Raw genomic sequence first — 115,343 nt, 5'->3', positions numbered from 1 at the left:
TGTTCTGCATTAAATACTTCCAAATCCTTGCGGTCTAACAACTTGGCATGGCTCTCGTCCATACTGCCATCGGCTTTGGTTACTTTAGAAATATCTAATTTTAAATGCTTGGCTAAAAAACGATAGGCAGCGTCACGCTTTGAGGGGCCGTAATCGTGTTTTTCGTTGGGAAGATGCACATTTTCGACGAGGTTTTCCTTGCCATACAGACCATAGATCTTTTGCAAATGCGGATATTCCACCACCGGATTATTTTTGGTCCAATCGGCCCCATCCGAGACGATCAGCATGGGCCGTGGAGCGGCCAGAGCGGCAATTTCTACATTGTTGGTTTGAAAATCACCTTTTTTGTGAACAGGCATTCCGCTCTCACACACACATCCCCCGAAGAAATGCGCCGAAACCATCACCACCGGCACCGAAACTTTAATGCGCGGATCAAGTGCCGTAAGCATGAATGTTTGCGTTCCGCCGCCTGATTCTCCCGTTACCCCTACCCGATCTTTATCAATGTTAGGTTGTGACAATAAAAAGTCCAACGCCCGAATACTATTGATCGTTTGCAGTTTAAACGCTTTGGGAATCTTATGGTTAGACAGTTGCGAATCACTGTAACCAATCATATCGTAGGCAAATACCACAGCTCCCATGCGCGCCAGATTGGCACAACGAAATTGCATAGGTTCCAAGAAACGCGCATTAGGGCTTGCCGTATGACCATGTGGGCATAATACCGCCGCAAAAGGTCCTTTTTGATTTAATGGTTTGTATAAATTTCCTGTTACGTAATACCCTTCTATGCTTTCAAACGCCACATTCTCAATGCTGTAACCATCCATTTCCCGGCGGCTATGAATGATCGGTTTTGAAGCAGGGCGGGCAGGCAGTTTCTGCAATTCACTTCCTTCCAAAATACGATTTCGAATTTGCTGCGCTCTGGTTTCCCATTCCTGCTTGGAAGCAGGTACATGTTGTGCCAAAAAATCTTTTCCCTGAGGTTCGGTAAAATAAGCACCTTGGCAAAGTTCCGGCGCTGATTGAGCGTACAAAACCTGACAGACAATGCACGTAGTGATTAATAGTAAAAGACGTTTCATACGGAAGACGGGTTTTATTAACCCAAAGCCAAAAATACCTCTATTCTACCTTTTTCAAAGGCCGGATGCAACCGCACCACTTCGCCAATAATAATAATGGCAGGGTTGGTCAACTCTTCTTTTTCAACTACTTCAACAATCGTCTCAACTGTACCTAACCCCATTTTTTCATCGGCAGTACTGCCATTTTGAATGACGGCAATGGGTGTATCGGCTTTCCCTGCATTGGTCAATTCTGCTACAATTTGGGAAAGGTGCTGCATTCCCATCAAAATAACCAAGGTAGCGGAGCTTTGCACCGCTTTGGCTACATCTTTGGAAAGCGTATGATTTTTGGTTGTTCCGGTCAATACCCAAAAACTTTCACTCACACCACGACACGTAAGCGGAATACCTGCCAAGGCAGGAACCGCGATACTGCTTGAAATGCCCGGTACAACGGTCGTTTCGATGCCAAATTCCCGGGCAAAAGTGATTTCTTCATAGCCTCGCCCAAACACAAACGAATCTCCTCCTTTTAATCGAACTACGTGCCCATAGTTGAGCGCATAATCAACGATCAGCTGATTTAAATCCTGTTGGACAAATTCACAACGACCGCGTCGTTTGCCTACGTATATAATACGGGCGTGAACAGGTGCGTATGCGAGCAATTCAGTTGATACCAATGCATCATACAACACAACATCTGCCGATTGAATGGCTTTCATTCCCTTCAGCGATATAAGCTCAGGGTCACCGGGGCCTGCGCCCACAAGAGTAAGTTTTGGTTTCATCGTTAATCCCTTTTTTGTAAGTAAAAATATCCGAAAACAGAGCCGCCACTCCTTGTTTACTTAGTATTTCCCGGATACTCCTTCTGTGGTGTTACAAACTATTTTTGTACTTTATAAATACTTTATTGAAATATTATTTTGTCAATGTTCAATCTCAAAAAATATTTATTCAAAAATAACACAATTCGTAAAATTAAGTATTATTTTTAGGTAATATTTTTAATCAACAGCGTACATTTGTAAAATGTTACATTTAAATTTCTTCTTTTTGGGGCTTTTTTATGTACATTTTGCTATTTTTAGTTTTAATATAAATCAATAAAATTTTAATTTTTTCAATAAAAAGCAGTAATAATTAATTTGTAAAAAAGGGATTAACAAACAACATTTTCATGGCACAACCTCAAAAGGTAGTGATAGTAGGCAACGGAATGGTAGGCTATAAGTTCTGCGAGAAGTTGCTGAATAAAGCGGGTGGCGGCTCGTTTTCTATCACGGTGATCGGTGAAGAACCACGACCGGCGTATGATCGGGTTCATCTTTCCGCGTATTTTTCCGGCACGTCGGTCGACGAGCTGACGATGGCTCCCGCAAGTTGGTACGCCGAAAACAGCATTCAACTCATTACGGGAGAGTGCGTACTGCAAATCTACCCTGAAGCGCATTACGTAATAACTCACACAGGGCGCAAAGTCGAATACGATAAGCTCATCCTCGCAACCGGCTCCTCCGCCTTCGTCCCTCCCGTTCCCGGAGTAGAAAAGGAAGGCGTTTTTGTCTATCGTACCATTGAAGACTTGGATGCTATCATCAGCTATGCCAATGGCTCCTCCCGAGCGGCAGTGATCGGCGGCGGGCTTCTCGGGTTGGAAGCAGCCAAAGCCACGCTTGATCTGGGCCTCGAAACGCACGTGATCGAGTTTGCACCACGCCTCATGCCTCGGCAGTTGGACGCTGCCGGAGCAGGAATGCTCAAACGCAAAATGGAAGCGTTGGGCATCCAAATTCACCTCAATAAAAATACAGCTTATTTTGAAGGTAAATCCAATGTAACCGGGCTTGCTTTTGCCGATAACAGTTCGTTGGAGGTAGACATGGTGGTCGTTTCGGCAGGCATTCGTCCGCGCGACGAATTGGCCAAACAGGCAGGTTTGGCCGTTGGGCCACGCGGCGGAATTATGGTCAACGATGAGCTGCAAACCACCGATGCCGATATTTATGCCATCGGCGAATGTGCATTGCACAAAAATATGATCTATGGCCTTGTCGCGCCCGGCTACGAAATGGCCGAAGTAGTAGCGAATAACCTCAGCCTAACCCTCTCCTTAGCAAGGAGAGAGAATCATCTTTCTGTAACAGAAAGTGGGGTAAAAACCTTTCAAGCTTTTGATATGTCGACCAAGCTTAAGCTCATTGGTGTTGACGTGGCGAGTTTTGGCGATCCGTTTTGTGAGCATGCGCCGCACGACACCATTGTGGTGGAAGATAAACTTAAAGGCATTTACAAGCGCCTCAACGTAACTACTGATGGTAAGCATCTGTTGGGCGGCATTTTGGTCGGCGAAGCGGATAATTATAATATGTTGCTTCAACTAACCAAAAGTCAACTGATTCTTCCGCCCAATCCTGAAGACCTGGTCATGCCGGCTCGCAAAGGTGAAAGTGCCGGGGCAGGCATGGGCGTTGCTTCTTTGCCCGACGACGCAAGTATTTGTTCCTGCGAAAATATAAGTAAAGGCACTATTTGCGAAGCAATTGAAGGCCAAAATTTAGGCGATGTTGCCGCCATCAAAAAATGCACCAAGGCAGGAACAGGGTGCGGAGGTTGCGTGCCGATGCTATCGGACTTATTGATCGAAACGCTTAAAAAGCAGGGCAAAACGGTTAAGAAAGTTTTGTGCGAACATTTCGACTATTCGCGTCAGGAAATGTATCATCTTATCAAAATGTCGGGTACGCGTACATTCGATGAGGTATTGGCCAAACACGGAAAAGGCTGTGGATGTGAGGTTTGTAAACCTGCCGTTGCCTCTATATTGGCCAGTATCTTCAATGATGTAATTGCCAAACAAGCCGTTATTCAAGATACCAACGACCGCTATTTGGCGAATATCCAACGCGGTGGCACGTATTCGGTAGTGCCGCGCGTGCCGGGTGGAGAAATTACACCTGAGCAGCTGATTGCACTCGGAACCGTAGCCAAAAAATACGAACTCTACTGCAAGATCACGGGCGGGCAACGCGTGGATCTGTTTGGTGCACGCGTGGAGCAATTACCTTTTATTTGGCAGGAACTGATCGAAGTAGGTTTTGAAAGTGGGCACGCCTATGGAAAAGCATTGCGTACCGTGAAAAGTTGCGTTGGTAATACATGGTGTCGTTTTGGCGTACAGGACGCCGTAGGTTATGCCATTAGAATTGAGAATCGCTACAAAGGCATTCGCGCGCCTCACAAGCTCAAAAGCGCGGTGTCGGGTTGTACGCGGGAATGCGCCGAAGCCCAAAGCAAAGATTTTGGCATCATTGCCACCGAAAAAGGCTGGAACCTGTATCTCTGCGGCAACGGAGGCATCAAACCCCAACATGCAGTCCTTTTTGCAAGCGACCTCGACGATGAAACCTGTATCAAATACATCGACCGTTTTTTGATGTTTTACATCAAAACCGCCGAGCCGCTCCAACGTACCGCCACGTGGTTTAATAAACTCGAAGGAGGACTGGACTATTTACGGAATGTGATCATCAATGACAGTCTCGGGCTGTGTGATGAATTGGAAAAAGAAATGGAATACTTGATCGGAACGTACCATGACGAATGGCGAGTGGCCGTTGAAACGCCCGAAATACGGGCACGTTTTACGCATTTTGTCAACTCGGAAGAAGCCGACCCCACCCTTGAATTTGTAGAAATGAGAGGCCAAAAACGTCCGGCAGACTGGTAAATAATACGTATTCAATCATCCCTGTTTTCATTCGACAATTCTCATGACAACTCAACATACAACTTGGTACAAAGCCGCCCCGATCTCGGCGTTTCCCGAAAACGGCGGCGCGTGTATAAAATACGAAGACCGCCAAATTGCGGTATTTCATTTCAAACATTTGGACAAATGGTATGCCACCGACAACGAATGCCCTCACAAGCATCAAATGATTCTAAGTCGGGGCATGATCGGCGACCACCGGGGGCATCCTAAAGTAGCGTGCCCTTTTCACAAAAAAACGTTTTCGCTCGAAACAGGACTCAACCTTCAGGGCGAAGATTATTGCATCAATGTATATCCCGTCAAAGTAGAAGATGGATTTGTTTTTATTGGAATTTAACTTTATATGAATTCAGTTAACCATCGCATCGGCGAACCGATAAGGAATATAAGGTCATATAAGTAGCTAAAAAACAACATTTTATATTAACTTATATGCCTTATATAGTTCAATAAAAAATTACTTTATAAAATATGCCCTTACGTATCCCCAAAAGGTTTACCCGATTGTACATCACGGCATTATCATTAGTCGCCTTTCTAACGATACTGGGGCAGATTTTGGTCCAAAACACGCTCAAAGACGGTTTAAACGACTCTTGGTTGGTGAATTTTGCGGGGCGGCAACGCTTTCAAAGTCAATTGATCGCAAAAACCGCCCTGCTTCTTACCCAACGTCCCGATTTAGCAGACAGAAGCACCCAACTGAACGAATTTAAAAGAGTACTAACCGATTGGGAAAGTCATCACGATCAATTACGAACGGGTGATTTGCGCGATATTTCCGCTTCCTACGTCAATAGTGATACCGTCAAAGCAATGTTTGTTAACATAGAACCTCATTTTCAGTCCATTCAACAAAATGCACATTCGGTGCTCAAATGGTTGGAAAAGCCCGAGGACTCGACAAACATTGATTTATCGGTTCGGAATATATTTGCGCACGAATTGATCTTTTTGGGCAAAATGAATCAGATCGTATTTCAGTACGATAAAGAAGCGAAGGAAAAAGTAACTCGCCTTCGACGTATTGAACTATGGCTGACGGCTTTAACGTTGATTATTTTGGTATTGGAAGGATTGTTTATCTTCCGTCCTGCGGTGGGGAAGCTACGCGAAACCATTGTTCAATTGATGGAAGCGCGTGAAAAGACAGCAAACGCCAATCTGGAACTCCGACAGGCTTATCAGCAACTGAGTGAAGCACAGGCAAAATTGTTGGAAGCAACGCAATTGCGTCATCAGCAGGAAATCAAGGAACACAGAATCAGAGCTTCTGCATTGTTGCAAGGACAGGAAGAAGAACGAAAACGCCTTTCTCAGGAATTGCATGACGGAGTGGGCCAAATGCTCACCGGCTTGAAACTGATCGCCGAAAATTTTGGCGAAACAAAAGAATGGAGCCCGCGAGACCGCAACAATGCGCAGGAGTTGCGAACTGTAATAGGGCAAACGATTCAGGAAGTACGGACCATTTCCCATAATTTAATGCCAACGGTGCTCAATGATTTTGGTATTGATCTGGCTTTGAAGCAATTGGTGGATTCAACCGCGCGCAGCACAAACACTCAAATGACTTTTAGTTCTAATCTGAAGGAAAAACGCTTGGATAGAAATGTAGAAATAGGCCTATACAGAATTGCGCAGGAAGCCATCAATAATGCCGTAAAACATGCCGAGGCTACGCAAATCACGTTAGACGTCTCGCTTTCCAACAAAAAAGTATTGCTTAGAGTTACCGATAATGGAAAGGGTTTTACTACTGCCGGCAAAAAGTCACCGGCATCTGATTCTCAGTCCAATGGCCTGCGTAATCTCCACGAACGAGCGCACCTGTTGGACGGAACACTGAAGATCAATTCAATCATTGGACGCGGCACCGAAGTCATTGCACAAATACCTCAATCATAATCAACAAACGATGAAAAAAATTCAAGTACTGCTCGTAGACGACCACACCATTGTACGCAATGGGTTGCGGTCTATTTTAGAAAATACCGATGAAGTGGAGGTCATCGGCGAAGCTTCCAACGGTGAAGAAGCCCTTGAAAAGATCCCTTTTCTTAAACCGCAAATTATACTGGTCGATATTTCAATGCCCGGTATTTCGGGGATCGAATTGATAAAAAGGGTAACAAAACAATGGACCAACGTTCGGCCGATCATTCTCTCAATGCACAATGACGATGCGTATATTCTTAAATCCGTTGAAGCAGGTGCATACGGATATTTGCTCAAAGACTCCACGCGTGAAGAGATATTGACGGCTCTCCACGCGGTCAAAAACGGCGAAAAGTACTTTAATGCATCGGTGGCGAGTGTGATTGTAAACGGTTATCTTTCTCAGGTACAAAAAGTTGAAAAAGCAACCGAATCCCGCAAGACACTTTTATCCAAAAAAGAAAGAGAAGTATTGCGTTTGTTGGTAGAAGGAATGAGCAGTCGCCAAATTGCTGACCAACTGGATCTAAGCGTCCGAACCGTTGACAATCACCGCGCCAACATGATGCGACGCCTTCAGGTACACAATGCCGCTGAACTTGTCAAACTGGCTTTGGAAGAAAAATTACTCTAATTTTGAACACTTGGTCACCGTTCAGCATCGGGATACCCTGATTGAGGCGCGTCGTCCGTGACAAAGTTTACAGAATGGAAATCGCAGGTTTTATTGGAGCATTCCTGATGGGACTTTCGCTGGGCCTTGTTGGCAGCGGAGGTTCTATTCTTACCGTGCCTATTCTGGTTTATTTATTTTACATTGATGCGCTCATTGCCACTACTTATTCCCTGTTTATTGTCGGAATTACCAGTTTGGTAGGGGCAACGGTTCGCGCAGGAGCCGGCAATATTCACTGGCCTCATACCTTAACGTTTGGAATCCCTTCATTGGTAAGCGTTTATCTTACTCGATCTTTTATCCTTCCGCTCATTCCTGAAACTATCTTTCAATTAGGCGGTTTTGTGCTTACCAAATCGCTCTTTTTGTTGCTTCTGTTTGCAGTTTTAATGCTTATCGCCTCTTTTTCCATGATCCGCGACCGAAACGAAAACAGCGAAGAAGATACACTCCCCACTAATGAAACGCCTCCCGTTAATTTCTTTTCATTATTTAGTAAAGGAATATTAGTAGGAAGTGTAACGGGAATTTTGGGCGCGGGCGGCGGTTTTTTGATCATACCGGCCTTGGTGCTTATGGCACATCTTCCCATGAAAAAAGCCGTAGGCACGTCGCTGGTTATCATTGCCGCCAATTCATTTACGGGTTTTTGGCGCGATTATTACCTACATGAATTGATCGACTGGCGTTTTTTATTGCATTTTTCAACCATCGCCATTATCGGTATTTTAACGGGAAGCTCCATTGCACACAAGATCAGCGGAGAAAAACTTAAACCTATCTTTGGTTATTTTATCTTGGCAATGGGCATCTACATTATTTTTAAAGAGTTACTTTTGAGATAAAAAAAACATAACCTCATTTTCTGATGAAATCTCTTCTTTTAACACTATTGCTGATAACCGCCGCAAGCGGTATGAACAGCGCTTTTGCACAAACCAATTTGGAAGTAAAAGCCTTTGTACAAAAACTCAAGGAAACTCCCAATGCGCAACTGTTGGATGTACGAACGCCGGAAGAATGGAATGCCGGAAACATTAAATCTTCCAAATGTGTCAACGTCAAGAGTACTGAGTTCAACCAACAGATTGAAAAATTGGATAAAAACAAACCTGTATTTGTGTATTGTATGGCCGGGGTTCGCAGCGCCAAAGCCTCTAAAATATTGAAAGAAGCAGGTTTCAAAGAAATATATAACCTACAGGACGCCGGTTACCCCGATCTAATCAAAGAAGGTCTCAAATAATCGTATATCGTAGGGGCAGGCCTTGCGTCTGCCCAATTCCGTCCAATCCAATATCGCACAAAAAGCGGCATTTTACGTATTTCCCCGCTTTTTGCGTCTATTTTATCATTCATCTTTCGGGTTTATTTTGTGGGAATCCGGGCGGAGGCGAGCCCCGCCCCTACGAGTTTTGTGCGCATTCATTAAAAATCTTCCCTTCTAATTTTTGCATTCCCGCAAAAACCCACTATTTTTGCACTCCCATTTTTGGGGTGGTATAACCATTTTTGAAAAAACCAGTATAAAATGCCAACTATTTCACAGTTAGTACGCAAAGGACGTGAACAAATGACGTGGAAATCTAAGTCTCCGGCCTTAGATTCTTGCCCACAACGTCGCGGTGTATGCACGCGTGTATACACTACGACCCCGAAGAAGCCAAACTCGGCTTTGCGCAAAGTTGCGCGTGTACGTTTATCAAACATGAAGGAAGTCAACGCTTACATTCCGGGCGAAGGTCACAACCTGCAAGAGCACTCAATCGTATTGGTGCGTGGCGGTCGTGTAAAAGATCTTCCGGGTGTACGTTATCACGTAGTTCGTGGTGCGCTTGATACAGCCGGTGTAAACGGTCGTAAACAAAGCCGCTCACTCTACGGAGCCAAACGTCCGAAACCGGGCCAGGTAGTTGCTGCAGGTAAAGGCGGCAAAGGTGCACCTCCGGCTAAGAAGAAGAAGTAATCAGAATGCCCCAAAGCATTCGTCCTTTTTGTTTGCGTAATACAGTACAATAGCATAAAAGGGTAGTAATCCCGAGCCCATGTTCGGGGTGAATCAGTTGAAAAACGAAACCTACATTAACAACTCATTACAATGAGAAAAGCAAAACCGAAAAAAAGATACCTATTACCTGACCCTAAATACAGGGATGTAATGGTAACCAAGTTTGTAAACAACCTGATGTTGCAAGGCAAAAAAAGCACGGCGTACGATATTTTCTACGGCGCCTTGGAAATTGCCGAAAAACGCCTTAACGAAAGTGGTCTTGAGATCTGGCGCAAAGCATTGAACAATGTAATGCCTGCCGTAGAAGTAAAAAGCCGCCGCGTAGGTGGTGCCAACTTCCAGGTTCCTACCGAAGTTCGTCCTGATCGTAAAATCGCTTTAGGAATGAAATGGATGATCAAATACGCTCGTTTACGCGGTGAAAAAACCATGCGTGACCGTTTGGCGGCTGAAATCGTTGCAGCTTCAAAAGGTGAAGGTGCTTCTGTAAAGAAAAAAGACGATACGCACCGTATGGCAGAAGCCAACAAGGCGTTCTCGCACTTCCGTTTCTAGTATTCCGGTAATAGGTTAGTAGATAACAAACATACAAAAAGAGCCTTCTCGAAAGAGTTGGCTCTTTTTTTTGTACCCCTCTGTAACCTTTTTATCAAATCACAGTAGTCGTTTATAATTGTATTGAAGTATTTAAGCATATTTAACATTCTTAAATATAAATTATTTAATTTTATTGACAATAAACTAAATCTTTAGTACGTTTACACCATGATAGTCGTCGTGAGAAATACAGCAATCCATCCATCCTTAACTTAAACCTTTTACCTAACAGCCATGCGTAAACTTCTCCTTTTGGCCTTATTATGGCCATGCCTGAGCGTATTGTATGCTCAAACCCCCACTCGCTTTCAAATTCAGGGTATTACGGCCGATACTTCTTCGGCTCCGCTCGGTTCAGCAACCGTTATGTTGTTGCAGCGGAAAGATTCTTCATTGGTCAATTTTACCCGTACCAACGACAAAGGCGCCTTTGCAATGCGAAATGTTAAACGGGGAGATTACCTGCTCAAGATCTCTTACGTAGGCTACATTCCTTTTCAACAGGACATTGTTTTTGGCGACAAAGAAGTTCTCGACTTGGGAACGCTCAAATTAAAGGCCATTACGAAAGAGCTTTTTGAAGTGGTTATCAAAACGGCGCGCGCTCCGTTAAGTATCAAAGGCGACACAATTGAGTACAATGCCGCCTCTTTTAAAGTACCGCCCGGGTCGACCGTGGAAGATCTGTTACGGAAACTCCCCGGTGTACAGGTAGATCAGGACGGTAACATCAACGCCCACGGACAACAGGTACAGAAAGTAACGGTAGACGGAAAACGTTTTTTTGGGAATGACCCTAAAATGGCAACCAAAAACCTTCCTGCCGACGCCATTACAAAGGTGCAGATCTTTAACGATAAGAGTGAGCAATCGAAAGTGACGGGCGTTGATGACGGGAAAAAAGAAAAAACAGTTAACCTTGAATTGAAAGAAGGTTTCAAAAAGGGCGGCTTCGGAAAAATAACCGCAGGTGCCGGTCTTGATGGCAACGGAAACGCAGGCCCTCGCGGTGAAATCAAAGGTAACTATAACAAATTTGACGATAAGAACCAGTTTTCAATCATAGGCCTTACCAATAATACGAACCAGACGGGAATGTCGTGGGATGATTATCAAGACTTTAGGGGAAGCAGTTCTTTCAATAGTTGGAACGATAACGGTGATTTTGGCTTCGGCGGCGGTGGCGGTCGATACATCATCATCGGCGGTGACGATGATGGCGGTCTCAGCATTCCCGTTGGAGGAGGTAATGGACGCGGATATTCCAACAATATCGCAGGAGGAATCAACTACAACCGCAACACTAAAAAAATCAAAACCAACGCCAGTTATTATTATAATTCTAATCGGCAGGTGTTGGACGCTTTTCGCACTCGTGAGAACTTTCTGCAAAACGGTTCTTACAAAACTCAGGAAGAAAGCAGCCAAATTAACTTCGTCGGTAACCACCGACTGGCTTTCCGCCACGAACAAACTGTCGATTCGTTAAATACCTTGATCTTCACCAACAACAGCCGCTATAATGTGGGAGATACACGTTTGGGCAGTTTTACGCAATATCTTCGCGAAAACAATTTCAAATCCAACGAGTCCACTATCAATAACGGCACCAATGTTAACAAAGTTGAAACGGCCAATACGTTGATTTACCGATTGAAATTCAAACAGAAAAAAGGACGGAGTTTTGCGGCAAGTGTTTCATATAACTTTTCCAACAACGACGGTATTGCCGATCAGCGTTCGCTCAATTTATTTTATAATGCTACCGATCCCAATGATGTTTTGCGCAAAATGCTGGATCTGACCAATAACACCGGCAGTAAAGTAAGTCAGATCAAATCCAGTTTACTTTTTGTAGAACCTTTTGCAAAACGTTACTTCTGGGAAAGTTTCGTTAACCTCAGCTACCGTTCTGATAATGTTGACCGGGATGTCTATGATCTGGCCAAAGAAAGCGGTCGCCGCACGCCTGTAGACAGTTTGAGCAGTTTTTACAAAAACACTTATAACTACGCACGGGTGGGAAGCAGCATACGCTATTCGTACAAAGGGTTGAATTTCTCCGGAGGATTGGCGGTGCAAACGTTCCAGATCGACGGTAAATTTGCACTGGGACAGGACCCTAAGTCTTTCTTTAACATTAACCGCAGATTCACGACGCTGATCCCCAATGCTTCTTTGAATTATGACCTTAAAAACAATCGTTATTTATGGTCAGGCTATGATGTCAGTGTCAGCCAGCCTTCTACCCGTGATCTGCAACCTGTGATCGATAACAGCAACCCGTTGATCATTCGTCAGGGAAATCCCGATCTGTTGCCAACGGTAAATCATAATGTCAATTTTGGCTATAATATGTTCAATCCGGCAAGCTTTATGAACGTCAATGTTAACCTGTATTATTCTTACAATGTTAACCAAGTCGTTTATAACCAACAGGTTGATGCCAAAACATTGATTACGGTCACGAAGCCGGTCAATATTTCGGGTGGACAGAATTTGGGTTCTTATATCGGATTTGGTTTTCCGTTGAAAAAAACCAAGGCCACCATGAACCTTAACTTTAACCCGGGTTTCAGTAAAAACCTCACACCGATCAACGGGGTAATGAACCAAACCAACACCGACAGTTATCGTTTCGGAACGCGCCTTGATTTGACGCCAAGCGATAATTTTACGCTCTTTGCCAACGCCAACTGGAGCGTCAGCAACACTCGTTATTCCATCAATACCGCTCAAAATCAGCAGATCATTAACCAAACATACGGTGGTACGATGAACATTCGTCTGCCCAAAGACTTCTTCATTAATTCCAATCTGAATTATCAGATCTATAAGAACGAACGTTTTGGGTTTAATCAGCAGGTGCCGATCCTGAATGCGTCGATCTACAAAATTTTGGGCAAATCAAAGAAAGCCGAAATCAGATTATCACTCTATGATGCCTTCAACCGTAACTTGGGCGTGAGCCAATTTGCCAATCAAAACTATGTGTCGCAGGAGCGTATCCAAACCTTGGCGCGCTACGGTATGCTGAGTTTTACATACAATATGCGCGGCATGAATACGAACATCAAACGCAGAGGAGGATTTTTCTAGAACCGAAAAGGGAGGAACAAAATATGAAAAATATAAAACTATCAACCATTCGCCGGTCAGGATTTGTAATCCTGACCTTAATCGCCCTGGGATTTATAATCCCGCTCCAAGCCCAACAAACCGAAGGTATCGTGACATACGAATACAAGTACTACTGGACGAAAGTAAACTCGCGCCTCACGTTTTTGAGCAAGGAAGAAAAAGACCGGATGAAATTGACTTGGGGAAATGAAGAAAACGGTCCCGGCACAAAAATGAAGCTGACATTCAATGACAAGCAGAGTATTTACACCTATTTCAGTGACCAAGGGCAATCAGAAGACGGACGTTACTCGTGGCGTCAAAGTGATTATTTAGTTTATCGTAACTTTGAACAGGAAAAACTGATCGAGAACCACGAAATGCTCGGTAAAACTTTTCTGTTGGAAGATTCTTTGATGAAATACAATTGGCGCATCCAAAACCAGATCAAAGATGTGGCAGGCTATGTGTGCATGAAAGCTGAAACGACCGATCCGATCAAAAATCACAAAATTACGGCATGGTTTGCGCAAGACCTTCCGTCTTCCGCAGGGCCTGAACGTTATTTTGGCTTACCGGGCCTGATCTTAGAACTGGAAGTCAACGATGGCGATGTCGTTGTGACGGCCCAAAAAGTAGAACTGAAAAACGTTGACAAAGAGCTTGTTTTGCCCAAAATGAAAGGTAAAAAGATCAAAAACAACGACTACGACCAATTACTCAAAAAGCATATTTTTGACAGCATAAAAGCCCAAAGAAATCCTTATTGGTCGCTTCGGTATTAAGAATTTATAGGTTTTCAATAGTTTTTCAGATTATATCCACATCAAAAAAGGGGCGAATATTCGCCCCTTTTTGTTTGTTTTAAAAAACCGGAAATTACAGTTTTCTAACCCAAATATTACGAAACTGAGTTTTGTTGCCGTGATCTTGAAGGTGAATCACATCGTCGCCGTGTGCTTCAGGGTAATGATGCAATCCAATGTAAAGTGTTAATCCATTGATGGTTGTGTTATTTTGAACCACCACACCGTTCAGTAAAACTGTAATACGCGCCGGAGAATCTATACGACCGTCAGCTTTGAAACGAGGCGCTGTGTATACTACGTCGTATACGTTCCACTCCAACGGGCTGCGCATAGGGTTGACAAGCGGTGCGTGGTCTTTGTAGATACTGCCTGCCTGTCCGTTGCGATACGTGCGGTTTTGATAAGAATCCAAAATCTGGAGTTCGTAACGGTCCTGAAAAAACAAACCGCTGTTGCCACGGCCTTGACTTGCGCCTTCCACTACGTCAGGAGCGCTGAACTCAAGGTGAAGCTGGCAATCACCAAATTTCATTTTGGTTTTAATATCGCCGCTTTTAGGTACCACCTCCATGTGGTCGCCGTTCACGATTTTCCAAGGTGCAGGTGAACCGTCTTTGGAAGATACCCATTGTGAAAGGTCTTTGCCATTGAAAAGAACAATGGCATCAGAAGGAGGATCTCCGGCATTTTTACCGGGAGTTACCACTGCTACTTCCGGTTCCCAAATTTCGGTCATTTCGGGCTTCATCGGCATTGGAGAAACGGCAGGAGGCGTACCACCGGGAACTTGAGCAAATCCGGCTGCGGCGCAAGCCACTAAAGAAAGGGTTATGAACGTTCTCTTCATCGTTGTTTTTATAATTATTGAAAGTTTGGTTACAAAAATTTCATGATCTACTACGAAAGAATCAATGGCGCATTTTTTAACGTATCAAAAACATTAATCGCACACAAAGATGCTTAAATAATCGGGAGAGGAAGAGGTGATCTGCTTCAGGTTTAGCATAACATCCTGCGGAAGTACACTGTCCAAGCGTTTTTGAAGTTGACCAGCAGCTTCTTTTTCAGCGAGTTCGTAGCGAATTTGGCTCCGATTGATCTTGAGTTCTTTTTTTCGAGAGGCAGTCAGTGTCGTAATTTTGACTTTGTAATCTTTATAGGCATTGAGTTCATCAACGAGTTGCTCGGCAAGCGGTTTTGCTCCTGCATCATAAAAAACTTCAATGTTCCATACCTTACGGGGCGTTACAATTTTGTTTACCAATGCTGTTTTTTTGGAAGGTGCCTTTTTCTTTTCCGGCTCAGGACCGGTTGGATTCAAAATTGCCGCTACACCCGATACCAATCCCAACACCAACGTAAGGCCCATAAACATTCGAATAGAACGCAACATCTCGCTTCTGGGTTTGGCACGACTGCTCTCACGACTCAACAAATAAAACGACAGAATAAAAGCAATAGCACTTAGTCCTGAAATACCGTATTTAAGAAATCCCGCTAACTCACTTACCTGAAATTGGGCAATAATCATCTATCTATTATTTTGTCAGGCTGAAAACGGTCTTTACAAACATTACCATCCACTTTGCCATGAGTTTGCTATGCAAAGGCAAAGTAAGGCTTTCCAATCCTTTATTTACTTTTTCAGCCCCGATTCGCTCCACACGCGAACGCATGAGGGCTTCTTCGTACAAAAGCGGAAACTCAGGATGCGCCTGCACGCCCAACATTCGTTCACCTACTCGAAACATCGCCACAGGACAATCATTGGCAGAAGCTAAAACGGCACTGTCGGGCGGAAGCTGATGTACCTGATCCTGACACATCATCAATAAATTTACACTTTCCTGCGCAGGATCCATCCAAGGAAGCTGTTGGTCAATTGTAAATTCATGCACACCTACGCACCAACCTACCGCAGATTTTTGAACTTTTCCTCCCAATGCTTCGGCCAACATCTGATGTCCGAAGCATACGCCTAAATAGATTTTCTGTTGGTCGTAAATTTGCCGGACGAATGCTTTTAGTACATGAATCCACGGTTCATCATCATATACCGAGAATTTAGAGCCTGTACAGATATAAATGTCGCATTCTTCGACCGATGCCGGAAAATGCCCGTTGGTCACGTCATAAAAAACAAATTCCCAATCAGGCGCTAAAGGCATAAATAACGCAGGAAACATATCGCGGTAATCACCCGCAATGTGCCGAAATTCTTCTCGCACGTGGTCACATTCTAAAAGACCGATTTTCATAAAAGTAATTTCAGGAAAGTAATATATCGGCAGGAATTCCTAACTGACGATTCAAAACACGCATAATTTCGGCTGTAAGTGGCTTTTTACGATTTAAAATCTGAGAAACATAGCCTTTTGAGCCAATCAATCCAACCAAATCTTTGGCTGTGAGTCCTTTTTCTTCCAACGTTAATTTTATAGCTTCAATGGGGTCGGGAGGCAATATTGAATGAAACTTATTTTCATAATCTTTAATTAACAGCACCAACAATTCCGCTTCATCGCCTTCCGCTGTTCCCGGGGCAGCATCGAAAATCTCATCAATTCGACGCAGAGCATTACTATACTCTTTCTCAGTCCTCAAAATATGATTCATATTTCAGTACAATTTTCATTTATTTATCAGCGTATTCAATAGTAAGCATTTCTTCGAAATTAGTTTAACTATTCATGTGCTGTGTGACCCCATCCGGGGTCAAATGTTTGTAGAAGTCGACCGATCTATCTACAAACGTCTGACCCCGAATGGGGTCACACATTCCTACTGTGTTCCAAATCATTTTATCCGTATACGATTGAAAAACTTTATCTCATTTTCAACCTTAAAACCCTTCCACTCTCAAATGAAACGATTTAGGTCTGGTCAAAGCTTCATAGCCCAATGCTGACAACGTACAACCGCGTCCTGAATCTTTTACACCTGTCCAGGCAAGTTCGGGATCGAGGTAATCGCAACGGTTCATGAACCACGTTCCGGTTTCGATTTGGTTGCCAATGTGCAATGCTGCATCGGCATCACTCGTCCACACCGAAGCCGTAAGACCATAATCGCTGTCGTTCATCAATTGAATGGCTTCTTCATCGCTGCTCACTTTCATAATTCCGACGGCCGGGCCAAACGTTTCTTCGTTCATGATCCGCATGGAATGATCGACATTTACCAATAATTGTGGTGCTAAATACGGTGTCCCGGCTTGGTTTTTAGTGAATAATGACGGATCAATCAATGCTTTAGCACCTTGACTCACGGCTTCCTGTATCTGCCCGCGTACAAATTCTGCGGCCGAGGTACGCACCATTGGCCCAAGATGAACGCCCGCTTCCAACGGGTTTCCCAGCACATATTGATTAACAAGCGTTACTGCTCCTTCTACAAATTCGTCGTACACTTTTTCGTGCACATAAATACGCTCAATACCACAGCAGGATTGTCCCGAATTGAAGAGCGCACCATCCACTAAGTTTTCAACAGAGAAAGCCAAAGGTGCATCAGCCCGCACATAGGCAGGATCTTTTCCGCCCAGTTCGAGTCCCGTAGCAATAAAGCGCTCAGAAGCTGCTCGCTGTACCGCATGACCGCCTGAAACCGAACCCGTAAAAGCCACAAAATCAACGCGCGGATCGGCAATGATACGTGCTACGTAATCGTGAGTGGTATGCAAATATTGAAAAACACCTTCGGGCAAACCGGCCGCTTTAAAGGCTTCAGCGTAGCGTTCTGCACAAAGCGGAGTTTGTTGGGCGTGTTTCAGAATGACGGTATTGCCCGCCAATAAAGCGGGAATAACGGCATTGACGGAAGTTAAATAAGGATAATTCCACGGTGCCACTACAAACACCGTTCCAAGTGCTTCACGACGAATAAAACGCTGAAAACCTTCTTTTTCCGAAACAGATACATCTGACAGCGCATCTACCGCAGTTTCCATCATGTAGCGGGCACGCTCCTGAAAACCACGACGAATCTCGTTGGGCGTATACCCGATCGGGCGTCCCATTTGCCAAGTGAGTTCTTGGCCAATGGCATCGGCGTGAAGTAAAAAATAATCTACGGCTCTTTCGCAGATAGCAATCCGTTCGCGTAACGGAACGTTCTTCCAGCTTTTTTGAGCTGTTTTTGCTTTGGCTAAAAGGGTTTCAATTTGATTGGCAGTGGAGTATTCACGCTCAACATATACGGAGCCATCGACAGGAGATATAACTTGGAATGTTTTCATTTGTGCGGTAAAAGTAAAGCCGAAAAATACGGCTAATTTTTGAAATAGTTTGTTTTTTGAAGATTCCTTCCATTCATACGTCGGGAAAAACGAAACAGACTATTGATAGAATACGACTTCCGTTGGATGATTTTTAGTAAGTTTGGGTTTCATCAACCCTAAACTATATGAAATCTGCTCTACAACTCTCCGTGTTCTTACTTTGGGTCATCGTTACAACTTCCCGAGCGCAAACAGCGCTCAATATGGATGCCATCAAATCGTATCCTTTCCCCAATGAATTAACCGCTGCCGCAACCGGTTCGCGCATTGCATGGGCGTTCAATGAGCAGGGCCAACGCAATATTTACGTAGCCGAAGGGCCTGATTTTAAAGCCCGTCGTTTAACCAATTATACGCAGGACGACGGTCAGGAACTAAGCAGCGTAGCCCTTTCAAGTGATGGGAAGTGGGTCATTTACGTAAGAGGTGGCGATCACGGCTCCAACTGGGGCGATGAGTTGCCCGTCAATCCAACGTTTAGCCCTACGCCGCCCAAAGTGCAGATGTGGGCAATGCCTTTTGCGGGCGGTGAACCCAAATTGTTAGGCGAAGGTGAAGCTCCTGTCATTTCACCCAAAAGTGATAAAGTAGCTTTTACAAAAGGAGGGCAAATCTATACAGTACCTATTGACGGTTCGGCAACGGCAACAATGCTCTTTTCAGCGCGTGGCACCAATGGCTCGCCTGTTTGGTCGCCTGATGGAAGCAAACTGGCGTTTCAGTCCAATCGTGTTGATCATAGTTTTATCGGCGTTTATACCGACGCAAAAACACCCGTCAGTTGGATAGACCCGCAATACAAGCGCGACAGTTCACCAAGATGGTCGCCTGACGGCAAAAAGCTGGTCTTCATTCGCGCCAATGGTTTGGGTGGAAAAGCGGATTCTATTCTTGCCCGAAAACATACTCCGTGGTCGATCATGGCCGCCGACGTAAGTACGGGAGAGGCTAAAAAGATTTGGACCGCTCCCAAAACCTTAAACGGTTCGGTGCCCAATACACACGGCGGCACCAACCTGCATTGGGCAGCCAATCGCATTGTATTTCTGTCTTACCAAGACGGATGGCCGCATTTGTATTCATTGGCGGAACAGGGAGGTGCGCCGGTATTGCTTACGCCGGGCAATTTTATGTGCGAACATATCCAACTCAGCGCCGATGGCAAATCATTGGTTTTTGCAGCCAATGCAGGTTCTACGCCGTTGGACATTGATCGCCGCCACGTGGTAAAAGTTTCCGTAGACAAAGCAGATATGCAGATCATGACTCCCGGAGCAGGACTGGAATGGTTCCCGATTCTTACAGGCGACGGGCAAACCTTGGCCTTTGTAGGTGCCACCGCCCAACGTCCGCCGCTTCCGTGCGTCATGCCGGCAAATGGCGGAGAAATAAAAACCCTCGCTGCTGATCGTTTACCGGCGGCTTATCCAAGTGCAGAATTAGTAACCCCCAAACAGGTCGTAGTTAAATCACCTGACGGAATAACGATCCATTGTCAGCTTTTTGAAAAAGCGGGCGGCCCGGCCAAAAAACCTGCCATTGTTTATGTACACGGCGGACCGCCACGGCAGATGTTATTGGGCTGGAATTACGGCGATTATTATTCCAATGCTTATGCCATGAATCAATATTTAGCAAGCCGTGGTTATGTAGTATTATCGGTCAATTATCGTTTGGGCATTGGCTACGGCTATGAATTTCATAATCCTAAAAACGGCGGCTCAAATGGGGCAGCTGAGTACATTGACATCAAAGCGGCCGGTGAATGGCTCGCTAAACAATCCCAAATCGACCCTAAACGCATCGGCATATACGGCGGATCTTACGGTGGATTTTTGACGGCACTGGCGTTAGGGCGTGACTCCAAATTATTTGCCGTAGGGGTAGACATACACGGCGTCCATGACCGTACCATTGAGCGCACCAGAAATATCCTGATGCCGGACCAATACGAGCGTGCTCCCGATGCAGTCCAGGCAATGGACGTAGCCTGGAAATCCTCCCCGATTGCGTATGTGAACACTTGGAAATCTCCGGTGCTGTTTATTCACGGCGATGATGACCGCAATGTGCGCTTCAGTCAAAGCACCGATTTGGTGCGCCGGGTGGAAGAAGCGGGAATACCAATGGAAACCATGGTGATTGTGGATGATACGCACCATTTTATGATGCACGCCAATCAGGTAAAGGTCAACAAAGCCATCGCGGCATTTTTTGAGAAAAAGTTGTAAACTATATTCGGTTGGTCAAATGTTTGGTATCAGGCATTTGACCAATCATTGCCCTGATTTTCACCACTAACATACTCTTGAGGCTGTACGCTCCATTCCATTTTTAGGGATGTTTTCATCCAAATACAATCTGCGAAAGTTTTCTTTGAAAGTAGGATCAACGTAGGTTTTGAAAATAGCAATCATTGTTTGTCAAGGGTTTAATTACAAAATACGATTATTGGTAAAAGAATGGGGAAAGGTTGGCTTGGGCGGAAGCGGTACATTTGCTTCTCCTTTTCTTCGACGCAACTCTAATTCTAAACTCTCCAATCCTTTTTTCATCGCCCATCCATGGTTCATCGAAAAGAGGGGTTTCAGTAAGAAAGACAGTTTTTTCAGCAACGGTTTTTCGACTTCAATTTGCCAGTCGTATATCACCTTCGTCCCTGAACGCTCAGGAATAAACGTCCAAATTCCTTTTCCTGCAAGATCGCCGAATGCTTCAAGCGCGAAGCCTTTAGGGAAAATGGTATTCATTACCCGAAATTTCCAACGTAATGTATAGGGCAGCCAACCTTTGGTATAGAGTTCAACGACCTTCCCCACACCTCCTTTTTGCCCTCTTTCGAGTACTTTAACGTCTAAATAGACCGAAGGCCACCATTTTGCCAACGAATCTACGTCTTCCAGTATACGATAAATTTCTTCAGGCGTGGCCTGAATGTGCCATTCCGTTATAAAATGATAATTGCTTGATTTTAACATCATTGCTCTTTTAGAATCCATAATTATCTCTCAAATACGCAATCTCAAATCCTAAATTTGCCCAATACTCATACGCGGGAGTATCACGCAACAGCGAAGGTTTTTCAATATCGGTCGAGAAAAGTTTTACTCCCCGGCGCAATCCATCATGCACTAGTTGTTGAGAAATAAAAAAATCTTCTTCAAACGTAGGAGCCATTACTCCCGGAACAGGCGCATCCATTCCCAACCAGGCATTTCCGTGCTGAATGATCATCGTGCGAGTGGCAGCAATTTTACCGTTCTTTCGAAAAACGTACGCATGAAAACCGGCTCTGCCTATCAGATTGAGCAACCACGGTTTTGTATTCATGCGATAAACCGCATCCACAAAATCAGCCCACTCATTGGCCATTTCAGGGCTTATCTCTTCCACCGTTGTTTCTTCCGGCAGCGGTACCGGTTCTGAGATCGGCTGATTGCTCCGCCAAATACGCTCCCAACTGCTCAGTCGACGCATCCCTTTTTGCACAAGTTGTTCTATGAAATCAACAGGTTCACAGAAAGGTGTCGTGTGAATATAAAAAGCGTTAATCCCCTTTTGTTCAAACACTTGCAGAACATCCTCCAATTGCTGAGGTGTCATCGGCTCTACAATGCCCAGTCCTTGTGGGGTGGTGAAATGCCGAAATGGAATTTTTTGGCATAACAAAATGCGGATAGTACCCAAGTTTTCCATCGCAAAGCCAAATTGTTGTTGATAACTGTCCGGTAAATGTTGATATATCCATGCAAAGGCATCGGTATCTGCTTTTTCAAGCAGCCGAGATTTGGAAAATGTCAGATTGTCGGTAATTTTCATTGATTTCTGAGAATAGGAAATTTAAATCCTTATAGCCTGAAATTCAATAGCTTGCCAAAAACGCAATCAGCTTTTCAGAATTAACGGAAAATGTTACATGTTCTCTAAATCCTTTTCCGTATAGATCGGGGCGGGCATCGGAGTGTTGGTTTTCAGATCAAGTCGGTCGCGCGACGAAAACATACGTCCCTTTTTCTCGACTTTAGGAGCAAATTGCAGGAAGCCTACGTTGTCAATATCAAGATACACGCCTTCCATTCCACCTTTCATGCAATAGGCTTCATGCCAAAACCGAGTACCCTGTGGGTCTTTCAGGAAATCTTTCCACCATTGTTGATGCGGCAACGCACGCGTCCAACGCTCCATGGATTCAAAGTCTTTCCAGTATTGACGCATTGCAACGTGCAAAGGCATAAATCCAAAGTAAAGGTTCTCGTGATGTAACAGTCCTTCCGGTTTTGCGGACACGGCCTTGTCAATTTGCGGGCCCAGTTTCATAATGGTTCGCAATCCTTTGAAAGAGTTGTGGGTCATTCCCAGATAAATTACTACCAAATTAGGATATTCAGACAGATCAGGGGCAAGTTGTGTAGGCTTCATGATTCGAATAAGTTTGCAGTTAAAAAATAAGCATTACCAAGGCATTGTAAATGAGCCAAAAACGGGAACTGTTTTCATGGCTTTTCATCCCGTTTTCAGTATACATTATTTAGTGGCAACGGCTATTTCCTGAAGCTTATCTACGATCTCTTTGAAGGAGGCGATCTTGCCGTTTTTCAGCACAAAGTGATGCACTAAGGTAGTTCGGTAAAGTTTAGGGTTGCCCGTCATTTTATATTCGGTATTGATAAAGGCAATGACATCATCGCCATCGGCAAAAAAGCGAACAGGCTCAAATTTAGTGATTTGCAGGGCGGTCGATAAGTTTTTAAAGAACATACCCAACTCTTTTTTGCCATTGTACACCCGGGCGGTTTTGGCATCCGGATTATCCGTTACGTCCCATACAACATCGTCAGTGCAGGCGTCGGCAATGCCCCCAAAATCACCTTTCCCAAATTTAGCGTATCCCTGCATCACAAGTGAGGTATTGGGATTTGCAAATGCCAGGTAGCCGATCTGTTCAAATAATGCGTTGGGATTATTGGCCCAATGCGCAACACACTTGCCGTCTTTGTCCAATTCCAGAATATCTACGTCGCTCCAGGCAATGGGTTTGCCCGTGGGCGGAATCATCCCAAACAAATTGCCGGTATGCTTGGCCTTCAGCGTATTTTTGACGTAGTATTTATTACCCGAAACGCCAATGTCATCAATGGTGATATGTACGTCTGAAAGTGCGTCAAAAATTGATTTTACGGCTGCTACACATGCCTCGCGGCCACGAGCCGGCTCAGGACCGGCGGCATAATCTATCGCATTTTCACTGAGGTTTGAGGCAAATTTTGCGTAATCTTTCTTCTCCAGAGCAGTAAACACTTCGCGGATATGTTTCCGGTTCATTTCCACATCCTGAGCAATGATTTGGCTCGCCGGCAATCCCGCCAACAGAGCAACTAAAAGAATATTTTTCATTGAATTGTTAAAGGTTAAAAAAGATTGTTACTGTTTGATTATGATTTTATTGCGTTAAATAGTTATATCTATTGCTTTGGATTAAAAGAACTATTTAAATGCGCTCGCTACTGTTGCGGTATCATAATAGCTTCTGCCTTTGATCGGTTTGCCGTTTTCAAATGACCAGATCATGACCCAATCCGTAACGGCCGTTTTGCCCGTTTCTTTGACTCGGATACCGTGTGTGCCCGTAGCAATTACATCGCTTTCATTGGAAGTATAGTTGTCAACTTCCCACTGAACTGTATCGGAATCTGTACTTAATTTTTGAAAAAAATGCCCGAATTCTTCACGCCCTTTGTACTCGCCGCCGTGTGGTACTATGGCAGCATCGCTTGGGTCGGTCCAGGTAAAATCCGTATCGACATTTTCGAGAATAAACGGCACATTGCCTTGCCCGAAAGCCTCATAAAGGGCTTTTACTTTTTCTTCATTCGTTTTCATTTGATTTACAATTGGAGTTTGTATTTGTTTTGTTTGACATTGCAAAGTTCGCACTTTAACTCCCTGTAAATCAATCACCTGAAAACAGGTTTTTTATATCCCCGAAAAAGGGGATTTTTAGGAAAGGGTTTGGACGGAATCAAAAAAAGTATAGAACTTGGTAGAAAAATTGACCACCTCTATGCGCACTTCTTCTCTTTTACTGCTTTTCATTTTTCAGTTCCGAATGCAGGAATGTTGTGCCCAAATTCACCCCAAGCAAGACAGTCTGCTGAAGGTCTTCAATAAAACCCCCTATGATACTGCTAAAGTGCAGGTATTACTGGATATCGGTAAGCTGTACCATACGGCCGCCGAATCCCGACCGTGGATTCAAAAAGCGTTGGACCTGAGTCGTAAGATCAATTATCCATTGGGCATTGCCAACGCATTAACCAATGAAAATCTGTACCTGTTTATCGAAGGTAATTATCAAAAAGTACTGGAGAATTGTGAGAAAGCGATCAGTATTGCCCAACCGATCAAAGCGCATAAAACATTGGGAGTGCTTTATAATTATATTGCCAACGTTCACAATTATAAAGGCGAACAACGACAGGCGTTGACATACTATCTCAAAGCCCTTGATGAAGTAAATCAGGCCGACGTACCGCCGAGTTTTCCGATTACCATTGAGGGTAATATTGTCAAACTGTACGTTGACCTGCGTGAATTTCAAAAAGGATTGGAGAAAGGATTGGAATGCATTGCGCGAGCCGAAAAGACAGGCTCTGAAAACGCCCTTGCCTATATTTATCAGCACGTAGCCAATGCCTACGGTGAATTAAAACAACCCAAAAAGAGTCGTTTTTATTTTGAAAAATGCTTAGGGATTGCCCAACGCACTGAAGATCCGCACCTGACAGCCGCTGCTTTATCCAATCTGGGAGGCATTTTCAGCGAAGAAGGCAACCCCGACAAAGCACTGGACTACTATGCCAAATCGCTTGCCATCGCAGATGCCAATCAGGATGATGAAATCAGAATGTGGAATTATCACGGCATCGCTCAGGAGCATTATTGGAAAAAAGAATGGAAAGAAGCGTATGCTGTTGCTCAAAAAGCCAAAGAAATTGCCGAAAAAAATCAATACCGGGAATACCTGACAAACCTGTACCTGATACTGTCCGACATCGAAGTCGGTCGGGGCAATCTTAAAGAAGGGGCGAACTGGCGCAAAAAATGGTATGAACTCCGCACGGGTATTACCAATGAAACGGTGCTCCGCGCGGTGCAGGAATTCGAAACCAAGTATCAAACCGAAAAAAAAACACAGCAGATCAAGGCGTTACAACAGCAGCAACAAATACAGCAACTTTCGTTACGGCAAAAGAACTTACTTATTTATGGGTTGCTGGCGCTCTTGGGTATGGCAGGCATCGCAGCCTTTTTTTATTACCGATATGTAGGCCAAAAACAGCGTTTGGCCGCTCAGGAAAACCTATTGAATGAACAAAAGATCAAACAACTTGAACAGGAGAAACAACTATCGGCCGTGGATGGAATGCTGCGCGGTCAGGAAGAAGAGCGGAGCCGTTTGGCGCGCGATCTGCACGATGGACTCGGCGGGATGTTGTCCGGAATTAAATCATCACTTACAGCTATGAAAGGAGACCAAATCATGCCCGAAGAGTCAGCGTACGCGTTCGGGCGGGTGATCGACAACCTCGAAACGTCGATTCAGGAACTGCGGCGCGTGGCGCGCAATATGATGCCCGAAGCCCTCGTGCGTTTCGGCTTGAAGGACGCCATGCAGGATTACATCGACTACCTCAACCAATCTGCCAAACAAGCCATTGACTACCAAACATTTGGACTGGAAGAACGTTTACCTCAAAACACCGAGATCATCGTTTTCCGGATTGTACAGGAATTGCTTAACAATGTTCAAAAACATGCTGATGCCACGCAAACCATCGTGCAGCTCATTCGCGACGGAGACCGTTTTCATCTGACGGTTGAAGACAATGGAAAAGGAATGAACACCGGCCGATTGGCGCAGGAAAAAGGCGTGGGCTGGCTCAATATTCAGTCGCGCGTCAACTATCTTAACGGCACGCTGGAGATCACATCAGCACAGGGAAAAGGAACTGCTGTCAATATTGAATTTAAACTATAAACAACTTAAATCAATTGATTCTCAACCGCAAATTTGATAAGTACGGCGGTATTTTTAACCTGAAATTTAGCCAGCAAATTTTTACGGTGACTATCCACCGTCAGTGGGCTGATAAATAATTTTTCGGCAATTTCATTATTGGTAAGTCCTTCGGCAATGCACCCCAGCACTTCTTTTTCCCGCGATGTAAGCAACGGGAGAGGCTTTTGCGGCTGACTTGATACCAATACCTGAGACACTTCCATGCTCAGGTACATTCGTCCGGCGTACGCCTGCGTAATGGCCTCAACAAGCTCATCTTTCGGTACATTTTTGAGTACATATCCTGAGGCCCCCTGCTCGATCATTCGTGTAATGTAGCTTCGTTCTTTGAACGTGCTCATGGCCAAAATTTTGAGTTTCGGGTAGTCTTCCTTTAATTTTCTGCAAAGATCAATTCCGCTCAGATCGGGCAGGTTAATGTCCATTAATACTACCTCAACCTTGTTTTTTTTAAGGAAATCAACGGCTGAAAACGCATCATTTACAGTGCCTTCAATGTGAATATACTCCACATGTTGCAACAATGCTTTTACACCCTCAATGACCATCGGATGGTCATCAACGATGAGGATATTGATCGGTTCCATTTCACATTCATTTCATTTAAAGTGTCTTTTCACTTAGAGGGTTGAATTTCAGGATATATCCTTCTTTTCCATCGCCCTCACTGGAAATGTACAATGTGCCATCGGGAGTAAAACAGATCCCTTCAGGTTGTCGGAATTGTTTTGGGTCAAGTGCAATGTTTTTAATCGCTACTCCCTGCGGAGAAAATATAACCAGACGATGGCCTGCCGAGCTGAGTAAAAACAATTCGCCCGTTTGAGGATGCGAGGCAATATCTGAAGGTTTGAAATCCTGCCAATCTTTGCCTTTAAATCCTACCTGTTGGAATTGTTTTTCTTTCAATTCGCGCTCAGTAAACACTCTTCTGCTTTTTAGATCGAATGAGAAAATAACCTTATCGTTGTCTTTTGCCGCTTTTTTGGAAGCTTCTTTCACCGCCAACCAAAGGCGTTTGGTGGCAAAATCATACGTTAGGCCTTCCACATCGTTTTTTCCCGGCAGGGTGGTTGCTATTTCACGCGTTTCTTTGTTGCCAAGCTTAAAATTAAAGAGCGTTCCATCGCTGCGTAGGACATAGATCTCATCGTCTATTTTTTCAATACCTTCATAGTCATCATCCGGCCCAAAGCGATGCTGTTGCGTAATTTTTTGTTGCGACACGTCATACACAAATACCTCTCCTTTCTCGTCCTGCACACAGATAAGTTGATTTTCCCCGAAATACGCCACACCCGAAATTTCTTTCAGTTCTTTGGGCAAGATGTACGTTTCTGCGGGTTGCGTCAGATCATAGACAAATACAGCCTTTGAAGTTGTTCCATCGCCCTTTTCATCTTTGGCGCTTGGGTCGCAGGATAGTATTCCGGACAACAGAAACAGGGAAGCAAGTACTCGTGTAACAATGGCCATAGTTTGTTTTTTTTGGTGATATAGATGCAAAGTACTACAAAACAAACAATTGGCCATTGTTATTGTCGTATTCTCCTTTCTTCTAACGCATTGTTAGGGTTTTGGAAGCTGTAGCCTTAAATTTCTCAGGTACCAAATTTTTCACCGGTTTCACCGTCATAAGATACGTGTAAACAGCCCCCAGATCCTGCTCACTCATACCGCCGTACATGGTCCAGGGCATAATGGTTTGAAATTCGCCGGGGCCAACTTTATGCGGTTTATATGTACTGTCTGCATAAGACCTAAATCGTGCTATAAATGCCTCTTTTGTCCAGTTTCCAATACCGGTCTCTTTATCGGGAGTAATGTTGGGTGTGATCAATACTCCCGAGGGCATATTGAATTCGCGCCCGCCGGCAAACATCTTCTCGGGAATGATTTGCCCTTGTTCAACTTGTGTATGGCATTCCACACAGGCCGCCATGGTCACTAAATACTTACCCGAGGCCAATACATCTGAATCGGCAGGGCGTTTGCCGCCAACTGCTTTTTTGGGAATCGTATTTAAAATAAAGTTAAACGGAAAATCAGCTACTGACTCCGCAGGCTTATGTTCGATGGGTTTCAGTGTTCGCAAATAGGCCACAATGCTTTTAGCGTCTTCGTCATCCATGCTTCCATAATAGGGATAAGGCATGACCGGAAAAAAAGCATGGCCGTCGCGGCTAACGCCTGTTGTAATGGCGCGATAGATTTCACCATCGGTCCAATCGCCAATGCCGGCGGGAGTAATATTTTTAGACGTAAAACTTCCGGGAAAACCCATTTGTTGGTTAAACAATTCACCGCCTTTTCCAAGAGTACCGGGAACCAACGGAGCCGAAAATAAACTGTAATCACGCGTACTGTGGCAATCCATACAGACCGTTACGTGATTAGCAAGGTATTCTCCGCGTTTTACGCGTTCAGGAGTGGCTTCGATTTTTAATTCAGGCGCATCGCCCACATTTGGCAGGGCAAATTTTACATAGGCCAGTACAATTAAAATACCGCCGACCAGTACAATGCCGAAAATTTTTAGAGCTTTTTTCATGTAGTTGAAGGTTTAAAAATGGAGAATAGATACTTGAAATGATTAATATCAGGAATATTTACACTTATTACTGAAAAATGGATTTCAAAAGGGTCATCTAACACATACTGCGGAATCTCGCTTTATTACCTTTAAGTAAGCCATAAGAATTAGTTTGCATTATTTTGTTTGACCCCATCCGGGGTCAGATGTTTGTAGAAATCAGCTATTATCTACAAACATGTGACCCCGGATGGGGTCAAACAACCCGCCAATAATTTAAACTAATTTTGAATAGGTACTTACCATTAATTACATTATTGAAAAACAATATCTTTTTTGAATATTTACATACTATTCAACGCTTACTTTACATTTTGAAATCACGATTACCTATTTCAGAAGAAGATCTTATCAGGGGACTGCACGCTCGCGATGAGCGAACGTTTGCCCTGCTATATGACCATTATTCTCCGGCGCTTCTGGGAATCATTCTAAAAATAGTCAAAGATGAAAAAGAGTCCGAAAATTTACTACAGGATTCATTTGTAAAAATATGGAAAAATTATCACCAATACGATGCTGCAAAAGGCCGATTATTTACATGGCTGCTCAATATTGCCCGCAATACCGCCCTTAATTTTATACGCTCTGCACATTTATTGGCGCAGGTAGAGATCCAACACATCGAAAACCCTGTATATACAGATAACATCAAAATTGAACTTACCCACATTAATTATATTGGCGTGAGTGAGATTGTCCAATTATTGGATCCTAAACTCAGGCAAGTGATTGATTTGATTTACTATCTGGGGTATACGCAGCAAGAAGTTTCTCAAAAATTGAATTTGCCGCTGGGAACGGTCAAAACCCGAACACGCACGGCTTTAAAGCAGTTGAAGTCCCGTTTAGGGCAACACTATTATTAAAATGAAAATACAGGCATATATTGAGTCAGGGATTATAGAAGAATTTTGTTTAGGGTTGCTCTCTGAGGAGCAGGCCAAAGAAGTAACAAAAATGGCTCTGCTTTTTCCCGAAATCCAACGTGAAATAGTAAAAACAGAAGAAGCCTTGGCAAATTATGCCGAAACTTCTCTCAATGACGACCTCAAAGGAAAAATTATCGGTGTACTTCGGGATCTGCAATCAGAGGAAGAAATCAAACTTGAGAATCCACCTTTTATTCATCGTTATAGTGACGCTGCAAAATGGAATGCCGCACTGACCGGCATTGAACCTACCATTGAATACAACGGACTAAAAGTGCATTTTCTGCGAAAATCAAAAGAGGTGCAGCTTTGCTTAGCATGGTTGAAATCCGACTTGGTTGAAGACGCCCACCACAGAGATGATTTTCAGGAAAGTTTTCTCATTTTGGAAGGTGCGTGCGAATGTAAGCTTGGCAACAAGGCTATAAGTCTGCAACCCGGCGATTACGTAGATATTCCCTTCGATACTCCTCACACCATCAAAGTAGTCACTCCCTCAAACGGTTTTCTGAAAGCCCTCATTCAGCGTAAAAAAACAGTAGCCTAGTTTTTTACCGTTTATCCTTCCAAATCCCCCAACTATCCGCAATTGCTTGATAGTGGTTGGCACATGCCCTTAATTTTCCAACTCTTTTAAGCTGAGGGTTCATTAGTCTTCTTACTTTTGTTGAGCCCTTTCTTCTTAACTTGTAACTATATGTCTAATATTCTTGAAGTTCATGATGTAGTAAAACAATACGCTACACATCGCGCCCTTGACGGCGTAAGCCTCAATGTTCCCAAAGGCAGTATTTTTGGTTTACTTGGCCCCAACGGCGCCGGAAAAACATCACTGATCAGGATTATTACTCAAATTACCGCCCCCGACGAAGGCTACGTATTGCTCGACGGTGAGCGCCTTCGCCCCGAACACATTCAGCACATTGGGTATTTGCCCGAAGAACGCGGCTTATACAAAAAGATGAAAGTAGGTGAGCAGTTGCTTTATCTGGCCCAACTAAAAGGGCTGTCAGAGCGCGAAGCAATGGAAAAACTGAAAATATGGTTCAAGAAATTCGACATCAAAACCTGGTGGACCAAAAGCATCGAAGATCTTTCGAAAGGAATGCAGCAAAAAATCCAGTTTGTGGCTACCGTCATGCACGAGCCAAAACTGATCATTTTGGATGAGCCGTTTTCAGGATTTGACCCGATCAATGCCAATTTGATAAAAGATGAAATTCTCGAACTCCGCGAAAAAGGAACGACCATTATTTTTTCCACTCACCGCATGGAATCGGTCGAAGAACTTTGTGATCATATTGCTTTGATCCATAAATCAAAAGTAATCCTGAAAGGAAGTAAAACAGAAGTAAAAAACCAATTCAAAGAACACAGCTATTCTGTCAATTATCACGGAACGCTGGAATCGCTGCCGGCTGATTTTGAAATCATTTCCCAAAAAACGGACGAAGAACACGTCAACCGAGCAAACATTCGGTTGGTAGGCGATGCGTCCGTCAATGCCTTGGTAGGTAACCTCATCAGTCAGGTCGAGTTGGTTTCATTTCACGAAAATATTCCGTCTTTTAACGATATTTTTATCAAAGCTGTCGGTGGTGAAATACCCGAAGAAATAATCGGTTTGTCATAAAAAGATACGTTTTTTTGCCTTAAACACTTATTCATGTTTGTAATGCCCCAAAAACATGGATAATGCTATTTAACTTCCCTTTGGGGCCGGGGCTTTTGCTGCTATGAGAAATATATTCCTTGTCCTTAAACGCGAATACTTGGTTAGAGTGCGCAAAAAGTCATTCATCGTAATGACCTTTCTGACACCTCTTTTGATCGCTGCTTTTTATGGGATCATCGTTTGGGTGGCAGTCGGCTCGTTCAAAAACGACCGTAAGACCATTCAGGTTATTGACCAAAGCGGTTTGTTTAAAACAAAATTCAAAAACGACGAAAATACGACGTTTGAATTTAAAGATGAGCCCGTTGCCACGGCCCAAAAGAAATTGAAAGGAAAAGAGAATCAGCTATTGGTTTTTATTCCTTCCAACATCATGACCAATCCGCAGGGATTGCAGATATATGCCGAAAAGAACATCGGCCCGATGCTTCAGAGTCGTATTGAACGCATTGTCCAACGGGAACTTCGCAACATTAAACTCTCCAATGCGGGTATCACTCAGCAGGTCATTGAAGATGCCAATCAGGATGTGGATGCCCAAACATACAGTCTTGATGACCAAGGGCGCTCACAATCAAGCAGTACCATGGCTGCTTATGTAGCCGGCTACGCGGCGGCGTTTTTGCTGTATATTTTCATTCTCATTTACGGTGCCGGTGTGATGCAGGGCGTGATGGAAGAAAAATCTAACCGTATCATTGAGGTCATTATCTCTTCGGTCAAGCCTTTTCATTTGATGTTGGGCAAGATATTGGGGGTAGCGGCGGTAGGTTTAACCCAGTTTGTGTTGTGGGCTATTCTTACTTTCGGTGTCACTACTGCTACGCAAACGCTTTTTGGCTTCAATCGTTTTACCGCTACGCAGGAAGTACTCAATAAACAGACTCAAAACGCTGACCCTGAAGTAAAAAAAGAGATCGAAAAGTCGCAAAACAGTACGCTTCAAACCATTAATGCCTTTGGAAAATCGGCCCAATCGCTTCCGATAACGCAGATCCTGATTTGTTTTGTATTTTACTTTTTGGGCGGTTATTTATTATACAGCTCACTTTATGCAGCCATTGGAGCTTCGGTAGAAAACCAACAGGAGGCAGGACAATTTACGTTTCCGGTCATGTTGCCCATTATTTCAGCCATCTTCTTTGCCCAATTGGCCATTCAGCAACCCGACGGCTCACTGGCTTTCTGGACATCAATGATACCTTTCACCTCACCTGTGGTTATGATGGCGCGTATTCCCTTTGGTGTACCTATTTGGGAAATTGCCCTGTCGATGGTATTGCTGGTTCTTGGGTTTATGGGCACCACTTGGCTGGCGGCACGTATTTATCGAATCGGTATTCTGATGTACGGCAAAAAGGTGAATTACAAAGAGTTATCAAAATGGATTTTCTATAAAGGATAAAAAAATGTAGGGGCAGGCCTTGCGTCTGCCCGCTTGCACCTGCCCCTACAAATTAAAAGTATCAGAATCATACAACACAGCGTCACGATGGAAGTTAAAGTAGCGGAAAGCAAATCGAAAAAGCCTAAAAAATCAGCCTTTAGAGAATGGATCGACTCCATTGTTTTTGCCGTGGTGGCGGCAACGTTTATTCGTTGGCTGCTTTTTACACCCTACGTCATTCCGTCTTCTTCGATGGAAAAAACGATTTTGATCGGCGATTTTATCTTTGTGAGTAATCTCCACTACGGCGCTCGCACGCCCGTCACACCCTTGCAGGTTCCGCTGACGCATCAAACTATTTGGGGCACAAGTATTCCTTCTTTTTCAACGTTGATTCAACTTCCCATGTACCGCTTGCCGGGCTTTACGGATGTAAAACGCAATGACGTAGTGGTATTTAACTATCCGGGCGACCCCGACGAACCGTTTGAAGATGTAGCACGCGGCGACGGTGGTTATAAACACTTTCCGGTCGATTTGCGTAACAACTTTATCAAGCGTTGTATTGGAGTCAGCGGTGATGTGATCGAAGTTAAAAAGGCCGTGGTTTACATAAATGGCCAACCGGCAGCCGTTCCTCCGACGGCCGTTTTTTATTATCGCTTGGAATCGGGAGATGTATTGGACGACCGTTTTTTTGAAAATGAAGACATTCAGGATTACAGCAATTATCCTGCTGACTCGGCGAAGCCCAATACTTACCTTTATCAAATTCGTACGACTCCGCAAATTGTAGAAAATTTAAAAAAGCATTCGTTCGTACGCAGTATTACGCACACAAGTCGCTATGATTCCAAAATAGCCGAACCGGGTATTTTTCCCGCAGCCATTCAACAAAATCAGGAATTTTGGGGCCCTCTTCAAGTACCAAAGAAAGGGTGGACGATTCAATTGGACTCATCCAACGTGGCTAAATACGCCAACGCCATCAAATTCTTTGACCACAATGACCCTGAAAAAGTAAAGGTAGAAAACGGAAAAATAAGCATCGACGGCAAACTCCTGACAAGCTACACCTTCAAACAGGATTATTATTTTATGATGGGCGACAATCGCTACGAATCTGCCGATTCGCGCTTTTGGGGATTTGTTCCTGCCGACCACGTGGTTGGCAAAGCGCTCTTTACGTGGATGTCCATTGACCCTAATCCCAAGTCTATTTTCAATAAAATCCGTTGGAAACGGTTGTTTCGGGTGATTGACTAATTGCCTGTTACTTAAACCAAGGTTGCCATTCCAGTTGGTATTTTAATGCGCTTTTTCGTTGGCCTATAACTTTGGCGGGGCTTCCCGCCACAATGGCCATAGAGGATACATCTTTGGTTACAATACTTCCTGCCGCAACGACAGCTCCGCGTCCGATGCGAACGCCCGGCATAATGGTGACGCGGGAGGCTATCCATACGTGATCTTCGATGATAACATCTTTACCCCACACTCGGTGCAGGTCATCGTGAGGATCGTGCGAAAGCGTCCAGATATTTACCTCTTGGGCAATGTCTACGTTATTACCAAGAATAAGTTTACCGCCGCGCCCGTCCAAAAGAGTATATTTATTAATATAACAGTAATCTCCGATCTCAATATTTTTACCCTCCCGAAACTCTGCTTTCATCATCACAAATCCGCCTTTGCCCAACCGTTTTACGGTTCGTTTGATAAAAAATCGCCGGATTGCATAAAAAGGAATGTGCATGATCCATTCCCGGAATAAATATTCTTTGAAGGCAAGAAAAGCAGCGTAGAGCTCGATTAAGGTTTTCTTCATGTGTCAAAATTAAGCAGTTTACCCTAACTTTGCATCATATAAAACGCAAAACAACCTTGAAGAAAATATACGATATTACAGTCATAGGAGGTGGGATCGTAGGGCTTGCCACCGCCTTAAAAATCAAAGAACAAAGCCCTCACTTAAAAGTCCTGATCATTGAAAAAGAGCATGAAGTGGCCATGCACCAAACCGGCCACAACAGCGGCGTAATTCACTCAGGTCTCTACTATAAACCCGGCAGCCTGAAAGCTATAAATTGCATCAAAGGGTATAAAATGCTGATTGATTTTGCCGAAAAAGAAGGCATTCCCTACGACCTTTGCGGCAAAATCGTGGTAGCTACCCGCCCCGAGCAGGTATCTATATTAGATGGCCTATATGAACGCGGAAAGCAAAATGGCCTGACAGGTTTTAAGATGTTGGATGCGGCAGGATTGCGTGAATACGAACCGCATGTGCAGGGAATCAAAGGCTTTTTTGTCCCGCAAACGGGCATTATCAATTATAAAGTTGTTTGTGAAAAATACGCCGAAAAATTCCAGAAATTAGGCGGCCAAATTAATATGGGCCAGCGCGTCATTGAGATTCGTCAAAGCGACAATCTCTCAATGGTCATTACTGCTCAAAATTATTTCGAAACCAAATTGGTCATTAACTGCGCCGGGCTTTATTCCGATAAAGTGGCTCAGTTTACGCAGCAAACACCGATTGATCTCCGCATTATTCCGTTCAGAGGCGAGTATTTCGAAATCAAACCCGAAAAACAATACTTGGTCAAAAACCTGATCTACCCCGTACCTGATCCTAATTTTCCTTTTTTGGGAGTTCACTTTACGCGCATGATCGGTGGCGGCGTGGAAGCCGGGCCCAATGCCGTATTGGCTTTCCGACGCGAAGGATATAAAAAATTGGACATTCACGCCCGAGAATTGTGGAAGACATTGACGTGGCCGGGATTTCAGAAAGTAGCTGCAAAATACTGGCGGACGGGATTAGGGGAAATGTATCGTTCTTTTTCAAAAGCAGCTTTTACCAAAGCGTTGCAGGAATTGATTCCCGAAATTCAGGAATCTGACCTCATTCCGGGTGGTGCAGGAGTACGCGCCCAAGCCTGCGACCGCAGTGGTGGATTGTTGGATGATTTCAGTATTATCGAACGCCCCAATGCCATTAATGTATGTAATGCCCCTTCACCGGCGGCTACTTCATCGCTCTCTATTGGGCAAACGGTAGCGGAATTGGCCTTAAAAAGGTTTTAAAAACGTAGAGCCGCAATATATTGCGGCTCTACATATATCATTAAAAATCACATAGAACACAAAATAGTGTGTATCTACTTCAGCACTTCGATTTCAAATAAGAGTGGTGAATAAGGCAGGATAACTGTTCCGGAGCCTTGAGTGCCATAACCAAGCGTTGAGGGGAAAATCAGGGTTGCTTTCTCGTTGTAACGTAATTTACTGAGCCCTTCTTCAAAACCTTTTATCACATTTCCTCCTCCAACACGCACCTGAATCTCGCCCGAATCAAATTGCTTATCACTCAACAACTTACCCGTGTATTTTACCCTGACCACATCACCGGCTGCTATTTGAGCATCGGTAGAAGTTGTGGTCTTAGCAATGCGTAATCCTGTAGAACTCAACTCAGTAACGGTTAATTTTTTGCTTGCTACATAATCATCGATCTGCTGAGATTCGTTCCGTACTTTTACCAATTCCAAATCAGCCCCAATCGCCGAATAAGCAGGTAACAGATCGTCGGACTGAGCGCCAAAGGCTAAAAAGTGGTTCATAAGCAATAATGTACGCTCGCCCGTTTTCATAATTGTCATGATCTCATCCATGCCCGGAATGAGCGAATTGACCCCATAGATGTACGAAAACGGCTTATTTGTAAGGCGCTCCGTGCTGTCGAGTTTGACTCCATCGAGCGTAAAAAGGGTGTAATGAATCGTAACCTGATCCCCAAGGTTGGCTTTTACACCTGTCGGATTGTTTGCTGTAAACTTATAATAAAGCCCCGAAGCACTTTTCTCCATCGTAAGATTTTTAGTACTGATGTACGATTTGATGGCCGCTTCATTCAATTCATAATTTTTTTCCGCCTCATCTTCCAGTATTTTCTGACAAGACACAAAACTCAATGCGGCAAAAACCGCTACTACTAATTGCTTCATTCGTTTAAAGTGCTTTTGCACGAGTTAATAGTTATTCATTTAACATTTCAGGATATCTATCCAATAATAACACGCTGTAATTCTTCCCATTGCCAATATTGCCGCGCTATTTCCTGAATTTCTTCCACCGTTACGACGCGCAATCGTTGGATATAGTTGGAATAAAAATCAGTATCCAATCCTTCCAATACCATAAGTCGCACGCGGTCAGCAATTTCAAAAGGAGTATTCAATGAACCGGCAAACTCTCCTGCGAGGTAATTCTTAACGATTTCAAGCTCTTCGGCGGGCACAGGTTCAGTTTGTAAAAGTCCGATCTCTTTTTGAATTTCATCCAATGTGGCCTGCGCAAATTCTTTTTTAACGTCAGTGCCGATCACCCAATACCCTTCCTGACGCATTAACGCAAGACTTGACGAAATTCCGTACGTAAAGCCTTTTTCTTCACGGATATTTTTCATCAAACGTGATCCAAAATAACCTCCTAATATCTCATTGGCTACCACCATTCGATAAAAATCAGGGTGCCGGCGCTTAAACAATTTTCGTCCTACCCGCACCGACGATTGCACCGCATCTGCTTTGTCCAACCAATACGGTTCAACCTGCGGAGTAATAACAGGCGTTGAAATTGGCAATAGCGGTTCAGTCACTGAATTTTGTCCTAAGAATTGGTTTACGAGCGTTATTTCCTTCTCTCCTACCTGTCCTGATAAGAATACGCGAAATGGGCGCGCTTTGATGCGTTGATGGTAAAAATTTTGCAGATCAGACGTCAATAGTGCTGTAATCCGCTCTTCTTTTTGAATTCTCCCATAGGGATGTGAGGGGCCAAAAAGTCGTTCTTTGAACGTATTAGTGGCTATATAGGCGTTTTTTTCAAGATTGATCCGAAGGTTTTGCAGGGTAATATTCCGCAGATCATTGAATTCTTTTTCGGGAAATGTAGCTTCATTCAGCATCTCCGCCACCATTTCCAATATGGTTGTCAAATGTTTGGTCAAACCATATACCACTACATTGATACGATCAGGGGTGTGACTCAATTCCAAAAAAGCCCCGATCTGGTCAAAATGACCGCTTATTTGAGCCGATGTGAAATTTTTGGTGCCCTCCGAAAGCATCTTTAATGTAAAAAAAGACGCTCCTTCCACTTGCTCGTGCCAAGTGCCCGCTTCAAATAACACCTCCAAACGTACCACAGGTTGCTCTCCGACATTGATAACATACAGCGGCTGACCATTGTCTAACGTCACCGATTCCGGTTTGGGAAACTTTACCGATTCTATGGTACGGAAATCGGGGGCTTGCGTTCTATCTAATTGCATAATGCTTTGGTGTTCAAATTTTAAGAGTGCAATATTACGGACTGTTTTTGTTTCGATGAACGTTTTCGTTAAAATCGCACCGTTAATACAGACCCGCTCGCTCTCACCTATTCACTTTTCTTATCAATGCTTAATTTTATTCTCGCCGTTGTTTTTACTGTTTCATTGTACCTGATCATGCGGTCATTTACCAAGTATCAGGTTAATCCGTTGCATGCGGTTATTTTTAATTATTATACCTGCGTCGCAATGGGCCTTGCCTTCATGCCCGACCGCAATCAATACTTCATTGCCGACTGGACATCTACTCCTACCCTGCTAACGTTGGCGCTTGGAACAATGTTCGTTATCGTTTTTGTACTTATTGGTTTTACGACCACCAAAGTAGGCGTAACGGCGGCTTCTTTGGCGGGAAATATGTCGCTGGTGATTCCTGTATTGTTTGGATTATTTGTCTTTAAAAACAATAATAAAGACTTTACTTTCTGGAATTATATGGGTCTGTTACTGGCGTTGCTGGCGTTGGCGTTCAGCACCATCAAAAAAGAAGATACAGGCAAAGCGGCAAAGAGCGGTTGGGTGTTGTTTCTGCCGGTTTTGTTATTTTTAGGAAGCGGCACCAACAATACACTCATCAATTACATAAGTGCCACGTTTTATCGCCCCGAACAATCGGCACTTTTCACTGCCCTTGCCTGTACCGGTGCCATTTTGGTGGGGACGTCTTTTTTACTCTTTAAAGTATTGACGGCAAACGAAAAAGTAAGTTGGCGGAGCGTTGCCGGAGGATTGCTTCTTGGTTTTCCCAATTTTTTGTCTTTTTACTTTTTGTTAGGCGCTTTGAGCGATTTCGGCAACAGTGCTGCGTTTGTTTTTCCCATTTATAATGTGTTGAGCATGCTTATGTCCGCCTTTTTGGCTTGGGTATTGTTTAAAGAAAAACTTCAACCCCTTAACAAATTAGGGCTGGTTTTGGCCGTAGCAGCTATCTTTTTGATCTCTTATCAGGAAATTTTAGGCTCTTTTGAATGATTTTTGAAATTATTACAAGTTTGACTGAACAATCTTCTTTTATAGTTCGTTACACACTTGCCATTGCTCACTTAAAACCTTCAAACAAATGATCACAATTAAATCCCTGTTTGCCATGCTTTTGACCCTTTTGACCGGTCTTTTTGCCAACAAAAGTGAAGTACGCGTTAACTCTGAAAATGTCGCACCTTCTGCTTCCGTGTATGATTTCAAAATGAAAGCGTTGGAAGGAAACAAAGAGATTCCGTTGAGCCAATACAAAGGCAAAAAAATTGTAATACTTAATGTGGCTTCAAAGTGTGGCTATACGCCTCAATATGCTGATTGGGAGAAATTCTATGAGCAATACGGCGATAAAGTTGTGGTTTTAGGCTTCCCTGCCAACAATTTCAAAGAGCAGGAGTCAGGCACAGACGAAGAAATTGCCGCATTCTGCAAAAAGAATTACGGCGTGACCTTCCCTATGTTCTCGAAAATTGACGTTATCGGAGAAAAACAGCATCCACTTTACAAATGGTTGTCTGACAAAAACCTTAACGGTTGGAATGACAAAGTTCCCACTTGGAATTTCTGCAAATACGTAGTGGACGAAAATGGAAAACTTACTCATTTCTTCGCTTCTAAAATAAAACCGACCGACGAAGAATTCAAAACAGCAGTAGGTATCTAAAACTGTAGGGGCAGGCCTTGCGTCTGCCCTCTTCCAAAGTTCCAGACGTCAGAGGGCAGACGTAAAGCCTGTCCCTACAGAGTACAAAAATCATATTTACACTAAAGAGCGCGATTAAAAGTCAATATAACTTTTAATCGCGCTCTTTTTATTGGTGTTGTTTTAAAATAGACTACTATTAAAACAATTTTGCAATTTTGTTTACGTATAACACCACCGACTCGGCGCTCCGACTTCATTTTTAACGATGCAACATTTCATTTCCGTTCACGATGTTCCCGACATTGATGCCCTTGTGCAGGAAGGGCTTCGGCACAAACAATCTCCTTTTGAATTCCAAGATTTGGGTAAAAACAAAACCATTGGTTTGTTGTTTTTCAACCAAAGCCTTCGCACACGCCTAAGCACACAGCGCGCTGCCCAGAATTTAGGCATGAATACAATGGCGCTGAACGTAGGTCAGGACAGTTGGGGATTGGAATTGGAAGAAGGCGTGGTAATGGATGGGAATAATGCAGAGCACGTCAAAGAAGCGGCAGCAGTGATGGGAAAATACTGTGATATTCTGGCCGTTCGCGCTTTTGCAGGCTTGCAGGATCGTGAAAAAGATTACGCCGAAACGGTCATGAGCCAATTCAAAAAATACGCAGGTGTCCCCATCGTCAATTTGGAATCCGCCACTCGCCACCCATTACAATCATTGGCCGACTGTATTACGATTGAAGAATACAAAACCACCGCTCGCCCCAAAGTTGTTTTGACGTGGGCTCCGCATTTTAAAGCGTTGCCGCAGGCCGTAGCCAATTCCTTTTGTGAATGGATGAACCGCCGTGACGTGGATTTTGTCATTACACACCCGGAAGGTTATGAATTAGCACCATCCTTTGTCGGCGACGCCAACGTAATTTATAATCAGGATGAAGCTTTTGAAGGAGCTGATTTTATTTATGCCAAAAACTGGTCTTCGTATCAGCAATATGGTCAGGTGCTGACCAAAGATCCATCATGGATGATCACAAAACAGAAAATGGAGCTGACCAATAATGGAAAATTCATGCACTGTCTGCCCGTTCGTCGCAATGTGAAAGTAACCGATGAAGTGCTCGACAGTCCGCAATCTATCGTGGTGGAGCAAGCCGGCAACCGCGTGTGGTCGGCACAGGCAGTATTGAAGCGAATTTTGGCAGAATTGCCCTAATAAATCGTCAACGACACCTATCATTGATTTACCCTCTTTCGAAAAAAACGAAAGAGGGTATTTTTTTAGAAAAAAATATTTTTCTTTAAAGTCCTGTTTATCAATACTTTTACATTTACTATTTTTCAGTTTATTATTTTTCCGTTACCCAAGTGTAACCTTTCCCCCCTCGTTCAGTAATCTCTCTATGAAAACCCAAACAGCCCATGACCGACGAACAGGCCATGTATGCCGTAAGCCAAGGAGATTTAGACAAGGCGGCCATCTTGTACGAACGTTACAAGAAGTCGTTGCTGAACTTCTTCCTTTACCGACAAAGCGACCGTGAGAATGCCCGTGATCTGACACAACAGGTATTTCTGCGCATGTTGCGCTATCGGCATACGTATCGTGAAGGCGCCTCGTTTCGAACGTGGGTGTTGGAGATTGCCCGAAATGTTTTTTTTGATTACCTCAAACAAAACCCAACGCACTCCGACCTTGCCGACGTTCCGGATGTAGGTGAGTCGTACGACGAAACGGAAGAGCAGCACCAGTACTTACATTATGCACTGGCGCAATTGCCCGACCAATACCGTGAAGTGCTGTTGTTGAGTCGGTTTCAAAATATGAGTTACGAAGAAATCGGCCAAACATTGGGTCTTTCGGTTGCCAACGTGAAAGTGAGAGTATTCAGAGCCATGCAAAAATTACGGGATCTGTATTTTAATGTAAGTCGTGAGTAGTCGAAAGTGAGGAGTGAATTACTAAAAGTGCGGTTTGGTTCTCAAACCTAACAAAGGAGTTTCTCAAAACTCCGTAAAACAGTGCCAACAGTTTAAGCAAAAAAGCGATGTTAAACGAACAAATCATAACGGATTACCTGCTGGGGCTTCTCTCCGAAGCCGAACGGGTTGTCTTTGAGCAGCGGCTGGCTTCCGACCCCGTTTTGCGCAAAGAAGTTGAGGAGTTACGGCGCGTTTGGCATGACCTGCAAAATGCGGAAGCGGAGACAGACGACGAAATGGATGCCAAGTTTTATCGTTCCTTGCAAGGCGAAAAAATGATGGAAACCACCATTGTGGCGCTTAAACCTCAACCGTGGCGCATTTATCTACGGTATGCTGCCGCCGTAGCGGGTATTGCGATCACTTTTTGGTTGGGTCGTCAAACTGCTCCCACTCATATTGAATACCGTACCATTACTGCTGCACCAACCACAAAAAAACCTATTGACAGCCTATTACCAACACAGGAATCAGTAACAGAATTAGTAAATCTGACCGACGAACCGGGAAAGAAATTGAAAACAGAGTCCATCGCGCAACAAATAGCTTCGCTGCGACGAGAGATGAAAATGACGCAGGAATTAGTGATTTTGGGGCTTTTAAAAGATCGTTCGGCTTCCGAAAGACTCAAAGGACTTAACTACGCGGCAGCGCTTAACAATCCCAAACCCGCCGTTATTCAGGCATTGATCAAAACGTTACGGGAAGATGAAAGTCTGAACGTACGCCTCTCCACCATCGAAACTTTAGAGCGATTTAAACCAACCGATGATGTTAAAAAAGTATTAGTCAGTCAACTCACCCAAACCAGCGAACCTGCCGAGCAATCAACGCTCATCGAAACGTTGGTGCGGATGAAAGTAAAAGAAAGCTTACCCATTTTTGAACAACTTCAAAAAGACGAAAAAGTGGACGAATCCGTACGGCTTTTGGCCAGAAGCAGCATCGGAGAGCTGTCCATGATTACCGAGTAGTTTATGTACAACCATTGCCCTCTAAGGGTCTAAAACAACTAATTCAAAACCTAATCATTCTCATAAAGCCATGCAAAAATTCATGCTTTTAGTCTGCGCCCTGGTCGTTGCCGGCGGCACGTATGCCCAAGAGTCCAAGACCTTTAAAACCAAGTTCAGCGGTGCCAATAAACGGGTTATCATGGACATTGACGCCAAACAACTTGACATTGAAGGCTATAGCGGCGATGAAATCATTGTCGAAGCACTCAATGTACCCAATGTACCTAAAGAAGCCGACGGGCTCCGTCCATTATCGGCAGCAGGAGTTGACAATACAAACATTGGCTTATCGACCAATGTCACCGGCGATGTGCTCAAAATCACCGTTGTGATGAAAGGAAAAGCCCTTTATAAAATGAAGATTCCCAAGGAATTGGGATTGGTGGTAAAGAAACGTAATTCCTGCTCATGCAACGAAACAGGAATGTCTATCTCATCAATGGAAGGCAGCATTGAAGTCAATACCAATTACGAAGCAATTACATTGACGAATGTAACCGGACCCGTTGTAGCCAATTCCAGCCAAGGCGAAATCAAAGTGATTTATGATGACAAAATGCCCGATAAACCTTCTTCGATTGTCAGCTACGGTGGCAATATCGACGTCAGCGTTTCTGAAAAAGCAAAGGTATTGTTCAGCATCAGTTCTTCCGACGGCAATATGTTTACTGACTTGGATCTGAAACCTTATATTCCTGACGCAAAAGCGTTGGAAGAAGAAAAGAAAGTAGCGGAAGAATTACGTAACAACGCAACTGCCGCTAAAAGAGCACAGTACGATAGAGATGTTACAGTAAGCGGCTGGAAATCAAAACAGGACGCTGAAATCGCCACCGGACAAGGTGTGCAGGTAGGAAGTGCCGTTGGAGGGACTATTCGCACTACCTCACCCGCAACAGTCGTCACCAGAGGTTACGTCAGTGATGACAACGTAATTGTGGCCAATGGTCAAAACGGCGTATTCTACTCCTATTCAGATGGACAATACAAATTATGGGACAGCGACCGTAATGCCCCCAGATATGTGCTCAATGACCCTCAAACCAAAGTATCCATTCGCGCTACTCGCGGTAATGTATATTTGAGAAAGAAAAAATAAGAACGCATAACGTAGAGACGCCGGTGCGGCGTCTCTACGTTAGATAAAAATCTTTTTTACCACCCGTCTTGGCAACGAGACGGGTTTCTTTTATAATAATGTGTTGGCTCATGGCTTTGCACATGTCATAGATGGTCAACGCCGCTACACTTGCACCCGTGAGTGCTTCCATTTCAATGCCGGTTTTTCCCGTTACGCTTGCCGTACATTCAATGACCACTTCGCGGGCTTCATTTACCGTAATTTCTACCTGACAATTTTCCAATCCCAACGGGTGACACAACGGAATCAACTCTCCGGTGCGCTTGGCTGCCATGACTCCCGCAATGATGGCCGTTTGAAAAACGGGGCCTTTCTTGCTATAAATTTCGTCATTTTGGAGCAGGTCCATGATTGCGTCGCCCAGCACTACAATACTGCGCGCTTTAGCTACCCGTTTGGTCACCGCTTTTTCTGACACATCCACCATAACGGGATTTCCTTCAGAATTTAAATGAGTAAGAGACATTCGTTCGTTTATTTTAATTACAAAATACGCAAAGAATCAGCTATCTGCGTTAATACATTTACGGCTTTAGCTAATTTTTATCATTTTATTATAGGCACCCTTCCGCTACCATTGTACCTTTGTGAAGAAGTTGAATGTAATAACCCGAACGGAAAGTAACGCAAAAATCAGTATGTTGACTCAAATGAACAGTCTTCTTTGGGAAATTCTCAGCGCACAACTTACTCCTTCCGAGGCCCATTGGCTGGAAGAGAAAGGTGCCGCCGAGCCCTTGGAACTAATGACCGCTTTTGTGGCGGCACCCCGTTTTTTGGCCAAGCGTACAGTCAAACCGACGGTGAAACAGACGGTTGAATTGAACGAAACATTGCCCGGTTTTTCGGTAGAAGATTGGGGAATTGTACGATTAAGCCGCGTATGGTTGTTGAGTTGTTTGGATACTGTCAACAAAGAATCCTATTGCCGTCATATAGGAACGCTTTTTGATACTGCCGAAATGAACGAATTGGTGGCGCTTTATTCGTCGCTTGCGATGCTGGACTATCCCGAAAAATGGCTTTTCAGAGCAACCGACGCCGTGCGCTCAAACATGGGCGTAGTATTTGATGCCATTGCGCTGCGCAATCCATATCCCGCCCAACATTTCACAGAACTTGCCTGGAATCAATTGGTGTTGAAAACCATTTTCAACGATAAGCCCATTCATTTTATCGTAGGATTGGAGGATAGAGTCAATGAGAATCTGGCCTTTACGCTTTCTGATTTTGCCCATGAACGTTGGGCCGCAGGCCGCACGGTACCGGCACAGGTTTGGCGATTAGTGAGTAAATTTTTGAATGCCGAGCTTCTATCAGATATTGAGCATCTTTTTAATTCACAATCAGTGCATGACCAACAGGCGGCGGCGCTTACCTGTTATCATTCCGATTATGAACCTGCTAAACAATTGCTTGAAAAGTACCCTGATTTGGAAAAAACCGTTCATAATAACCAATTGACCTGGACCCACCTCGAACTTTATTGACCCTACTGTTATGTGCCTAACCGACAAAGATTTAGCGCAAAATCCCTCTCATTTTGAGGAAACTGATGAGATCATTACCCACCGCGACATGGGCTGGGATGATTACCGAGAGTTAATTCGCGGGATGCGTTTTTTTGACCCGCATATTCACATGGTTTCCCGCACCACTGACGACTATCAGGCTATGTACGATGCGGGTATTGTAGCGCTCATTGAGCCGGCCTTTTGGGTAGGTCAGCCACGTACCGGACTTTCTACCTTTAAAGATTATTACAGCAGTCTGGTAGGATGGGAACGCTTTCGGTCGTCGCAATTTGGAATAAAACATTATTGCACGATTGGCCTTAACTCCCGCGAAGCCAACAATGAACCGTTGGCCGAACAGGTTATGGAAATCCTGCCGTTGTATATTTATAAAGAAGGGGTAGTGGGCGTGGGAGAAATCGGTTTTGACGACCAAACCGCCGCCGAAGAGAAATATTATCGCCTGCAATTAGAGCTAGCCAAAAAAGCGAATCTGCCCGTCCAGATCCACACGCCGCACCGTGACAAGAAGAAAGGAACGGAGCGGAGCATGGCCATTGCCCTCGAACACGGCTTAGACCCTTCATGGGTGATTGTAGATCACAACAACGAAGAAACCGTGAAGAGCGTACTGGACCAAGGCTTTTGGGCGGCATTTACAATCTATCCTTTTACCAAAATGGGAAACGAACGGATGGTAAAAGTAGTGGAGCATTACGGTCCCGAGCGGATCATGGTCAATTCGGCCGCCGATTGGGGAATTTCAGACCCATTGGCGATTCCGAAAACAGCGGCGTTGATGAAAATGCGGGGAATTTCGGACGAAACCATTCGGCTCGTAACCTACCAAAACGCCATTGATGCCTTTGCCCAAAGCGGCCAAATTGACGTCAGCGATTTTGAGAACGGCCTGAATGTAGACCAAAGTGCGAAATTTAACGGAAATACCATTTTACGCGGCGGCCAACAGCCCCGCGTGGCCAAAGATTCTTTAGTAATTCGATAACGTGAGTGTTTTAAAATCATATCTTCAACTTACCCGCCCCGCCAATATCGTCACGGCTATTGCTGATATATTGTCCGGAATGACGATTGCTCAATTTTCGTTTAACACCGGTTCATCGTATTGGCTACTGCTTTCTACGGTAGGTTTGTACGGCGGAGGCGTAGTAATGAACGACGTATTCGACGCCAAACTGGATGCCATCGAGCGGCCCGAGCGACCCATTCCGAGCGGCAGAGTGCCCTTGAGTGCTGCCGCTTTTATGGGTATTTCGTTATTACTGTTGGGTATTATTTCGGCAGGGCTTTTCAGTTTATTAAGCGCAGAAATTGCCTCGGCGGTAGCAGTTTTAGCCCTTGTCTATAATCGTTATGCCAAACACAGCGCGGTATTCGGTCCGCTTACGATGGGGCTTTGTCGCGGTGGTAATTTGCTTTTGGGTATGAGCTCCGTCAGTACGTCTTTATCGGAATGGGGCTGGCTGGCATTGGTGCCTATTGCGTATATTGGAGCCATCACATTGATCAGTCAGGACGAAGTACACGGAGGAAAACGTCGCTCGCTTTACATTGCGGCCTCGCTTTATACCAGCGTTCATGCGATCCAATTTCTTGTAGCAGCCAATCAAGGCAATGGTTCTATGGCGTTGCTTTTGATAGCCCTCCATGCATTGTTGGTGGGTCGTCCGTTGTGGAATGCCATTCAAAACCCCATTGGCCCAAACATCGGTAAAGCGGTAAAAGCAGGCGTGCTTTCTTTAATTGTAATGAATGCCGCTTGGTGCATTGCCTTTGGGAACTGGCCTGTCGCACTTGGTGTTCTCCTACTGCTTCCACTTTCAATACTATTAGCCCGCGCGTTTGCGGTCACATAGCGACTTTAACATTATGCAGACCTTACAACAATCATTTCAGGTTCCTTATACATATTCGATCTTTTTTACCAAAGAGCTGTTTGACCTGAAAAACAATACATTAAGCAGTTTTTTCCGTTCCTTTGGTGAAGCCGGTTTTCAGCGCAAAGCACTTTTGGTCGTTGATGGCGGCTTTTCGGCACATTATCCGACGCTTCAACAATCAATCATTTCTTATTTTGCGACGCTGGAAGATGCCGTAAAATTAGTACCGAATATTCTCGTTCTGCCGGGCGGCGAAGAAGCCAAAAACGATCCTGCTCTTTTTGATAAAATCGTAGAAGCCATTGACGAATACGGTATTGATCGTCACTCGTTTGTAGTTGGCATTGGTGGAGGCGCTATTTTGGATCTTGTGGGATATGCCGCCGCAGTATCGCATCGCGGAGTGAAACACATTCGAATTCCAACCACGGTTCTTTCACAAAATGATTCGGGCGTTGGTGTAAAAAACGGCATTAATTATCAGGGAAAGAAAAATTTTTTAGGAACGTTTGCCCCTCCGATAGCCGTCTTTAATGACCTTTCATTTCTTCAAAGCCTCGACGACCGCGATTGGCGTTCGGGCATTGCGGAAGCGATAAAAGTATCCCTCATTAAAGACAAAGTTTTTTTTGAATGGATAGAATCCAATGCAGAAGCTCTGGCCCAACGCAACGAAGAAGCCATGGCGTACCTGATCCATCGCTGTGCCGAAATGCACGTAGAACACATTCGCAGCGGCGATCCGTTTGAGTTTGGCTCTTCTCGTCCGTTGGATTTCGGGCATTGGGCAGCGCACAAATTAGAATATCTTACTGATTTTCAGATACGTCACGGCGAAGCAGTAGCCATTGGTATTGCCTTGGACAGCGTTTATTCAGTAAAAGCAGGCAAGTTGAGTGAAAACGAATTACAGCGGATTTTGACCGTTATTCAAAAACTCGGCTTTGACCTGTATCATCCCAAACTCGCCGAAAATGATAAGATAAACCTTCGCAACGGTCTGCGGGAGTTTCGGGAACATTTAGGCGGACGCCTGACCATCATGCTACTTGAAAAAATCGGCAAAGGCGTAGAAGTTCACGAAATGGACTCCGACCTCATTGCCGAAGCGGTGGATTATTTGGAAGGACATTATTCGAGTTTGTTAATGAGCTAACCTTTAATTATAACCCTGTTTTAAACCTATATGTAAACCTTATAGGTTTGAGTAGATTACGAATGTGTGTTCCAATAAAGCCCCTAACTTCATTCCCTAATGCAAACTCCACACGGACACCTCACTTATTGCAGCAATATTCACCCCGGCGAACGTTGGGATGAGCATTTCAAAACCCTACAGGACAATCTCCCGTTCATAAAAAGTCAGCTTTCTCCGGATGCACCGTTTGCACTGGGATTGCGCTTAGCCAATGAAGCCTCGATTGAACTCTCCAATCCGGAACGTTTGACAGAATTTAAAGCTTGGTTGGAAGCCAATGATATATACGTGTTTACCATGAATGGTTTTCCGTACGGAGGCTTTCACGCTACGCGTGTTAAAGATGATGTTCATACACCTGATTGGACTACCACCAACCGCACCGAATACACCAAACGCCTCTTTCGTATCTTGGCACAACTGCTGCCCGATGGCTTGGAAGGCGGCGTTTCTACCTCACCTTTATCGTACCGCTATTGGTGGCAAAGCGAAGAAGAAACCCAGCAAGCTATCAAAATAGCCACAGAAAATATTCTTCAGGTTGCCGATACATTGATTGAACTTCACCGTACCACAGGCAAGCTCATGCACCTTGATATTGAGCCTGAACCCGACGGAATTCTGGAAAACGGACAGGAATTTATCGACTGGTACGCTGATTATTTTTTACCAAAGGGCATTGCTTATTTACAGGAAACGCACGATTTTTCTCCCGAAGAAGCCAAAGAAGCATTGTTGACTCATATCCAGTTATGTTATGATGTCTGCCATTTTGCGGTAAGCTATGAAGAGCCGCAAGCTATTGTAGATCAACTGAATGAAATAGGCATTAGAGTTGGAAAAATCCAGATAAGTTCTGCGATAAAGATTGATTTACAGGAAAATAGAGGAGAAAAACTAAACGCTATTCAGTCATTTGACGAGCCTGTATACCTACATCAGGTGGTTGCTAAAACCAACGAAGGTAATTTTCAAAGATACCGCGACTTGCCTGACGCATTAGAGGCTGATACCGCCCAACAAACCGAATGGCGCATTCACTTCCACGTGCCATTGTTTATTGAATCATACGGTTTACTTGATTCCACCCAAGCTGATATTGTAAAAACCCTGAATGTCCACAAAGCCACTCCTTTTACGCAACATTTGGAGGTGGAAACGTATACGTGGGGCGTTTTGCCGGCCGATATTCAAAAGCCGATCGGTGAATCAATCGTAAGAGAGTTAGAGTGGGTAAAAGGTCAGCTTTAATAGAATTGTCGATGGTTGCGACGCAGCCGACAAATGAATGCTTTTATATAAATCACATCAATGCAAAAGACCGTCGTTATTGATATTGTAGGCTTAAGTGCCAATCTGATCGGAGAACATACTCCTTTCTTGAGCAACTACATCAAGTCACGCTACATCACTCCCATTAAACCCGTTTTACCCGCCGTTACCACAACTCCGCAAAGTTGTTACGTGACCGGCAAATGGCCTTCGGAACACGGTATTGTAGGAAATGGCTGGTACGACCGCGACGATACTGAAGTAAAATTTTGGAAGCAATCCAATCAACTCGTAAAAGCCGAAAAAATTTGGGATGTTGCCAAACGCCGGGACCCATCATTTACGTGTTCGAAAATGTTTTGGTGGTACAATATGTATTCTACCGCCGACTATTCCGTTACTCCCCGCCCTCAATACCACGCCGACGGCGTAAAAGCGCCTGACTGTTATGCATATCCGGCCAGCCTGCGTGATGAATTACAAAAGGATTTGGGACAATTTCCATTGTTCAGTTTTTGGGGTCCTAACGCCAACATAAAGTCAACAAAATGGATCGCCGATGCCTCCATGTGGGTAGACAACAAACACAATCCCACACTGACGCTCATTTATTTACCTCATTTGGATTATTGTTTGCAAAAATTCGGGCCTGATTTCACCAAAATCAGTAAAGAATTGAACGAAATAGATAAAGTAGTGGAAGAGTTGGTGCGCTTTTACGAAGCTAAAAAAACCAAGATCATCCTTCTTTCCGAATACGGCATCAACCCCGTCAATCGGCCGGTGCACATCAATCGGATTTTGCGTGAAGAAGGCTTAATTGCGGTTCGGACCGAACGTTGGTATGAACTCTTAGACGCCGGCGCTTCCAAAGCATTTGCCACGGCCGACCACCAGATCGCTCACGTTTATCTTAACGACCCTTCGGTAAAAAAACAGGTAAAAAAACGGTTGGAACAGACGCCGGGTATTGAAATGGTGCTGGACGAAGAAGGTAAAAAAGCACATCATCTCGACCACGAGCGCTCCGGCGATTTGGTCGCCATTGCCTCAACCGACAGTTGGTTTACTTACTATTATTGGTTTGATGATGCCAAAGCTCCTGATTACGCTCATTTGGTCGATATTCACCGCAAGCCCGGATACGATCCTGTGGAGATGTTTATGGACCCTAAAAATCCGCTTATTAAACTCAGAGCAGGCTACAAACTTGCCCGCAAACTGTTGGGTTTCCGCTATTTAATGGATGTCATTCCATTGGACGCCACCCTGATCAAAGGCTCACACGGAGGCGTTAGCGCCCCCAAAGAATTTTATCCGATTTGCGTTACCGATACTCCTTTGCCACAAAAGGAGTTACAGGCACCTGAGGTATATGATGTAATTTGGAATCATTTAGTCAAAGGTCAAGGCTAAATCCCTTCGCTTGCTTCTATGATTTTGCCCCAAGCTAAAGCATGTATGAGGTTAGAAGACATGCTTTTCTCCAAACTCTATTTTTCCTCTAACTCCATGCTGAAACATGGGGCCAGGCTGATACTACTCATGCTTCCCGGCTTTAGCCATGACTTCTTTTAAAAGTAATAAAATCCAAAATCGTAAATCCTAAATCAACAATAACGTTACATTCAGTATCTTTGTCAAATTTTTCAGTTTTTTGACCATGAATCTTTTTAACGTTTATCCGATTTACGACATCGAACCCGTCCGGGCGCAAGGCTCCTGGTTATGGGACAGCAAAGGCGAGAAATACCTCGACCTTTACGGCGGACACGCCGTGATTTCTGTGGGTCATTGCCACCCACATTACGTCGAAAAAATGACGGAACAGTTGCGACGAATTAACTTTTATTCCAACTCTGTCAGGATACCGCTACAGGAAGAACTCGCCCAAAAACTCGGAGAATTATCGGATTGTCCTGATTATACACTCTTTTTGTGCAATTCAGGGGCCGAAGCCAACGAAAATGCGCTCAAATTAGCCTCGTTCTACAACGGTGGCAGTAAAGTAGTGGCGTTCAAAAAATCGTTTCACGGACGTACTTCCGGCGCAGTTGCGATCACTGATAATCCGTCAATTGTAGCGCCTGTTAATCATAACGAACACGTTACGTTCTTACCTTTCAACGACGCCGACGCCGTTCGTAATCACGACATGACGGACGTGTGTGCGGTCATTGTGGAAGGTATTCAGGGAGTTGGCGGTATTCAGGTTGCCTCAGAAGAATTTCTTCGGGCAATTCGTAAAAAATGCGATGAGACAAATACCACCTTTATCTTAGACAGCGTGCAGTGCGGGTACGGACGTTCGGGGAAATTTTTCTCCAACCAACATTACCCCAACCTCAAAGCCGATATTTACACCACAGCCAAAGGCATGGGTAACGGCTTCCCGATTGCAGGGGTTTTGATCTCGCCTAAATTCCAGGCTAAATACGGGATGCTCGGCACCACTTTTGGAGGCAATCACCTCGCCTGCGCGGCCGGAATCGCCGTATTGGACATTATGAAAGACGAAAATCTGATGGCAAATGCGACCGAAATTGGAGACTATTTGATGAAAAGCCTTACCGAAATCGGCGGTTATAAAGAACTGCGCGGCCGCGGCCTGATGATCGGGATCGAGTACGATTTTCCGGTGGAGGAACTGCGCAACAAGTTGCTTTTTGACTATAAACTGTTCACGGGCGTAGCCGGTAAAAATATTATCCGGTTGCTGCCTTCACTGGCGCTTACCAAAGCCGAGGTTGATATTTTCTTAGAAGCTTTGAGCAAAGAAGTACGCGTATTGGCGTAAGTCTTTTTTGAAATTAATACGTAATACGTGGAGCAGGATTCTCACATCCTGCTCTATTTTTTTGCGTCAGCAGTCGCTCGCGTCTCGCGAGTGACGACTATTTTGAGGCTTCCAGCCTCGGTTATAAAAGGCCCGAGGCCTTATAATAATCGTCACTCGCAAGACACGAGCGACTGCGTCTACATAGGCATTTCTTTAATTCCTTTGGTGCCGATACTCAACCTTAATCCAAAGTCTTTGCCTTTGCTTACGTCTTCCAGCTTCACTATTCTGCCTCCTTTATCTTTCCAGAATGTGACCTTGTCCTGTTTTTTATCAAGGGCATATTTCCCGGACAAATACGTTTCAAACTGCGACCAAAGACCTTTGACCGAAGGTTCATCATTTAGGTAAACATCTACCCGGATGCCTTTGAGCAATTGGTTATTATCCAAGTAATATAACACGTCAATCGCTTCAAAATTATCGGTTTCGTACGTAAAGCCGACGTGATTTGTACTATCTTCAAAAAGCTCAAATGACTCCAGTTCCTTAATTTTACTGACCGGATCACCAAAATTCACCCCGCGAAAATCTCCGCCCGATTTCCCAAGCACCGTCCTCAATAATTCTGATTGACTGGTGTTGGGCACATTCGTAACAGCACCCGACAACGTATCTGCCGAAGGCTTACCTTCTTCACTTGCCTGTTGGTTCTTTGTATCGCACGCGCATATCCAAACAGCACTTAATGCGATTAAAATTGTCAAATAAATCCGATTTGTAAAATTTACTCTCATTGGATGTAGGGATGATAGTAGTGCGAAAGTAACATATTTACCCCGTTCGTCGCAATTTTGCTTTTTTTTAAAATGTAAAATGAAAAAATTTTTATAAAATATTTTACTTTTGAAGGAGAAGGCCGCTCCCATAAGCGATTCTTTTAACCTATGAAACACCATTTTATTCTTTTCTCCCTTCTTGCTTCTTTATTGACTATCTACGAAGCCGACGGCCAAATTCGATTATTTGGGAAAATAGTTAATAAAAATACGCAGCAACCCATTAGCGGCGCTACCATCCAAATGCTTAATACCAACGTCGGAATCACTTCCGACAGCAGCGGGAATTATGCATTATCAGTGCCTTCTACGGGTTTTAATTTACGCGTTACGGCAGTGGGCTACTATCCTAAAATGCGTTATTTTGAACCTAAAAAAGATACCCGTTATGTATTTGAAATGGCCGAAGAATTCAAGCAATTGGATGAAGTAACGGTCAAAACCAACCGCGAAGATGCCAACGTTTCAAGCATCGAAATGAGTACCTTAAAACTTGATACGAAGAGTCTCCGCCGTATCCCGGTGGTATTTGGCGAGGCTGATATTATCAAAGCACTTCTGCTCCAACCGGGCGTTTCTACCGTCGGTGAAGGAGCGGCAGGATTTAACGTGCGCGGAGGACGTACCGATCAGAACTTAGTGCTTTTGGACGAAATGCCACTTTTCAGCACGTCTCACTTATTAGGTTTTTTTACCAACGTAAACCCCGATGTTGTTCAGGATGTAACACTTTATAAAGCAGGTATTCCGGCCCAATACGGGGGTCGTCTTTCTTCGTTGATGAATATCAATCTCAAAAACGGCAATCCTGACAGAGTCAATTATCAGGTAGGAGCAGGCAACGTAAGTGCCCGGTTGGTGGCGGAAGGTCCCTTAGGAAAAAAACTCACCTTTGTCCTTGGAGGCCGTATTGCTTACCCCAATTGGATGATCAAAAAATTCCCCGATCGACTCAGCAACAGCCGCGCTTTTTTCTATGATCTGAATGCTAAGCTTCGCTATCAGGTTGGTAAAAATCAACAACTCACTCTTTCCACCTATCTCAATCACGACGATTTCAAATTTCCTGACGATACCGTTTACAGTTGGAACGCGAAAGCAGCTTCTTTGCAATGGAATGCTCAACTGAACGACAAATTTTCGATCAACGCCGCTGCCGTTTACAGTGATTATAAATTCCAAATGGAAGGAATTAAGGAATTCTATCGGTTTCGGTTTCAATCAGGTATCACGCACAAAGAGTTAAAAACGAATCTGGTCTTTACCCCTTCCGAAGCACACAAACTTGAAGCAGGCGCCGGTATGATACGCTACGATGTAGCCCCCGGCTACCGTACCCGAGTAGATGACGAAAGCAATATCAACCCCAAAGCCGTTGCCAACGAGCAAGGCTATGAATACAGCGCTTATATCAGCGAAGAATGGAATGCAGCGCGCTGGCTTACGGTACAAACCGGACTGCGTTACGCAACCTTTTCGTTGGTCGGCCCCAAAACAGTCTATAACTATGAAGCAGGCGTGCCCCGAGCGCCGGAAACAGTTACTGAAAGTACGTCATACAGTGCAGGTCAAAAGATTCAATCGTACGGCGGTTTTGAACCGCGTATCTCTGTACGGATCGGATTGAGTAAAATGCATTCGATCAAGTTAAGCTACAATCGCACGCGACAGTATTTGCACCTTATCACCAACACAACGGCCATTTCTCCCGCCGATTTTTGGAAATTGAGCGACAGTTATTTACCACCACAGATCGCCGACCAATACGCTGCCGGTTATTACCTCAATTTGAAAGACAATGTATATGAATTTTCAATTGAAGGGTATTACAAAAATATCAGCTCGTTGCTGGAGGCTAAAAACGGCGCTATTTTATTGTTAAATCCTCAACTTGAAACAGCACTCATCAGCGCTCGCGGGTTGGCGTATGGGGTTGAAGTCAGCGCCAAAAAGAACAAAGGCAAATTTACGGGTCAGATCAATTATACCTACGCCCGAACATTCATCCAGTCCATTACGCCCTATCCACTGGAGCAGATCAATCGGGGAAATTGGTTTCCGGCCAATTATGATAAGCCTCATATACTCAACGTTGCCGCCAATTTAAGCATGGGACGCGGCTGGTCAATGTCAGCCAATTTTACGTATAATTCAGGTCGCCCTGCCATTTATCCCGATGGTAATTACAGCGTAGCGGGTTACCCTTTGATCAATTATTCTCTTCGTAATGTTGACCGGATTCCTGACTATCACCGACTGGATTGGGCAATTACGAAGAATACACGGCAGAACAAAGAACAGCAACGCTACAGCATGTGGGTATTTTCATTGTACAATGTATATGGGCGGGAAAATCCTTATTCTGTCTATTTTGCTCGATTCAATCGAGTAACACGCGCTTATCAATTGGCAGTATTCGGCAGCATTGTTCCTGCATTGTCGTGGAATTATAATTTTTAAAAAAGTGACCTCAGAAGCGTAATAAAACATTTCATTACGCACAAAAATAATGATGGCTTCGGCCAACCTATTCATGAAAATAATCAGAAAAATAAAAAGTAAATTCATCTTGGCAACGTTGCTTTCGGGATTGCTCGTTTCGTGCATTCGCGAGATAGACTTAGCCATTCGGGTAGAAAAACCTGTGCTGGTGGTTGATGGAATGATCACGAACGAAGCGCCGCCTTACATCGTCAAGCTGACCTATACGGGCATATACGAGGCATCAAACCGCATCAATGAAAATCAGGCGATCAGCGGTGCCCGCATCACCCTCAGCGACGACCAAGGCAAAAAAACACAATTTGAACAGGTATTAGAAGAACCGGGGAAATACCAAACCAATGACCCGACCTTCAGAGGGCAAACGGGTCGTACATATACCCTTATGATCGAACTGCCCAATGGCGAAGTATATGAATCTACTCCCGAAAAACTTTCAGAAGTTCCGGAGATCAATCAAGTATACAGTGAATTTACCGAAACCGGCAGCGGTGAGCAAAACGTAGGATACAATGTATTTTTAGACACCAAAGATCCTAAAGGTGTCCCCAATTATTACCGCTGGCAAGCCAATGGCTATCGAATGCGCCTTACAACAGGCGTGTTTAACCCCATCACGGGAGCGATGGACAATAGACAATGTTGGCAAGCGTTCAGAAGAGAAAACATTGATATTGAAACCGATGCTGATTTTGACGGCAATAACGTTCAAAAAAGATTAATGATCTACAGTCCTGCTTACACTAATGCCCCCTATTTGGTGGAAGTAAGTCAGTTTTCGTTGAGTCGTGATGTGTACCAATTTTGGCGACGAATGAACGAACAATTGACCCGTACCGGAAGCATTTTTGATCCTTTGCCCAGCCCCGTTGAAGGAAATATTTCGCTCAAATCGGATCCCAACAAACTGGCGCTCGGGTATTTCGGAGCTTCGGCCATTTCCAGAAAAAAATTGGTCATTTACGAAACCGATGAAGCAAAAAGACAGCGAATTGAAGTATCGGCACAGCCCTTTGTTTTAACGGGTGGTTGCACAGTCCTTTTCCCCGGTACGACTCCTTTTAAACCAAGCGGCTGGTAAAAAACAAACACCATGAGATCGTTATTTATATTTTATTGGATGCTTCTTTTGCCGGCGATAAACTCGTGCGAGCCTGCCGTTGTCAATGAAGAAACTGCTGCCCAATCAACCCTGAAATTATTCTCGGTTACCCCCGATTATGCCAAAGGAACGGCCTTGATTCAGGGAGAATCGTCGGTGGTGGAAGGCGTCGAATTTGGCATTGCTTATGGTCTTACCTCCAAGCCAACCATCACCAATCAACAGGCGGCGGTTCAGCAGAGCGGCGGGAGCGGCAAAGCGTTGTCCGCAACCATTGCCAATCTGCAACCCAACCAACGATACTATTTTCGATTATATACCAAAAAAGGCTCAGAAGTTACCTACAGCAATGAGCGCAACGTAGTTTTAAACCCCAATTGGCGCCAAATTGCTTCCGTAAACTTTGAAGGTCAACCACTTTCGTATGGTTGGCTAAATGAGAGTTATGGCGGTTTCAGCATAACCGCTTTTACCCGAACCAACCTTTCTTCCGAAAGCACAAGTCAGCAGTGGACGTATTATGGGGGCGTAAATTGGCAGGGAAGCCTGAATGTAACAACGGCCTTGCCGGCACGCTATGCCCCTATTTACCTGCCTTATGCCGATCAAACAACGTATTTCTTTGGAGGTGGCTATTTCTATTCGCCCGAACCAAACGCCGCTTATACCTATCAAAAATCATTTGACGATTACCGCGACGGAGTAGCGTATGATTACGTAGGTGACGATGTTCCAACGGTACAATTTGCCATCGGTACAAATTTGCCCGATCTGTATGTGTTGGAAGTCGGCAATCAATATCGCCTCTGGAAATACCAAAACCGCATCACGCCAACGGGTTGGGAACTTGTAAAAGGGGCCGAATTTCCCAAAAAATCACTGACAAAATTGTTGGCTTTTACCGCGGGCGAAAAAGGCTTTATTCTCTCGGAAGACGATGGCAGCCTATGGGCTTTTGACCCCGTTAAAAATCAATGGACATCGCGTAAAACGATCCCTTTTAAAGACCGTCAGCGAGGTGCTGCTATTTCAATAACCAAAGGAGGTGTTTATGGATTGGGGGTCAATTCAAAAACGGGCGAGGGCTACCGCGATCTGTGGCTCTATGATGATAAAGCCGATAGTTGGAGCTATCTAACTGACTATCCCGGCGAGGGCAACGCCAACGTAACCGCCGTGGGGCGCAACAATCGGATCGGATTTTTAATGGGCTATCGTGCCATTACCACTCCCATCGGTACCGCCGAATTCAGCGTTGCAAAGGATGTTTGGATTTTTGAACCGAAATAGGTAAATCGAAAAAAAAAAATTTGATGGCAATCGGCATCTTATTGCTCTGTTTTGGTTTATTGTTTTTAAGTTATGGAAGTCATACTTACGGCCAAATAAGCGCCAAAGAGGCTATTTTAAGCAGTGTGCTGCTGTTTTCTGCCTTACTTATTCTAGTTACCGAACTGACAGGCACCTTTCAAATTCTTCACTTTCAATCACTGCTTATAAGTTGGAGCTTCTTCTCTATCCTTCTTTTGGTGTTTCTGTTAAAACATAAAAAAACAGTTGGTCTTTTTATTCGGGATTTTACGCAAAAAATCATCGTATATCGTTCTAAATCAAGCTCATGGGAGAATATTTTATTATTGAGCGTTTCGGTTTTATTACTTCTTGTTTTTATTCAGGGGATTGCTTACCCTCCCAATAATTATGATTCGTTGACCTATCATTTGGCCAGAACTACGAGTTGGATAAGTCACGGGTCGGTTGCTCATTATCCAACGCATATTTTCCGCCAAGTGTATCAACCGCCATTTAGTGAATATATTATTCTACACATTAATATTCTGACGGGCAACGACTATTTTTCCGCTTCCGTCCAACTGTTTTTTTTACTCTTTTGCTTCATTGCCCTTGCGTCGCTGATCGAATTATTGGGGCTGAATCGTCACTATCAGCTCATTGCGGTTGTTTTGGCCATTACCATTCCGGAAGTAGTTTTACAGGCATCAAGTACTCAAAATGACATCGTCGTTTCTTTTTTCATTTTAACTTCACTCTATTTTGCCATAAAAACCACGAAAGAAACCACCCTTAAAAACGTTCTCTTTCTGGGCTTATCGGCAGGCATCGGCATTCTTACAAAAGGCACCGCTTACCTTTATTTGATTCCTGTTTTTTTGGTGTATGGCGGAACAATGATATACAGCCAATTGAAAAACAACTCTTTTTCATTCCTGTACCCTGCCACCATCATCGTTATCATTTGTCTGAGCATCAACGCAGGCCTTTATGTGCGCAATTACAGTCTTACGCATAATCCATTGGGTGCAGGCGGCTCGTATTCCAACCGAAGCATGAGTCCATCGTTGTTGGTTTCAAGCGTTCTAAAAAATATAGGTCTTCATATAAGCCCTGTCCCTTTTGATCCCATTATAAACCGGGCAATGTATAAGCTGCACACCATTGCCGGCATTGATATAAATCATCCCGGTGTTAATTTCCTCAATAGTAAGTACAACACTATTCCTCCTGTTTTTAACCACGAGGACTTAGCGCCCAACCCCATCCATATCTGCTTGCTATTATTTACATTGACTGTTGCAGTCGTTTATTTACTGAAACACCGTGTAAAACCCAATGCTCTTTTGCTTTATACAACGGTCGTTTTATTGCAGGGGTTTTTGTTCTGTTTTGTCCTTAAATGGCAACCTTGGCACACAAGGCTTCATACACCATTGTTTCTGACATCAGTACCTTTAATGTGCTGTATTGCCCACCTGAAACCCTTCTTTCATAAGGCCTTGCACTTTCTCTTACCTGTTTTGATCGCCTATGTTTCGTTAGTTGTACTGTTTAACCGGTATCGGCCTTTTGTGTATGTCCCTTTTTCAAACATTACGGCCGAAATCTCCATCATGGACAACCGTTATAAAAAATTCTTTCCTCAACATCCTGATCTGTATAAGGAATACGAAAACATTGTGAAGGAGATCGAAAAAGAAAAATATGAAAGAATAGGGCTTATTATGGCCGAAGATGACTGTGAGTATCCTTTATTCAGTCCGGTTCATGGTAAGATGCGCCATCCGATACACATTCTGGTGACGAAAAATCCGACCAAAAAATTAGCGTTAAGTTCCGACAGGATTGACTGCATTGTGTCAACAACACTCAATCAACCGGCTATCAGTTTTAAGGGCAAAAGCTTTGAGAATCAATCAATAAATCATAAAAAGGTATGGTTGTATGAACTTCGTCAAGATCAGAACTCCCGTCCAAACGAAAAGTAAGGCCTTGCTTCGCCGAGGTGATTAACGGAGTAATTGAGATGCCCCACAAAATTGTACCAAGACACAATGTCGATCCCGACTCCTACGCCCGCCAAAAGTCGATTGGCCAATTTGCTGTTGTTAAGTTCGGGATATTGATTGCGCACATACCCAAAATCGGCGTAAATGTTGGGATAAATAGCCAACGGGAATGTATTGAACTGGCGAAATTTGATGATCTTGCTCAGGTTGAAAACACGATTAAGTGCCTGATAGCGGAGATTTGTTTTGACATATCCGTAATGCTGACCGTCAATCACATATAGTTCATACCCTCTGACCAAATCACCGCCATAGCCCAGTCCGCGTGTTTGCAGAAATGGCTGCCGCCCCGGCGTTGAAAATTTAGCTTCAGACAAATAGCTGAAAAACAGCTTTTTAGCCAAAGGTATAAACTGTCCAAAATCCACGGTCGTCTCAAATATGTTCACATCATCTTTGGGTAAAATACCCGTTTTGCTGACATAAATACCGTAGATATATCCTTTCAAGGCATATTGTCCACGATCACGGCGGTCATAAAAATGCGAATACGCAAGTTGAAGGTAGTTCTGCCGTTTATTGCCGTTCAAAAAATAGTTCGGATTTAGCTTTGCAATGGTATCCGTGATAGAAGTAGTCGAATATTGCGCGCTGAATGAATGGTAGCCGTAAAATTTAGGGCGGTGTGTAATGGTCAGATACGGTACGATCCGTTCGCGCGTGCGCCCTTCGCTGCCGGTCAAAAAGGTTAATTTATCACGATTGGTACGGTACGCCAAGGCGCGGTTGGTCAGACGTAATATCCCAATAGTCATCCCGGTACGCTGTTTTTTATCCAAATAAGGAATGGAATAATAAATATCCAGGCGAGGAATAAATCCAAATTCGGCACGTAATCGCAGTTTATCATTATTACCCGTCAGATTTTGGTGTAATGCATAGACGCCGTAGATCGTGCGGCTCAGGTCTCGGCCTCGTTCGTACCACCATTCATTAAAATTACGGTCGGCCAGTTGAAACACGGGAAACGCCAATAAGTACCATTGCTCTTTGACAATGACTTCGAGATCTATCTCTTTTAGATTCGCTATGCGTTTTCCATCCGCCGTGATGTACACCAATTGGGTTGTATCAACGACGGGCTTTTTTCGCAACTCTACCGTTACAAAAAGATTGGTATTCAATATTTTACGGCGGTCGTATAAAAGCAATGAATCCAGTTTTCGGTACGAGAGCGTATCTCCGGCGCGTACATCCATCTCTCGCCGAATAATGCGTTCCCGCGTACGAAAATTACCCGTAAAGGCTACTTGGCGTACTACTACTTTTTCGGTAGTATCCGCTGAAGTTCCCAAAAGTGACAGCCAGAAAGTGGAAAGAAAAGAGAGAAGAAGCATAGTTATTCAATAAAACCATATTTGGCTTTCGCGTTCTCTCTCGACATAGCATTATAGTGCCACCATTCGGTTTCGATGGAAGTATAACCGGATTTTTTCATGACCCGTCGGAGTAATTTGCGGTTTTCCAATTGTTGTGCCGTAAGCTTTCCGGCTTTACGCATGGCCGCTTCGCGGCGCGGTTCGGCCAATTCGCCAAAGAAATCGAAGATGGTTCCCATGTCTAAAGCCCTTCCTTTTTCATCGGCAATGGTGAGATCAACCGCACAACCAAAATTATGAATAGAACCTTTGGCAGGATCAGCCACAAAATCTTCGCGACGGTTGTAGGGCAAATGGCTCATCCGTGCCCAGAAAATCTTTGTTACACTTCTTGGGCGTGCGCCATCGTAGACCAACAGCGTGTAGCCGGGCTTCTCCTGTTTCAGAAATTTATTGGCTTTTGCGAGTTTTTCGGCGGCCATGGGTTGCAGATAGGCCCGTTCCAGATCACCATATACATCTTCTTTGATAAAATTGTCGGTGGTTGAATACTTCAAATCAACTTTGATGGTAGGGTCAAGTTTCTGAATATCAACCAATCCGCGATCAATGAATTTACGTTCAAAAGGACTTATTTTTGTTTGACAATAACCGGTCAATCCCATTGTCAATAAAACCCCGGCAATAATCGTTTTAGATAGCATATAATTTCTCCCAATCAGCATTTTTACTTTTCCCAAGAATCTTTAACGCAACATAATAGTCCAACTGTGTCAGTACAACGTATTTCTTTTGCAAGTGTCTTTCCTTATACAACATCAAAAATAAGGATTGTTTTTTCATATTTTTTAAAAAACCATTTCATACAACGGTAGCTGGCCTGTAAAGCTTGCTTTTGTATTCGTCTGTTCGTAGTTCAAATCAAACCTTTAACAAAAGATGAAATCCAAAGAAAAAAACATGACGGTATCGCGCCGTGACTTTGTCCAAAAAAGTGCGATGGCCGTGGGTAGTTTTTTTATCGTACCACGCCACGTATTAGGAAAGGGCTTTACGGCTCCTTCCGACAAATTGAATTTGGCGGCCATCGGAGCGGGAGGAAAAGGAACCAGTGATATTTTTAATGCATCCAACAACGGTGTTAATAACGTAACGGCCCTTTGTGATGTGGATTACAAACAAGCCGCCAAGTCTATTGAGCGCTTTCCAAATGCTGTAAAATACAAAGATTGGCGGGTGATGTTTGAAAAGGAAGGGAAGAATATTGACGCGGTCACTATCTCAACGCCTGATCACAACCACGCTGTAATTGCGATGGCGGCCATGCAAATGGGCAAACACGTCTATGTACAAAAACCCCTTACGCACAATATTTACGAAGCACGGATGATGACCGAAGCAGCCCGTAAATACAAGGTGGTTTCACAAATGGGAAATCAGGGCGCGTCAAACCCCGCTCAGCTTCAAATGGTTGAGTGGTTCAATAAAGGTTTGGTAGGCCCTGTACACACGGTACAGATTTGGACAAACCGCCCTGTATGGCCACAGGGAATCCCGACACCTACCGGCAAGCCTGATATGCCCGAAGGCATCGCTTGGGAACAATGGGTAGGACCCGCGCAATGGGTAGATTATCATCCGGGCTATCACCCGTTCAAATGGCGCGGTTGGTGGAATTTTGGAACAGGAGCGTTGGGGGACATCGGTTGCCACACAATTGATACTCCTTTCCGGGTATTGGGGCTTAATTATCCTACCGAAGTAGAATGCAGTGTAGGCGCGGTGTTTATCAAAGACTGGCAGCCTGAATATATTCCGGAAGGTTGTCCGCCGTCGTCGTCAGTGGAAATTAAATTCCCTGCAACGGCTAAGAACAAAACCGAAATGAAGATGATTTGGATGGATGGCGGTTTGCGGCCTTTCCACCCCGATTGGATTCCGGCGAGTGAGCCGCTCAGCACCGATGGCAACGGAGCAAACGGTGTGCTTATGATCGGATCAAAAGGAATCATTGCCTGCGATATGTACGGCAATAACCCTAAGATCTACATGAAAAACGGGGATAAAGTCGTAATGGCTAAAGACAGCAAATATGCAGCACCCGTCAATATGCCTGAGTATGGCCATCAAATCCACTGGACAGAAGCCTGTAAAGCAGGTTTTGGCAGCGATAAGCACAAAGGTCTAATGTCATCTTTTGATTACTCCGGACCATTGACTGAAACCGTCCTGATGGGTAATTTGGCTATTCGCAGCTATATGCTCCGTAAAGCACAAGGTAATGGTTTTGATTATTACGGCCGTAAGAAGCTTTTGTGGAACGGTACAGATATGAAGATCACCAACTTCGAAGACGCCAACCAATTTGTGTCACGTCAATACCGCGACGGCTGGAAATTAGTTTAGTCTGTCTCGCATAAAACAGTAGAGCCGCAAGATGTTGCGGCTCTTTTTTATATTATTCCCTTTTAAATAGGTAGATTATTTATCCTTTCAGCGTAATTCTTGACCGCGCACAAACTCCTCCTACAGGCGGATTGAATTTCGAAACACTTACTTCAATTGTATCTACGGCCGGATACGCTTTTCGTATTTCGTCAATGATCTTGTAGGCGATATGCTCCAAAAGGCGACTGGATTTTTGCATTACCTGCGCCACGATCTTGTACACAACCTCATAATTGACCGTATCTTTCAGGCGGTCATAGCGAGCGGCTTCCATGAAATCGGTCGTGATGGTAACATCTATCGAAAATTTGTTTCCTATCTTTTGCTCTTCTTTTGAAGTGCCATGATAAGCGAAGAATTCAATTCCTTCGAGTGAAACTGTACCCAAGGTATGGTTATTGGTTAAAAGTTAGAAGAAAACGAAAACACCGATTTTATTGCCGGTTGCTACATTTTAAATTTGGTCAAAAAACGATCCTTCTTCCTGCGCTTTTTTATCTTTATCAGGTTTTTCTTCATCTTCTGCTGTTTTCGAAGTTACTTCCGTTGATTCTTCTTCTTTGTGGTCTTCGGTAGTTTCTGTTTCTGCGGCTTCGGTTGTATTGGTTACTTCTTTTTCGGTTTCAGCGATTGGCTCATTTTCGGTCGCAGCGATAGGGTCTTCGGTAGTTGGCGTTTCCGGCTCACCCGCTATTACTTCTTCCACCGCTTTTTCTGATTCTAAACGTGCCTTTTGAACATCTGCCCCAATTTTCAACGAATCGCTTACCTGAATTCTCAGATCATCAAATTTTTCTTTGATCGTAACTTGTGAAAATTTCTTTTCAAAGCGCTCAATACTGTCAACGGTATTGTTGGCTAACGCTTTTAATTGCACGATCAAATTATCCCGGTATTTTTCCATGGCTTTGAAATCCCGCTCATGGTTTTTGAATTCACCCAGAATTTCTTCCCGTACATATTTCGATTGGCTTTCGGCATCCACCACCAACATATTTGATTTCTTACGCGCTTCATTGATCAATTCTTCTCCTTTTTGGCGGGCGTCTTCAATGTATTGTTCGGCAGCAACCTTGGCTTGTTCGGTCATTTGAGCACTCGTATCTTCCGCCGTTTTGAGCATTCTGAACATTGTCAATTCTACTTCCCGGAGTTTATTCAGGTCTTTTTCCGCAATCTCCAATTGCATTTTGAGCATCTTGTTCTCGTTCAATACGCGCTCCCACTCATTCGAAAGAGACGTCAGAAACGCTCCTACTTCCTCCACATCATATCCGCGTAAAACCCTTTGAAAAGTATGCTGGCGAATTTCAATCGGCGTTATTTTCATTTGTGTGCTTGATTATATATCCTATAATTAGGTGATAAAATTATAAAAAACAAAATAATGTACCTTTTTTTTGGTTATGAATCGCTATTTAACCATTTATTTCTTTGTAAAACAGCCCGCTCATTTTCCAATTCCTGTAAATGTACCGTTCCGTCACTAAACGTAACCATTTGGAGACCTACCCACGAAAGTGCTTGATTAAGATGGCTTTCCATAGGCACATTACTCAAAATGCAGTCTTTCCAGTACCAATCAATGGGCTCTCCAACCACCTCTTCCACCACGTTTTGATAGTCTTCGAACGAATAACCCACAAATGGTATGCCAAATCGCTCCCACATCAACCGCATCACGTCGTCCAGGGACTTTTTATGTTGGTGATTTTTGCGAATGGTTATGTCCAATATTAACGCCGCCAATGCTCCTTTATGATATACCGAAACTTTACGCCGGGGAATACCTTTTTCGTACCCATCCAGCCACAGATCCCAGGAAGATTCAACCAATGACTGTTGCGCATCGCGGTTATTTTCAAAATGTCGCTTCATATACACCTGAAGTTCGCGGTAATACGCCGCATCATCAAATACACCCGAACGACGCAGAAACAGATCACCGTAGTAAGTAGTCACGCCTTCGGCTACAAAACAGGTTGTAAAATAATTTTCTTTGGTAAAATCGTACGGCAACAGTTCTTTAGGGCGAATTCGAATGATGTTCCAAGCATGAAATAACTCGTGTGAACTCACGCCCAACAAATCAGTATATAAGCCTTCTCCCTCATCGTCAGGGCCTAACACGATCATAGTAGAATGGCGGTGCTCTACTCCGTGGTAGTAAGGTGTAGAAAGGATAAGGTTCAAAAAATGATATTCAGGTTCGGGAAACTCACCCATTGTGGCGATTTGGGCGGAGGTAAATTTCTCAAAGTCAATTAAAATACGGTGCCAATCGGGCTTAATATTTCCCTGCATCCAAACGTGAAACTTTGTATCGGCAACCTGATACGTTTGACATTGAATGGTAGCCGATGCTATTAATGGGCTATCCACCAATTCATAATAATCCTTTGCAAAAAGAGTTCTGCTTTCGGCTGTTCGAGCATCCAAATTTTCTTTTAAGCCACAGGCCACCAAAAAATTACCGGGAATCACTAACTCCAACGTACAGGATTCAGTAAGATTCTCATCAATGTAGAGACAAAGATTAACGGGATTTACGTACCAAAACTCTTCACTTACATAACTGCTTCCTGCATTTAAGATATTACTGTAATAATTATAGCGCGCCACGATGTCGGTTGTGTCCTGTGTTTGAACCAACCAACGGTCTTTGGCAATTTTCCTGAAGGGAAGAGGGTTTCCTGCACCGTCAAAAATTTCGAATTTTTGAATGTTTTTAGCAAAATTCTGTAACTCATACCGTCCCGGGCGCCATGCCGGCAATTGAACCTCAATGGCCTCGGCAGCAGTGGCTTTCATATGGCATTCTACTTCAATATAGCGGCTTTCGGGGTTGTGGGAATACAGGCGATAATGCATGAAGGAAGAGGAAAAAAGCGACAATCGCTGTTGAATGGATAGTTTTAGGAAAGGTAAAAATACTAAAAAGACGCTACGAATAGCAGAGCGCTATCTTTTTTCAACGTATTTGCTTATTTTAATGGGAATTTTCTACCACTAGCCTCTACATGAAAGATAAACGTTTTGAAAACCTGTGCCTTTATATTCTCACGTTGCTGTTAATAGGGACAAGCACCCATGCACAACTTCCGCAGAGTACCGATTCACTGGCTTTATACCTCAAAAAAGCTCCTAAAGACACCAACTATGTCAAGGCACTGAATGATTACAGTTGGAAAATGGTTGAACAGGGCAATTATTCGCTGGCTGATTCATTGGCAAAACAGGCCGAAGCATTGGCCGTCAAATTACAATTTCAGGCAGGAGAGTACAGCAGTTACAATGTTCTCGGGCGTTCAGCTTACATGCAGGGAACATACCCCAAAGCGTTGAAACTGTATGAAAAGTCGCTGGAACTGGTAAAAAAATATAGCTTATCTCTGCCGAATTTACAAGGAGCATTAGTCAATGTTGCGATGATAAACCAACTTTCGGGCAATAATGCAAAGGCGTTGGATTTTGCATTACAATCTATCAAAGTGTACGAATCCAATCATTTACCCAAAATGACCGGCTCGCCTTATGACGTAGCTGCCTCCGTTTTTGCGCTTCAGGGAAAGAGTGATTTGGCTATTAAGTACTTCAAGCAGAGCTTGGCTATTAAAACCAAAGACAATAACTACCGGGGAATGGCAGTGTCGGCCAATAGAATTGGGGGGACACTCAACCAATTGGGAAAATATAAAGAGTCTTTGGACTACCTGAAACGGGCCGAGCAATACGCCGAAAAAATAGGATATAAGCAAGTGCTTGGAGACATTTTGATTAATCAATCCTCCGCCTATCGTTCGTTAGAGCAGCCCAAAGAAAACTTAAAAGCATTAAAAAAAGCGGAGCAAATAAGTATCGAGTTGAATATCCCCCATCAGGTAGGCGCTGTTTATGGAAACTTAGGTTTATATTACCAAAGCCAAAAACAGTATCAACCGGCAGAAGAATATTTACAACGGGCGTTGAAAATATTTAAAGAAGTGAGCTCGCTTGAGTACCAAGGTTATTTGTATCAGGCTCTCACAGAACTGTTTGTAGAAAAGAATGATTTCAAAAGCGCCTTTCAAAATCAAAAGGAAGCTAAACTTATCAATGACTCGCTGTTTAATGAAACACAACACGCGAGAATGGATGAATTAAACGCTAAATTTGAATCTGAGAAGAAAGAACAACAGATCAAACTTCTGCAACAAAGCGCAATCATTAATGAGCAGAAATTAACACAAAATAGATTTTTGCTGGCCGGCGGGATATTACTGTTGCTGTTGGCGGGAGCCGTAGCGGCATGGCTGCTTAACCGTGCGCGTTTACAACGCCTGAGAGAAGCACTTGAATTGCGCAATAAAATCGCGGCTGACCTGCATGATGAGATCGGCAGTACACTCAGCAGTATTTCTCTGCTTAGCGGATTGACCGAAAAACAGATGATTGCCAATCAGCCCCAAAAAGCCGAGCAATTGATTCATAAGATCAGTCAGGATTCACGCCAAATGCTCGAATCGATGGACGATATTGTGTGGACCATCAACCCTCGCAATGATTCAATGAGCACTCTATTGACGCGTCTTCGAGAATACGCCAAGCCGTTAGCCGAATCCAAAGCTATTGATTTAAAATTTGTTGTAAGTCCTGAAACAGAAAGCACAACGCTGACACTAAACGTTCGCCAAAATGTGTATCTAATTGTTAAAGAAGCCATTAACAATTTATTCAAATATGCACAGGCCACTGAGGCTGAAGTAGAATTTGGTAAAAAAGGGAAAAGTCTGGAAGTAATAATAAAAGATAATGGCGTGGGATTTGATCCAAAGAAAGTAAGTACCCGAAACGGTCTTACCAATATGCACGAGAGAGCGGCAGCCATAGGCGCTGAATTAGCCATCAATTCTGCTCCAGAAAGTGGAACAACTCTCTCGCTGGTTATTCCTGTTTAAGCCTCGGTCGGTTTGAACGGAGGCACCCGGATTCGACTGATACCTCAAGCCATCGTATAATTATCCTATTTACAATGGGCAAAACAGTCGGTATTTTTGCCAATAATTCAATTAGTCCACTATGCTGAGTGTTTCAATTTATGATGATAATGACTCCCTGCGCGAAACCCTCGCTCTGGTCATTGAAATGACAGATGAATTAGTATTGGCCGGTTCTTATCCCGATGCCATGCAGGTTCTTGAAACGGTTTCAAACGACCGCCCTGACGTGATCTTGATGGACATTGAAATGCCGCAACGTACAGGAACAGAAGCCGTAAAAATTCTGCACCAAGAACTTTCCAAGCCGCCAAAAATCCTGATGCTCACCGCCTATGAAGATACCGAAAACGTTTTTGAAGCCATCGGCGCAGGCGCCGTGGGGTATCTTCTCAAAAAAACACCCGCTGACAAAATCATTGAAGGTATTCACGAAGTAGCACAAGGGGGCGCGGCCATGAGTCCGAGCATTGCGCTGAAAGTATTGTCAGCATTTCAAAAACCAAAAAAAATTACTTACGACCTGACATTTAAGGAGTTGGAAGTTCTGCAACGCCTCGTAGAAGGCGATAGTTATAAACTGATCGCGCACCATTGCCAGATCAGCATCAGTACCGTACAAACCCACATCATGCACATTTACGAAAAACTGCACGTGAACTCCAAAGGGGAGGCTATAAACAAAGCACTCCGTGATAAAATTGTCAATTTGTCCCGTTAAAATAAATCTCCTGCTTCATTTGTTTTTGCTTAATGCCGATTTCACAAACCTGTGCAATGGTGTTAACTATTGTCCAAACTTTAGTTAAACTTCTAATAATCACTATGAAACGACCCTTGATTTTCCCCATTATTATTCTTTTTATATGCGGTCTTTTCTGTCAACAAGCCAAAGCCGTATCACCCGATTTTAAGTGCGACAAATCTGCCAAGATCACCAAACAATCTTTTGGGACTCTGGGAATGGTGATTGAATACAACACTGGCAAAATACGAAAAGTATACCGCGCCGACGGAAAAGGCCTGATTGAGAATTATAAATACCCGTCAGATACTACATTGCTCATTACCCGCAATTTCTCGGACGGAAGCGTAGGAAATACCTTCAACGTGATTCTTAACAAGCAGGGGTTCATAAAAAAATTGGTCACCGACGGTTATTCCAATGCCTATACCTACGATGTCTCCGGTTTCAGAACTGCCGTCACTAATACCTACTCCGACACTTCGCTCAGCAATAATTCCACATTTACTTACACCAAGGGAAACTTAGCGCAAGAGAAAAATTTCAAAAAGAACACTCTTCAATATACGGTTGACTATACATATTACGAAGATAAAGTGAATAAAGCCGATCTCGTCAACAACCAAAACCGCCCTGATTTCTACGGAAAATTTTCTAAGAACTTAGTCAAAACCATTAAATACACCTACGCCGATAAAACCGTTGAATCATACGAGTATACCTACGAGCTCAATGCCAACGGTTTTGTCAAGTCGCTGACTGAAAAATATACTGAAAAAACAGGCACTATTATCACGCAAACCAATGTCTATGAGTACGTATGCCTGTAAAAATACGTGTTCTGCGTAGTTGTACGGTCATATATTTATCCTATTGCCCCCCCTCCCTTGAAAGAGTAGTTTTGTTGGCATAAATCAATCGTTTATGCGCTTACCTCTACTACTATTGTACGGACTTCTCTTACTGTTACTAAGCAATTTATCGGCTTGGTCACAGTCGGAGTCTGAAACCCAAAAATCGAAACCGGTGCGTGTTTCGGGTGGGCTTAATGCTTATGCGGGGTTTTATCAGGCAAGCGGTATTGAAAACCGTAACCAAACGACTCCTTTCGGGCTGAGTGCTTCGGCAATCGTCTCCCTGCCCGGCGGCATTTCACTGCCGTTTTCGGTGATTGTGGGAAATCAGGGCGCGAGTTTTCGTCAGCCTTTCAATCAATTCGGCATCAGTCCTACCTACAAATGGGCCACGGTTCATGCCGGTTATCGCAATGTACAGTTTTCGCCGTTCACGCTGGCAGGGCATACTTTTCTGGGGGGAGGAGTAGAATTGAATCCGGGTAAATTACGCATCGGTGCGGTGTATGGCCGTTTCAATAAAGCCATTTCTACCGACCTTGCGAACCCCGACCAAGCTATTCCTTCTTTCAAACGTACCGGCTACGCCGTTAAACTCGGCTACGGTACTGCCGCCAACTACGTAGATGTGGTACTGCTGAACGCCGCCGACGATACCTCCTCCATTACCGGGACGCAGGGCATCACCCCCGCACGCAACACGGTCTTGGGCGTCACTTCCCGGTTGACTCTTGCAAAGAATTTCAGTTTTGAAATGGACATTGCGGGCAGTGCTTACACCCGCGACACCCGCGCTCAAGTGGTGCCGCTGTCGGATCAACCATTGATGAAAGCTTTTAACATTTTTATGCCCGCACAGCTTTCGACCCAACTCACCACCGCCGCACAATTGGGATTGGGCTATCGCAGCAAGAATTTTGGATTAAAACTTCAATACAAACGCATTGAGCCCAACTTCCAGACCATGGGTTCGTACTATTTCCAGAGCGATATTCAAAGTTTTACCATTGCGCCATCCATTAATTTACTCAATAGCAAGTTACGGGTTGTCGGCAGTTTTGGGTTGCAGCAGGACAATCTGGCCAAAACCAAAAATGCCCAAACGGGTCGTACAATCGGGTCGTTGGTGGTTTCTTATAATCCTTCCAACGCCTTTGGAATTGACTTTCAGTTTTCCAATTACGGCATCAGTCAACAGGCAGGATTGCGACCCATTATTGATACGCTTCGACTGGCGCAAAACAACCTGAGCCTGATGGTGAATCTGCGCTACAGCATTCAGAACGAAGCCTTTTCGCACCTTTTCACGCTGACGGGCACGCACCAGCAACTCTCTGACCTGAACAATACCACCTCAGATTTTACCCAAAATCAGAATCAAAACATCAATCTGGGCTATTTCCTGACCGAATTAGAATTGGGATGGAGTGCCAATGCGATGGTGAGTTATACCCAAACGGCTTTGCCACAAGACCAAATGGTGCGTTTTTACGGACCCACAGTAGGAATAAGTTATCCGCTGTTGGATAAAAAACTGAATACCTCATTCAATGCGAGTTATTTGATTAATCAACAACTCGGAGTCACCGGTAAAGTGATGAATGCCTCACTCAATGCAAGTTATCAGTTAGGAAAACGGCAAAGTCTTAACCTGCAACTTGGTTATCTCAACTCAAATACGGGACAACCCGATCAAAAATTCAATGAACTCAGAGGATCACTTGGCTATGGAATCTCGTTTTAGAACCCCTATCCCTGCCCTTTCCGCGCGGCGGTTCGACCCTGTGAGGGAAAGGGTTCTAAAAGTTATTCTGTTAGTTTGCGATTACATCGCGAACGGATTGAGAAGTGCGTTTCAAACGCACAGTGCAAGGGCTCGCGTTAAAAACGCAAACCAACGGATTTGCAAGCCGCTCATCTTGACAATAGGGCTGATTTGTTTTGTATTTTTAGCCCCCATTGGGGGTTGGGGGCAGGTGCAGGTCACGGTCAATGTATTGCCCCCGTACAGCGCCTATTTGCAGGATTATCCCGGGCGTGGCAATCAGGTGCAGATTTTTGTGCGCAACACCACGAATGCGCCGTTGGATGTACGGTTTTTGGGAAATATCACGGGCGACAACGGCGTAGTCATTTCGACGCCCGTTCATTTTCGGCCGTTGGTTCCGTTACGTTTGGGGCCGTTGGAAAACCGTTTGTTGAGCCGTAACGACTTGGAAGGCTTGTTTGATTTGGGCCAAATTGAAGTGCAGGGCATCGACAAAGCACAACTTTATCGCGGGCTGCCCCTTCCGGAGGGCAGTTATCAATTGTGCGTTCGTGCCTTTGATAACCGTAGCAGCCGGCCGCTTTCGCCTGAGTTTCCGTTGGGTTGCAGTTCGCCTTTTATGGTTAGAAGTGTAGAGCCGCCTATCATCATCAATCCCGTTTGTGACAGTAAAATCGTTCCCAATACTCCCCAAAACGTTATTTTTTCGTGGACACCTCCCGTGGGTATGTCGCCTGCGCAAGTACAATATACCTTGCGCGTGATTGAGTTGCCCGATGTTCAGCCGGTGGCCGAAAATGTATTGAACAATCAGTCCAATGTAATCAGCGGTTTCCCAACCGGCGGTCAGGACAAAAAGCCGGCTTCAACTACTAAAAAAGTTGCCATTGAAACTACCCCCACCAAAATAATTTCTTCCAACCTTCCCCTTGGATTTGATCCCAATGTATTTATTGATGCGGTGGTCTTGCCGCCTTCGGGAGTGGAAGTTCGCAATCTTCGGGTAAATTCATTTTTGTACGGCCCGAGTCAGCCTGCGCTCAAAGTCGGCAAGCGCTACGCTGTGCGCGTACAGGCGATTGACCTGACCCGAAAAATCAATTTTCTGAACGAGGGAAAAAGCCCCGTTTGCTATTTTATCTACGGCGAAGAGGCCGTCCCGTTTTTCCCTTTAGGGCCTTCGTTTGCTTCAAAAGATACGACCGGTACCAAAGTAATGATGGCGAAATCGGGAAATTTGCCGGTAAAATGCACCTCCTGCAGTGCAAACGAAATTTCCAATAAGCAAGTGGATAACGCGGGAGTGCTGAAAAGCAAATCGGCAACCATCGGGCTGTTTACCATGCAATTGCTTGATAATGTGAAGGAAATCAATGGAAATTTGAACGGCGACGGCATGATTCCCATTCCTATGGTCAATAGCCAATACGTCAAGTTGCGGGTGCGCCTGTACGATGTACAATGCAACTCGGCGGGGCAGGTCATCAGCGGTATTGTGCGTGCCCGTTTGAGCAGCAAAGCCAATCCTTCTTTATTCCCCAACTATGATTCTCCCGACTATAAACCTCCTACCCTTACATCTGACCAAATGGGTAGCCTGAGTGATTTTTTTACCAATCAGAAAGACATGTTGGTATCGTCGTTGATGAATGCCAAAGAAAGTATCGGATTTGAAGTGCCTTTTGGAATTGATAAATCTTTTGGCCCTGTCAATACGGTCATTGCCATTACCAACGTCACGTTTACGCCAATAAATGCCTATTTCGATGCCAATACGTGGATAAAAGTAGCCAACGGACAAGTGAACGGTATTCCGTTGAGTGGTTACAACATGTGTATTTCGCCCGAGAAACCCTGCGGCGAAGGTATTTTGTACTTGGCCGAAAAAATGAAATTGTCAGAGTTCTTTGCTTTAAAAGGAATGGAAGCAGGCCCGCCCAAAGGGCCGTTTGAAGGACCCGATACCACACAGGTCACCCACGTAGTTTTTGACGAAACCGGCTTCAAACAAATGCGTGTTCACGGCCTGATTACGCCTCCGGGGTTGGTCAACGATAATACCAAAGGCCCCGTTGAAATTAGTGTCAATGCAGGCATGGTCAATTTTCAAAATTGGACGGCGCAACTGTCTTTCCCCAAATTTTACGTGGAAGGTTTACCGGATTTTAAATTTTCGATGCTGCCGGGTAAGCCCGCAAACTATGACCATTCCGAAAGTGAAACCTTGGCCAAATTACCCGAAGGCTATTTAGAAAACCCTACAGTAGAATTTAAGCTTTGGCAAGGGCTTTATTTTCCCGAAATTAACCTCGAACTTCCGGCCTTTATTAAACGAGCCGATGGCAAGCCGCTCACCGTGGGCGTCAGTGATTTGATTTCCGACAATAACGGGTTTTCGGGAAAAGCCTTTGTTAAAAACATTCTGGACGTAGGCAGCGGCTCACTTGATAGTTGGTACTATTCAGTGGATGAACTATCTGTAAGTTTTTTGAAAAGTAAATTTCAAAAATCTCAAATGAAAGGGTTGGTGGTATTGCCGATATTCAAAAATCCACAAGACCAAGCCTCTCAGCTACCTTACACCTGTACCCTCTCTAAAGACCCGCAGGCGGGTTCGTTGGGCGTAGAATTCAGTATTTCACCCACTGACGAAATGCAAATGGACATTTGGAAAGCACAGCTCCACCTCGCAAACGACAGTAAAATTTTTATCACTTATAATACTCAGGGATTTACCGCAGGAGCTGAATTAAACGGGAAGTTGGACATCGTCACCGATTATTTCAACTTCACGGCCGCCTCTTTTCAAGGGTTGAAATTCCAAACCAAGCCCGATTATTTTGGATTAACCAGCCTCAAAATGGGCTCGGCTTCTCCCCAAAAAGCCATGGCTGATTTTCCATTGACGCTTACCGATTACAAACTCGTCAACAACGGCGGAGGTTCAATGGGGCTGAAATTAATAGGTAAACTTGACCTCACCGGCGATGGGCCTACCGGGCTTTCAGCCACGGGCGGTGCTACGATTCTGTTCAACGTGGGAATGAGCAAAGGCCGTCCTGATTGGAGTTTTGATAAAATTCAACCTGACTCGATTGCCGTAGACTGCGATTTAGGACCCGTACACGTACAGGGAAGCTTAGCCTTTTTCAACAATCATGCAACCTACGGCAATGGATTGGCGGGAGAAGTGGATATGACCGTCGCAGGATTGATAGGAGGAAAGGTTCTGGCACAATTTGGGCGGACTTTGGCCAACAACGGCAATTTTCGTTACTGGCACGTAGGCGGTAAAATTAAAATAGGCGCTTCCGGGATTCCGTTTGCCCCCCCTTCACCCTTGGTATTCAGGAGTTTTGGGGGTGGACTGTATTCCAACATGACCAAAGTATTTAACGAAGACGGTTCTATTACCTACACACCGAAAGTATTGCCGGCCCCCTCCGGAGGCTTTGAAGCAACGGTAGGCATTGGCTTGGTCACGCCCGACGTTTTTACGATGGAAGGTACCATGACAATCCAATCTGATGCTATAGCGATTGACGTCAAAGCGTGGTTGTTAGGCGAGGATACCAACAAATCTCTGGCTCAGGGAAGTGGCAATATAAGTTATGATTTTAAACATAGCATCTTCAAAGCCCAACTCAATATGCACGCAGGCTATAGCGTGCCGCTCCTCAGTATCAGCGCTAACATCGAAGATACTCGTTTATTAATAGATGGAAAAAGTGGAAATTGGTTTTTATCCTTAGGGGTTCCCCAAAATCGTATTGGCTTGGATATTACGTTGGCGAAGCTGGGCAAGTTTAATTTCGGTTCTTATTTCATGATGGGCAATTATACGCCCGATTTTGTGGGCTCGCTCCCGCCTGCGCCATACGGCTTTGAGAACCGCCCCGGTATTTTGGAAGAACTGGGGTATAAAGGATCGGCCGGAAACGCTTTCAAAGGGGATTCTCCTATGTTGGCCTTTGGAGTTGGTTATCAATTGAAGGCTGATTTTGGTTTGGGACCTTTCCATTTACGGTATGACGGGGCTATTGGGTTTGATTTAGCCCTTGCCAAAAGCGAAGACCAATGCAATGGAAACACGCCGGGCATCAATGGTTGGTATGCCCAGGGCCAAATCTATGCTTACATGCACTTTGCGCTGGACCTGGACATTGATACGTGGGTGTATGAAGGTACGTTTACGGTCGTAGAACTGGAAGCCGCTGCTTTGTTGCGCGGCGGTATGGTTAATCCGATTTGGCTCAACGGGCACGTTTTGCTTAAATACCGAGTCTTGGGCGGGTTGGTCAAAGGGCGGGTAAATCTCGAATTTTGGTACAATAAAGGAGAACGATGCGAACCGGCGTACTCACCGCCTAACCCTTTTGCCGGTCAGCCGCTGATTGCGTCGTTGGGACCTTCCGGAACCGACAAAAAAGTCTCTATCCTGTCGCCGTATTACGCTGAATTTAACTATCCCGTGGAGACCAACTTAATCATTGACATCGAAATTCCGCAAGGACAAAAAGTAGAAACAAGTGCGCAGGGCACCATCACAACGGGCCCGGGCGGAGTGCAGATTTTCCACCGGGAGTTTCAGCTCAAATTGAAAGAATTTGGATTGAAAGAAAAATTCAACACCGTTGCTGTCACTTTTCCTGCGGAATATGCCGATTGCAGTAAAGACAACTCGGGACGTTTCAGTTGGGGTAAAAACGAAGACGGTGACCCCAATTACAGCGCGACTTATTATCGCAGTACGGCTCTTTTGCCTAATTCAACCTATAAACTGTCGATGGGTGTGCAGGTATTCATTAAAGACAACAGCGGTAAGCCGGTTCCTTATATTTTCAAAGAACAGACCGTAGAGCAAACCGAAACCGTCGAATTTGCGACCGGTCCCTGCATGAGTGTCTTGGCTAAAGGAAGCGATGATAACGCTACCGTACTTACTTCTTATCCTTACGAAGGCCAACGATATTTTATGAAAGGCGATCCGGCGGCTACGTTCATCATACTCAAAGCCAACTTATCCTGCTGCATGAAAAACCTCAACAGCGATGATACCTACGACCTGAAAGCCCGATTTGTTCCGTTGGAAGGGGCCAAATTTGCGGAGGTTACTTCGTTAAGTGTATTGCTGGCCGATGCCAAATTTGACGGGGATAAAGTAAGTTACAAAATGCCATTCGGCATCAAAAACAAAACATTCTATCGTTTTGAATTGGTCCGGATTCCGAAAGCGGATTTTGCCGAAAAAATGTATGCCGAAGCACAGAAAGCCAAAGCATCGGCCAAAAAAATCACCTCGGCCAATATTTACGTAAGTGCCAAGGGAGCAGCAGGAAGTGTCTCTGCTCAATCGTGGTCAAATTCGGGAAAATTCACTGCACCGGGGATGGGGGCAGGAGCAATGGCCAACGCTGTTAATCAGAAGTATGATAATCAAATGACCTCTTATACTGTCGTTTCTGAACAGGAGTATGAAAAAATAGCCAAAGGCTACGGGACTACGTATAAAATCAATACCGGAACCGAAAAAATGTTCAATGACGGTAAGTTCGTCGTTCAAAAATTCGCTGATGCGCTTCAACAACAGCAGAAGGAGGAGGCTGCATTCTACCAAAATCTGGAATCGCGTTTGTACAAATACTACTTCAAAACCAGTGAGTTCAGTACGCTCAAGGAAAAATTGAATGCGGCTCAATTCCCACCCACCGAAACCAATTTCTGGGGTTTCTTATCCGATGCGCTGACCACAAAGATGGTTTCTAAAGAAGGATTTGATACCTACGAACTTACGACCGAAAAACTGAGCAGCGAGGTTGTGCGACCGCCCTTGGTACTGCTTCGCGCCGACCCTACGAGTAATTGGTTTAAAAACATTGCTGTCCCCGTAAGTCAACTTTTGGAACTGGTTCGTCCCGATATCTATGACACGAAAGGAACGAACAAATTATTCAGTGGCAGTTATGGAAAAGAGAACCCGGACAGCCCAAGCAAGATATTTGAACGGGCGATGGTGTTTTTTAATACCATGAATGATGCTCCTCAGCCACCTTTCAAAAATGAAGACATTGAGGCACTCATTCCTTCCGAAAAAAAGAAAAAATAAGTAAGACTTATCAAGAAACGACTCAAAATGAAAGCATTCATTCCTTTTTTAAGCCTCTGTCTGACGATTACAAATGTCGTTGCTCAAGTGGAAAAAAAAGCGTCCGTATCATCACCGGTCAATGCAAAGACTGCCGTTCCCGCTATTACCGGCGCTGAAATGGTGTTGATATCCAACGTTACTTCCGCTCATTCAATAGACGATTTTTCATTGGGAGGATTTTCGTTGACAAACAAACAGGACGCCGTCAGCGGAGCGTCTGCCATCCTTCAGGCCGCAATGCAGGAAACGATTGATAAAACCATTTTCGGAGACGGCACACCCAAAAACTACGGTATTACCTACTGGTCAGACCCGGTTTTGAAATTATACAATAAACACATATCTCAAAAACTGGCTGACCTCATTCAGGCAAATGACGACCAATACAGCAGCAGCAATCAGGGGATCAATGAGTTCATCGCCTCAAAAGTAGCCGATCAACTTGTTTTGGCGGCTACTAATGCGGGGGCGTATGTAAATACTTGGGCGGAAGCGCTCAAAGGCGGAGATCTCGGTCCTAAAACACTGGATCTACTCAAAACGAAAACCAAAGAAAAATTTAAGACCGAGACCTGGACCGCTGATTATCAACAACCCTATTATTTCAGAGATGCGCTGTTGTCCATTCATTATCAAATGCCTTTTGACTATGTAACCGACAAATCGAATGGGTATTCGTTTGTCAGCAGTCCGGCCAATACACGCGGTTTTTTCTTTATGGGCGGCTTTGCCGCCAATTCCAATTGCGCTATCGCGGTCATCATTGCCAAGAGTCAAATTGAGACCAATAAAATCAACAGTAAACTGACCCAACTGCTTCAATCTGCAAAGTGGGGAAGCCTCTATCGTCCGTTGCTTGAGTACAAAAACCAAAGTGCCTTTTTTGAAGTGCATCAAGTAGGTATGGATTGGTTACAGGCCTTCACCTCTACTAATCAAGGGACATTATTGTTTGATAAAGAAAACAACTGCCCGTCGGAAACAGCCTACGCGATTGCCCAAAAAATTCGCTCCGCTTCGGCTTTTAACTCTGCTAAATAATTGATACTATGAAAGTTAGTTCATGTACCCATCTTCTTGCCGTACGCCGGTCCGACCTTTACCGTACGACGGTCCGACCTTTGCCTCTTGCACTTTGCCTCTTGCTGTTTTCTTCTTTGTCTTGGGGGCAACAAAAAAAGGCAACGAATACTGCACCGGCTCAGGCTAAACCGCAGATGGATACATCGCTGTTGGGTAAATACCGAGTGGGCGTCATGACCAAATCCTTCGGCGATTCCATTGTCGTTCGCTGGGCACCCAATCAATCTTCGTTTTTCAGGCAGGCACTCAAATCGGGCTATTTGCTCACCCGCCGCAGCGTGGTGGACAATAAAACCACTAAACTGGATTTTCAGGAAACCATTCTCCCCTGGACTCTCGACGAATGGCTGAAAAATGCCTCCCGTCGCGATACGCTGGCGGCTGCCTGTTCGCAGTTGGTGTACGGAAAAAATACCCCTATCGGCGCTAACGAAGCGGTTACGTTGGATAAGATACTGGAACAGCAAAACCAAAATGACCTGCGCATGATGTTGGCGTTGGTATTGGCAGACAGTCATCCTCGATACGCGCGGGGGATGGCCTTGGGATGGGTGGATAAAAAGGTCAAAAAAGGCGTTCAGTATATTTATTACGTTATTCCTCTGACCGACCCGCAAACCTATCCGGCAGAACCGGCGGCGTCTTCCGTAGTCAATGACGGTCCCGGCGCAGCCGTTAAAATGGTGCCTGTCCGTGTTGAATCCGGTGAGCATTTGGTGAAGATCAGATGGAATCGTCGTCTGGCGGAATCCGCTTTTTCTTCGTACCACGTGGAGCGTTCCATAGATGGCGGCAAAACCTTTCGACGTTTGACCAAACGTCCGTGGCTGCAACCTCCTGCTGATCAGATGGATGACATCATTCAGTACGCTGATTCGGTTCCTCAAAATTACCGCAATTATCACTATCGAATTTTGGGTATAACGCCTTTTGGCGAATTGGCTCCTTCGGAGATCATCGTCGGCATGGGCATTGACAAAACCCCGCCGCCGTCGGTAGAACACCTCGATGCCAAACACATCAACGGAGCCAAAGTAAGTGTGACATGGAAATATCCGAAAACAACCAACGACATGGCAGGATTTGTGGTCGCCAAAGCGACGAGTATGGAAGGGCCTTTCTCGCCGCTGATTACCCAACCGCTGGCTTCATCGGTACGTGAATTTACCGATACGACCGCTTTACCCTATTTGCCCAATTACTACAAAGTAATTGCCGTGGATACTTCCCGAAATTTGGGCCAAAGTTTGCCCGTTTATTGCATCATCAAAGACAGCAAGGGTCCTTCCAAACCCAAAGGATTGCAAGGCTACATTGATACAACGGGTTTTGTGCGTATCGTGTGGGATATGAACCCCGAACCCGATCTATTGGGCTACCGGGTCGTATCGGCCAACGACCGCAAACACATTTTTACCGTGGATACCAAAGGCTATTTGGCCTTGTCGGTGTACAATGACAGTGTGACGTTGAATACGTTGACGCGTAAAAAATACTTTCGGATCATTGCCTACGACAAAAATTACAATCCAAGCGAAGCTTCTGACATTCTGGAGCTTATCCGTCCTGATAAAATTGCACCAACCACGCCTGTTATCAGAGATTATGTAGTCAGCGACTCGTCGGTGGCGCTTACGTGGGCACCGAGCAGCAGCGATGATGTAGCCTATCAGTTGTTATTACGTCGCGGCAAAAATACAGAGCGTTGGGTAGAATTGGCCAAATTAACGAAAGACATTTCCACCTACACCGACAAAACCATCAAAGGACGCTCCGAATACGGCTACGCGTTGGTGGCTGTAGACGAAGCCGGCTTACGCTCAGAGACTTCCTTTCCGCTCAACGTTCAGACTCCACGTATTACTCCTCAGAAAGTCAACGGTCTCAAAGCAATGGTAAATCCTGATAAAACAGTATTGGTTTCGTGGAATTATGCCGTACCCAACTGCCGATTTGTAGTCTATCGAGCCACCGAAAAAGAAAGCTTTTCGAGTTATGATTCGGTCTATGATAACCGTCAATATCAGGACAAACGCCCGGCGAAAGGAGTAATTCAATACGCAGTGCGGGTTATTCACCCCGACGGTATTGAGTCAAATCTGTCTACGATCGTAAAAGTCGAGCTGAAATAAATGCCTCAACGCATCGCACCCATGAAAAAACTATTCCTGTTTTTAGTATTTACGATCCCTTTGGTAAAAGCCTTCGCTCAAAGCGAAGCGCCTTCCAATCTGACCGCCGTTGCTGTTTCAAGCAAGCAGGTCAACCTGACGTGGAAAGACAATTCAAGCCGTGAATCGCTCTTTGAAATTGAACGCTCAACTACTTCCGAAACGTCCGGATTTTCGAAATTAGGTGAAGTCAGTGCCAACATTACATCCTATACAGATGGAAATGCCCCGGCCAATACCTACAGCTATTATCGCGTGCGAGCCAAGACCACGGCCACGGCGTTTACCGGGTATTCTAACGTAGTCTATGCTTTTCCGCCCGTTACGCCCACTATTTCTAAAATTGAAGTAAAAGGCACCAACTGGATTGCCATTACTTTTAAGGTGCAGGGTGGAAAAGAAAATGGTAATGTCGTCATTCAACGCCGACAGGGACAAGGCGGCGCTTGGAGTACGATTGGCACGTTTGATTCGAATCTCACGTTTTATGATGACCAAGCCGTCCCTCAGGACAACACCGAGTATTGCTACCGAGTCTATTGGAGTGGAGCACCCAATGAATTTTCCAATATTTCCTGCGCTACAACGCTTTCTTTGCCCCCCAATCCACCTACTAATCTGAGCGCCGTGGCCGTTTCTTCGAGCCAGATCAATTTGAGCTGGACCGATGCTTCCAACAACGAATCAGGGTTTGAAATATTCCGCTCTACCGACAACGCTAATTTCTCTAAAATTGCCGATGTTGGAGCCAATGTAACTACATATCAGAATACAGGCCTGAATGCTTCCACGCGCTATTATTACTACGTGGGTTCACAACGCGGCGGCACCCCCTCCCGCGCAAAATCCAATACCGCCGATGCTACTACCTTTGCATCTGTTCCGTCTCCACCCTCTAACTTGTCAGCCGTTGCCATCGGCAGCAATCAGATCAATTTGAACTGGAGTGACAACTCCAATAATGAGACAGGCTTTGAGCTGGAACGCTCGACAGATGGAGTTAATTTTGGTAAAATTCAGGATATTGCTGCCAATGCTACCTCATTTTCAAATACCGGTCTAAACCCGTCGATAAAATATTGGTACCGCGTACGGGCCAAAAACGGTGCCGGTAATTCGGGTTATTCCAATGTGGCCGACGCCACCACACAAGCTCCGCCCGTCACGATTCCACGTTTACCCACTGCATTGACAGCGGCAGCTTCTTCGAGCAGTCAAATCAATCTCAGTTGGACCGACAACTCCGGCGATGAAGCAGGCTTTGAACTGGAACGCTCGACAGATGGGGTCAATTTTGGTAAGATTCAGGACATTGCCGCCAATGCTACCTCATTTTCAAATACGGGACTCAACGCCTCCACCAAGTATTATTACCGAATCCGTGCTGTCAATTCAGCAGGGCCATCGCCTTACTCCAACATAGCCGATGCTACCACGCAAGCGCCACCAATCGTTATTCCTCAAGCCCCGGGTTCACTATCTGCCTCAGCAGCATCGAGTAATCAAATTAATCTTGTTTGGAGTGACAATTCCAACAATGAGACCGGATTTGAGTTGGAGCGCTCGACGGATGGAATCAACTTTGGTAAAATTCAGGACGTAGCAGCCAATACAACGACCTTTTCCAATATCGGACTCAATGCGTCAACTAAGTATTACTACCGCATTCGCTCCAAAAATACTGCGGGAAATTCCGCTTACTCCAACACCGCCGACGCTACCACCCAAGCCCCACCCGTTACAATTCCGCAACCACCAACTTTATTGGCAGCAACCGCCATTTCTGCCGGCCAGATCAATCTCAGTTGGTCAGACAATGCCAACGATGAAACAGGGTTTGAGCTGGAAAGATCAGTTGACGGTATTAATTTCACCAAAATTATTGATCTGGGTGCCAATACAACGTCTTATTCAAATACAGGCCTTAGTTCTTCCACAAAATATTATTACCACGTTCGGGCTAAAAATTCCGCGGGAAATTCCGCTTATTCCAACATCGCCGACGCCACCACTTTACTAGGTATTCCCGGTGCTCCGACCAACTTAACAGCGGTACTGGCCGATTACGACCAAGCCCGTTTGACGTGGCCTGCTTTGCCCGCAACAGTTGCTACCATAGTCATTGAACGATCAACAAGTCCGACCGGGGGTTTTAGCCAAATCGCTCAGCAAACTGCTAACACAACCACTTACCTTGATTTGGGATTGAGTGAATTGACAACGTATTATTATCGAATTCAATCGAAAAATGCGGCCGGTGCATCGGGGTACAGTAACGTAGTCAATGTAACTACGCCTGAAGTCATCATTGCCGTAAGACCTCAACCATCGGCTGTAGGATTGACGGTTTTCAGTGCCAACAAAGTCCTTCATTTACAAAACAATTGGCACCAAACCACCCATTTTGAATGGACATTGGTCAGCATGAATGGAAGAAATTTACACAGCGAAACTACGGTTATCAACAGTCGACAAACGCTGACGTATGACTTTCCCGGGCTGCAATCCGGTCTATATGTAGTATTGGTACGTACCGAAAACCAAGTGTTTTCTCAAAAAATAATGCTGTATTAACTACCGGAAACAATGAAGAAATTACTGATATACACGTTTTTTTTACTGACCTTACTGGGAAGTTGCGAACCCCGCAAAGTCACGCCCATTACAGATATACTGGGCAGAAAATGGAAGGCAAAAGTGGTAAAAGAAGGAACACAGGTTGTCTTTACCTTGGGTGGCACCACTAATGTGAAACCCGGCTACGCGAATTTCCGGTTGGATCTAAGCAATCCTGAACAGGTTCTTTTCAAGGACATTGACGGCCGCACTTTGACGGGCACGTGGAGTGTTTCGACTGATAATCAACGGTTAATTCTGGAAAACTTAGTACCCAAACCCACTGCTACCATCGGCACCGTTGAATTTTTTATTTCCGAAGCTCCTTCGGCCGAACTCCTCAAATTGGAACGTACGGCCGAAAGTCGCAAGACAGGAAATACGGTCAATACCTATGAGTTGATTCCCGAATAAGTCTGTAAAAAAGCCACCAATTTAGCAAAAGCGCGAGCGCGGTGGCTTAGTTTCCCTTTTTCGTCGATTGACATTTCAGCAAATGTACGCTCATGACCTTCGGGAACAAAAATCGGATCATATCCAAATCCCTGAACACCGCGTTGAGCTTCCAACAAATGGCCTTCGGCAATGCCTTCAAATTGATGTACTTCGCCGTTGAGTACCAACGTAATGACAGTTTTGAAACGGGCGCTTCGGTCGGTATGTGATTTTAATTCTGTCAACACCCGCGCTATGTTTTGCTGAAAATCCCGCGAACCGCTGTAATACGCCGAATGAACGCCCGGCGCACCGTTAAGGGCAGTTATTTCCAAGCCCGAATCATCCGCAAAACAGTCAATGCCAAAATGCTCCCACACATATTCTGCTTTCTGTCGAGAGTTTCCTTCAATTGTATCGGTTGTTTCGGGAAGTTCTTCTTCACAACCGATCTCTTTTAAGGTTTTTAACGTAAATGAATCGCCCAGAAGTGCTTTGATTTCTTCCAGTTTATGGGCGTTATTGGTTGCAAAACAGAGTTGCATAACTAAATTATTATTTTTGTAAACCTATGAGGTTTAGTAATTGTCAATATAAAACCTCATAGGTTTCAGTATAAAAAAAGCGACGCTAACGCCGCTTTTAATTGTAATTAATTACTTTCGTTTGGCTTCTATTTCAAAATAGAGCGGCGAATACGCAGGTATTTTTCCGGCACTTCCCGCAACGCTGTAACCAAGTGTTGACGGGAAAATAATGATCGCTTTTTCGCCGTAACGAAGCTTGGCAATTCCGTCGTTGAAGCCTTTTACCACACTTCCGGAGGCTGTACTTGTAGGATCAACTACACTTACATCAATGGTTCCGGTATCAAATTGCTTACCATTACGAATCAGTCTTCCTGTATAAGTTACACTGACAGTGGTATTAACAGGAATCAATGCCGAATCCGGATAAGCTTTTGTACGTACAAAGCGAAGACCGTTATCGGTGTTTTTCTCCAGTCCTGTAATTTTGTTCAGCGCTACGAAATCTTCGATCTGTTCGTCTTCCGTACGTACTTTAAGAATATTCAGGTCATAGCGAATCGGAATGTACAACGGAGCCAAAAGCGATACATCACCTGATCCTCTTACTGACCAAGGGGCAAAAAGAGTCACCTTATCTCCTTCTCTGACTTTTTCCAGCGGAGTGGTTAAAATCTCTTCAAAGGAAGGAACAGGATTGAAGCGATACGTCATTACATACCCTGAAGCAGTAATATCAGTAGAACTGTAAGAGCGGATGTAAACATTGTCCACTCCCACCTGACTGCTGTCTACAATGGTTCCGTCAAAACGCCTGGCAATATAACTTAAGGTGATCTCATCACCTATCTGAGGTTTCTGAGCCGTAGAGTTCGCAGTTTGAACGGTATAAAACAATCCATTCCGAAGGCTGTCTGCCTTTATATTATTGGCGAGCAAATAGCTTTTTATTTCGGCGTTGTTCTCGCGCGTTTTACGATCCTGAAAGGCTTCCTCGGTTTGTTCGCAAGCTACAATGGTAACGGCCAAGCTTACTGCTAACCCTAAAATTAACGTTCCCTTCATTCTATTGTATTAAATGATTTGTAACTAAGTAATTATGTGAATAATGAGCAGTGAGTGGTGATTTGTTTTGATCAAAAAACGACTCTCTGATCACTATTCACGTATCACTGTTTATTGCTGTTTTGGAGCGTTCTTTACGTCAACAAGCTCAACTTCAAATACCAATACAGAATTTGGTGGAATGGTGCCCGGTGAACCGGCTTCGCCATACGCTAAGCTTGATGGTATAATAAACGTACTTTTACCACCTTTTCGCATATTCATGATTCCTTCTTCCCAACCCGGAATAACCATTCCCTGACCAATTGGGAAGTCTACCGGCTTGCCACCGCTTTGTGGATTTTTGTAAGAACTGTCAAATTCTTTACCGTCCAACAGCTTACCTACATAATGGACAGATACCATATTGCCGGCAACAGGCTTCACACCGTCTCCTTCTTTTACTATTACGTAATTTAACCCCGATGGCGTTTCAACTGTTTTGAGAGAATTTTTAGCTACGTAGGCATCAATGATTTTTGCATCCGCTTTTACCTGTCCTTCGCGAGCAGCCGCCTGTCCTTTCTGGAACTCCTGTTCGTTCTGAACTTCAATTACTTTAACCGTAAATTGAATATCCGTTCCTTTGGCAATTCCTGCGGGAAGCGGTTGCATCATACGCGTAAAGAGCGAATCAGCACTTACAAAAAACGATGCGCTGTCACCTTTTGAAAGCATCGCCAGTCCTTCTTCGAAGGAGCCTTTAAAAGGAGGTGTTTGAAGCATCACTTGAAGAGGGCGACCTTCTTTATAGGTATTTCGTAAGACCGAATCGCGGCTGTTTTTCAGTACCAATTGTACCGTCATGATGTCACCGATCTTTGGTTTACGGCCTTCGCCTTTTTGATCATGAATTTGGTATTTCAAGCCTGTGTCGCTTACACTGACGCGATTGTTACACGCAGCAAGCAAGGCTCCCGCCGCTAAAAAAGAAAGTATTGATTTAAATTTCATGAAATAAGTGCTCTTGCACAGTTAATTGTTATCCGTTATTTGTTACTGAATTTATTGTTATTTAATGATTCATTTAGGTAAGGCTTTGAAAACCAAACTATTTCTCAACGTTTAAAAGTTGAGTTTGGTATTCCGGCAACACGGATAAAAGTAAATTTACCGTTTCCGTCAAACTTGAGCAGGTGCGCCCCCCCGAAGCATTTTTATGTCCTCCACCGGAAAAATATTTATTGGCCAGTTCACGCACCGAAAAATCCTCTACCGAACGAAACGAAAGTTTTATTTCATCGCGGCGTTCAATGAGCAATACCGACATGACTACGTTTTCGAGCGAAAGGCCAAAATTGACAATTCCTTCGGTATCACCGATCCCTGAATTAAATCGTTTGAGTTCGTCCATCGAAATGGTCATGTAAACGGTGCGATATTCGGGCAACCATGTTAGCTTTTCAGACAATACATACCCAAGCAAACGTGTTCTTCCAATCGAATTATTATCGAAAATAGCCCGATGCACATAGTTTACGTTCAGGCCCGTTTTCATCAATTCAGCCACGGCAAGGTGCACTTCCGGAGTAGTACTTCCATGTCTGAACGAGCCGGTATCGGTCATTATTCCTGCATATAAGCATTCCGCCATTGGTTTATCAACCAACTCGCCATCCCCTAATTGTTGGATAATTTCCAAAATATATTGGGCTGTGGCTGCTTTGCTCGTATCCGAAAACACAAAATCCGCAAAGGATTCGGGTTCGAGATGATGATCGATCAATACTTTGGTTGCCTTTGAGCTTTGAGCCAAGCTGCCCAAGCCTTTGATACGGTGCAAAGCATTAAAATCTAAACAACAAACAACGTCTGCATCCTGTAAAAATTTTTTGGATTGAGCAATGGTCTGGGCATTTTGGTCAAACGTAACCACTTCAGCGAAGTCAGGCATCCAACGTAAATTTGAAGGACATTCGTTAGGAATAATAACCGTAGCTATGTGTCCTTTTTTCTGAAGGTACAATTTCCACCCCAAAGAAGACCCAATAGCATCGGCATCCGGGTTTTGGTGAGTGAGTATAACAAAATGTTTTGAACCCGAATTAATCAGCTCGTAAAAGGCGTTCCACTGTTGCATAGCCCGCAAAGTTAGTAACTTTCGTCGAAATGTTTCCGAAAGCCGCATAGACTTCCTAATTTTGCGGCGTTTTTTAGGAGAATACCTATTCTTTATTAATCAACGTTATGCATCTGAAAAATAGATCCTCCTATGAAACATGGGCGGCTTGCCGCTCGAAAATCGTTTTATAACTACCAAAAGAACCAACAATGACAACCAACCGAACATTCACTATGATTAAGCCGGACGCAGTAGCGGACGGTAATTCAGGAGCCATTTTGAAAATAATTGAAGAGGCCGGATTTCGAATCGTAGCCCTGAAAAAAACATTACTGACCAAAGAACGTGCCGGCGAATTTTATGCAGTACATGCTGAGCGTCCTTTTTACAACGACCTATGCAGCTATATGTCTTCCGGCCCTATCTATGCAGCTATCTTAGAGAAAGACAACGCCGTAGCTGACTTTCGCACGTTGATCGGCGCAACCAATCCTGCTCAGGCGGCCGAAGGTACGATCCGAAAATTGTTTGCAAAGTCTATTGAAGCCAATGCCGTCCACGGTTCAGACTCTGACGAAAATGCAGGCCTTGAAGGCAGTTTTTATTTTTCAAAGACAGAACAGTTTTAATGTTTTTTAAAATTGGGAATATCCCAAAAAACCTCATCAATGATGGGGTTTTTTTATGGGTTTTTCGTGAAACATTACATTTATAGTCATTTCACGGATAAAAAAGTAGGATTCACGGAAAAAATTTGCGTTTTGTCAATTCATTAACGTATCTTCAACCCAAACCGATTGAATTATCCCCATAAAACGACTATGAAAAACAACGAAATGCGAATGCGCAAGGTAGACTCTTCTGTATTGGTAGCCAAAGAGGAACCTTTTTCGTGCGAAGTGCTAAGCAAACTTTTGGAAAGAGAAGGATTTGACGTAGTGGGCCGCGCCAATGAATTGGATGATCTTATCCAAAAAATTCATACCAAAAAGCCAAAATGTGTTATTGTAGAGGCCAACTTGATTGGAAAAGAAACCAATCATTTATTGAAGGAATTATCAGAATCCTCCAGTCCCCCTAAATTGGTTCTGTACTTTAACAACTCCAATTCGAAAGAACTGACCAAAGCGCTTGACGCTAATTTTCAGGGATATCTATATTCAGAAGATCGCCTGGAAGAGCTCTACAAATGCCTGCTTTACATTCAGACCCAATCCAAATATTACAGCGATGGATTTAAGGATCTGATCAAGAAGCAAGGCTTGAATGAAATTGACAGCGATACGCAGCAAAAACTTCAGACATTGACCAAGCGAGAAAAACAGGTGCTTTATTTAGTAACTGAAGGCTTGACAGGTTACGAAATCTCTGATTCTCTTTGCATCAGCTATCGTACATTAGCCAATCACAAGCAGAACCTGATTCATAAGCTCGGGCTTGACAGTAACCGCCAACTCCTGAAGTTTGGCTTACAGATCAAATCACATATAAATACACTGTAGAGAATGATTACCGGCTTCGATTGGCGGCAAGAGCATCTTTGAAGGCAGGAAAACGTTGGCGAGACATCATCATCTCTTTGATTTCTGAGACTGTCTTGATATACACAATATATTTACCTTTTTCCCAGTAAATATAACTATCAAGATGGTCCAGATTAATTATATAACTGCGATGGACCCTAAAGAAATGCAGGGGGTTTAGTTCTTCTTCCAAAATAGACAATGGCTTCATAACCCTAAACCGACCTTTAGGATGTATTACGTAATAACGTTCTTCATCTGTTTCGAAGTAGTAGCATTCTTCCAACTTTAAATAGACATCACCGGTACCCGTTTTTGCTTCGATGACTCGCGGGTAAACATCCGCTTTTTCAATAACCGCTTCTGCAACAGGCGGCGGCGGGAGTTGTATGGCAGGAACAACATTAGTAGAAGGTGATACGGGCGGAATACTCACGGGAGAAGGATCGCCACTGTCTAAAAAATCTTTTACTAAGGCCGCGTTCACTAAAATATAGCCTAACAATACAACAAATGGTAAATACATCAGGTAAGTCTGTAGCGTAAATCCTTGAAAAACATACAGATCGATGTACCTGTTCAATGAATAATGCGGAAATTCTCTCAGCAAAAAGCGAACATGTAATGTAATAGGAAAGAAAAGAAAAAAGGAAATAACGAATAAAGGAAGAAAAGAAGCCTCGTATTTGATCATGGACGAGAAATTGATATTGATCTTTCGAATTCCGAGAAAACGGTGAAAAGCATCAATCAAAAACACCATTATATATAGTGTACAAAACTCCGGGGCTAATAACCCCAAAAACAGATTTTTTAAATACGAAAAAAGAGTCTGGTACGAACTGTAAGTATATAGCTTATTCTGCGGCGAAATAGCCCACCCTATAATTTCGAAGAATAGGACTATAACCAGCAAAAATATCAATCCATTTTGTGGACTTCTATAAAGAGATCGAGTCAGAGTTAGTGAACTCATTTTAATAAAAACGCTCTACACTACCGAATTACTACTTCAATTATTACTATTTGACTACCACAGTAAGGCAAAAAATAGTCAATAGTGACTATAAACCATTACAAATATAGCAATTAGTACGGATACCCTGCAAGATATTCGCGCTGTACCTTTGTATTGTCAAAAGATTAAAGAGAAAAAGACATACTAATCTTTCGATATAAAGCACTGAATATCAAAATTTTATAACTAATTGTTTCACTAATTTTATTAATAACAAAGGCAATGAAAAACTTATTTAGCATCCAACCAAAAAAAGCGTTAAATTCTTTTATCAAAGAAGGAAAATTTTATGCAAAAAATGAATCAAGCCGCATTTTGAACTTTGGTGAAAAAGATCCAATGGCTTCTTGCTACGGTATTTCTATGGAAAAACAAGCTGAAAAATCATTAGCGCTTTAATTCTTATCGCATGAGAGCCTCGGATTTAGCTAATTATAAACGTGCACTTCTTGACTGTGAAGACGCGCTCAACCGAGTGAATTTACACGAAGAGGAAGGGTTTACGGTAAGGTTTGCAATTTTTTCGGCTAACCTTACCAACTTTCTCCCGGAAATACCCCAATCAGAGCATCTTGATCTTTTCAAAAGCTTGTTAACGAATCTGGCTTTTGAAAGTTTTGAACGCAATTTACTACAAATTGGTGATTTCTGTGATGTCAAAGGAAACATTAAAGCGCTAAAATCCGCAAATACTCCGCAAATTTTTTGCACATTTCATTTAGGCTCTTACCGGATCATAGCTAATCTGCTTATCCGTATGGGTCACAACTTTTCCACCATTGTAAGGCAGGATGTGTATAGTAAACAACTTGAATCCATGATGAGCTATACAGCTCGGATGAAAGAGAAATACGATACTACCAGCCAAGTGAGTGTACTTAATGCCGAAGACCCCCAAATATTGTTAAAATTGATCCGAGAACTTAAATCAGGACGATCTCTTTTAGTATATATGGATGGCAATACAGGTTCCGGCGAAGAAAAATTAGACCCGGTAGACTTTTTAAGTCAAAAAATTAACGCAAGGAAAGGCATGACCTACCTTAGTTATCTTACCGGGGTGCCACTCGTTCCTGTTGTTTCATATCGCAAGCCCGACCGTAGCAATATGCTTTACGCCGGTGAACCGATCAAGGCTCAAGCGGGAATATCCCGGGAAGAGTTTTCAACCAAAACCTTACAATATCTTTTTGATTTCTTCGCTAAATACGTTGCTTCTTATCCTGAACAATGGGAAGGATGGAATTATATCCATAATGCGTTAATAAATCGGGAAGATACAGTACAAACACCTCCCAACTCTGCCTATAAGAGAGTTCATTATGAATTCAATTTCAGCAGGTACAGTATCTTTGAATTACAGGACGCACCTGTCTTGTTTGACAAAGTACTTTATTCTACTTACGAAATTTCTGACGGCTTAAAGAATTATCTTTTAAAACCACCGTTTGTCAACCCAAAACAAGCTCTTGGAAAGTTTATTTTTAAAGAGTTGGTAAGACAGGGTATCCTGATTTAAGCCATAAATATACCATATTGATATCCCAAAAAAACCTCGGCAAGTCGAGGTTTTTTTTATTTTTACCAAAAACCAGCCGGAAAAATTCTGACTTCGGAGTAAATTTCACCTATGAATATAGTCATTTCACGGTCTTTTATAGTCATTTCACCGGCCAATAGTTAGGATTCACGGCTTTTTACACCAAATCGGTGCTGTACATGTTTAAAATCACAGTAATTTAGTGGTTGAAATCACAGTCGAAAAAAACTCTTAAATGAGCATTTTTATATGGGCTGTACTCAATGTTATGAAAGGCATTAAAGATACCTGCTAAGGTAGCTTAAAAATATTTTCAAAGTAGGGTAAAGTGTGTAGCATTGGCCTCGTCTTCATGAGACGAGGTCATGTTGTTTATAGACTGTTCATTCTTCTCCCGAAACCGCATGAGAGTGCGTTATTTTAGCCCTGCTTTAATAGTAAAAACTTTTATCGAAAAGCAAAAGAACATAGTAGAGTATGCCATTGAAAAACGATTCGCATTCGGCGAAAAATAAGCGTATTGGCAAAAAAATCAGAAATTTGAGTAAAGAATTACACTTTTGGTATAATAATTGATACTTTATTTAACAAGCTACCGGTAGGATTGCCCACCAACTTGTAGTAATAGGTTACTTAATTGGTTCATAAAAAGCTTAAAATACTGCCCCCTCTCCCTTTTTAAGCCTTCTTATCAACCAATTTTAGCCGGACTTAATGAAAATAATCGACTAAATCCTCCTTTGGTACGGTTATTGTTACCTTGTGTTTGTCTTATATTTCAGTAATATAAGGGTAAGGGAAATCATACCAACTCCCTGTTGTTTCTTCTCAGAAAAGAAAAAATGTTTTCTTTTCCATTTTTTATCTAAAAACTAGCCCTACATTTAGTCTCTCAGACGAGATATGGTATATTTATTGCTTCAAAAATTCTAACAAAAGGGAAATACAGCTTTTCTTTAAATTTCCGGGCAAGAAATTTCACAAACAAACATTGAGCTATGGGGGCTTTGTACGAGTATGTACTCTTCAAAGGGGTGAAGAGAGGGAGTTTTGTCGTTTTTTTTATTCTTTCAAGTATTTTTATTTGTTGTATCACAGGTACTAGGGTAAAAGCACAAACCATTAAGGGGACCGTTTACCGAGATTTTAACGCCGACGGCCTTAAAACAAACACTGCAACCTTTAATGAAATAGGGGTAAAAAATATTCTGGTCTGTGCCTATAAAAAGGATGGTACATTGGCCGATTCAACCCGGACTGCTCCTGATGGTACTTATACACTCGCAAATGCTCCTACTTCAGACACGTTACGCATCGAATTCAAAGATTTTTTGGTTGGTGACTACGAAGGGCCGTTCAACCCGACAGGCAGCAATACTTCCGTTCAGTTTGTTGCAGGAAATTCTACCGGTGTTGATTTAGGGATCAATTACCCTAATCATTATTGTGATACAGAAAACCCTCAAACCGTAACGGCCTGTTTTGCAGCGGTCAACGCTGCTACTACTCCGCTGAATGACCTACCGGTATTGGTAGGACTTCCGTTCGAAGTAACTGAACCGACCAAAGTGGTTTCCTATCACGCCTTCGTCAAAGATGTCGGTTCTGTTTGGGGGATTGCTCATAAACGCGAAACCGCCCAAATTTTTACTTCTGCCTTCACTAAACGGCATGTAGGATTTACCCAACACGGCCCCGGCGCTATTTTCATTACTGACCTTATCTCAAATACCACTACTGAATTTTTCAATTTCGGCGCAAGCGCCGGGGTTGATATGCATACAGATTTACCCGACAGCATTACGGCCAACGCTCGCCTTGACAGCTATGATATTCCCGCTTATGACGCCGTTGGAAAGGTTGGGATAGGAGGTATTGATATCTCCGATGACGAGAAAACACTTTGGCTGACCAATCTTCAAAATCGTAAACTTTATTCACTGAATATCGCAACAAAAGATACCGTTTCTTATAGTATTCCTAATCCTTGCAACGGACAAAGTTATCGTCCGTTTGCAACAAAATACTACCGGAATAAAGTATACGTAGGTGTTGTATGTACACGCGAAGATGCGCTTGACAAAAGCGACAGCACGGGATTAGACGCTACGGTCTATGCCTTTGAAAACGGTAACTTTACCCAAGTACTTCATTTTCCGCTGACGTATTTAAAAGGAGCCTCCAATGCTGACGTCCCTCCGGCAGATGGAGACGCTCGGGGAACAAGATGGCGCCCGTGGATACCGCTGCCTTATTTATTCCCGGACCGAGATAATAATTTTTCAACATATCCGGAAGCATGGTTAACCGACATTGAATTTGACGTAGATGGCTCTATGATCGTTGGTATCAGAGATCGTTATGCAGATCAAATGGGTTTCAGAAACAGATACCCTCTTCAGGGTGACACGACGTTCGTCACCGTTATCGGTCCCGGTGAAGTACTGAGAGCAGGACCATGCGGTCCCAACGGGACTTGGATCATTGAAAATAATGGCTCAGTTTGTGGAAGTACGGCATCCACTCAACAAACTGATGCACAGGGAATAGGCGGCGGAAAATACTATTGGGGAGACCGCCCTGCGGACGGTGCTAACCATGAAATGAGTTCTCAGGCAGGCTTGGCACTATTGCCGGGAAGTGGTAAATTGGCTATGACAGCCATCAATCCTATCAATATACAAAATACCGGAGGGCTCAAACGCCTCATCAATGCCAACGGGAATAAAGACGGTAATGCAACAGGAGCCGACCCAAATCCAAACGGGGGAGCTATTTTATACGATGATACTGAATTTGGCTTCGGAAAAGCAAACGGTTTGGGAGATTTAGAGCTTATATGCGCTCCCCAGCCGATTGAAATAGGCAATAGAATTTGGAATGATAAAAATAAAAACGGTATACAGGATGCCAATGAAGTCGGAATTGACGGCGTTACGGTAACCCTTTGTGATTCCAACGGGACTGCGTTGGCAAGCGTACAATCCGGCAACGGAGGGCAATATTACTTTTCATCAGCAACAACGGCAGGCGGCCCATCTTACATAAAGTACCAAATTGGCTTAAAACCCGACACCAAATACATTCTTAAAATCGGCGGCTTTGCTACGCAACCGGCATTGTTGGGCTTTCTGCCTACTATTCCAAACAATATTGCCGATCATATAGATTCTGATTTTGCACCGGATGGCGTCAATTTGAAATTTACATTTACTACACGAAGTGCCGGTCAAAATGATTTTAAGGCAGATGCGGGCTTCACGCCGCAATTAGGCTCTTTAGGAGATTTTGTCTGGAATGATCTCAACTATAACGGTCAGCAGGATTCGGGTGAAACGGGCGTGCAGGGAGTAATTGTGCAACTTCTTACTAATGCCAATGTTGTTTTAGCTACCGATACTACCGACAGCAATGGTTTTTATTCTTTTGACAGTCTTGAGAACGGTACGTATTTAGTAAAAATTATTGCGGCGTCTATTCCCTCAGGTCTGATCATCAGCGGTGTTCAAAATGCTGCGGGGATATCTGACAGTTTAGATTCAGATTTTGACGCCGTTACCGGATTAAGTCAATCCATCGTGATTGATGCGACCAAAGGGGGAATCAATAAAGATAATCCGACGATTGACTGTGCCGTTGTTGTTCCCTGCAAGCTACCTCAATGGATTCTTTCATCTGCCCCGGTATGTTCTCCAACAACGGCTGTTTATAGTGTCAGCTTTTCGGTAGCCAACCAAAATGGTGTCATTAAAGTAAATACAGGAACACTTTCCGGCAGTAATCCTTATACGGTTACGGGCATTCCTCATCATGTTAATTTAATCGTTACTGACAGTTTATCCGCGGTATGTAAATTTGATACGACTTTCACCGCTCCGGATTGCGAGTGTCCCCAGCTTATGATTCTTACTCCCAATGCAACGGTTTGCAAAGATTCTCTTTTTCCTACCTTGCAAACAGCGGTTTTTGGGTCTAATGTAAACGGAATCGGCGTAGCTTGGTACAATACACCCTCGGGCGGTTCGGCACTTGCAACTACTTTAAGTTTTCAACCTGCCGGTATCGCTGCAGCAACAGACACATTTTATGTAGAACTTACCAATACGACACCTTTTTGTACCAACCCGGTCCGTACTCCTGTAATCATTACTGTTCAGGATTGCGCAGTTGACCTTGCGCTTAAAAAGAGCATAAGTACTAAAATTGCCCATATCGGAGATTCAGTTTCCTATACCATTAAAGTATGGAATGAGTTTACCACCAACGCCACGGGAGTTGAAGTGACCGACAGCATCGCAACAAGCGTTCAATTTATTGTCGGCTCTTTTAGTGCCTCACGCGGCTCGGCTTCCATTAGTGCTAACGTTATTAAATGGAACATCGGCAACATTGCGGCCAACGGAGATACTGTCACCCTGACCTATAAAATTAAAGTTACGCAGGAAGGCCTTCATTTTAATACCGCCGAAATCAGCAAGACCAATGAAAAGGATAAAGATTCCACACCCGGCAATGGCAATGAAAGCGAAGATGATTTAGGCCGCCAATGTTTTACGGTACCTATTAAGCTTTGTGCCGACGAAAAAGTACAGGTAAATGTACCAACAAAATATACAAATGTACAGTGGTTTAAGGCAGGCATTCAAAGCGCCATAGCCCAGGGCAATGAAGTATTATTGAGTGAAACAGGCTCGTATACCTTCACAGCTACCAATAATACCTGTCCTGCGGAGGGATGTTGTCCCATCATTATTGAACCCGGTGACAACTGTTGCCCCGCAGATCTGTGCGTGCCGTTTACGATTCAACAATCCAAAAAAGCAGGGAAGAAAATTTAATATTCAATCGGTCTATCACAAAAAAAGAGCCCTTGATGGGCTCTTTTTTTGTGATAGACCATTAAATAAATCAGAATATAATCACCTCTTAATTCACATAAAATAAAAGCATCTTTTCAATGCTTATTCAATAGATATCTCTGTAGGGTTTCGTTTTCCGATCCTCTTTCTTCGCCTCAATCTAACCAAGAATCTGATTTTTATAATTACGATATCTTCTTTTTAGTGATAAAACGCTATGCTCGTTATCCATTTTTGCCTACTTACAAGTTCTATACCAATTAATAAAAAAAGTCATATTAAAATAACAAATAAAAATATATCAAGTATAGTATTATCAGGCGTAAAGTAGGCCATTATTTACAAGCAATACACCTCGAAGCACGCTCTTTTCAAAAACAGAGTTGGCAAAAGTGCCAATTAAGCCTTATTTAGCCACTTTCTTTACACTTCTTCTTATTTCACTTCTCTTCTTCTCAGTCAATGGCTTTTTTCAACACAATCAAAAAATACATATAAAACACCATATTGGTATAATTGTTGAATTGAGAAAACTACCCTAAAAAAAAGTTTAGGTATATATTATTCATTAGATATGAAAAAAATCTATCATTTTTTCGCTTATAGTATCTTTTCAAGCCAAAGTGTCAATGGTTCGGTCCCAAAAAGAAATGATGTAAAGCAGGTAGGGTTGTTTGCTTTTCAGCATTATTTTATAACATTGATCTTGATCTTTTTGGGGCTGCTAAGCACACAGGCATACGCGCAATGTGATGTAAGTATTGATAAAGTCACGGTATCCGGGTGCTATTTTATCGGCGGACAAAGTAAAGCGACCGTCAGTGTAGAAGTAGCTTGGTCGGGAGCACCTGCCAATGACAGTATCAGAGTACAATTGGGGACTCAGATACGGTATATTAAACCGGGCAGAATTTTGGTAGCTTATCCTCAGCCTCCTACGTATGCTCCCGGCTTTTTGTACGGACATCAAGTAATCGTTTCGCCTCAGGTAGTTTCTTTTCAAATTGATGCCGATGGTACCCCGGGATCTATATCGGCGGCATTTGTGGGCAATCCAAGTTGCTCAGCAACAAGCCCATATGCTGCTCCGGCAGCATGCCAACCTATTGTCTGTGGAGTCAATCAGTTAGGAGGAACCGTATATAGAGATTTTAACAGTAACGGAAATAAAGATAATGCGGAAACCTCCGGAGTTGCCGACATTGGTGTTACCGCCATTGATTGCGCGGGAGCGGTCTATGGTCCCGTCAAAACGGATGCTTCCGGTAAATATGCTTTTAATTCCGCTTCCATAAAGTATCCGGTACGCATTGAATTCAGCGGATTAACGGGCCTGAACAGTTCAACCATTTGGGGAACAGGCAACGCAACTACGGTACAGTTTATCGAACAGGCTACGTGTGATGCAAATTTGGGAATTATAAACCCACTTAATTATTGCCAAGACAATGTAAACGTCTTTCTCCCATGTTATGTCTACGGTGACCCACTCGTATTCGATAACACGGCCAATTCATCAGGAAACGCCGATGTGTTGGTAAGTATTCCTTACGGCGTAAACTCTAACACTTTTGCAGGAATGGCACATATGGCGGCGGCTAAAGAGATCGGTACCGTATGGGGATTAGGATACAATCGTTTTACAAAGGACTTGTTTTTGGCGGCCAATTTACACCGTCATTCAGGGCTGGGTCCTCTGGGACTTGGCGGAATTTACGTAACGCATACATCAGGCGGAAGTTATACCACGGAAGATTTTGTAGATGTGGCAGCCGACCTTAACATCAATGTGGGTTCCATACCGGCCAACAATTCCGTTGGCCGAGGTCTTATTTCTGATAAAACAAAACCAAGTGTTGACTCGGCTGCTTTTTATAAAATAGGCAAAGTGGGTATCGGCGGTTTGGAAGTGGCAGAAGACGGGAGTAAGCTTTGGTTTACCAACCTGCACGACAAAAAACTTTACAGTATGAATATCTCTGCCTACAATTCTTCCCACACCAAACCTACGGCAGCAGATGTGCAATCGTACACCCTTCCTGACCCCGGTTGTGTAGGAGGTGAAGTGAGGCCTTGGGCGGTAAAAGTATATGATAATAAAGTATACGTTGGACTTGTATGTGATGCCTATACATCGCAAAATAAATCAAATCTGCGCGCTTATGTGTATGCACTAAGTGGTAACACATTCAGTCAGGTTTTTGATTTTCCGCTTACATATCCAAAAGGATACGGAATTTCGCCGCTAAATTCAACCGGTGCCGCCGGAGTGGACAGTACCGGTTGGTACGCTTGGACGGATAATTTCAAAAAGATGGTCATTCCGATCAGCAATAATCCGAAGTCGCTGAGCTTGGTTCGCCCTCAGCCCATTTTATCCGATATTGATTTTGACATAGACGGCTCTATGGTTTTGGGTTTTGCTGATCGGACCGGGATACAAGGCGGTTTTGATAACTATCCACCCACGGGAGTATCAGACACTTTATATAAAGTCAATCCGGCTTCAGGTGATATTCTTCGGGCATTTTTCTCAAACGGTACATATATATTGGAAAACAACGGGCAGGTCGGCCCGGCCACCGGAGTAGGTCAAAACAACAATCAAGGTCCGGGCTTTGGAGAATTTTATGACGACAATTACAACGATGGTACCAAATATGCGCATACAGAACTTGCTTTGGGAGGTCTTGCCCTTAAACCCGGCAGCGGCCAAGTATTGGGAACAACCATTGACCCCTTTAAGGCTTCGCCTAACTCGGGAGGGGTTAAGGTTTGGAATAACACTACAGGACATGCTGATAACTCTTATGTAGTTTACAATGCAAGCGCTCCCGGAACTTTTGCCAAAGCAAGCGGTTTAGGAGAACCTGATTTGAACTGTGATATTTTAACAACGTTGGAAATAGGCAACCGAGTATGGATCGATACCGACAGGGATGGTGTTCAGGGTGCCTGCGAAAAAGCGTTGAAAGATGTAAACGTCTCACTATATAAAGGAGTTACGCTCATCGCCACCACTAAAACCAATACTAATGGCGAGTATTATTTCAGCAGTAAATCTAAGATCGTGGCCGGAACATGGTCAGGAACCGGAGCTGACACAATACTTTTACCGACTACGGCGTACAAATTAGTAGTTGGAAGCGGCCAAATGACTACTGAAGGTGATACATTAAAAATAGCAGGTTTAGGCAAATTTTTACTTACCCAAAAAGACGCGACGGCCAACACCGGAAACGACCTAAATGATAGCGATGCTGCTAAAACAAGCATTGCAGGCGGCAATTACCCTACGATAGAAGTAACAACGGGCGTTCCGGGCACAGTCGATCATACCTTTGATGCCGGTTTTTATTGCCTTTTTCCTGCTGACGAAAAAATCGTTGTAACCCCTGCAACCTGCACCGGTCTTACCGCGAACAATGACGCTAAAATCAAAGTTACAGGTTTCAACTATACTGATAAATATTCTTATTCAAAAGGACCTGTATTTACAGGAGCTGCTTATGCCGCTGCAACCACCGTCACAAGCGACAGCATCGTTATTTCCGGACTTGCAAATCCTACCGCAACCGCTGATACCTTTGTTGTGAGATTATATAACGGTATCTGCTGCTATAAAGACACTACCATTATTCTACAAAAAACTACATGCGCCAAAGGCTCCATCGGCGACTTGGTTTGGAAAGATGCCAACGACAACGGTATTCAGGATCTGCCATCTGAAAAAGGAGTTAAAGGGGTGATTATCCAATTGTTGAACAGCACCAACAACGCTGTCTTATCCACCGATACCACCGATGCTAACGGAATCTATGGATTTCCCAATTTGGCAAGCGGCAGTTATAAAGTCAAGATCGTGTTAAGCAGTTTATCCGATACCTGTCAGCTCAGTCCTAAGCAGGATGTAAACACAGGAGGCGGAAACGATACCAATGATTCCGATTTCAATCCAACTACGGGAGAAAGCCCTGTTATTGTTATCAATACCTCAGGAACAGGCATCGCGAAAGATAATCCCACCATCGATGCCGGTTTGTACGTCCCCTGCCTCAAACCCGTTGCGGATGCGGATGTAACTGTTTGTCAGGGAACCTTAACCGTGAATCTCAAAGATGCCGGAACCGGCGAAGTCTGGAGTAAAGGAAGTCAACCTGCCAACACATCGGCTTCCATCAACGCCGCTACCGGAGTAGTTACCGGACTCAGCAGCGCCGGAAACTACTACTTTATTTTGACATATAAAGGGCAAGCCGCATGTAGCGACACCGTCAAAGTAACCGTTACACCTCGCCCTATAGCCTCAATCACGCTCAAAAAACAGGATATTTGCGTCGGCCAAACTCCTCAAGCATTTATTGCTTCGCCAAATACCGGGGTAAGTTATGTATGGTTCGGTCCTCTGGCTGATTCAACATCAAGTTTTGGAACGGCCATTAATGGCCAGACGTCCAACACATTTTTACCTACAGCTCCAACCATCACGACTTTGGGAGTACACTACTTTGCCGTTGTCATTACGGATAATGCTACCACTTGTAAAGACACGGCCTTTGTCCAACTCGTGGTCAATGCCAAACCAAATGCAGGCAATGACATCACCGGCGGCAATGCCATCTGTAATACCATCGGCACCGTAGATTTGCCTAATGCCGCCAACGGCGAAACCTGGTCACAACTCGGCAGCACGCCCAAAGCGGTTACTATCAATGCCTCTACAGGTGTCGTCACCGGAATGGATGTCGTGGGGACGTATCAATTCATCCTCAAAAATGCCACCACCGGCTGCGCCGATACCCTCGCCGTCGAAACCAAAAACTGTCTCAAAGGCTCCATCGGTGACTTTATCTGGAAAGATATCAACGATAACGGTATTCAGGAGCAGGGCGAACCCGGCGTCAAAGGTGTTATCGTGCAACTCCTCAACAGTACCAACAACGCCGTTCTGGCCACCGATACCACCGATGCCAATGGCATTTACAGCTTCACCGGACTCGATTCAGGCAATTATAAAGTCAAAATTGTGTTGAGCAGCTTGCCCGATACCTGCCAAATTACGCCAAAACAGGATGTAAGCACAGGCGGTGGTACCGACACCAATGATTCCGACTTTAACCCCACCACCGGCGAAAGTCCTGTCATTGTCATCAATACCTTAGCAACCGGCATTGCCAAAGACAATCCCACCATTGATGCCGGTCTGATCATCCCCTGTGTCAAACCCCTCTGGAACTTTACCACCACGCCGGTCTGCTCACCGACGGCCACCGTCTACAGCGTTGCCTTCTCAATTGCCAACAAAAAAGGCCATCTGAAGGTCAATGCCGGGACACTTTCGGGAAGCAATCCTTACACCGTCACGGGTATTCCCAACGGCACCAACCTGATCATCACCGACAGTTTGAGAGCCAACTGTAAATACGACACGACCATCATTGCCCCCGATTGCAGCTGTCCGCAGGTCAACCTGCTGACCCCTAACGCCACGGCCTGCAAGGGAGATACCCTGCCGACCTTGAAGATCACCCTCATCGGCGCCAACACCAACGGGGTCAATGTGAACTGGTTTGCCAATGCCACCGGCGGAAACAGCCTGGCCTCGGGACTTTCCTACAAACCGGCGGGCAGCATCGCCGCCACCGATACGTTCTTTGTCGAGCTGTCGGGCGGAACGGGCGGCTGTATCAATCAGCCCCGCACGGCCATCATCGTGACGGCCCTGGATTGTCAGGTGGATTTGGCCCTCAAGAAGCTGATCAATAAAAAGATCGCTCAGGTGGGGGATACCCTGACTTACACGGTGAAAGTATGGAATGAGTTCAGTGCCAACGCCACGGGCGTAGAGGTCACCGACTCCATCGCCACGACGGTACAGTTCGTAAACGGTTCTTTCAGTGGTTCCCGCGGCACGGCATCCATGACCAATAATGTCATCAAGTGGACCATCGGCAACATTGCCGCCAACGGTGATACCGTGACGTTGACCTACAAGGTCAAAGCGGTTCAGGAAGGTGTTCATTTCAACACGGCCGAGATCACCAAAACCAACGAAAAGGACAAGGACTCTACGCCGGGCAATGGAAAAGATGAAGAAGATGACATTGATCGCCAATGTTTTACCGTACCTATTAAACTCTGCCCGGGTGAAAAAGTGCAGGCAAGTGTTCCGGCACACTACCTGAACGTTAAATGGTTTAAAGCAGGCACAGAGATCGTATCATTAGCAGGCCGGAATACAGTACTGTTGCAAGATACAGGCACGTATACTTTCACCTCCAGCAATAATACCTGCCCGTTGGAAGGGTGCTGTCCGGTCGTTATTGAGCCGGGGATCAATTGCTGCCCCGAAGATCTTTGTATACCGTTTACCATTAAAAAAACTAAAAAGAAATAGTTTAATACCTTAATAAATAAGCAATTAAACATTATTGGCAGGCGCATAATGCGCCTGCCAATAATTCAAAAAACTGAAATATTATCCCTTTTTTATCAGTTATCGTTCAACTTCCCGGAGTTAAGTATATTATTTTTTTGACATAGCTTCTTTTTGGCCATTATTTATCACAATGGGGTATTATTTCCCACCTCCACGAACAATTGGCATATAATTTGTATACCAAAATATACATTCCAATAAGGTTCCGGTTTCATGCCTAAAAGCCATAATTGAGAATGTTTCTATTCTATAACTCATACTCAAGTATAGGCTCAATTCTCTACTTTTATGGACTCAAACCACTACAGTTATTCTTTGAATAAGGAATCTCGAAGACTATTCGCTTTTTCCTTATTTTTTTTGTTATTTTTAGTAGGAAATGTTTCAATTGCTCAATGTGTTATAACTATCAACCGGGTAACTGCTTCGGGCTGCTATCTCAACACCGCCGGGCAAAGCAAAGCTACAGTGACTGTACGTGTTTCTTTATCCGGCGTAACAGGCACAAATACAGTGAGCGTTGCCCTGAATGGTGGAACTGCCAAATCAGTTCAATTCAGCAGTTATTATGCTTCACCCCAAGAAGTTGCCTTTGAAATAGATGCCAATGGTACGGGCGGAACGGTTTCAGCTTCCAGATCCGGTTGTACAACCGTAAATACTACTTACCCGGGTGTGGCAGCCTGCCCTAAAACAACCTGTACCACTTTAGGAGGAATTGTTTTTAACGATTACAACGCCAACGGAGTACGTGATGTAACTACAGTTAATAATATCACAAGTGGAGAAACCAACGGGATTGCCAACGTAAAAATCAAAGCTACTGATATCGCCGGAGTTGTAGACAGTACGCTCAGCGATGAGTATGGTTACTATACATTTACCAAAGCATTTACGTATCCTGTCCGTGTCGAATTTGTACAGATACCTTCCCGCTATGAAAGTACCTCTACTCCTAATGGCAGCAGCAGCCGTACAACGGTCCAGTTTGTTGCGGCGGCTTCCTGTAATGTCCATCTTGGCGTAAACAAGATCACAGATTATTGCAACCTAAGTCCAAGCATATTCACTACCTGTTACGTTAACGGAAATCCACTCGGCGGCGGTACTGCAGGACCTGATATTGCCTTAGTTTCACTGCCTTTAGACGCAAGCGGCACTGCTTTCGGCACCACAAAATCAATGTGGGCCCGTGCCGATACTATGGGCTCAGCTTGGGGATTAGCTTATAATAGGTTTACCAAAAAGCTTTTCAGTGCTGCCGTACTTCGTCGTCACGTAGGTTTTGGTCAATTAGGGGTGGGTGGTATTTACGTCACCAATACAGGAGTTGCGGCAGCAACCACTGCAACTAGCCGATTTATTGATTTAGACGCCGCTCCTTTCAACCTGAGTTTAGGTACTCTTACTGATAATTCAACCAGAGGGCTTCCTATTAATAAAGGGATTGCCGGGAATACCGGACAATCTCGTGATCCGGTCGCCTTTACCGATGTAGTAAAAGCGGGTTTAGGTGATCTTGAAATCAGCGACAATGGTGATACGCTCTTTACGGTCAATCTTCATAATCAGCAATTGGTTATCATTAATATTGCCGCATATAACAGCGATGGAGTGACCAAGCCGACTTCAGCTACCAGTATTTCTATTCCGGACCCCGGTTGTGTAAACGGTAACTGGCGCCCGTGGGCATTGAAATATTACGATGGGAAACTATACATTGGAGGAGTATGTGATGCTGCTACCGGTACAAAAGGAAATTTGAGTGCCACTGTATACCGTTGGGATGGCGGAACAACCTTTACCGAAATATTTGACTTTCCATTGACTTATCCCAAAGGTTATCCTTACAGTAGTTACTCCACTCTCACCGGATGGTATCCATGGACCGATGATTGGGATGATTTTTTAACCGCAAATACAAATGATGCCAGTATTGTCTATCCCCAACCTTATTTTGCCGATATTGAGTTTGATATTGATGGCTCTATGATCTTAGGTTTTGGCGACCGTACCGCCCTTCAAACAGGGATCCTGAATTATCGCCCCGATGGAAGCAGTACCACTCAATACAGTGGATTTAACGGTGGTGATGTATTACGTGCTTATGCTAAAAATGGTGTTTTTGTTTTGGAAAATGCCGGAAAAGCGGGCCCTAACACCGGCTATTCAACCAACAATAATCAAGGGCCGGGGTATGGTGAATTTTACAACGACGACTGGAAACTGAACAACAGTTTAATCCATACAGAGTCTTTCTTAGGAGCTTTGGCCCTTCGCCCGGGTTCCGGACAAACCGTTGCTACCTCCATTGACCCCGAAGATAATGTTTATTGGGCAGGAGGTTTTCGATTATTAAATAATAACTCAGGTCTACGTGACGACGCCTTTTCCGTCTATTCAGCCACACAGGGAAATGGCTCCGATGGTGCATCGGCGGGAGAATTAGGAAAAGCGGCCGGCTTAGGAGATGTAGAACTTAACTGTGCTATACCAACTTACCTGGAAATTGGAAACCGTGTATGGCTTGATAAAGACGGCGATGGCGTACAGGATCCCGGCGAGCCGGGCATTGGTGGAGTAAGCGTAAAATTATACTTAGCAAACGCTGCTTCATTAGCAAGTCCGATTGCCACCAAAACTACAAGTACTGCCGTCGGATCAGTGGGTGAATATTATTTTAGTAATTCAGACGGTTTACTTCCCAATACCGCCTATGTATTAGTATTTGGAGACGGACAACAAACCGCTGGAAAACCCAATGAAATTACGGTTTCAGGCGCTAAATATTTGCTTACTAAACTCAATATCGGAGAAGGCGGCGCACTGTATAAAGACTTGAATGACTCTGATGCAACGCTTGGCACAAGTGTCTTTGCCGATAAAATCACTATTCCGGTCACTACCGGGGGAGTTACTGCCGACAATCACCTTGAAGACATGGGGGTGATTTGCATTCAACCTTCCGCAATCCACTTAAGTATAACAGACGCTACCTGCAATAACGCACAAGTAGGTCAGAATAACGGCACGATTGCTCTTACTTCAGCGCCTACAGCTGCTGACAAATTTGCAGTGGCTACCGGAGCTGTTTTTTCAGGCTTTACTTATTCTACCGCAACAGCAATTGGTACTACCTTCCCCAAAAATCTAAAAACGGCTATTCCAAACGCAGGTGCTACATATACAATTCGTTTCTATAATGGCTCCGACGATTGTTATAAAGATACCACTATCGTTATGGCTTTAGTTTCCTGTGTCAAAGGTTCCATTGGCGACTTGGTTTGGAAAGATGCCAACGATAACGGTATTCAGGATCTGCCATCCGAAAAAGGAGTTAAAGGGGTCATTATCCAACTCCTCAACAGCACCAACAACGCTGTCTTATCCACCGATACCACCGACGCCAACGGAATCTATGGATTTCCCAATTTGGCAAGCGGCAGTTATAAAGTCAAGATCGTGTTAAGCAGTTTATCCGATACCTGTCAGATCAGTCCTAAGCAGGATGTAAACACAGGAGGCGGAAACGATAACAATGATTCCGATTTCAATCCAACTACGGGAGAAAGCCCTGTTATTGTTATCAATACCTCAGGAACAGGCATCGCGAAAGATAATCCCACCATTGATGCCGGTTTGTACGTCCCCTGCATCAAACCCGTTGCGGATGCGGATGTAACTGTTTGTCAGGGAACCTTAACCGTGAATCTCAAAGATGCCGGAACCGGCGAAGTCTGGAGTAAAGGAAGTCAACCTGCCAACACATCGGCTTCCATCAACGCCGCTACCGGAGTAGTTACCGGACTCAGCAGCGCCGGAAACTACTACTTTATTTTGACATATAAAGGGCAAGCCGCATGTAGCGACACCGTCAAAGTAACCATTAATGCTCGCCCCGTAGCGAATGCGACGGCGAAAAAACAGACCATCTGTGTGGGCAATTTGCCGACCGCTTATACCGCTACTCCAAACTCCGGTGTAACCTACGCCTGGTACGGTGCCCTCGCCGACACCACCGGCAGCTTAGGTACCGCCATCGGCGGGGCCACATCGGCCACCTTTACGCCTTCCGGAGCAGCCATCACTACCCCGGGAACCAAGTATTATGCAGTGGTCGTCACCAACACCCAAACTTCCTGTAAAGACACCGCCTTTGTCCAACTCGTGGTCAATGCCAAACCTAACGCAGGCAATGACATCACCGGCGGCAATGCCATCTGTAATACCATCGGCACCGTAGATTTGCCCAACGCCGCCAACGGCGAAACATGGTCACAACTCGGCAGCACGCCTAAAGCGGTTACTATCAATGCCTCTACGGGTGTCGTCACCGGAATGGATGTCGTGGGGACGTATCAATTCATCCTCAAAAATGCCACCACCGGCTGCGCCGATACCCTCGCCGTCGAAACCAAAAACTGTCTCAAAGGTTCGCTGGGTGACTTTATCTGGAAAGATATCAACGATAACGGCATTCAGGAGCAGGGCGAACCCGGCGTCAAAGGTGTTATCGTGCAACTCCTCAACAGTACCAACAATGCCGTTCTGGCCACCGATACCACCGACACCGCAGGGATCTACAGCTTCACCGGATTGGATTCCGGCAATTACAAAGTCAAAATTGTGTTGAGCAGTTTGCCCGATACCTGCCAGATCACCCCAAAACAGGATGTAAATACCGGCGGGGGAAATGACACCAATGACTCCGATTTTAACCCCACCACCGGCGAAAGTCCTGTCATCGTCATCAATACCCTGGCAACCGGCATTGCCAAAGACAATCCCACCATTGATGCCGGTCTGATCATCCCCTGTGTCAAACCCCTCTGGAATTTTACCACCACGCCGGTCTGCTCACCGACGGCCACCGTCTACAGCGTTGCCTTCTCAATTGCCAACAAAAAAGGCCATCTGAAGGTCAATGCAGGGACACTTTCGGGAAGCAATCCTTACACCGTCACGGGTATTCCCAACGGCACCAACCTGATCATCACCGACAGTCTGAGAGCCAACTGTAAATACGACACGACCATCATTGCCCCCGATTGCAGCTGTCCGCAGGTCAACCTGCTGACCCCTAACGCCACGGCCTGCAAGGGAGATACCCTGCCGACCTTGAAGATCACCCTCATCGGTGCCAACACCAACGGGGTCAATGTGAATTGGTTTGCCAATGCCACGGGCGGAAACAGTCTGGCCTCGGGGCTTTCCTACAAACCGGCGGGCAGCATCGCCGCCACCGATACGTTCTTTGTCGAGCTGTCGGGCGGAACGGGCGGCTGTATCAATCAGCCCCGCACGGCCATCATCGTGACGGCCCTGGATTGTCAGGTGGATCTGGCTCTCAAGAAGCTGATCAACAAAAAGATCGCTCAGTTGGGGGATACCCTGACTTACACGGTGAAAGTATGGAATGAATTTACCTCTAATGCTACGGGAGTGGAGGTCACCGATTCCATCGCCACGACGGTACAGTTCGTCAACGGCAGTTTTGTGGCAAGCAGAGGCAGTGCCACGATCAGTGGCGGAGTCATTAAGTGGACCATCGGCAACATTGCCGCCAACGGTGACACGGTGACGTTGACTTACAAAGTCAAAGCCGTTCAGGAAGGTGTTCATTTCAACACGGCCGAGATCAGCAAAACCAACGAAAAGGACAAAGACTCCACGCCGGGCAATGGAAAAGACGAGGAAGATGACATTGATCGTCAATGTTTTACCGTACCCGTCAAACTGTGTTATGGTGAAAAAGTACAAGTCAACATTCCTGCCAAGTATACCAATGTACAATGGTTCAAGGATGGGGGTAGTACTTCGGTCGCTACCGGCAATCAGATACTGTTCAGTGAACCCGGTTCGTATACTTTCACCGCGAACAATAACACCTGCCCCGCCGAAGGTTGCTGCCCGGTCATCATTGAGCCCGGCGACAACTGCTGTCCTGAAGACCTTTGTATACCGTTTACCATTAAGCAATCCAAAAAAGCCGGTAAGAAAATTTAAACACTGCCTTTGCTCATAAACAAAAAAGGGACTGCATGCAGTCCCTTTTTTGTTTATGATTGAATGATAAAATTAACGGTCTACATACATACCGTCATAGTATTTTTGATAATTGCCGGATGTTACGTCGTCTAACCATTTTTGATTATCCAAATACCATTGAACCGTTTTTTCAAGTCCTTCCTCAAACGTAACGGATGGTTTCCAACCCAGTTCGTTCATCAGTTTGGATGGGTCAATGGCATAGCGCAGATCGTGGCCGGCGCGGTCAGTTACATAGGTAATTAATTGTACAGAGGTGCCTTCGGCTCTTCCCAGTTTTTCGTCCATTACTTTGCACAACAGAAATACCAAATCCAGGTTTTTCCACTCATTACAGCCGCCGATGTTATAGGTTTCCCCATTTAGCCCTTCGTGGAAAATCAGATCAATGGCGCGCGCATGGTCTTCTACGAAAAGCCAATCACGCACGTTTTCACCTTTTCCATAGACGGGCAGAGGTTTATTATTACGAATATTATTGATCATCAACGGAATCAGCTTTTCAGGAAAGTGATTAGGTCCGTAATTGTTGGAGCAATTGGAAATGACCACCGGCAATTTGTACGTATTGTGATATGCTCGCACAAAATGATCGGAAGAGGCCTTGGAGGCGGAATACGGCGACCTTGGATCGTAACTCGTTGTTTCTACAAAGAATTCTTTTGGATCGTGGAGTTCTCCGTATACTTCGTCTGTCGAAACATGGTAAAAACGACGCCCTTCTTCTTTGCCTTTCCACGCAATACGCGCCGCATTGAGCAGATTCACGGTGCCGATAACGTTGGTCAGTACAAACGCCATAGGGTCTGAAATAGAACGATCTACGTGTGACTCCGCCGCTAAATGAACCACGCCCGTGAAATCATGGGTTTTGAAAAGTTCATCAATAAACGCAGCATCTGTAATATCTCCTTTTACGAAAGTATAATTAGGCTCATTTTCTATATCTGTCAAATTCGCAAGGTTACCGGCGTAGGTAAGGGCATCTAAATTGACAATTTGGGTATCGGGATATTGTATCACAAATCTTCGTACTACATGCGACCCAATAAACCCGGCTCCGCCGGTGATAAGTATTTTTTGCATAGTGCTGAGAATAAAATGTAGATATTCTAAAGTCCTGTATAATCTATTTTCGATCTGCTAATTTTTGCTGCCAACGCCACGCATCACGCAATGAGTCTTCCAATGTCTTTTCCGTTTGCCATTTCATTACTTCCCGTGATTTATCTACCTGTGCGTAAATCTGTTCTACATCACCGGGACGACGCGGTCCGATGCTGTAATTTAATTTCAGGTCATTTACTTCTTCAAATGTCTTGATCAATTGCAGAACCGTTACGCCTTCTCCCGTTCCTATATTGAATACATCGTAGAAGTTTTCTTCCTGCACGCCCGCCAGCAATTCCAATGCTTTTACGTGTGCTTTGGCCAGATCTACCACATGAATAAAATCTCGAATACACGTACCGTCGGGCGTGTTATAATCACTTCCGAAAACGGTCAATTGCTTACGCAATCCAGCCGCTGCCTGTGTAATATAAGGCACCAGATTACTCGGCACACCGCGTGGCAACTCACCTATTTCGGCAGTTTCGTGCGCTCCGATGGGGTTAAAATAACGGAGGGCAATGGCTTTCATTTCCGGCTTGGAAAAGATAAAATCACGAATAATGTCTTCGCAGATTTTCTTGGTGTTGCCATACGGAGAAGCTGCTTCCTGACGCGGCGTGGCTTCTGTCACCGGCAAATGGTCCGGCTGACCGTACACGGTACACGAAGAAGAAAAAACAAAATTATGCACGCCGTATTCTTTCATTAGTTTCAACAAAAGAACCGTGGTGCCAATGTTGTTTCCGTAATAAAGCAACGGATTCTCTACCGACTCGCCTACGGCCTTGTTGGCCGCGAAGTGAATAACACCTTCAATTTTTTCCTTTTCGAACAATTGGCGCAAAGCATTTTCGTCATTACAATCTGCTTTATAGCAAACCACCGACTTTCCAATTATATTTTCGATGCCTTCCAGTACTTTCTCTTCAGAATTGCTGAAATTGTCAATAATGACAGGTTCAAAGCCCGATTGGTGTAATTCAACGACTGTATGTGAGCCAATAAAGCCGGCTCCGCCTGTGACTAAAATTTTCATGTGGTGAGCAAAAAGTGAGTAACAAAACTATAAAATTTGGGCGCTGAAAAAAAATTGTTTTTATTTAATGCCAACAACGCCAAATCACACCGTATGACAGAGCAAGAAATCAAGGCGCTGGTTTCGCTACTCGACGATGACGACAAGGAAGTATCTCGTTTGGTTGAACGCGAAATTCGGCAACAGGGAGGAAAAATCATTCCCTTTTTGGAGAATGAGTGGGAGAGTGCAGGCTTTAGCCCTGACGTACAGCGAAAAATTGAGGAGCTGATTCATGAACTTCAGTTTGAATTGACCCTCGAACGATTGACCAATTGGCACAATGGCGGCGCTATTGATCTTCTGGAAGGATTGTGGATTGTGGCTACCTACCAATACCCGGACCTTTCATTGGATAAGCTTCGCGCCGATTTTGAACAGTTTTACTATGAAACATGGCTCGAATTCAAGATCGACATGCACCCGATCGACCAAATTAGGGCGCTGAACCACGTCTTCTTTTCAAAATTGAAATTTGGCTCTAACACTAAAAATTTCCATTCGGCGGGGAATTCAATGATGAATGTGGTGTTGGAAACAAAAAAAGGGAATCCGATCTCGCTTTGCTGTATTTATATGATCATTGCGCAACGGCTTAATATGCCCGTTTATGGGGTCAATTTGCCCAATTTGTTTGTGTTGACCTACAAACAGGACTCGATTCAGTTTTACATCAATGTGTTCAACAAAGGGCTGGTTTTCATGCGCTCCGATATTGACCATTACATTGCTCAACTCAACCTGAAAGCCAACGAAACATTTTATCAGCCTTGCAGTAATCTTGATATTCTCAAACGCGTACTTCGCAACCTTACATTGGCTTTTGAGAAAACGGGAGATACCGACAAAGTCAACGAAATCGAACGTATGGCTACCATTTTGAACGAACCCTTGCCTGAATAAATAGCCTCAAACAGCCACCACTCCGCAGAAATCTTCCACCCAAAACCGGTGCAATTGATGGCGCTGTTTTGGAATAGTATGATATTCAATAAAGCCTTCTACATAAGAATCTGTATCCATAAAGGGTTCGATGAATATCTGCTCTTTAAAGCTCAATTGTCGGGTGCCGTGCAATTTATACAAGGCTTCTTTGGCACACCAATACGTTACCAATTGCGACAATTCCAACTTTGCATATTGACTTTCGGAGTCAGACAAAAATTTGTGCGCAACACGAGCTAACTTATCAGCCATTCGTTCCATATCAATGCCAAGAGGCTTGACAGGATGCAGTGTTACGCCAACGTACTGAACAGTGTGAGTAATGGAAATTTCCGCAATCCGGTGTTTTAAATGCGGTTTTCCGTATTCATCTTTGACCATTCCTTCATAACGTCGGCCTTTACTTTCTATCAACGCCTGCATGGCTCGCCTGCCTGTGAGCCATTCCAATTGTTTTTGGGGATGCGAAATGGTTTTAAATTCTTCCCATTCTTCGACAGCTACGATCAAGTCCTGAAGCAGCACCTCCGGTGACTCGGCAATCTGCCAAACTAAAATTTCACAGTCATCAAAAACTGTCCATTGACGAACCAGGGGCATTATAAAGGAGTTATCTAATACTTATTCATTGTAATTCGTAAAGATAGCCCGTAATTTTATACTTATCCAACCGTGGGTTGGGAGTCCGTTTCCAAAAATGACAAAACTTCACGTTCAAAAAATAGACACTTTTTCCGGTCATCGCGACTGTGTCTATGCCCTTCAGCCCGCCCTTCAACCTCACCACTTCTTTTCAGCAGGAGGCGACGGCATGGTAGTGCATTGGGATTTGACGCGCCCGGATTGGGGAGAAGTGGTGGCGCAATTACCTACTTCGGTCTATTCCATTGCTTACGATTCCGAAAAAAATCAACTTTGGGCAGGGCAAAATTATGAAGGAATTCAGCGCATTGCGCCTTATGAGAAACAGGTTGTTTCGTCTGCCCGACTGACTTCTGCCGCCATTTTTGATATTCAGTTCTTTGAAGATCAAGCCTTTATTGCCCTTTCTGACGGTGTAGTTTTGGTCATGGATAAAAATGAATTTTCCGTTCGCAAACACTTAAAAGCCACTGCCCAAAGTGCCCGATGTATCAGCATCAATCCGCACACTCGCGAATTTGCCGTTGGCTACAGCGACCACAGGATCAGGGTATTTGGCCTTGATGACCACCTATTGCGTTATACTTTAGAATCACATACCAATTCGGTTTTTACGTTGCACTATTCTCCTGATGGGCGCTATCTGATTTCCGGCAGTCGGGATGCTCATTTGAAAGTATGGAATATTTCTCAAAAATATGAGTTGCACCAAGATGTGGTGGCCCACATGTTTGCCATTAATCACATTGTTTACAGTCCTGACGGACAATGGATTGCCACATGCAGCATGGATAAATCCATTAAAGTGTGGGATGCCGATACCTTTCGGTTATTGAAAGTCATCGACCGTGCGCGCCATGCAGGGCACGGAACATCCATCAATAAACTCCTTTGGTCAAGTTTTGATAATCATTTAATTTCGGCCAGTGATGACAAACGGATTTCGGTTTGGGATATTAAGACCGTATAAAAGAATTTTCTCCATCGGATAAGCGATTGTTTTGTGCTTTTTTATACATTTAATTAACAAACACCTATTCTTCCAATGCTCGCCATTCATAAAGAAGCGTTTTTCAAAGTTGCAGATATGCTTAACTGTTGGATCGGACTCCGTGAGCCTAATCCCCTGACCGACCAATGGATCGGCCGTGCGGGTTACATTGCCAAAGGAGAAAATTGCAAAGCCAAAACCTCCGACAACCCTTCTTTTCGTTTTGCAGGTCTTGTGACCGACCCTATGATTTGTCCCGAAGCTTTCAAGGTTATAACTCTGCCGGATGCCGTTGAAAAATGG

At 44.3% G+C, this 115,343-nt stretch carries 88 protein-coding genes (2 of these 88 cut by a window edge); 55 read left to right on the top strand and 33 right to left on the bottom strand.

Features of this window, described 5'->3' with window-relative positions; genetic code table 11:
* Together ACQY73_RS23680 and cobA are read right to left on the bottom strand one after the other, a co-directional pair.
* Positions 1-1,097: the 5' portion of an alpha/beta hydrolase family protein gene (locus ACQY73_RS23680; protein ID WP_428655712.1), read on the bottom strand. Its footprint begins 55 nt before the window's first position; only the first 1,097 of its 1,152 coding nucleotides appear in the window; the start codon lies at positions 1,095-1,097; its stop codon lies beyond the left edge, outside the window.
* A 17-nt stretch (positions 1,098-1,114) separates the two neighbouring features.
* Positions 1,115-1,873: a uroporphyrinogen-III C-methyltransferase gene (gene cobA, locus ACQY73_RS23675; RefSeq protein ID WP_428655709.1), complete on the bottom strand. Its 759-nt coding sequence runs from the start codon at positions 1,871-1,873 to the stop codon at positions 1,115-1,117.
* A 392-nt stretch (positions 1,874-2,265) separates the two neighbouring features.
* Here cobA and nirB point away from each other — a divergent pair, with 392 nt between their 5' ends.
* From nirB to ACQY73_RS23625, 10 genes are all read left to right on the top strand, one after another.
* Entirely contained in the window at positions 2,266-4,815 is a 2,550-nt protein-coding gene (nirB, locus tag ACQY73_RS23670; protein WP_428655707.1) for a nitrite reductase large subunit NirB, read from the top strand.
* A 43-nt stretch (positions 4,816-4,858) separates the two neighbouring features.
* A complete protein-coding gene (gene nirD, locus ACQY73_RS23665) occupies positions 4,859-5,197 on the top strand; it encodes a nitrite reductase small subunit NirD (RefSeq protein WP_428655705.1) in 339 nt (112 codons plus the stop codon).
* 134 nt (positions 5,198-5,331) lie between these two features.
* Positions 5,332-6,768, top strand: coding sequence for a histidine kinase (locus tag ACQY73_RS23660; RefSeq protein WP_428655703.1), 1,437 nt, complete (start codon positions 5,332-5,334; stop codon positions 6,766-6,768).
* A 10-nt stretch (positions 6,769-6,778) separates the two neighbouring features.
* Complete coding sequence (locus tag ACQY73_RS23655) at positions 6,779-7,432, top strand: response regulator (RefSeq protein WP_428655701.1); 654 nt, start codon at positions 6,779-6,781, stop codon at positions 7,430-7,432.
* A gap of 74 nt (positions 7,433-7,506) precedes the next feature.
* Positions 7,507-8,319, top strand: coding sequence for a sulfite exporter TauE/SafE family protein (locus ACQY73_RS23650; RefSeq protein ID WP_428655699.1), 813 nt, complete (start codon positions 7,507-7,509; stop codon positions 8,317-8,319).
* Between the two features lie 23 nt (positions 8,320-8,342).
* Entirely contained in the window at positions 8,343-8,720 is a 378-nt protein-coding gene (locus ACQY73_RS23645; RefSeq protein WP_428655697.1) for a rhodanese-like domain-containing protein, read from the top strand.
* Positions 8,721-9,005: 285 nt separating this feature from the next.
* A complete protein-coding gene (rpsL, locus tag ACQY73_RS23640) occupies positions 9,006-9,440 on the top strand; it encodes a 30S ribosomal protein S12 (protein WP_428655695.1) in 435 nt (144 codons plus the stop codon).
* A 132-nt stretch (positions 9,441-9,572) separates the two neighbouring features.
* Positions 9,573-10,040: a 30S ribosomal protein S7 gene (gene rpsG, locus ACQY73_RS23635; RefSeq protein ID WP_428655693.1), complete on the top strand. Its 468-nt coding sequence runs from the start codon at positions 9,573-9,575 to the stop codon at positions 10,038-10,040.
* Between the two features lie 276 nt (positions 10,041-10,316).
* Positions 10,317-13,181: a TonB-dependent receptor domain-containing protein gene (locus ACQY73_RS23630; protein WP_428655691.1), complete on the top strand. Its 2,865-nt coding sequence runs from the start codon at positions 10,317-10,319 to the stop codon at positions 13,179-13,181.
* Positions 13,182-13,204: 23 nt separating this feature from the next.
* Positions 13,205-13,987, top strand: a complete 783-nt coding sequence (locus tag ACQY73_RS23625) for a GLPGLI family protein (RefSeq protein WP_428655690.1) — start codon at positions 13,205-13,207, stop codon at positions 13,985-13,987.
* Between the two features lie 94 nt (positions 13,988-14,081).
* Here ACQY73_RS23625 and ACQY73_RS23620 read toward each other — a convergent pair whose 3' ends face one another.
* The 5 genes from ACQY73_RS23620 to ACQY73_RS23600 form a co-directional block, all read right to left on the bottom strand.
* Entirely contained in the window at positions 14,082-14,858 is a 777-nt protein-coding gene (locus tag ACQY73_RS23620; protein WP_428655688.1) for a 3-keto-disaccharide hydrolase, read from the bottom strand.
* Positions 14,859-14,951: 93 nt separating this feature from the next.
* On the bottom strand, positions 14,952-15,542 hold the full coding sequence (locus ACQY73_RS23615) for a hypothetical protein (protein ID WP_428655686.1): 591 nt from the start codon (positions 15,540-15,542) through the stop codon (positions 14,952-14,954).
* 7 nt (positions 15,543-15,549) lie between these two features.
* Positions 15,550-16,269 carry a glutamine amidotransferase-related protein gene (locus tag ACQY73_RS23610; protein ID WP_428655684.1) on the bottom strand — a complete coding sequence of 240 codons (720 nt, stop codon included), beginning with the start codon at positions 16,267-16,269 and terminating at the stop codon, positions 15,550-15,552.
* Between the two features lie 10 nt (positions 16,270-16,279).
* Entirely contained in the window at positions 16,280-16,627 is a 348-nt protein-coding gene (locus ACQY73_RS23605) for a helix-turn-helix domain-containing protein (RefSeq protein ID WP_428655682.1), read from the bottom strand.
* Between the two features lie 226 nt (positions 16,628-16,853).
* Positions 16,854-18,248: an aldehyde dehydrogenase family protein gene (locus ACQY73_RS23600; RefSeq protein WP_428655680.1), complete on the bottom strand. Its 1,395-nt coding sequence runs from the start codon at positions 18,246-18,248 to the stop codon at positions 16,854-16,856.
* Between the two features lie 167 nt (positions 18,249-18,415).
* Between ACQY73_RS23600 and ACQY73_RS23595 the strand changes: the two genes are divergently transcribed.
* On the top strand, positions 18,416-20,521 hold the full coding sequence (locus ACQY73_RS23595) for a S9 family peptidase (protein WP_428655678.1): 2,106 nt from the start codon (positions 18,416-18,418) through the stop codon (positions 20,519-20,521).
* Positions 20,522-20,725: 204 nt separating this feature from the next.
* Here ACQY73_RS23595 and ACQY73_RS23590 read toward each other — a convergent pair whose 3' ends face one another.
* The 5 genes from ACQY73_RS23590 to ACQY73_RS23570 form a co-directional block, all read right to left on the bottom strand.
* Complete coding sequence (locus tag ACQY73_RS23590) at positions 20,726-21,289, bottom strand: SRPBCC family protein (protein WP_428655675.1); 564 nt, start codon at positions 21,287-21,289, stop codon at positions 20,726-20,728.
* Positions 21,279-22,109, bottom strand: a complete 831-nt coding sequence (locus ACQY73_RS23585) for a hypothetical protein (protein ID WP_428655673.1) — start codon at positions 22,107-22,109, stop codon at positions 21,279-21,281. Before ACQY73_RS23585 ends, ACQY73_RS23590 begins: the two co-directional genes overlap by 11 nt.
* 93 nt (positions 22,110-22,202) lie before the next feature.
* Positions 22,203-22,709: a monooxygenase family protein gene (locus ACQY73_RS23580; protein ID WP_428655671.1), complete on the bottom strand. Its 507-nt coding sequence runs from the start codon at positions 22,707-22,709 to the stop codon at positions 22,203-22,205.
* A gap of 105 nt (positions 22,710-22,814) precedes the next feature.
* Entirely contained in the window at positions 22,815-23,684 is an 870-nt protein-coding gene (locus tag ACQY73_RS23575) for a nuclear transport factor 2 family protein (protein WP_428655669.1), read from the bottom strand.
* 90 nt (positions 23,685-23,774) lie between these two features.
* Positions 23,775-24,170, bottom strand: coding sequence for a nuclear transport factor 2 family protein (locus tag ACQY73_RS23570; protein ID WP_428655667.1), 396 nt, complete (start codon positions 24,168-24,170; stop codon positions 23,775-23,777).
* Between the two features lie 181 nt (positions 24,171-24,351).
* Here ACQY73_RS23570 and ACQY73_RS23565 point away from each other — a divergent pair, with 181 nt between their 5' ends.
* Entirely contained in the window at positions 24,352-26,328 is a 1,977-nt protein-coding gene (locus ACQY73_RS23565; protein ID WP_428655665.1) for a tetratricopeptide repeat-containing sensor histidine kinase, read from the top strand.
* Between the two features lie 5 nt (positions 26,329-26,333).
* Here the strand turns inward: ACQY73_RS23565 and ACQY73_RS23560 are convergent, their stop codons facing one another.
* The 3 genes from ACQY73_RS23560 to ACQY73_RS23550 form a co-directional block, all read right to left on the bottom strand.
* On the bottom strand, positions 26,334-26,957 hold the full coding sequence (locus ACQY73_RS23560; RefSeq protein WP_428655663.1) for a response regulator: 624 nt from the start codon (positions 26,955-26,957) through the stop codon (positions 26,334-26,336).
* Positions 26,958-26,973: 16 nt separating this feature from the next.
* Complete coding sequence (locus tag ACQY73_RS23555) at positions 26,974-27,846, bottom strand: SdiA-regulated domain-containing protein (RefSeq protein WP_428655661.1); 873 nt, start codon at positions 27,844-27,846, stop codon at positions 26,974-26,976.
* Positions 27,847-27,928: 82 nt separating this feature from the next.
* A complete protein-coding gene (locus tag ACQY73_RS23550; protein ID WP_428655659.1) occupies positions 27,929-28,921 on the bottom strand; it encodes a c-type cytochrome in 993 nt (330 codons plus the stop codon).
* A 356-nt stretch (positions 28,922-29,277) separates the two neighbouring features.
* Between ACQY73_RS23550 and ACQY73_RS23545 the strand changes: the two genes are divergently transcribed.
* The 5 genes from ACQY73_RS23545 (at position 29,278) to lepB (ending at position 34,223) form a co-directional block, all read left to right on the top strand.
* Positions 29,278-29,832: an RNA polymerase sigma factor gene (locus tag ACQY73_RS23545; protein WP_428655656.1), complete on the top strand. Its 555-nt coding sequence runs from the start codon at positions 29,278-29,280 to the stop codon at positions 29,830-29,832.
* Position 29,833: 1 nt separating this feature from the next.
* On the top strand, positions 29,834-30,442 hold the full coding sequence (locus ACQY73_RS23540) for a cupin domain-containing protein (RefSeq protein ID WP_428655654.1): 609 nt from the start codon (positions 29,834-29,836) through the stop codon (positions 30,440-30,442).
* A gap of 150 nt (positions 30,443-30,592) precedes the next feature.
* Complete coding sequence (locus tag ACQY73_RS23535; protein WP_428655652.1) at positions 30,593-31,528, top strand: ABC transporter ATP-binding protein; 936 nt, start codon at positions 30,593-30,595, stop codon at positions 31,526-31,528.
* Between the two features lie 103 nt (positions 31,529-31,631).
* On the top strand, positions 31,632-32,975 hold the full coding sequence (locus tag ACQY73_RS23530) for an ABC transporter permease (RefSeq protein WP_428655650.1): 1,344 nt from the start codon (positions 31,632-31,634) through the stop codon (positions 32,973-32,975).
* A gap of 87 nt (positions 32,976-33,062) precedes the next feature.
* Positions 33,063-34,223: a signal peptidase I gene (gene lepB, locus ACQY73_RS23525; protein WP_428655648.1), complete on the top strand. Its 1,161-nt coding sequence runs from the start codon at positions 33,063-33,065 to the stop codon at positions 34,221-34,223.
* Positions 34,224-34,230: 7 nt separating this feature from the next.
* Here lepB and ACQY73_RS23520 read toward each other — a convergent pair whose 3' ends face one another.
* Positions 34,231-34,785 carry an acyltransferase gene (locus tag ACQY73_RS23520; RefSeq protein ID WP_428655646.1) on the bottom strand — a complete coding sequence of 185 codons (555 nt, stop codon included), beginning with the start codon at positions 34,783-34,785 and terminating at the stop codon, positions 34,231-34,233.
* Between the two features lie 65 nt (positions 34,786-34,850).
* Between ACQY73_RS23520 and lhgO the strand changes: the two genes are divergently transcribed.
* Complete coding sequence (gene lhgO, locus ACQY73_RS23515) at positions 34,851-36,047, top strand: L-2-hydroxyglutarate oxidase (RefSeq protein WP_428668525.1); 1,197 nt, start codon at positions 34,851-34,853, stop codon at positions 36,045-36,047.
* A gap of 74 nt (positions 36,048-36,121) precedes the next feature.
* On the opposite strand, the gene ACQY73_RS23510 is transcribed toward lhgO, so the two are convergent.
* Together ACQY73_RS23510 and ACQY73_RS23505 are read right to left on the bottom strand one after the other, a co-directional pair.
* Entirely contained in the window at positions 36,122-36,967 is an 846-nt protein-coding gene (locus tag ACQY73_RS23510; RefSeq protein WP_428655644.1) for an FKBP-type peptidyl-prolyl cis-trans isomerase, read from the bottom strand.
* A gap of 56 nt (positions 36,968-37,023) precedes the next feature.
* The gene (locus ACQY73_RS23505; protein ID WP_428655642.1) at positions 37,024-38,295 is read right to left on the bottom strand and encodes a M16 family metallopeptidase; all 1,272 of its coding nucleotides are present in this window, start codon (positions 38,293-38,295) and stop codon (positions 37,024-37,026) included.
* Between the two features lie 126 nt (positions 38,296-38,421).
* Between ACQY73_RS23505 and ACQY73_RS23500 the strand changes: the two genes are divergently transcribed.
* The 6 genes from ACQY73_RS23500 (at position 38,422) to ACQY73_RS23475 (ending at position 44,077) form a co-directional block, all read left to right on the top strand.
* The gene (locus tag ACQY73_RS23500) at positions 38,422-39,327 is read left to right on the top strand and encodes a hypothetical protein (protein WP_428655640.1); all 906 of its coding nucleotides are present in this window, start codon (positions 38,422-38,424) and stop codon (positions 39,325-39,327) included.
* Between the two features lie 88 nt (positions 39,328-39,415).
* Positions 39,416-39,997 (top strand): glutathione peroxidase, encoded by a 582-nt coding sequence (locus ACQY73_RS23495; protein WP_428655638.1) that lies wholly within the window; start codon positions 39,416-39,418, stop codon positions 39,995-39,997.
* A gap of 247 nt (positions 39,998-40,244) precedes the next feature.
* Positions 40,245-41,195 carry an N-acetylornithine carbamoyltransferase gene (locus tag ACQY73_RS23490; RefSeq protein ID WP_428655636.1) on the top strand — a complete coding sequence of 317 codons (951 nt, stop codon included), beginning with the start codon at positions 40,245-40,247 and terminating at the stop codon, positions 41,193-41,195.
* Between the two features lie 206 nt (positions 41,196-41,401).
* Positions 41,402-41,920 carry an RNA polymerase sigma factor gene (locus tag ACQY73_RS23485; RefSeq protein WP_428655634.1) on the top strand — a complete coding sequence of 173 codons (519 nt, stop codon included), beginning with the start codon at positions 41,402-41,404 and terminating at the stop codon, positions 41,918-41,920.
* A gap of 107 nt (positions 41,921-42,027) precedes the next feature.
* On the top strand, positions 42,028-42,936 hold the full coding sequence (locus ACQY73_RS23480; RefSeq protein ID WP_428655632.1) for a HEAT repeat domain-containing protein: 909 nt from the start codon (positions 42,028-42,030) through the stop codon (positions 42,934-42,936).
* Between the two features lie 70 nt (positions 42,937-43,006).
* On the top strand, positions 43,007-44,077 hold the full coding sequence (locus tag ACQY73_RS23475; RefSeq protein ID WP_428655629.1) for a hypothetical protein: 1,071 nt from the start codon (positions 43,007-43,009) through the stop codon (positions 44,075-44,077).
* Between the two features lie 34 nt (positions 44,078-44,111).
* Here ACQY73_RS23475 and moaC read toward each other — a convergent pair whose 3' ends face one another.
* Positions 44,112-44,585, bottom strand: coding sequence for a cyclic pyranopterin monophosphate synthase MoaC (moaC, locus tag ACQY73_RS23470; protein WP_428655626.1), 474 nt, complete (start codon positions 44,583-44,585; stop codon positions 44,112-44,114).
* Positions 44,586-44,769: 184 nt separating this feature from the next.
* Here moaC and ACQY73_RS23465 point away from each other — a divergent pair, with 184 nt between their 5' ends.
* From ACQY73_RS23465 to ACQY73_RS23435, 7 genes are all read left to right on the top strand, one after another.
* Complete coding sequence (locus ACQY73_RS23465) at positions 44,770-45,609, top strand: EboA domain-containing protein (protein WP_428655624.1); 840 nt, start codon at positions 44,770-44,772, stop codon at positions 45,607-45,609.
* Between the two features lie 10 nt (positions 45,610-45,619).
* On the top strand, positions 45,620-46,639 hold the full coding sequence (locus ACQY73_RS23460) for a TatD family hydrolase (RefSeq protein ID WP_428655622.1): 1,020 nt from the start codon (positions 45,620-45,622) through the stop codon (positions 46,637-46,639).
* Between the two features lies 1 nt (position 46,640).
* Complete coding sequence (gene eboC, locus ACQY73_RS23455) at positions 46,641-47,510, top strand: UbiA-like protein EboC (RefSeq protein ID WP_428655619.1); 870 nt, start codon at positions 46,641-46,643, stop codon at positions 47,508-47,510.
* A gap of 13 nt (positions 47,511-47,523) precedes the next feature.
* Positions 47,524-48,690, top strand: coding sequence for a 3-dehydroquinate synthase (locus tag ACQY73_RS23450; protein ID WP_428655617.1), 1,167 nt, complete (start codon positions 47,524-47,526; stop codon positions 48,688-48,690).
* 99 nt (positions 48,691-48,789) lie between these two features.
* Positions 48,790-49,983, top strand: a complete 1,194-nt coding sequence (gene eboE, locus ACQY73_RS23445) for a metabolite traffic protein EboE (protein ID WP_428655615.1) — start codon at positions 48,790-48,792, stop codon at positions 49,981-49,983.
* A 60-nt stretch (positions 49,984-50,043) separates the two neighbouring features.
* A complete protein-coding gene (locus tag ACQY73_RS23440) occupies positions 50,044-51,420 on the top strand; it encodes an alkaline phosphatase family protein (protein ID WP_428655613.1) in 1,377 nt (458 codons plus the stop codon).
* Between the two features lie 247 nt (positions 51,421-51,667).
* The gene (locus ACQY73_RS23435; RefSeq protein WP_428655610.1) at positions 51,668-52,801 is read left to right on the top strand and encodes an aspartate aminotransferase family protein; all 1,134 of its coding nucleotides are present in this window, start codon (positions 51,668-51,670) and stop codon (positions 52,799-52,801) included.
* A 179-nt stretch (positions 52,802-52,980) separates the two neighbouring features.
* On the opposite strand, the gene ACQY73_RS23430 is transcribed toward ACQY73_RS23435, so the two are convergent.
* Positions 52,981-53,550, bottom strand: coding sequence for a hypothetical protein (locus ACQY73_RS23430; RefSeq protein WP_428655608.1), 570 nt, complete (start codon positions 53,548-53,550; stop codon positions 52,981-52,983).
* A 180-nt stretch (positions 53,551-53,730) separates the two neighbouring features.
* Here ACQY73_RS23430 and ACQY73_RS23425 point away from each other — a divergent pair, with 180 nt between their 5' ends.
* From ACQY73_RS23425 to ACQY73_RS23410, 4 genes are all read left to right on the top strand, one after another.
* The gene (locus ACQY73_RS23425) at positions 53,731-56,082 is read left to right on the top strand and encodes a TonB-dependent receptor (RefSeq protein ID WP_428655607.1); all 2,352 of its coding nucleotides are present in this window, start codon (positions 53,731-53,733) and stop codon (positions 56,080-56,082) included.
* Between the two features lie 73 nt (positions 56,083-56,155).
* Positions 56,156-57,205: a DUF4249 domain-containing protein gene (locus tag ACQY73_RS23420; protein WP_428655605.1), complete on the top strand. Its 1,050-nt coding sequence runs from the start codon at positions 56,156-56,158 to the stop codon at positions 57,203-57,205.
* Positions 57,206-57,217: 12 nt separating this feature from the next.
* A complete protein-coding gene (locus ACQY73_RS23415; RefSeq protein WP_428655603.1) occupies positions 57,218-58,516 on the top strand; it encodes a hypothetical protein in 1,299 nt (432 codons plus the stop codon).
* Between the two features lie 23 nt (positions 58,517-58,539).
* Positions 58,540-60,510, top strand: coding sequence for an ArnT family glycosyltransferase (locus tag ACQY73_RS23410; RefSeq protein WP_428655601.1), 1,971 nt, complete (start codon positions 58,540-58,542; stop codon positions 60,508-60,510).
* Here ACQY73_RS23410 and ACQY73_RS23405 read toward each other — a convergent pair.
* Positions 60,483-61,928 carry a BamA/TamA family outer membrane protein gene (locus ACQY73_RS23405; RefSeq protein WP_428655599.1) on the bottom strand — a complete coding sequence of 482 codons (1,446 nt, stop codon included), beginning with the start codon at positions 61,926-61,928 and terminating at the stop codon, positions 60,483-60,485. The two genes, ACQY73_RS23410 and ACQY73_RS23405, sit on opposite strands and share 28 nt — an antisense overlap.
* 2 nt (positions 61,929-61,930) lie before the next feature.
* Positions 61,931-62,614: a M15 family metallopeptidase gene (locus ACQY73_RS23400; RefSeq protein ID WP_428655597.1), complete on the bottom strand. Its 684-nt coding sequence runs from the start codon at positions 62,612-62,614 to the stop codon at positions 61,931-61,933.
* Positions 62,615-62,849: 235 nt separating this feature from the next.
* Between ACQY73_RS23400 and ACQY73_RS23395 the strand changes: the two genes are divergently transcribed.
* Positions 62,850-64,316: a Gfo/Idh/MocA family protein gene (locus tag ACQY73_RS23395; protein WP_428655594.1), complete on the top strand. Its 1,467-nt coding sequence runs from the start codon at positions 62,850-62,852 to the stop codon at positions 64,314-64,316.
* 79 nt (positions 64,317-64,395) lie between these two features.
* Here ACQY73_RS23395 and folB read toward each other — a convergent pair whose 3' ends face one another.
* The 3 genes from folB to ACQY73_RS23380 form a co-directional block, all read right to left on the bottom strand.
* Entirely contained in the window at positions 64,396-64,746 is a 351-nt protein-coding gene (gene folB, locus ACQY73_RS23390) for a dihydroneopterin aldolase (protein WP_428655591.1), read from the bottom strand.
* 66 nt (positions 64,747-64,812) lie between these two features.
* Positions 64,813-65,688, bottom strand: coding sequence for a DivIVA domain-containing protein (locus tag ACQY73_RS23385; RefSeq protein WP_428655589.1), 876 nt, complete (start codon positions 65,686-65,688; stop codon positions 64,813-64,815).
* A gap of 74 nt (positions 65,689-65,762) precedes the next feature.
* Positions 65,763-67,229, bottom strand: a complete 1,467-nt coding sequence (locus ACQY73_RS23380; RefSeq protein WP_428655587.1) for a M61 family metallopeptidase — start codon at positions 67,227-67,229, stop codon at positions 65,763-65,765.
* 149 nt (positions 67,230-67,378) lie between these two features.
* On the opposite strand from ACQY73_RS23380, the gene ACQY73_RS23375 reads away from it, so the two are divergent.
* The 9 genes from ACQY73_RS23375 to ACQY73_RS23335 all read left to right on the top strand — a co-directional run bounded on the left by ACQY73_RS23375 (position 67,379) and on the right by ACQY73_RS23335 (position 85,133).
* The gene (locus ACQY73_RS23375; RefSeq protein WP_428655585.1) at positions 67,379-69,295 is read left to right on the top strand and encodes a tetratricopeptide repeat protein; all 1,917 of its coding nucleotides are present in this window, start codon (positions 67,379-67,381) and stop codon (positions 69,293-69,295) included.
* A gap of 121 nt (positions 69,296-69,416) precedes the next feature.
* Entirely contained in the window at positions 69,417-70,055 is a 639-nt protein-coding gene (locus ACQY73_RS23370) for a response regulator (RefSeq protein WP_428655583.1), read from the top strand.
* 104 nt (positions 70,056-70,159) lie between these two features.
* Positions 70,160-70,909, top strand: coding sequence for a hypothetical protein (locus ACQY73_RS23365; RefSeq protein ID WP_428655581.1), 750 nt, complete (start codon positions 70,160-70,162; stop codon positions 70,907-70,909).
* Between the two features lie 94 nt (positions 70,910-71,003).
* The gene (locus tag ACQY73_RS23360) at positions 71,004-72,677 is read left to right on the top strand and encodes a hypothetical protein (RefSeq protein ID WP_428655579.1); all 1,674 of its coding nucleotides are present in this window, start codon (positions 71,004-71,006) and stop codon (positions 72,675-72,677) included.
* A gap of 175 nt (positions 72,678-72,852) precedes the next feature.
* Complete coding sequence (locus ACQY73_RS23355; protein WP_428655577.1) at positions 72,853-78,807, top strand: hypothetical protein; 5,955 nt, start codon at positions 72,853-72,855, stop codon at positions 78,805-78,807.
* Between the two features lie 27 nt (positions 78,808-78,834).
* The gene (locus ACQY73_RS23350) at positions 78,835-79,890 is read left to right on the top strand and encodes a hypothetical protein (RefSeq protein ID WP_428655575.1); all 1,056 of its coding nucleotides are present in this window, start codon (positions 78,835-78,837) and stop codon (positions 79,888-79,890) included.
* A 176-nt stretch (positions 79,891-80,066) separates the two neighbouring features.
* Positions 80,067-82,064: a fibronectin type III domain-containing protein gene (locus tag ACQY73_RS23345; RefSeq protein ID WP_428655573.1), complete on the top strand. Its 1,998-nt coding sequence runs from the start codon at positions 80,067-80,069 to the stop codon at positions 82,062-82,064.
* Between the two features lie 21 nt (positions 82,065-82,085).
* A complete protein-coding gene (locus ACQY73_RS23340) occupies positions 82,086-84,677 on the top strand; it encodes a fibronectin type III domain-containing protein (protein WP_428655570.1) in 2,592 nt (863 codons plus the stop codon).
* A gap of 12 nt (positions 84,678-84,689) precedes the next feature.
* Entirely contained in the window at positions 84,690-85,133 is a 444-nt protein-coding gene (locus tag ACQY73_RS23335; RefSeq protein ID WP_428655568.1) for a hypothetical protein, read from the top strand.
* On the opposite strand, the gene rdgB is transcribed toward ACQY73_RS23335, so the two are convergent.
* From rdgB to ACQY73_RS23315, 4 genes are all read right to left on the bottom strand, one after another.
* A complete protein-coding gene (rdgB, locus tag ACQY73_RS23330; RefSeq protein ID WP_428655566.1) occupies positions 85,112-85,699 on the bottom strand; it encodes an RdgB/HAM1 family non-canonical purine NTP pyrophosphatase in 588 nt (195 codons plus the stop codon). The two genes, ACQY73_RS23335 and rdgB, sit on opposite strands and share 22 nt — an antisense overlap.
* Positions 85,700-85,810: 111 nt before the next feature.
* Positions 85,811-86,746 (bottom strand): FKBP-type peptidyl-prolyl cis-trans isomerase, encoded by a 936-nt coding sequence (locus ACQY73_RS23325; protein ID WP_428655564.1) that lies wholly within the window; start codon positions 86,744-86,746, stop codon positions 85,811-85,813.
* Positions 86,747-86,857: 111 nt separating this feature from the next.
* The gene (locus ACQY73_RS23320; RefSeq protein WP_428655562.1) at positions 86,858-87,739 is read right to left on the bottom strand and encodes an FKBP-type peptidyl-prolyl cis-trans isomerase; all 882 of its coding nucleotides are present in this window, start codon (positions 87,737-87,739) and stop codon (positions 86,858-86,860) included.
* Positions 87,740-87,836: 97 nt separating this feature from the next.
* Complete coding sequence (locus tag ACQY73_RS23315) at positions 87,837-88,865, bottom strand: DHH family phosphoesterase (protein ID WP_428655559.1); 1,029 nt, start codon at positions 88,863-88,865, stop codon at positions 87,837-87,839.
* 191 nt (positions 88,866-89,056) lie between these two features.
* Between ACQY73_RS23315 and ACQY73_RS23310 the strand changes: the two genes are divergently transcribed.
* A complete protein-coding gene (locus ACQY73_RS23310; RefSeq protein ID WP_428655557.1) occupies positions 89,057-89,476 on the top strand; it encodes a nucleoside-diphosphate kinase in 420 nt (139 codons plus the stop codon).
* 192 nt (positions 89,477-89,668) lie between these two features.
* On the top strand, positions 89,669-90,349 hold the full coding sequence (locus ACQY73_RS23305; protein WP_428655555.1) for a LuxR C-terminal-related transcriptional regulator: 681 nt from the start codon (positions 89,669-89,671) through the stop codon (positions 90,347-90,349).
* A gap of 7 nt (positions 90,350-90,356) precedes the next feature.
* On the opposite strand, the gene ACQY73_RS23300 is transcribed toward ACQY73_RS23305, so the two are convergent.
* Entirely contained in the window at positions 90,357-91,133 is a 777-nt protein-coding gene (locus ACQY73_RS23300; RefSeq protein WP_428655553.1) for a LytTR family DNA-binding domain-containing protein, read from the bottom strand.
* A gap of 477 nt (positions 91,134-91,610) precedes the next feature.
* Here ACQY73_RS23300 and ACQY73_RS23295 point away from each other — a divergent pair, with 477 nt between their 5' ends.
* From ACQY73_RS23295 to ACQY73_RS23275, 5 genes are all read left to right on the top strand, one after another.
* Positions 91,611-91,787: a hypothetical protein gene (locus ACQY73_RS23295; RefSeq protein WP_428655551.1), complete on the top strand. Its 177-nt coding sequence runs from the start codon at positions 91,611-91,613 to the stop codon at positions 91,785-91,787.
* Positions 91,788-91,797: 10 nt separating this feature from the next.
* Positions 91,798-92,907 carry a hypothetical protein gene (locus ACQY73_RS23290; RefSeq protein WP_428655549.1) on the top strand — a complete coding sequence of 370 codons (1,110 nt, stop codon included), beginning with the start codon at positions 91,798-91,800 and terminating at the stop codon, positions 92,905-92,907.
* A gap of 1,019 nt (positions 92,908-93,926) precedes the next feature.
* Positions 93,927-97,766 (top strand): SdrD B-like domain-containing protein, encoded by a 3,840-nt coding sequence (locus ACQY73_RS23285; protein ID WP_428655547.1) that lies wholly within the window; start codon positions 93,927-93,929, stop codon positions 97,764-97,766.
* A 595-nt stretch (positions 97,767-98,361) separates the two neighbouring features.
* Positions 98,362-104,184, top strand: a complete 5,823-nt coding sequence (locus ACQY73_RS23280; protein WP_428655545.1) for an SdrD B-like domain-containing protein — start codon at positions 98,362-98,364, stop codon at positions 104,182-104,184.
* Positions 104,185-104,694: 510 nt separating this feature from the next.
* Complete coding sequence (locus ACQY73_RS23275) at positions 104,695-110,232, top strand: SdrD B-like domain-containing protein (RefSeq protein ID WP_428655543.1); 5,538 nt, start codon at positions 104,695-104,697, stop codon at positions 110,230-110,232.
* A gap of 72 nt (positions 110,233-110,304) precedes the next feature.
* On the opposite strand, the gene rfbB is transcribed toward ACQY73_RS23275, so the two are convergent.
* Positions 110,305-111,360: a dTDP-glucose 4,6-dehydratase gene (gene rfbB / locus ACQY73_RS23270; protein WP_428655541.1), complete on the bottom strand. Its 1,056-nt coding sequence runs from the start codon at positions 111,358-111,360 to the stop codon at positions 110,305-110,307.
* A 43-nt stretch (positions 111,361-111,403) separates the two neighbouring features.
* The gene (gene galE, locus ACQY73_RS23265) at positions 111,404-112,423 is read right to left on the bottom strand and encodes a UDP-glucose 4-epimerase GalE (protein WP_428655539.1); all 1,020 of its coding nucleotides are present in this window, start codon (positions 112,421-112,423) and stop codon (positions 111,404-111,406) included.
* A gap of 93 nt (positions 112,424-112,516) precedes the next feature.
* On the opposite strand from galE, the gene ACQY73_RS23260 reads away from it, so the two are divergent.
* Entirely contained in the window at positions 112,517-113,365 is an 849-nt protein-coding gene (locus ACQY73_RS23260) for a transglutaminase-like domain-containing protein (protein ID WP_428655536.1), read from the top strand.
* A 6-nt stretch (positions 113,366-113,371) separates the two neighbouring features.
* Here the strand turns inward: ACQY73_RS23260 and ACQY73_RS23255 are convergent, their stop codons facing one another.
* Positions 113,372-114,007, bottom strand: coding sequence for a 4'-phosphopantetheinyl transferase family protein (locus tag ACQY73_RS23255; RefSeq protein WP_428655533.1), 636 nt, complete (start codon positions 114,005-114,007; stop codon positions 113,372-113,374).
* A 97-nt stretch (positions 114,008-114,104) separates the two neighbouring features.
* Between ACQY73_RS23255 and ACQY73_RS23250 the strand changes: the two genes are divergently transcribed.
* Both ACQY73_RS23250 and ACQY73_RS23245 read left to right on the top strand, forming a co-directional pair.
* Complete coding sequence (locus ACQY73_RS23250; RefSeq protein ID WP_428655531.1) at positions 114,105-115,019, top strand: WD40 repeat domain-containing protein; 915 nt, start codon at positions 114,105-114,107, stop codon at positions 115,017-115,019.
* A 75-nt stretch (positions 115,020-115,094) separates the two neighbouring features.
* Positions 115,095-115,343, top strand: the start of a protein-coding gene (locus tag ACQY73_RS23245) for a hypothetical protein (protein ID WP_428655528.1). Its footprint extends 369 nt past the window's final position; 249 of the gene's 618 nt are visible here — the first part of the coding sequence; it begins with the start codon at positions 115,095-115,097; its stop codon lies off the right edge, out of view.

This window comes from Runella sp. (genome assembly GCF_965279615.1).
Taxonomy (GTDB): Bacteria; Bacteroidota; Bacteroidia; order Cytophagales; family Spirosomataceae; genus Runella.
Note: the sequence above shows the minus strand (reverse complement) of the source record. Positions and strands in the feature narration are given on the sequence as shown.

What these genes read in the sequence shown, in the direction of transcription:
- cobA (WP_428655709.1), bottom strand. Translation starts at nt 1,873, where the DNA reads ATGAAACCAAAACTTACTCTTGTGGGCGCAGGCCCCGGTGACCCTGAG.
- nirB (WP_428655707.1), top strand. Translation starts at nt 2,266, where the DNA reads ATGGCACAACCTCAAAAGGTAGTGATAGTAGGCAACGGAATGGTAGGC.
- nirD (WP_428655705.1), top strand. Translation starts at nt 4,859, where the DNA reads ATGACAACTCAACATACAACTTGGTACAAAGCCGCCCCGATCTCGGCG.
- ACQY73_RS23660 (WP_428655703.1), top strand. Translation starts at nt 5,332, where the DNA reads ATGCCCTTACGTATCCCCAAAAGGTTTACCCGATTGTACATCACGGCA.
- ACQY73_RS23655 (WP_428655701.1), top strand. Translation starts at nt 6,779, where the DNA reads ATGAAAAAAATTCAAGTACTGCTCGTAGACGACCACACCATTGTACGC.
- ACQY73_RS23650 (WP_428655699.1), top strand. Translation starts at nt 7,507, where the DNA reads ATGGAAATCGCAGGTTTTATTGGAGCATTCCTGATGGGACTTTCGCTG.
- ACQY73_RS23645 (WP_428655697.1), top strand. Translation starts at nt 8,343, where the DNA reads ATGAAATCTCTTCTTTTAACACTATTGCTGATAACCGCCGCAAGCGGT.
- rpsL (WP_428655695.1), top strand. Translation starts at nt 9,006, where the DNA reads ATGCCAACTATTTCACAGTTAGTACGCAAAGGACGTGAACAAATGACG.
- rpsG (WP_428655693.1), top strand. Translation starts at nt 9,573, where the DNA reads ATGAGAAAAGCAAAACCGAAAAAAAGATACCTATTACCTGACCCTAAA.
- ACQY73_RS23630 (WP_428655691.1), top strand. Translation starts at nt 10,317, where the DNA reads ATGCGTAAACTTCTCCTTTTGGCCTTATTATGGCCATGCCTGAGCGTA.
- ACQY73_RS23625 (WP_428655690.1), top strand. Translation starts at nt 13,205, where the DNA reads ATGAAAAATATAAAACTATCAACCATTCGCCGGTCAGGATTTGTAATC.
- ACQY73_RS23620 (WP_428655688.1), bottom strand. Translation starts at nt 14,858, where the DNA reads ATGAAGAGAACGTTCATAACCCTTTCTTTAGTGGCTTGCGCCGCAGCC.
- ACQY73_RS23615 (WP_428655686.1), bottom strand. Translation starts at nt 15,542, where the DNA reads ATGATTATTGCCCAATTTCAGGTAAGTGAGTTAGCGGGATTTCTTAAA.
- ACQY73_RS23610 (WP_428655684.1), bottom strand. Translation starts at nt 16,269, where the DNA reads ATGAAAATCGGTCTTTTAGAATGTGACCACGTGCGAGAAGAATTTCGG.
- ACQY73_RS23605 (WP_428655682.1), bottom strand. Translation starts at nt 16,627, where the DNA reads ATGAATCATATTTTGAGGACTGAGAAAGAGTATAGTAATGCTCTGCGT.
- ACQY73_RS23600 (WP_428655680.1), bottom strand. Translation starts at nt 18,248, where the DNA reads ATGAAAACATTCCAAGTTATATCTCCTGTCGATGGCTCCGTATATGTT.
- ACQY73_RS23595 (WP_428655678.1), top strand. Translation starts at nt 18,416, where the DNA reads ATGAAATCTGCTCTACAACTCTCCGTGTTCTTACTTTGGGTCATCGTT.
- ACQY73_RS23590 (WP_428655675.1), bottom strand. Translation starts at nt 21,289, where the DNA reads ATGGATTCTAAAAGAGCAATGATGTTAAAATCAAGCAATTATCATTTT.
- ACQY73_RS23585 (WP_428655673.1), bottom strand. Translation starts at nt 22,109, where the DNA reads ATGAAAATTACCGACAATCTGACATTTTCCAAATCTCGGCTGCTTGAA.
- ACQY73_RS23580 (WP_428655671.1), bottom strand. Translation starts at nt 22,709, where the DNA reads ATGAAGCCTACACAACTTGCCCCTGATCTGTCTGAATATCCTAATTTG.
- ACQY73_RS23575 (WP_428655669.1), bottom strand. Translation starts at nt 23,684, where the DNA reads ATGAAAAATATTCTTTTAGTTGCTCTGTTGGCGGGATTGCCGGCGAGC.
- ACQY73_RS23570 (WP_428655667.1), bottom strand. Translation starts at nt 24,170, where the DNA reads ATGAAAACGAATGAAGAAAAAGTAAAAGCCCTTTATGAGGCTTTCGGG.
- ACQY73_RS23565 (WP_428655665.1), top strand. Translation starts at nt 24,352, where the DNA reads ATGCGCACTTCTTCTCTTTTACTGCTTTTCATTTTTCAGTTCCGAATG.
- ACQY73_RS23560 (WP_428655663.1), bottom strand. Translation starts at nt 26,957, where the DNA reads ATGGAACCGATCAATATCCTCATCGTTGATGACCATCCGATGGTCATT.
- ACQY73_RS23555 (WP_428655661.1), bottom strand. Translation starts at nt 27,846, where the DNA reads ATGGCCATTGTTACACGAGTACTTGCTTCCCTGTTTCTGTTGTCCGGA.
- ACQY73_RS23550 (WP_428655659.1), bottom strand. Translation starts at nt 28,921, where the DNA reads ATGAAAAAAGCTCTAAAAATTTTCGGCATTGTACTGGTCGGCGGTATT.
- ACQY73_RS23540 (WP_428655654.1), top strand. Translation starts at nt 29,834, where the DNA reads ATGAAAATACAGGCATATATTGAGTCAGGGATTATAGAAGAATTTTGT.
- ACQY73_RS23535 (WP_428655652.1), top strand. Translation starts at nt 30,593, where the DNA reads ATGTCTAATATTCTTGAAGTTCATGATGTAGTAAAACAATACGCTACA.
- ACQY73_RS23530 (WP_428655650.1), top strand. Translation starts at nt 31,632, where the DNA reads ATGAGAAATATATTCCTTGTCCTTAAACGCGAATACTTGGTTAGAGTG.
- lepB (WP_428655648.1), top strand. Translation starts at nt 33,063, where the DNA reads ATGGAAGTTAAAGTAGCGGAAAGCAAATCGAAAAAGCCTAAAAAATCA.
- ACQY73_RS23520 (WP_428655646.1), bottom strand. Translation starts at nt 34,785, where the DNA reads ATGAAGAAAACCTTAATCGAGCTCTACGCTGCTTTTCTTGCCTTCAAA.
- ACQY73_RS23510 (WP_428655644.1), bottom strand. Translation starts at nt 36,967, where the DNA reads ATGAAGCAATTAGTAGTAGCGGTTTTTGCCGCATTGAGTTTTGTGTCT.
- ACQY73_RS23505 (WP_428655642.1), bottom strand. Translation starts at nt 38,295, where the DNA reads ATGCAATTAGATAGAACGCAAGCCCCCGATTTCCGTACCATAGAATCG.
- ACQY73_RS23500 (WP_428655640.1), top strand. Translation starts at nt 38,422, where the DNA reads ATGCTTAATTTTATTCTCGCCGTTGTTTTTACTGTTTCATTGTACCTG.
- ACQY73_RS23495 (WP_428655638.1), top strand. Translation starts at nt 39,416, where the DNA reads ATGATCACAATTAAATCCCTGTTTGCCATGCTTTTGACCCTTTTGACC.
- ACQY73_RS23490 (WP_428655636.1), top strand. Translation starts at nt 40,245, where the DNA reads ATGCAACATTTCATTTCCGTTCACGATGTTCCCGACATTGATGCCCTT.
- ACQY73_RS23485 (WP_428655634.1), top strand. Translation starts at nt 41,402, where the DNA reads ATGACCGACGAACAGGCCATGTATGCCGTAAGCCAAGGAGATTTAGAC.
- ACQY73_RS23480 (WP_428655632.1), top strand. Translation starts at nt 42,028, where the DNA reads ATGTTAAACGAACAAATCATAACGGATTACCTGCTGGGGCTTCTCTCC.
- ACQY73_RS23475 (WP_428655629.1), top strand. Translation starts at nt 43,007, where the DNA reads ATGCAAAAATTCATGCTTTTAGTCTGCGCCCTGGTCGTTGCCGGCGGC.
- moaC (WP_428655626.1), bottom strand. Translation starts at nt 44,585, where the DNA reads ATGTCTCTTACTCATTTAAATTCTGAAGGAAATCCCGTTATGGTGGAT.
- ACQY73_RS23465 (WP_428655624.1), top strand. Translation starts at nt 44,770, where the DNA reads ATGAACAGTCTTCTTTGGGAAATTCTCAGCGCACAACTTACTCCTTCC.
- ACQY73_RS23460 (WP_428655622.1), top strand. Translation starts at nt 45,620, where the DNA reads ATGTGCCTAACCGACAAAGATTTAGCGCAAAATCCCTCTCATTTTGAG.
- ACQY73_RS23450 (WP_428655617.1), top strand. Translation starts at nt 47,524, where the DNA reads ATGCAGACCTTACAACAATCATTTCAGGTTCCTTATACATATTCGATC.
- eboE (WP_428655615.1), top strand. Translation starts at nt 48,790, where the DNA reads ATGCAAACTCCACACGGACACCTCACTTATTGCAGCAATATTCACCCC.
- ACQY73_RS23440 (WP_428655613.1), top strand. Translation starts at nt 50,044, where the DNA reads ATGCAAAAGACCGTCGTTATTGATATTGTAGGCTTAAGTGCCAATCTG.
- ACQY73_RS23435 (WP_428655610.1), top strand. Translation starts at nt 51,668, where the DNA reads ATGAATCTTTTTAACGTTTATCCGATTTACGACATCGAACCCGTCCGG.
- ACQY73_RS23425 (WP_428655607.1), top strand. Translation starts at nt 53,731, where the DNA reads ATGAAACACCATTTTATTCTTTTCTCCCTTCTTGCTTCTTTATTGACT.
- ACQY73_RS23420 (WP_428655605.1), top strand. Translation starts at nt 56,156, where the DNA reads ATGAAAATAATCAGAAAAATAAAAAGTAAATTCATCTTGGCAACGTTG.
- ACQY73_RS23415 (WP_428655603.1), top strand. Translation starts at nt 57,218, where the DNA reads ATGAGATCGTTATTTATATTTTATTGGATGCTTCTTTTGCCGGCGATA.
- ACQY73_RS23410 (WP_428655601.1), top strand. Translation starts at nt 58,540, where the DNA reads ATGGCAATCGGCATCTTATTGCTCTGTTTTGGTTTATTGTTTTTAAGT.
- ACQY73_RS23405 (WP_428655599.1), bottom strand. Translation starts at nt 61,928, where the DNA reads ATGCTTCTTCTCTCTTTTCTTTCCACTTTCTGGCTGTCACTTTTGGGA.
- ACQY73_RS23400 (WP_428655597.1), bottom strand. Translation starts at nt 62,614, where the DNA reads ATGCTATCTAAAACGATTATTGCCGGGGTTTTATTGACAATGGGATTG.
- ACQY73_RS23395 (WP_428655594.1), top strand. Translation starts at nt 62,850, where the DNA reads ATGAAATCCAAAGAAAAAAACATGACGGTATCGCGCCGTGACTTTGTC.
- ACQY73_RS23385 (WP_428655589.1), bottom strand. Translation starts at nt 65,688, where the DNA reads ATGAAAATAACGCCGATTGAAATTCGCCAGCATACTTTTCAAAGGGTT.
- ACQY73_RS23380 (WP_428655587.1), bottom strand. Translation starts at nt 67,229, where the DNA reads ATGCATTATCGCCTGTATTCCCACAACCCCGAAAGCCGCTATATTGAA.
- ACQY73_RS23375 (WP_428655585.1), top strand. Translation starts at nt 67,379, where the DNA reads ATGAAAGATAAACGTTTTGAAAACCTGTGCCTTTATATTCTCACGTTG.
- ACQY73_RS23370 (WP_428655583.1), top strand. Translation starts at nt 69,417, where the DNA reads ATGCTGAGTGTTTCAATTTATGATGATAATGACTCCCTGCGCGAAACC.
- ACQY73_RS23365 (WP_428655581.1), top strand. Translation starts at nt 70,160, where the DNA reads ATGAAACGACCCTTGATTTTCCCCATTATTATTCTTTTTATATGCGGT.
- ACQY73_RS23360 (WP_428655579.1), top strand. Translation starts at nt 71,004, where the DNA reads ATGCGCTTACCTCTACTACTATTGTACGGACTTCTCTTACTGTTACTA.
- ACQY73_RS23350 (WP_428655575.1), top strand. Translation starts at nt 78,835, where the DNA reads ATGAAAGCATTCATTCCTTTTTTAAGCCTCTGTCTGACGATTACAAAT.
- ACQY73_RS23345 (WP_428655573.1), top strand. Translation starts at nt 80,067, where the DNA reads ATGGATACATCGCTGTTGGGTAAATACCGAGTGGGCGTCATGACCAAA.
- ACQY73_RS23340 (WP_428655570.1), top strand. Translation starts at nt 82,086, where the DNA reads ATGAAAAAACTATTCCTGTTTTTAGTATTTACGATCCCTTTGGTAAAA.
- ACQY73_RS23335 (WP_428655568.1), top strand. Translation starts at nt 84,690, where the DNA reads ATGAAGAAATTACTGATATACACGTTTTTTTTACTGACCTTACTGGGA.
- rdgB (WP_428655566.1), bottom strand. Translation starts at nt 85,699, where the DNA reads ATGCAACTCTGTTTTGCAACCAATAACGCCCATAAACTGGAAGAAATC.
- ACQY73_RS23325 (WP_428655564.1), bottom strand. Translation starts at nt 86,746, where the DNA reads ATGAAGGGAACGTTAATTTTAGGGTTAGCAGTAAGCTTGGCCGTTACC.
- ACQY73_RS23320 (WP_428655562.1), bottom strand. Translation starts at nt 87,739, where the DNA reads ATGAAATTTAAATCAATACTTTCTTTTTTAGCGGCGGGAGCCTTGCTT.
- ACQY73_RS23315 (WP_428655559.1), bottom strand. Translation starts at nt 88,865, where the DNA reads ATGCAACAGTGGAACGCCTTTTACGAGCTGATTAATTCGGGTTCAAAA.
- ACQY73_RS23310 (WP_428655557.1), top strand. Translation starts at nt 89,057, where the DNA reads ATGACAACCAACCGAACATTCACTATGATTAAGCCGGACGCAGTAGCG.
- ACQY73_RS23305 (WP_428655555.1), top strand. Translation starts at nt 89,669, where the DNA reads ATGAAAAACAACGAAATGCGAATGCGCAAGGTAGACTCTTCTGTATTG.
- ACQY73_RS23300 (WP_428655553.1), bottom strand. Translation starts at nt 91,133, where the DNA reads ATGGTGTTTTTGATTGATGCTTTTCACCGTTTTCTCGGAATTCGAAAG.
- ACQY73_RS23295 (WP_428655551.1), top strand. Translation starts at nt 91,611, where the DNA reads ATGAAAAACTTATTTAGCATCCAACCAAAAAAAGCGTTAAATTCTTTT.
- ACQY73_RS23290 (WP_428655549.1), top strand. Translation starts at nt 91,798, where the DNA reads ATGAGAGCCTCGGATTTAGCTAATTATAAACGTGCACTTCTTGACTGT.
- ACQY73_RS23285 (WP_428655547.1), top strand. Translation starts at nt 93,927, where the DNA reads ATGGGGGCTTTGTACGAGTATGTACTCTTCAAAGGGGTGAAGAGAGGG.
- ACQY73_RS23280 (WP_428655545.1), top strand. Translation starts at nt 98,362, where the DNA reads ATGAAAAAAATCTATCATTTTTTCGCTTATAGTATCTTTTCAAGCCAA.
- rfbB (WP_428655541.1), bottom strand. Translation starts at nt 111,360, where the DNA reads ATGCAAAAAATACTTATCACCGGCGGAGCCGGGTTTATTGGGTCGCAT.
- galE (WP_428655539.1), bottom strand. Translation starts at nt 112,423, where the DNA reads ATGAAAATTTTAGTCACAGGCGGAGCCGGCTTTATTGGCTCACATACA.
- ACQY73_RS23260 (WP_428655536.1), top strand. Translation starts at nt 112,517, where the DNA reads ATGACAGAGCAAGAAATCAAGGCGCTGGTTTCGCTACTCGACGATGAC.
- ACQY73_RS23255 (WP_428655533.1), bottom strand. Translation starts at nt 114,007, where the DNA reads ATGCCCCTGGTTCGTCAATGGACAGTTTTTGATGACTGTGAAATTTTA.
- ACQY73_RS23250 (WP_428655531.1), top strand. Translation starts at nt 114,105, where the DNA reads ATGACAAAACTTCACGTTCAAAAAATAGACACTTTTTCCGGTCATCGC.